Genomic DNA, 113703 nt, shown 5'->3' with positions numbered 1-113703 from the left:
AAGACAAGCTCGGGGCCGATCAGCAGCCTGCTTTCGTGCTTTATCTGGACATCGACCCGCATCAGGTGGATGTGAACGTCCATCCTGCCAAGCATGAAGTGCGGTTCCACCAGTCGCGACTGGTGCATGATTTTATCTATCAGGGCGTGCTGAGCGTGCTGCAGCAGCAGGGTGAAACGCCGTTGCCGCTGGAACACGCAGAACCTGCGCCACGCCCAATTCCTGAAAACCGTGTCGCTGCGGGCCGCAACCATTTTGCGGAGCCCGCCGTTGCGCGTGAACCGGAAGCGCCGCGCTTTTCCTCTGCAGGGGCCGCACCGCGTCCAACGGGCGCCAACTACCCGAATGCCCAGCCTGGTTATCAAAAGCAGCAGGGCGCGTTGTACCGCAAACTGCTGGAGACGCCAGCCGTAGAGCGTAAAGAACCTATTCCGGCACCTCAGCCTTCTCTGGACGGCCATAGCCAGAGTTTTGGCCGGGTGCTGACGATTATCGCGCCGGATATGGCACTGCTGGAACGTGACGGCAAATTGATGCTTCTGGCACTGCCGGTTGCCGAACGCTGGCTTAAACAGGTGCAGCTCACGCCGGGCGAAAATGCCGCCTGTGCGCAGCCGCTGTTAATTCCGGTTCGCCTGAAAATATCCCCTGATGAAACAAGAATATTGCAGCGTGCCGAAGCACAGCTGGCGCAAATGGGTATTGAAATTGTGCTCGAACCACAACATGTGACAATTCGTGCAGTGCCTTTACCCTTACGCCAACAAAATTTACAAAACTTGATTCCTGAACTGATAGGCTACCTGGCGCAGCAAACATCGTTTGATGCCGCTAACACCGCGCAGTGGATCGCCCGCCATCTGGCCAGCGAACACGCGCCGTGGAGCATGGCACAGGCCATCAGCGTGCTGGCGGAGGTTGAACGCCTCTGTCCGCATCTGGTGAAAGCGCCGCCGGGTGGGTTATTACAACCTGTTGATTTAAAAACGGCGATGAACGCCCTGAAACATGATTGACGTAAGTAAGGCGAGCCTGCCTAAGGCAATTTTTTTAATGGGCCCAACGGCCTCCGGCAAAACGGCGCTCGCGATTGAGTTGCGTAAAGTTTTGCCGGTAGAGTTGATTAGCGTCGACTCCGCCCTCATCTACCGAGGGATGGACATCGGCACGGCGAAGCCTGACGCAGAAGAACTGCGCGCGGCACCGCACCGTTTGCTGGATATCCTCGACCCGGCTCAGGCTTACTCCGCAGCGGATTTTCGCCGGGATGCCTTAGCCGAGATGGCCGAGATAACGGCGGCGGGGCGTATACCGCTGTTGGTTGGCGGAACCATGCTCTACTTCAAGGCGCTGCTGGAGGGGTTATCACCTCTGCCATCCGCGGACCCGGAAGTAAGAGCGAAAATTGAGCAGCAGGCGGCAGAGCAGGGGTGGGACGTTTTGCATCAGCAACTGGCGGAGATTGACCCGGTTGCCGCAGCGCGGATCCATCCAAATGATCCGCAAAGGCTTTCCCGGGCACTGGAAGTTTTTTTCATTTCGGGTAAAACTTTAACGGAACTGACGCAAACGTCAGGAGACGCTCTGCCGTATCAGGTGCATCAGTTCGCCATCGCCCCGGCGAGCCGTGAACTGCTCCATCAGCGAATTGAGCAGCGTTTTCATCAGATGTTAGCTTCAGATTTTGAAGCAGAAGTGCGGGCGCTATTTGCCCGTGGAGATTTGCATACGGACATGCCTTCCATTCGTTGTGTGGGATACCGCCAGATGTGGTCGTACCTTGAAGGTGAGATTTCATACGATGAAATGGTTTATCGAGGTGTTTGCGCCACGAGACAGTTAGCGAAGCGCCAGATCACCTGGTTGCGCGGTTGGGAAGGGGTTCACTGGTTAGACAGTGAAAAACCACAACAGGCGTTAAGCGACGTGATTGAGGTTGTTGGTGATATCGCTCACTGAATGTGTACAATTGAGGCGTATCGTGCGCAATTTTTCAGAATCGCAAGGTTCTAAGTACAAAACAAGCATATAAGGAAAAGATAGAATGGCTAAGGGGCAATCTTTACAAGATCCGTTCCTGAACGCATTGCGTCGGGAACGTGTTCCAGTTTCTATTTATTTGGTGAATGGTATTAAGCTGCAAGGTCAGATTGAGTCTTTCGATCAGTTCGTGATTCTGTTGAAAAACACGGTCAGTCAGATGGTCTATAAGCACGCTATTTCTACTGTTGTTCCGTCCCGTCCGGTATCTCATCACAGCAATAACGCTGGCGGCGGCACAGGTAGTAACTACCATCATGGCAGCAACGCGCAGGGTTCTTCAACGCCAGCGCAGGACAGCGACGAGACCGAATAAGGTTTCGCACTGTTATCCACACGGGGAGCCAGGGATCCTGCGTTCCCCGCTGATCTTTTTAGAGAGGTTTACGCTTGTTTGACCGTTATGATGCCGGTGAGCAGGCGGTGCTGGTACACATCTATTTTTCGCAAGACAAAGATATGGAAGACCTCCAGGAGTTTGAATCTCTGGTCTCTTCCGCCGGTGTCGAAGCAATGCAGGTGATTACCGGTAGCCGTAAAGCGCCGCACCCAAAGTATTTTGTTGGTGAAGGTAAAGCAGTCGAAATTGCGGATGCCGTAAAAGCAACCGGCGCGTCAGTCGTGTTGTTTGATCATGCGCTGTCTCCAGCCCAGGAGCGCAACCTGGAAGCTCTCTGCGAATGCCGTGTTATCGATCGCACGGGATTGATTTTAGACATTTTTGCTCAGCGTGCACGTACCCACGAAGGGAAACTGCAGGTTGAGCTGGCGCAGCTGCGTCATCTGGCAACGCGTCTGGTGCGTGGCTGGACCCACCTTGAAAGACAAAAAGGCGGGATTGGTTTGCGCGGCCCGGGTGAAACCCAGCTCGAAACCGACCGTCGTTTGCTGCGTGGCCGAATTACCCAGATCCTCTCGCGTCTGGAAAGGGTCGAGAAACAGCGTGAGCAGGGGCGTCGGGCACGCACCAAAGCCGACATCCCGACGGTGTCGCTGGTGGGGTATACCAACGCCGGTAAATCCACCCTGTTTAACCAGATAACCGAGGCCCAGGTTTATGCCGCAGACCAGCTGTTTGCGACCCTGGACCCGACGCTGCGCCGTATTGACGTTGCCGACGTCGGTGAAACGGTGCTGGCGGATACCGTAGGGTTTATCCGTCACCTGCCGCATGACCTGGTGGCAGCGTTCAAGGCCACTCTGCAGGAGACGCGACAGGCGACCCTGCTGCTGCACGTGATTGATGCGGCAGACGTGCGCGTTCAGGAGAACATCGACGCGGTGAACGTGGTGCTCGAAGAGATCGACGCCCACGAAATCCCAACGCTGTTGGTGATGAACAAGATCGATATGCTGGACGATTTCGAACCGCGTATCGACAGAGATGAAGAGAACAAACCGGTTCGGGTCTGGCTTTCTGCCCAGACCGGTATTGGTGTGCCACTGCTTTTCCAGGCTTTGACAGAACGTCTTTCCGGTGAGGTAGCTCAGCACACGCTGCGACTGCCGCCACAGGAAGGCAGGCTGCGCAGCCGGTTTTATCAGCTTCAGGCGATAGAAAAAGAGTGGATGGAGGATGACGGCAGCGTGGGGATGCAGGTGCGTATGCCGATCGTTGACTGGCGTCGCCTCTGTAAACAAGAACCTGCGCTGGTCGACTATATCGTCTGATCAGAAAGGGGATGCCTGAATAATTCGCCCTTGCATAACAAATATGGAGCATATACATGGCGTGGAATCAGCCCGGTAATAACGGACAGGACCGCGACCCGTGGGGAAGCAGCAATAATCAAGGCGGCAACTCTGGGGGAAATGGCAACAAAGGTGGTCGCGAGCAGGGGCCGCCGGATCTGGATGATATCTTCCGCAAGCTGAGCAAGAAGCTTGGTGGTCTTGGCGGAGGTAAAGGTTCTGGCTCAGGTGGAAATTCCACCCAAGGGCCGCGCCCGCAAATGGGTGGCCGCGTAGTCGGTATTGTTGCCGCTGCAGTGGTAATCATCTGGGCTGCTACCGGGTTCTACACCATTAAAGAAGCGGAACGCGGTGTCGTTACGCGTTTTGGTAAGTTCAGCCATCTGGTTGAGCCGGGCCTGAACTGGAAACCGACCTTCATTGACGACGTGACCGCGGTCAACGTGGAATCGGTCCGTGAACTGGCGGCGTCTGGTGTGATGCTGACGTCTGATGAAAACGTGGTGCGCGTTGAGATGAACGTGCAGTACCGCGTGACCGATCCTGAGCGTTATCTGTTTAGCGTGACCAGCGCCGATGACAGCCTGCGCCAGGCGACCGACAGCGCCCTGCGCGGGGTGATCGGTAAATACACCATGGACCGTATCCTGACCGAAGGTCGTACCGTTATCCGTAGCGATACCCAGCGTGAGCTGGAAGAGACCATTCGTCCATACAACATGGGGATTACCCTGCTGGACGTCAACTTCCAGGCTGCACGTCCGCCGGAAGAGGTGAAAGCGGCCTTTGACGATGCGATTGCTGCACGTGAAAACGAACAGCAGTACATCCGTGAAGCAGAAGCCTACACCAACGAAGTTCAGCCACGTGCTAACGGTCAGGCGCAGCGTATTCTGGAAGAAGCGCGTGCGTATAAGACCCAGACCATCCTGGAAGCACAGGGTGAAGTGGCTCGCTTCGCGAAGATCCTGCCGGAATATAAAGCGGCGCCGGAAATTACCCGTGAGCGTCTCTATATTGAGACCATGGAAAAAGTGCTGAGCCACACCCGCAAAGTGTTGGTTAACGACAGTAAAGGCGGAAACCTGATGGTGCTGCCGCTGGATCAGATGCTGAAAGGCGGTTCTGCACCGGCAGCAAAAGACAACAGCGGTGCGAACAACCTGCTGCGTCTGCCACCTGCGTCATCCGGTAGCACAAGCGCAACAACCACGTCTTCTTCGAGCGATGGTGACATTATGGACCAACGCCGTGCTAACGCGCAGCGTAACGACTACCAGCGTCAGGGGGAATAAGGATGCGTAAGTCAGTTATTGCGATCATCGTCATCGTACTGGTCGTGCTTTATACCTCGATCTTTGTGGTGAAAGAGGGCGAGCGTGGGATCAAGTTCCAGTTCAGCAGCGTCGTGCGTGATGGCGACAAACGCCCGGTGATCTACGAACCGGGTCTGCACTTCAAGGTGCCGTTCATTCAGTCAGTGAAAACGCTTGATGCGCGTATCCAGACCATGGATAACCAGGCCGACCGTTTCGTGACTAAAGAGAAGAAAGACCTGATCGTTGATTCCTATATCAAATGGCGCATCAGCGATTTCAGCCGTTACTTCCTGGCAACGGGCGGCGGTGACGTTTCTCAGGCAGAAGTGCTGCTGAAACGTAAGTTCTCTGACCGTCTGCGTTCTGAGATTGGTCGTCTGGATGTGAAAGACATCGTGACCGATTCCCGTGGCCGTCTGACCCTGGAAGTTCGCGATGCGCTGAACTCCGGCACAGCGGGCACGGAAGATGAAGTTTCAACGCCAGCAGCAGATGATGCGATTGCCAAAGCGGCTGAGCGCGTTCAGGCTGAAACCAACGGTAAAGTGCCGGTGATCAACCCGAACAGTATGGCTGCGCTGGGTATTGAAGTGGTAGACGTGCGTATCAAGCAGATCAACCTGCCGGTGGAAGTGTCCGAGGCGATTTACAACCGTATGCGCGCCGAGCGTGAAGCGGTCGCCCGTCGTCACCGTTCACAGGGCCAGGAAGAGGCGGAGAAGCTGCGTGCTGCTGCGGACTACGAAGTGGCCAAAACGCTGGCGGAATCTGAGCGTCAGGGCCGTATCCTGCGTGGTGAAGGTGATGCCGAGGCGGCGAAGCTGTTTGCCGATGCCTTCAGTCAGGATCCTGACTTCTATGCCTTTATCCGTAGCCTGCGTGCTTACGAGAATAGCTTCCAGAGCAACCAGGATGTGATGGTGCTCAGCCCGGACAGCGATTTCTTCCGTTATATGAAGACGCCGACTAACGCAACGCGATAAACTCAGGCTCGTTTGAGTATTCAAACCACCGCTCCCCACGGAGCGGTGGTTTTCTTTTATAAGGAACAAAAATGAATTCAACGATCTGGCTCGCGCTGGCCCTGGTCCTGGTGCTGGAAGGTCTGGGACCGATGCTCTATCCACGCGCCTGGCGTCGAATGATCGCCACCATGAGCCAACTGCCGGATAATATTTTACGTCGTTTTGGCGGCGGTCTTGTGGTTGCGGGCATCGTGATCTACTACATGTTGAGGAAAACGATTGGCTGATCAAAAAGTGGTCGGATTTGGGATATTCTGAGGTCAAAAAGTGCTGTATATCTGAAAAAGCGATGGTAGAATCCATTTTTAAGCAAACGGTGATTTTGAAAAAAATGGGTAACAACGTCGTCGTACTGGGCACCCAATGGGGTGACGAAGGTAAAGGGAAGATTGTTGATCTTCTGACTGAACGGGCTAAATATGTTGTGCGCTACCAGGGCGGTCACAACGCAGGCCATACTCTCGTAATCAACGGTGAAAAAACCGTCCTCCATCTTATTCCATCAGGCATTCTTCGCGAAAACGTCACCAGCATCATCGGTAACGGCGTTGTGCTGTCTCCAGCGGCGCTGATGAAAGAGATGAAAGGTCTGGAAGACCGTGGTATCCCTGTTCGTGAGCGTCTGCTGCTCTCCGAAGCCTGCCCGCTGATCCTGGATTATCACGTGGCGCTGGACGTTGCGCGTGAAAAAGCGCGTGGCGCGAAAGCGATCGGCACCACCGGTCGTGGTATCGGCCCGGCTTACGAGGATAAAGTGGCTCGTCGCGGTCTGCGCGTGGGTGACCTCTTCGACAAAGCAACCTTCGCTGAAAAACTGAAAGAAGTGATGGAATATCACAACTTCCAGCTGGTGAACTTCTACAAAGCTGACGCTGTTGACTACCAGAAAGTGCTGGATGACGTCATGGCGATTGCAGACATTCTGACCGGTATGGTTGTTGATGTGTCCGATCTGCTGGACCAGGCGCGCAAGCGTGGCGATTTCGTCATGTTCGAAGGTGCGCAGGGTACGCTGCTGGACATCGACCACGGTACCTATCCGTACGTAACCTCTTCCAACACCACCGCGGGTGGCGTGGCGACCGGATCTGGCCTGGGTCCACGTTATGTGGATTACGTTCTGGGCATCATCAAAGCGTACTCTACTCGCGTAGGTGCGGGTCCATTCCCGACCGAACTGTTTGATGAAACCGGCGAGTTCCTGTGCAAGCAGGGTAACGAGTTTGGCGCGACCACCGGTCGTCGTCGTCGTACCGGCTGGCTGGATGCGGTTGCCGTGCGTCGTGCAGTACAGATCAACTCCCTGTCTGGCTTCTGCCTGACCAAGCTGGACGTACTGGACGGCCTGAAAGAAGTGAAAATCTGCGTAGGCTACCGTATGCCTGATGGCCGCGAAGTGACCACCACGCCGCTGGCTGCTGACGACTGGGAAGGCATTGAGCCAATCTACGAAACCATGCCGGGCTGGTCTGAGACCACTTTCGGTGTGAAAGAGCGTAGCGGCCTGCCGCAGGCGGCGCTGGATTATATCAAGCGTATTGAAGAACTGACCGAAGTGCCGATCGATATTATTTCTACCGGCCCGGATCGTACTGAAACGATGATCCTGCGCGACCCGTTCGACGCATAATCTTCGTGACTGCTGGCCTGCGGGGAGACCCGTAGGCCGGATAAGCGTAGCGCCATCCGGCGACCGCTCCTGGATCTCCGCTTTTTCGCCCCGTCTGTCAAATAAATTAGCCGCTAACTATCTGGCTGGTTTATCATCATTAATGAATATCTCTGCGGTTTGTCCGCGATTTCCCTTTTTCCTGAGGTTGATGTGCAGTTAACAAGTTTCACCGATTACGGCTTACGCGCGCTGATCTACATGGCGTCGTTACCCGATGGGAAAATGACCAGTATCTCTGAAGTCACTGAGGTCTACGGCGTATCCCGTAATCATATGGTCAAAATAATCAATCAACTTAGTCGTGCCGGATACGTTGCTGCCGTCCGCGGGAAGAATGGTGGGATCCGTCTCGGTAAACCGGCACAGAGTATTCGTGTTGGCGATGTGGTACGTGAACTGGAGCCGCTGTCTCTGGTGAACTGCAGCAGCGAGTTCTGCCACATCACGCCCGCCTGCCGCCTGAAAAAGGCGCTTTCTAAGGCCGTGCAAAGTTTTCTCAAGGAGCTGGATAACTACACGCTGGCCGATTTGGTTGAAGAGAATCAACCGCTTTATAAATTATTGCTGGTGGAATGAAGAAAATTTCCACCGGAGCTGACAACGGAGGAACCGACATGTCACACGATCCTTTCCAGGAACGCGAAGCCGAAAAATACGCGAATCCTATCCCCAGCCGCGAGTTCATCATTGAACACTTAACAAAACGCGAAAAACCCGCCAATCGTGAAGAACTTGCTGTTGAATTAAACATTGAAGGTGAAGAGCAAATTGAAGCCCTTCGCCGCCGCCTGCGCGCGATGGAGCGTGACGGGCAGCTGGTCTTTACCCGCCGCCAGTGCTACGCGCTGCCAGAGCGCCTCGATCTGCTGAAAGGGACCGTCATTGGTCACCGCGATGGCTTCGGCTTCCTGCGCGTGGAAGGCCGTAAAGACGATCTGTATCTCTCATCTGAACAGATGAAAATGTGCATCCACGGCGACCAAATTCTGGCGCAGCCGCTGGGCGCTGACCGTAAAGGTCGCCGAGAAGCGCGCGTCGTGCGCGTCCTGGTGCCAAAAACTAGCCAAATTGTTGGTCGCTACTTTACCGACGCGGGCGTGGGCTTCGTGGTGCCGGACGACAGCCGTCTGAGCTTCGACATTCTGATCCCACCTGAAGAGGTGATGGGCGCCCGCATGGGCTTTGTGGTGGTGGTGGAACTCACCCAGCGCCCAACCCGTCGCACCAAAGCGGTAGGTAAAATCGTCGAAGTGCTGGGCGATAATATGGGCACCGGCATGGCCGTTGATATGGCGCTGCGCACCCACGAAATTCCATACATCTGGCCGAAAGCGGTTGAAGAGCAGATCGAAAGCCTGCGTGAAGAAGTGCCGGAAGAATCCAAAGTGGGCCGCGTGGATCTCCGCTCCCTGCCGCTGGTTACGATCGACGGTGAAGACGCCCGTGACTTCGATGACGCCGTCTACTGCGAGAAAAAACGCGGCGGCGGCTGGCGTCTGTGGGTAGCGATTGCAGACGTAAGCTACTATGTTCGTCCGCATACCCCGCTGGATAACGAAGCGCGCAGCCGTGGTACTTCGGTCTACTTCCCGTCGCAGGTTGTACCGATGCTGCCGGAAGTGCTGTCTAACGGCCTGTGTTCCCTGAACCCGCAGGTTGACCGCCTCTGTATGGTTTGCGAGATGACCATCTCCAACAAAGGGCGCTTAACCGGCTACAAGTTCTACGAAGCGGTGATGAGCTCGCATGCGCGTCTGACCTACACCAAGGTCTGGCATATGCTGCAGGGTGACCAGGATCTGCGCGAACAGTACGCGCCGCTGGTCAAACACATCGAAGAGCTGCATAACCTCTACAAAACACTGGATCAGGCGCGCGAAGAGCGCGGCGGGATCTCCTTTGAGAGCGAAGAGGCGAAATTTATCTTCAACGCCGAGCGCCGCATTGAGCGCATCGAGCAGACTCAGCGTAACGATGCGCACAAGCTGATTGAAGAGTGTATGATCCTGGCGAACATCTCGGCGGCACGCTTCGTTGAGAAAGCCAAAGAGCCTGCGCTGTTCCGTATTCACGATAAACCGTCGACGGAAGCCATCACCGCGTTCCGCTCCGTGCTGGCCGAGCTCGGTCTGGAGCTGCCGGGCGGCAATAAGCCAGAGCCGCGCGATTACGCCGAGCTGCTGGAATCCATTAGCGATCGTCCTGATGCAGAAATGCTACAGACAATGCTGCTGCGCTCGATGAAGCAGGCGATTTACGATCCGGAAAACCGCGGTCACTTCGGCCTGGCGCTGCAGTCTTACGCCCACTTTACGTCGCCGATCCGTCGTTACCCTGACCTTTCGCTGCACCGTGCGATCAAGTATCTGCTGGCGCAGGAGCAAGGCCATAAAGGGAACACCACTGAAACCGGTGGCTACCACTATTCGATGGAAGAGATGCTGCAGCTGGGTCAGCACTGCTCCATGACCGAACGCCGTGCCGATGAGGCCACCCGCGACGTGGCGGACTGGCTGAAGTGTGACTTTATGCTGGACCAGGTCGGTAACGTCTTCAAAGGCGTGATTGCCAGCGTGACCGGCTTTGGCTTCTTCGTACGTCTGGACGAGCTGTTTATCGACGGTCTGGTGCACGTCTCCAGCCTGGATAACGACTACTACCGCTTCGACCAGGTCGGCCAGCGTCTGATCGGCGAATCTGGCGGCCAGACCTATCGTCTGGGCGACCGTGTGGAAGTGAAGGTTGAGGCCGTGAATATGGACGACCGTAAAATCGACTTCAGCCTGATCTCCAGCGAGCGCGCGCCGCGTAACGTCGGTAAAACCGAGCGCGAAAGAGCGAAAAAAGGCGGAAACGGCAAAACGAGCGGCAAGCGCCGTCAGGCCGGTAAGAAGGTGAACTTCGAGCCGGACAGCGCGTTCCGCGGCGAGAAGAAGCAGAAGCCGAAGGCGGCGAAGAAAGAAGCCCGTGCCGCGAAGAAACCTTCCGCGAAGACGCAGAAAATAGCGGCCGCCACCAAAGCGAAGCGCGCGGCTAAGAAAAAGCAGGCGGAGTAAATCCTCCCCTCACCCTGACCCTCTCCCCAACCGGGAGAGGGGAAATACTTATTACGAGAACCATCAATGAGTGAAATGATTTACGGCATCCACGCGGTGCAGGCCCTTCTCGAGCGCGCACCGGAGCGTTTTCATGAAGTGTTTATTCTGAAAGGGCGTGAAGACAAACGTCTGATGCCGCTGATCCACGCCCTGGAAGCGCAGGGCGTGGTGATCCAGCTGGCTAACCGCCAGTTCCTGGATGAGAAAAGTGAAGGCGCGGTTCACCAGGGGATTATCGCCCGCGTGAAGCCGGGCCGTCAGTATCAGGAAAACGATCTGCCGGATCTGATCGCCGAGCTGGAGAATCCGTTCTTCCTGATCCTCGATGGCGTTACCGATCCGCATAACCTCGGCGCGTGTCTGCGTAGTGCGGATGCGGCGGGCGTGCATGCGGTGATCGTGCCGAAAGATCGTTCCGCGCAGCTGAACGCGACGGCGAAGAAAGTGGCCTGCGGCGCGGCGGAAAACGTTCCGCTGATCCGCGTGACCAACCTGGCGCGCACCATGCGTATGCTGCAGGAAGAGAACATCTGGATCGTCGGTACTGCCGGTGAAGCGGATCATACCCTGTATCAGAGCAAAATGACCGGCCGTCTGGCGCTGGTGATGGGGGCGGAAGGTGAAGGCATGCGTCGCCTGACGCGCGAGCACTGCGACGAGCTGATCAGCATCCCGATGGCGGGCAGCGTGTCCTCTCTGAACGTGTCTGTTGCGACGGGCATCTGCCTGTTTGAAGCGGTGCGTCAGCGCGGGTAGCCTGTTATGCCGGGTGGCGGCTTCGCCTTACCCGGCCTACAAAGGCACGGTACCGTAGGCCCGGTAAGCGTAGCGCCACCGGGCATTAACCTCATTCCTCCAGTGACCGCAGATGGTCATCCTTCCTCAGCGTCATCAGCGCGAAAATACTCACTACTGCCGTCGCCATCACGTAGTACGCCGGAATATCTAGATTGCCCGTCTGCTTAATCAGCCCGGTTATGATTAACCCTGCGCATCCCGAGAAAATCGCGTTCGATAACGAATAGGCCAGCCCCAGCCCCGTATAGCGCACGCGGGTCGGGAACATCTCAGAGAGCATCGCCGGGCCCGGCCCCGCCAGCATGCCCACCAGACCGCCCGCAATCAATACTACTATCGCTTTCACCGCCAGCGTGCTGGACTCCGCCTGCAGAAGTTTCAGCAGCGGCAGGGCGAGGATCAGCAGCAGCGCGGTGGCGATAATCATCACCGTGCGACGCCCGATCCGGTCGCTAAGGATCCCCGATGGAATGATCGTCAGCGCAAACCCAACGTTCGAAATCACTGCGATCAACAGCGCCTGATTAAACCCGGTGTGCAGCGCCGACTGCAGATAGGTCGGCATAATCACCAGGTAGGTGTACCCCGCCGCAGACCAGACCATCACGCGGCCAATCCCCATCACGATGGCCCGGAGCGTGGCGGCAATGTCCGCCTGAGCGACGGCCGGTTTGTCCTGCTGCTGCACAAAGCTGGGTGTCTCCTCCATGCTGACGCGAAGCCACAGCGCAACAGCGCCCATGGGCAGCGCCAGGAAGAAAGGAATGCGCCAGCCCCAGTCGTGCAGGGCTTCAGGCGTGAGAAGGGCGGAGAGCAGCGCCACGATGCCGGCACCCGCTAACAGCCCCAGCGCCACGGTAAAGGACTGCCAGGCACCATAGAGCCCGCGCTTGCCTCGCGGGGCGAACTCCGTCATCAGCGAGACCGCACCGCCGTACTCGCCGCCCGCGAACAGTCCCTGCAGGATGCGAAGCAGTGTAATAATGAGCGGGGCGGCAATCCCGATGCTGGCGTAGACCGGCACAATGCCGATGGCGGCGGTAGCGAGCGTCATCAGCACCAGCACAATGATTAGCGTCGGCTTACGGCCAATCCGGTCGCCGATGCGGCCAAACACCACCGCCCCCAGCGGGCGGAAGAAGAAGGCGATGGCAAATGAGGCGTAGGTGAGGATCAGGCTGGTAAGCCCCGCTTCCCCTTCAAGCTGAAAAAAGTTCTTCGCAATGACGGTCGCCAGAAAACCGTAGACCGCAAACTCATACCACTCGATAAAGTTACCAATGGAGCCGGCAATTAATGCTCGCTTGTGCGCATCCGGTTGCATAACTTTCCTCACTGAAAGGGGGAGAGAATAAATTATTCAACAAAAGCGAAGTCATGAAATAGTTTATTCTTATGTTCTGTGAGCTATTTCACGAATGATATCAGCGGGATCGTCAACGTGTGACTCCCCTCCCATGCAGCGTGTACGCGGTCTGTCCATACTTATCGACATTGCCACTGAAGGAGGGAGACAGTATGCACTGGCAGACTCATACCGTTTTCAATCAACCTGCACCACTCTCTAACAGCAACCTTTTTCTCTCGGACTGCGCGCTGCGTGACGCAGTCTCGCGTGAGGGTGCCGAGTGGGATATCGAACTGCTCGCCAGCATCGGGCAGCAGTTAGGTACCGCAGAGTCGCTGGAGCTGGGCAGGCTGGCGAACGTGAATCCGCCGGAGTTGCTTCGCTATGACGCCACCGGAGAGCGACTGGATGACGTTCGCTTTCACCCGGCATGGCACCTGCTTATGCAGGGGCTGTGTGCCAATCGGGTACATAACCTGGCATGGGAAGAGGAGGCGCGTAAAGGGGCTTTTGTCGCCCGGGCCGCACGCTTTGTGCTTCATGCTCAGGTTGAGGCAGGCACGCTTTGTCCCGTCACCATGACGTTTGCCGCGACACCGCTCCTGCAGCAGGCGCTCCCTAAACTATTTCACGACTGGCTGACGCCGCTGCTCAGCGATCGCTACGATCCTCATCTGGCGCCTGGCGCGCAAAAACGCGGCCTGCTTATCGGTATGGGGATGACGGAAAAACAGGGCGGCTCGGACGTGCTGAGCAACACCACCAAAGCGGAAAAATGCAGCGACGGCAGCTACCGGCTGGTGGGCCATAAATGGTTTTTCTCCGTCCCGCAAAGCGATGCGCATCTGGTGCTGGCACAGGCGAAGGGCGGGTTGTCCTGCTTTTTTGTGCCGCGCTTTTTACCTGACGGACAGCGCAACGCCGTCCGGCTGGAGCGCCTTAAGGACAAGCTCGGGAACCGCTCCAACGCCAGCAGCGAGGTAGAGTTTCTTGATGCCTCCGGCTGGCTGCTGGGGGAAGAGGGTGAAGGGGTACGGCAGATCCTCAAAATGGGCGGCCTGACGCGCTTTGACTGCGCGCTGGGCAGCCACGGACTGATGCGTCGTGCGCTGTCCGTGGCGCTGTATCACGCGCATCAGCGTCAGACCTTCGGTAAAAATCTTATCGATCAGCCGCTCATGCGTGAGGTGTTAAGTCGGATGGCGCTGGTGCTGGAGGGGCAAACGGCGCTGCTGTTCCGCCTGGCCCGGGCGTGGGATAAACGCGCGGATCCCCAGGAAGCGGCATGGGCGCGGCTGTTTACCCCGGCCGCGAAATTTAGCGTGTGCAAAGCGGGCATCCCGTTTGTGGCGGAAGCGATGGAGGTGCTGGGCGGAGTCGGGTACTGCGAGGAGAGCGAACTTTCCCGCCTGTATCGCGAGATGCCGGTGAACAGCATCTGGGAAGGGTCCGGCAACATCATGTGCCTTGACGTGCTGCGCGTGCTGGCGAAGCAGCCGGGTATTCACGATCTGCTTGCCGATGAGTTTGCACAGGTAAAAGGGCAGGACAGACACTTCGACCGCAGCTGGCGACAGCTTCAGCAAAAACTGCGTAAACCGCAGGAGGCGCAGGGGCGGGAAATTGCGCAGCAGCTTTTCCTGCTGGGTGCCGGAAGCGAAATGCTGCGGCACGCATCGCCCCCGGTGGCGCAGGCGTGGTGCCGCATGATGCTGGATACCCGTGGCGGTACGCTGATGAGCGAGCAGGTGCAAAATGACCTGCTGCTGCGTGCGACGGGCAGAGTCGGTTAGTCTTTTAGCTGGAACAGACTCACCAGTTGAGCCAGATGTGACCCCTTCTCGCGCAGCGTTTGAGCGGTTTGTTCGCTGCGTGAGATACGATCCGCATTAATATGCGACGCTTCGCCAATGTGGGTCATGGCGAGATTCACCTGGCCAATCCCTGCGGACTGCTCGCGTGAGGCATGGTTAATCTCGGTGACCAGCTGGCTGATGTTATCGATATGAATGATGATGTCATCCATCGCCAGGCGCGTCTGTTCAGACAGCGCATGGCCTTCGCTCACTTTCCTGAGCGTATCGCCAATCAGCTGTTCAATCTCCTTCACCGCGTTGGCGCTGCGTCCGGCCAGGGCGCGAACTTCCTGCGCAACCACCGCAAACCCTTTCCCATGCTCGCCCGCGCGGGCCGCTTCCACTGCCGCATTCAGCGCCAGGATATTGGTCTGGAAAGCGATGGACTCAATCACGCGCGTGATGTCTTCGATGCGTTTTGACGCCTCGCGAATGTCGTCCATGGTCGACACGGCATGGGTGACCGTCTCACCGCCCTGATGGACCGCGAGGGAGGTTTCACCCACCAGCTGCTGCGTTTGCTCCATGTTGGCGGCATTTTGCTGTACGGTGGCGGCTAGCTGCTCCATGCTGGCGGAGGTCTCTTCCACGCTGCTGGCCTGCTTGTTGATCTGCTCAGAAATCTCGCCGGTATCGGAAGCCAGCGCGTTAGTGCCCAAATGGATCTCGCCTGCGGCCTCGCGAACCTGCAGAACAATTTTTTGCAGGCCGCCGCCGATGCCGTTAATGGCATCGATCAGCTGGCCGACCTCGTCCTGACGCGTCACGGGCAGGCTGGAACGGAGATCCCCTGCAGCATATTGCCGGGCAAGATGGATCACATTGCTCAGCGGTCGGGTCAGCATACGGCGAATAAGGACCACGAACAGACCAGCAAACAGGATAGATAAGACCACGCCGGCCAGCAGGAAGCGATCGCGCATGGCGTTAACGCTTGAGAGCAGCACCGATTTATCCACTTCGCCCACGATAGTCCAGTTCCAGCCTGGCAACGGGGTATAGGCCATTTTAAGCGTGCGGCCGTCGTCGCTTACGCGTTCCAGGGTGCCGGGCTTGTCACCCAGAAGCTGCTGCTGCGTCGCGTCGTCCCACTTCGGCAACTGCCCCTCTTCACCGGCATGGAACAGGTATTGCCCGCGCGTTTTGCCGTTGCTGCGATCCAGCACAAAGAAGTGACCGCTCTCGCCCAGGCGGCGGGTGAGGATTTTCTCGCGCATGACGTTCCAGGAGTGCGTAATGTCCACGCCAACAAAGACGATCGCAATGACCTGTCCTTCGGCATTTTTAACCGGCTGATACTGGGTGATATAGCGTTTGCCAAACAGCAGCGCCAGTCCGCGGTAGACTTCCCCTCTGTTGACGGCGGCAAAGGCCGGGCTGGCGGTATCCAGCACGGTGCCCATCGCCCGCTCGCCATTCTCTTTGCGCAGGGAGGTTGCTACGCGAACAAAGTCATTACCGCTGCGTACAAACAGCGTCGAAATGGCTCCCGTACGGTTCAGGAACTCGTCAGACAGGGTGTTGTTTTGATGCAGTCCGGTGTCACCGCCTTTCAGAAGCGGGACGCTGAGTCCGTTAATCGTCTGAGCCTGGGAAGTATCAATATTCAGTGGCTGCGGTAAAAAGGTGGTAAACAGCCGGGTATAACTCTCAACCTCTTCACTCAGGCTGGTGTTAAACATCTGCACCATGTCGACCATGCCGGTGGACTGATTGTGCAGGTCTTCTACCGCAAGGGCTTCAAGCTGCTGGCTGGCTTTTTGACTGAGCAGAAAAGTGAAAAGCAGAAACAGCGTGGCGACACTGACGCCCGTAAGCAGTGACAGCTTCGCCCCCAGGCCTGCACGGCGAAAAACGTTGATCATAAATTGCTCATCATTGAATAGGTGTGGTTCTTCAACGGCAGAGCGGAGATTACGTTTACTGAATTAATGTAACAAAATGTTATTTTGTTGTTATTGATTGGTTTTTCATAAGATAAAAAATTTGCAAAAGCGAAAAGCCACTAAAAATAAGTGGCTTTTATCAGGAGGGAGTTTACACGTAGAGAATGGCCTGTACCCGCCAGTGGTCGATATGGTTATCTTCCTGCATCTGGATGATGCGATACCAGGAAGCACCCTGCTCATCGGCCTTTAATGCCACGACGCGTTCAACGTCTTGCGGGCTCCCCGAGATATTATTCACGGAGATCTGGCCAATTTCATTCAGGCCAGTTACACAGTCAGCACTGGCGAATTCTGCTGACTGCGCGGTGGTGCTCACCAGGCCTGCGGAGAGCAACAGAGAGGTCAAAGCAAGAGTTCGTTTCATCGTCAGCTCCATTTCACATATTTCCGGTATCCGCCGGGCAATCCTTCGCGAATAAACCCCCATTCCTTGTCGCTGGCATGGAGTTTATTGTGGACAGGAAAATGTCTATGGACGCAAAGCAGTGTAAATGTCGTTCAAAGGTAAACCATTATTTTCGGTACAAAATGGCCTGTGAATACCACTGTCCCGTTATGATGGTTTCGTCGATCATAATAATGACGTAATAATCTGCTTTGGCGGCGACAGCTTGTGCCTTTATTGCCTCTTCTGCGTCATCCGGCGAACCGCGAACCAGCGCGGAGACGGTGCCCATTCGTTGTAATCCTTCCGTCTGATTACGACGAATCTCCTGCGGATGATCGGCAACCGGGGGAGCGGGTTGCGGTGTTCCCTGCAGTGCGCTACAGCCGCTAAGCAGAAACACCAGCAATAAAGCAGCAAACCTGTGCATAACCATATCTCGTTTCCTGATAGCCATAGTGTAGTTGTCTGTGAATTTAGTTTTGGGGGAATGTTCCCGAAGTGTTAGCTGGGACGTAATTTTCGAATGAAAATAGCCTGAAACCGTAATCCAGTTCTCAACATTATGAATCATCCATTCGTGCAGGGTCGACAATGATTGAAATTGAAATACGCCATCTCGGCGACCATGAAATTTTACACGCTATGCCAGCGGGTAAACGTGATAAACCGCTGCCTGTTGTGGTTTTTTATCATGGATTTACCTCATCGAAGCTGGTTTACAGTTACTTTGCGGTCGCGCTGGCGCAGGCAGGTTTTCGCGTGGTGATGCCGGATGCGCCTGACCACGGCGCACGATTTATGGGTAATGAGCAGGCGCGCCTTGGGCAGTTCTGGCACATACTGCACGGGAGTCTGACCGAGTTTGCCGGATTGCGTGATGCGCTTTATGAGGCAGGGCTGGTGGCCGAGCATCGTCTGGCCGTGGCCGGGGCGTCGATGGGCGGTATGACAGCCCTGGGGATCATGACGCACCATCCAGAAGTGAGGTCGGTCGCCTGTCTGATGGGCTCGGGTTATTTTACCTCGCTGGCGAAGACCCTTTTTCCCCCTCAGGATTTAGCGGAAATCACCGCGAGGCTGGAAGAGTGGGAAGTAACCCGGGCATTGCCTCGCCTCGCAGATCGACCGCTTTTGCTGTGGCACGGTGACGCGGATGATGTGGTGCCACTTGACGGTACCTTCCGCCTGCAGCAGGCGTTAAAGAAGGAAGGGCTGGACGGTAATCTGACCTGTTTGTGGGAATCAGGCGTTCGCCACCGCATTACGCCAGCGGCGCTGGACGCCACGGTAGCGTTTTTCCGCCAGCACCTTTAAACGCGCAGCACTTTTACTCCCTGATCTTCCAGCTTCTGGAGGATCTCGGGGTTAGCCCCTTTGCCGGTGATCACCAGGTCGATCTGTTCTGCGCGGCTGAACAGCATGCCTGCGCGTTCACCGACTTTACTGCTGTCGACCAGCACCACGAGTTTGCCTACCACGTTGAGCATGTTTTGTTCCGCCATCGCGGTCAGCATATCGGTTTTATACAAACCTTCAGCGGTCAGGCCTTTGCCGCTGGTAAACATCCAGTGTCCGGCGTAGAGACTGTTTTCGCTGTCCTGTGGGCTAAGCGTAATCGACTGACTTTTATTGTACTGACCACCCATGATCACCACGCTCTCATGCTCCTGATCGATGAGATAGTTGGCGAGCGGTAAGTAGTTCGTGATGATTTGCACCGGCTTGCCGCACATCTCGCGGCCCAGCAAAAACGCCGTAGAGCCGCAGTTGATAACGACGCTCTCACCGGGATTCACCAGCTGCGACGCGGCTCTGGCGATCCGCACTTTTTCATCGTGATTCTGCGCCTGATGAATGTTCATCGGCGTCCAGCGGGGGCGCTGCTGGCTAATGGCTTCCGCACCGTTGCGAACTTTTTTCAGCTTGCCGCTTTCATCCAGCTTGTTAATGTCTCGCCGCGCGGTGGCGGGGGAAATCCCTAAACGTTCGATCACTTTCTCGACGGTGATAAACCCTGTTTGCGCCAGGAGTTCCAGTAAAATTTGATGCCGTTGCGCTTCCGTCATGAGCTATTCCGATAAGAATTGATTTGAAAAGATGATATTTGAAATAGCGTGAAATTACTAAAATAAATATGAAATCGCCAGACACAAGTCTGGCGATGTGGCCTCGGAATCAGAGGAAGGACTTAAACGGCAGGTCAGGCTCAATGGTGAAGCAATCATCGAAACCACGCGGGTAGTGGTACTCAAGATTGTCTTTGTCCAGCGGCCAGGTGAACTTGCCGCCCACTTGCCAGATAAATGGCTTGAAGCCGTACTTCAGGCGGTCTTTTTTCATCTCCCACAACACGCGAATTTCCTGCGGATCGGCCTGGAAGTTTGACCAGATATCGTGGTGGAACGGAATAACGACTTTGGTGTTCAGCGCTTCCGCCATGCGCAGCATGTCGGCGCTGGTCATTTTATCCGTAATACCGCGCGGGTTCTCGCCGTAGGAGCCCAGAGCCACGTCAATCTGATGCTCGTTACCGTGCTTAGCGTAGTAGTTGGAGTAGTGGGAGTCACCGCTGTGATACAGGGAGCCGCCCGGCGTTTTGAACAGGTAATTCACCGCGCGCTCGTCCATGCCGTCTGGCAGTACACCTGCCGCTTTTTGATCGGCCGGCAGCGTAATCAGAGCGGTACGGTCAAAGGCATCAAGAGCATGGATTTCAATGTCTTTGATTTTCACCACGTCGCCCGGTTTCATCACGATGCAGCGCTCTTTCGGCACACCCCAGCCAATCCAGAGATCCACGCAGGTCTGCGGCCCGATAAACGGCACATCGTCCGCGCAGTTTTGCATCACCGCTGCCGCCACGTTTACATCAATATGGTCGTTGTGATCGTGGGTAGAGAGCACGGCATCGATCTGACGAATGGCAAAAGGATCAAGCACAAACGGTGTAGTGCGCAGGTTCGGCTGGAGTTTTTCAACGCCGGCCATACGCTGCATCTGGTGGCCTTTTTTCATCAGCGGGTTACCGTGGCTCTGTTTGCCGGTGCCGCACCAGAAATCGACGCAGATATTGGCGCCACCTTCTGATTTCAGCCAGATCCCGGTGCAACCCAGCCACCACATTGCAAACGTGCCAGGAGCAACCTGTTCCTGCTCGATTTCTTCGTTCAGCCAGCTACCCCACTCCGGAAAGGTGCTCAGAATCCATGATTCACGGGTGATGGTTTTCACTTTACTCATCGTTTTGACTCCTGGTTTTAATCAAAAGTAATCACATTGTGATTCGTTGTGATTAATGCTGGCACCATTTTACGCGCTTTGCAATAGCGAAAATGCGGAATTTTATCTGCTCAACGTCACAGACTCTCTGCTTGTTACTTGTTAGATTATCGCGTAATAAACATTAATTTCATGAATTATAAGGACTAATTTATTTCATTTGTGCGGTAGTGAAAATCATTACTAACTGAAGGGAAATAAATTGCGTGATGCGTCACAAATAATCAAATTCAATCTTGTGGTGATTATTTGTGATTAATAGAGTGATGGCACCAACCGCACAGGGATTGCCCCTCGTGTTCTCATTTCTGGAGAGAGTTATGGAGATCCTCTACAACGTCTTTACCGTTTTCTTTAATCAGGTAATGACCAACGCCCCGCTGTTGCTGGGTATCGTGACGTGCCTGGGATATATCCTGCTGCGTAAAAGCGTCAGCGTGATTATTAAAGGCACCATCAAAACCATTATCGGTTTCATGCTGTTGCAGGCGGGGTCGGGCATACTGACCAGCACGTTTAAGCCAGTCGTTGCCAAAATGTCGGAAGTGTATGGCATTAATGGGGCTATCTCTGATACCTACGCCTCAATGATGGCGACCATCGATCGTATGGGCGATGCCTATAGCTGGGTAGGTTACGCCGTTCTGCTCGCGCTGGCGCTGAACATTATCTATGTTCTGCTGCGCCGCATTACCGGTATTCGCACCATCATGCTCACTGGGCACATTATGTTCCAGCAGGCGGGGCTGATTGCGGTTTCTCTCTATATCTTCGGTTACCCAATGTGGACCACGATTATCTGCACCGCGGTGCTGGTCTCGCTCTACTGGGGTATCACTTCCAACATGATGTACAAGCCAACCCAGATAGTGACCGACGGTTGCGGTTTTTCCATCGGTCACCAGCAACAGTTTGCTGCCTGGATTGCTTACAAAGTTGCGCCGTACTTGGGTAAAAAAGAAGAGAGTGTTGAAGACCTTAAGCTGCCTGGCTGGCTGAATATCTTCCATGACAACATCGTGTCGACCGCGATTGTGATGACCCTCTTCTTCGGCGCCATTCTGCTCTCCTTCGGTATTGATGTGGTGCAGGCGATGGCGGGGAAAACCCACTGGACGGTTTACATCCTGCAGACCGGTTTCTCTTTCGCCGTGGCTATTTTCATCATTACTCAGGGCGTGCGTATGTTCGTCGCCGAACTGTCTGAAGCTTTCAACGGTATTTCTCAGCGCCTGATTCCTGGCGCGGTACTGGCCATCGACTGTGCCGCTATCTATAGCTTCGCGCCAAACGCGGTGGTCTGGGGATTTATGTGGGGCACCATCGGCCAGCTGATTGCGGTGGGTATCCTGGTCGGCTGCGGCTCCTCAATCCTGATTATTCCAGGCTTTATCCCGATGTTCTTCTCCAACGCCACCATCGGCGTATTCGCTAACCACTTCGGCGGCTGGCGCGCGGCGCTCAAGATCTGCCTGGTAATGGGCATGGTTGAAATCTTTGGCTGCGTGTGGGCGGTCAAGCTCACCGGTATGAGCGCCTGGATGGGCATGGCGGACTGGTCAATTCTGGCACCGCCGATGATGCAGGGTTTTGCCTCCATCGGACTGATCTTTATGGCCATCATCATCCTGATTGCTCTGGCTTATATGTTCTTCGCTGGCCGTTCGCTGCGAGCTGAAGAAGATGCGGAAAAACAAACAGCAGAAGTGTCTGCTCATTAAGGAGTTTCGATTATGACCGTACGTATCCTGGCTGTGTGTGGTAATGGGCAAGGCAGCTCCATGATCATGAAGATGAAAGTGGACCAGTTTTTAACCCAGTCCAACATCGACCACACGGTGAACAGCTGCGCAGTGGGTGAATACAAAAGTGAGCTGAACGGCGCGGACATCATCATCGCCTCTACTCATATCGCCGGCGAAATTAGTGTGTCGGGTAATAAATATGTGGTGGGCGTACGCAACATGCTGTCGCCTGCGGATTTCGGACCAAAACTGCTGGAAGTGATCAAAGAACACTTCCCACAAGACGTGAAGTAAGGACGCCATATGAAACTACGTGATTCGCTGGCAGAGAATAACTCCATCCTTTTACAGGCCGAAGCCAGTACCTGGCAGGAAGCGGTGAAGCTGAGTGTGGATCTGCTGGTTAAGGCTGACGTTGTCGAGCCGCGTTACTACCAGGCGATTCTGGATGGCGTAGCGCAGCATGGCCCTTACTTTGTGATTGCGCCAGGCCTGGCGATGCCGCATGGCCGCCCGGAAGAGGGCGTCAAGAAAACCGGCTTCGCGATGGTGACGCTGAAAACGCCGCTGGTGTTTAACCACGAAGATAACGACCCGGTCGACATCCTTATCACTATGGCGGCTGTCGATGCCAATACCCACCAGGAGGTGGGCATCATGCAGATCGTCAATCTGTTTGATGACGAAGCCAATTTTGACCGTTTACGCGCCTGCCGCACTGCGCAGGACGTGCTGGATTTAATTGATAACGCCACTGCGGCGGCCGTTTAAGAGGAATTGAATATGTCATTACCCATGTTGCAAGTTGCGCTGGATAACCAAACGCTGTCTCACGCTTACGAAACCACCCGCCTGATTGCGGAAGAAGTGGACATCATCGAAGTGGGCACCATTCTGTGCGTGGGCGAAGGCGTTCGTGCGGTTCGCGACCTGAAAGCGCTCTATCCGCATAAAATCGTGCTGGCGGATGCCAAAATCGCCGACGCAGGCAAAATCCTCTCCCGCATGTGCTTCGAAGCCAACGCCGACTGGGTCACCGTGATCTGCTGTGCGGATATCAACACCGCCAAAGGCGCGCTGGACGTGGCAAAAGAGTTTAACGGCGACGTGCAGATTGAGCTGACCGGCTTCTGGACCTGGGAGCAGGCCCAGGAGTGGCGCGACGCGGGCATTCAGCAGGTGGTATATCACCGCAGCCGTGATGCCCAGGCCGCAGGTGTGGCGTGGGGCGACGCGGATATCAGCGCCATCAAACGTCTGGCCGATATGGGCTTCAAAGTGACCGTCACTGGCGGTCTGGCGCTGGAAGATCTGCCGCTGTTCAAGGGCATTCCGATTCACGTCTTTATTGCCGGTCGCAGCATTCGTGATGCGGCGTCCCCGGTGGAAGCCGCGCGTCAGTTCAAACGCTCAATCGCTCAGCTTTGGGTCTAAGGAGCGGGTATGTTGTCAAAACAGGTCCCGCTTGGCATCTATGAAAAGGCACTCCCCGCGGGGGAGTGCTGGCTGGAGCGGTTACAGCTGGCGAAGCAGCTGGGCTTCGATTTTGTCGAAATGTCGGTGGATGAGACGGACGAGCGTCTTTCTCGCCTCGACTGGAGCCGCGACCAGCGCCTGGCACTGGTAAGCGCCATCGCGGAAACGGGCGTGCGCGTGCCGTCCATGTGCCTGAGCGCTCATCGTCGTTTTCCGCTCGGCAGCGAAGATGATGCCGTGCGCGCGCAGGGGCTGGAGATCATGCGTAAAGCCATCCGCTTTGCGCAGGACGTGGGTATCCGCGTGATCCAGCTGGCGGGTTATGACGTTTACTATCAGGAAGCCAACGATGAAACGCGCCGTCGTTTCCGTGATGGTCTGAAAGAGAGCGTTGAGATGGCCAGCCGTGCGCAGGTCACGCTGGCAATGGAGATCATGGATTACCCGCTGATGAACTCCATCAGTAAGGCGCTGGGCTACGCGCACTATCTGAACAACCCGTGGTTCCAGCTTTATCCCGATATCGGCAACCTGTCGGCATGGGATAACGACGTGCAGATGGAGCTGCAGGCAGGCATAGGGCATATCGTGGCGGTGCACGTCAAAGATACCCGTCCTGGCGTGTTTAAAAACGTACCGTTCGGCACCGGGGTGGTGGATTTCGAACGGTGCTTCGAGACGCTCAAGCAGACAGGCTATTGCGGGCCTTACCTGATTGAGATGTGGAGCGAAACGTCGGACAACCCTGCTGCGGAAGTAGCAAAGGCGCGGGACTGGGTGCGCGAGCGTATGGCGCGCGCGGGATTACTGGAGGCTGAACATGCTTAAGCTTAAACAGCAGGTCTTTGAAGCCAACATGGATCTGCCCCGCTATGGCCTGGTCACCTTCACCTGGGGCAACGTCAGCGCTATCGATCGCGAGCAGGGGCTGATCGTGATTAAGCCGAGCGGTGTGGCGTATGACACCATGAAGGCTGACGATATGGTGGTGGTCGATCTTGAAGGAAACGTCGTTGACGGTAAATGGCGTCCTTCTTCGGACACGGCGACCCATCTGGCGCTGTATCGGCGTTATCCGTCCCTTGGCGGTGTGGTGCATACTCATTCCACGCACGCGACCGCCTGGGCACAGGCGGGGCTGGCGATTCCGGCGCTGGGCACGACACATGCGGACTACTTCTTTGGCGACATCCCCTGCACGCGCGCATTAACGCAGGATGAAGTGGAAGGAGAGTACGAGCTCAACACCGGAAAGGTGATTATCGACACGCTGGGAGAATGCGAGCCGCTGCATACGCCGGGGATTGTGGTGTATCAGCACGGCCCGTTCGCCTGGGGAAAAGATGCCCACGACGCCGTCCATAATGCGGTCGTCATGGAGGAAGTGGCACGTATGGCGTGGATTGCCCGCGGCATTAACCCACAGCTTCAGGGCATTGATGATTACCTGATGAACAAGCATTTCATGCGCAAGCATGGCCCGAATGCCTATTACGGGCAGAAGTGAATAAGTGCTCTGGAATACCGAAAAACAGTTGTAACCGGTGGTATTCCGGAGCCATTCACAAAAAAAGCCCCCGGGCAGGGGGCAACGTCAACTATGGCTATGTTCTCGTTGTTGGCTTTCCTGGTGCTAGCGTTAAGGCGTTATCGGTAAATATCTGCACTGGCGTGCATATTGCCGTTGCTGCCGGGCTCACGGATTAACATCACGTGGTAATAGGTTGCGCCCTGGGCGTCGGTCTCTTCATTTAGTGCCTGATCTGCTTCGCTTTCGGTGGCGAAATTATGATTAATATAGATTACGCCTAAGCTGTGCACATCATCCATGTTTCTGGCCTGTCGGCTGTCTATCTTGATGGCTGCCATCGCGTTTGCACTGAGCAAAAGCGCTGCCATTAGGGCTAATGCGATTTGTTTCATGATATGCGCTCCACGACTGCGTGCTCTGAGAGGGGGACTCCTTCTTCTGTTCAGGTGATCTCTGATTAAAGTGTAATCATTCCTCCGGCGGGGAAGCGTGACCATTTCTGATGCAGTTGTTCAAAAAAACACCGCTTCCGGGTGTGAGTAATTTTAAATCACCCACTTAGACCCGCTTCGCGCTTTGTGCGAATTATTTGTGCAATCAGCTTGAGTTTCCGGGGGCGCGCAAGTATTATGACGCGTCAATTTTTCAGCCGACCTTTAACACGTTCCTTGCCTCCCCGGGCCTCGGCTGACCCAGACAGGAGGCTGAATAATCCGTAAGGAGCAATTCGATGCGTCATTACGAAATCGTTTTTATGGTCCATCCTGACCAGAGCGAACAGGTTCCGGGTATGATCGAGCGCTACACTGGTGCAATCACTGCAGCAGCGGGCACGATCCACCGTCTGGAAGACTGGGGCCGCCGTCAGCTGGCTTATCCGATCAACAAACTGCACAAAGCACACTACGTTCTGATGAACGTTGAAGCGCCGCAGGAAGTGATCGATGAGCTGGAAACTAACTTCCGCTTCAACGATGCCGTTATCCGCAGCATGGTTATGCGTACCAAAAACGCAGTGACCGAAGCATCTCCGATGGTTAAAGCGAAAGACGAGCGCCGTGAGCGTCGCGATGATTTCGCAAACGAAACCGCAGATGATTCTGATGCTGGGGATTCTGAAGAGTAATTTCTGATGACCAACCGTCTGGCGTTGTCCGGCATCGTATGCAGGGCTCCCCTTCGAAAGGTCAGTCCATCAGGAATTCCGCATTGCCAGTTCGTGCTTGAGCATCGTTCTGTGCAAGAGGAAGCCGGGTTTCACCGGCAGGCGTGGTGCCAAATGCCCGTTATTATTAGCGGACACGAAAACCAGGCCATTACTCACAGTTTAACGGTCGGTAGTGCAGTAATCGTTCAGGGGTTCATCTCTTGCCACAAGGCAAAGAACGGTCTGAGCAAAATGGTTCTGCATGCCGAGCAGATTGATTTGATAGATTCTGGAGACTAGCCATATGGCACGTTATTTCCGTCGTCGCAAGTTCTGCCGTTTCACCGCGGAAGGCGTTCAAGAGATCGACTATAAAGATATCGCAACGCTGAAAAACTACATCACCGAAAGCGGTAAGATTGTCCCAAGCCGTATCACCGGTACTCGTGCAAAATATCAGCGTCAGCTGGCTCGCGCTATCAAACGCGCTCGCTACCTGTCCCTGCTGCCGTACACTGATCGTCATCAGTAATCGGGCACGGTCCATTAATACGACTTTAAGAGGATAAGGTAATGCAAGTTATTCTGCTTGATAAAGTAGCAAACCTGGGCAGCCTGGGTGATCAGGTAAACGTTAAAGCGGGTTACGCTCGTAACTTCCTGGTTCCACAGGGTAAAGCTGTTCCAGCTACCAAGAAAAACGTAGAGTTTTTCGAAGCACGTCGCGCTGAACTGGAAGCCAAACTGGCTGACGTTCTGGCGGCTGCTAACGCTCGCGCTGAAGCAATCAACGCACTGGGCACCGTTACCATCGCGTCCAAAGCTGGCGACGAAGGTAAACTGTTCGGTTCCATCGGTACCCGCGATATCGCTGATGCAGTTTCTGCAGCAGGCGTTAAAGTGGCTAAGAGCGAAGTTCGTCTGCCGAACGGCGTTCTGCGTACCACTGGTGAGCACGAAGTTGACTTCCAGGTTCACAGCGAAGTGTTCGCTAAACTGGTTGTTAACGTTGTAGCTGAGTAATTTTTTACTCTGCTCACGTTGAAACGCCGGCCTTGTGCCGGCGTTTTGCTTTTTACAGAACCCCGCCCTTAACGTACCCTGATAAAGCTGCCGTCTGGCTGGCGGGTAAACAGCACCTGTTGTCCATTTCCGGTATCAATCGTTAACCCTGTCACCACCCCGCTGGCATTCTGGCGAATTTGCACCATCTGGCCATTCTGCAGGTTACTGAGCGGTTTACCCGCGCCTTCCACCTTCGCCATGGCATACACGTCTGTCGGCGGCAGGTTGTGGTCACGGAACAGCTGCGCCAGCGTTTTCCCCGGCTCTACGCGATAGGAACGCCACTGTTGCTCAATGCCGGTGGGCTGTTGGGTCTGAGGCTGAGACGGGGCGGCGGCCTGTTCCTGTGGCTGTTCGTCCTGAATCGGCTCTGGCTCAACCGGCGCGACCTGACCCGGATCGTTAGACGGGGTAACGAGCTGCGTCTGCATCGGCTGTGCGTCAGGCTGCGGTCGCGTTTGCGACTGAAGGTCCAGCTGAGCATTGCGGGTGACGGGGGCAGTATCAACATCATCGCCACCGGAAGGAAGCAGGAAGCCCACAATCACCATCAGCGCACCAATGATGATCCCTCTGCGATGCAGAGGAGGCAGCGGATCCATGATGCGAAAATTGTCCGGCGCCTGCCAGATTTTCGCCAGGGTAGGTTTCAGTTCAAATCGCCCGGGCATGGCACTCCTCCTGCTCCGCGTATTTTTTATCCTGTGCCCCGAAGTATAGTTTGCTAACTGCCTGAACGGCGTAGTAAACCCGACATCCGTGACATCAGTTCGGGATTAATCCTGGTTCTCTCTATTGTTTCTGTTTCGTCGCGGTTTGTCACCTTAACTTCAGACAAAGTTTTACCCATAAGGGCATGGCTGATATGCTGCCCGCTACTTTAAATGTGATGGAAGGAAAACCCATGACCACCCCGACTTTTGACACTATCGAAGCGCAGGCAAGTTACGGTATCGGCTTGCAGGTAGGACAGCAGCTGAGCGAATCCGGCCTGGAAGGTCTGTTACCTGAAGCGCTGGTGGCGGGTATCGCTGACGCGCTGGAAGGTAAACAGCCTGCCGTTCCGGTTGACGTTGTGCACCGTGCGCTGCGTGAAATCCACGAGCGTGCTGACGCCGTGCGTCGCGCGCGCTTTGAAGAGATGGCCGCCGAAGGTGTGAAATATCTGGAAGAGAACCGTGAGCGTGAAGGCGTGAACAGCACCGAGTCTGGTCTGCAGTTCCGCGTGATCAATCAGGGCGATGGCGCAATCCCGGCGCGTACCGACCACGTTCGCGTACACTACACCGGTAAGCTGATCGACGGTACCGTCTTCGACAGCTCCGTCGCGCGCGGCGAACCGGCTGAGTTCCCGGTGAATGGCGTTATCGCGGGCTGGATCGAAGCGCTGACCCTGATGCCAGTCGGTTCCAAATGGGAACTGACTATCCCGCACAACCTGGCTTACGGCGAGCGCGGCGCTGGCGCGTCCATCCCGCCATTCAGCACTCTGGTCTTTGAAGTCGAGCTGCTGGAAATTCTGTAATCGACTTTTCTTATTTCCTCTCCCCGGTTGGGGAGGGGAAAATAGCGTGAAAACCTATAGTTAAGTCGGAATCAATATTTTATCTTGCAAACGAAACTGTTGCGTGTATTTTTGTGAGCTGTTTCGCGCTGCATGAGTGATATGACACTCACTTTCAACATATTATTAACATAATATCTAAATCATAGTATTCATCCCGCCGATTCTTACCTAATATCGATTAGCCCTAACAAGGGAACGTCATTTTTTTGACGTATTTAAAGGCCAGAAGAGCCTTAACAACACAGACAGGCATAAACAGGAAAATATCACATGGTAGATCAGGTCAAAGTCGTCGCCGACGAAGAGGCGTCGTCTGAACAGTCGCTACGGCGCAATCTCACAAACCGTCATATTCAGCTCATTGCTATTGGGGGTGCCATCGGTACCGGGCTGTTTATGGGGTCAGGCAAAACCATCAGTCTCGCCGGACCGTCAATCATATTCGTTTATATGATTATCGGTTTTATGCTGTTCTTCGTGATGCGTGCAATGGGTGAGCTGCTGCTCTCGAACCTCGAATACAAATCCTTCAGCGACTTCGCTTCAGACCTGCTCGGGCCATGGGCGGGCTATTTCACCGGCTGGACCTACTGGTTCTGCTGGGTCGTGACCGGTATGGCGGACGTCGTGGCGATAACCGCCTATGCGCAGTTCTGGTTCCCCGGGCTGTCGGACTGGGTGGCCTCGCTGGCGGTTATTGTTCTGCTGCTGAGCCTGAACCTCGCCACCGTTAAAATGTTCGGTGAGATGGAGTTCTGGTTCGCGATGATCAAAATCGTGGCCATTGTCGGGCTCATCGTGGTGGGCCTGGTGATGGTGCTCACCCACTTCCAGTCACCAACCGGCGTTCAGGCGTCGTTTACCCATCTGTGGAATGATGGAGGCTGGTTCCCGAAAGGCATTAGCGGCTTCTTTGCTGGCTTCCAGATTGCGGTGTTCGCGTTTGTAGGGATTGAGCTTGTCGGAACGACCGCTGCGGAAACCAAAGATCCGGAGAAATCTCTCCCGCGCGCCATCAACTCCATTCCGGTGCGTATCATCATGTTCTACGTCTTCGCGCTGATCATCATTATGTCCGTGACGCCGTGGAGCTCGGTGGTGCCAAGCAAGAGCCCGTTCGTTGAGCTGTTCGTGCTGGTGGGGCTGCCTGCGGCAGCGAGCCTGATTAACTTTGTGGTGCTGACCTCAGCGGCGTCTTCCGCGAACAGCGGCGTGTTCTCAACCAGCCGTATGCTGTTTGGTCTGGCGCAGGAAGGTGTGGCGCCGAGCGCGTTCGCCAAGCTGTCTAAGCGTGCGGTACCTGCGAAAGGGCTGACCTTCTCCTGCATGTGCCTGCTGGGCGGCGTGGTGATGCTCTACATAAACCCAAGCGTGATTGGCGCGTTCACCATGATTACCACGGTCTCAGCGATCCTGTTTATGTTCGTCTGGACCATCATCCTCTGTTCCTATCTGGTGTACCGCAAACAGCGCCCACACCTGCATGAAAAATCGATCTACAAGATGCCGCTGGGCAAGCTGATGTGCTGGGTGTGCATGGCGTTCTTCGTCTTCGTGCTGGTTCTGCTGACGCTGGAAGATGATACCCGTCAGGCGCTGATCGTCACGCCGCTGTGGTTTATCGCGCTGGGGCTGGGCTGGATGTTTATCGGTAAGAAACGGATGGCTGGCATGCGTTAAGCATGTTGCCGGGTGGCGCTGACGCTTACCCGGCCTACGTTCGAGGACCTTGCAGGCCCGGTAAGCGCTAGCGCCACCGGGCTTTTTTATTCCCCCGCTAATGCCCGCGGGAACAGAACGTTGTTCTCAAGACTGATGTGTTCCATCAGGTCGTCAATCATCTCGTTAATGCCGTTGTACATCGCTTTCCACGTTGTGCACGCTTCTGGCGGCGGCGTGACGTTGTGGGTGGTGTGTTTGATCACTTCCAGCAGTTCGCCCGCGTCATCATGCTCGCTTTCCATCACGCTGATGGGCCCCATTGCCTGGCTTCCCATTCCCTGTTTAATCATCGGGAAGAGGATCTGCTCTTCTTTCATCATGTGGCTGGAAAGCTCTTCGTGCAGCAGGGTCAGGTATTTCGCCAGACCGCGCGGTACGGAAGGTTTGTCGGCATGCACGCGCTCGACTTTGGTCGCCTGCAGGATCAGCTCCGGCAGCTGTTCACGGTGACGGTCATGGTAACGCACGATGATATGGTCGATGATTTCCGCGAGCGGAGCGGTTCGCCAGTCTTTGTCGACGGGCTGCTCGGCCAGCTTCGCCAGCTCGGCTTCAATCACCTCAACGTTCAGCTCTTTGCGTAAGGCCGCCCGTGCCAGGGTTTGCTTACCGCCGCAGCAGTAGTCCATATCGTATTTGCGAAAAAGCGTAGAAGCGAGAGGAATGGAGAGCGCCAGCTCGCCCAGGGGTTGGTCGCGAAAGGCCATAGCAGTTACCTCATCATCAATAATATAAGATGCATATTAAATGCATCTTATAAACGACGCTATAACCCTTTAGAGGGACGGGTAAAAGTGAGATGCAGATCACAAAAAAATATCCGATTTAACTCTCTGAATGGGTTCAGGAAAGTGGTTTCGAAACTTTTTAAAGGTGGAGAAACAGTAAACAACCCGCTGCACCTGCCGATATATCCACGTCAGACAAACCTGCATATAACAAAGGCAACGCATGTTTAAACGTATAAAAGTCATTACCCTTCTGATTTCGGTGCTGCTTGTGCTCGGCATCATGCAAGTGATTTCCGCCGGTATCTTTATCAACGCCCTGAATAACGATAAAGACAACTTTACCGTGTCGCAGCTCTCCAGCAAGAACGTGGCGGAGTTTACCGATGCGTGGATCAGTCTGAACCAGGCGCGCGTCACCCTGAACCGCGGAATGCTGCGCCTGCAAAGCAGCATGGCCTCGCAAATTAACGGCGGTCAGCTGAATGAGCTGGTGACCACGGCGAAAAATCTGCTGACTGAAGCCCAGGTTCATTACGATAAATACTATGCCTTGCCGAATACGCCAGGCCTGGATGAGAACCTGACCAACCAACTCGAGGAGCAGTACCGCATTTACTCTGCAACGCTGACGCAAATGAATGTTCTGCTGAGCCAGGGCAATCTGGAAGATATGTTCAAGCAGAATGCCGAACAAAAACAGAATGCGATGCAGACGGTTTATCGTGAATGGCGTGAAGCGCAGGCCGCGCTCACGGATAAAGGCATTCAGGATAACGAAAGTGATTACAAACGCATCCTGTGGATCCTCTCTGCGGTCATGCTGCTGGTGATCGTGGTGATTATCTCCAGCTGGATTGCGATGCGCCGCGTGCTGCTGCTGCCGCTGGAAGAGGTGATCAACCATATTCGCGCCATTGCGGCAGGCGATCTCACCCAGCCGATTCAGGCCGACGGTAAAAATGAAATGGCCATCCTGGCGCGTAACGTGCAGGAGATGCAAACTTCGCTGGCGAACACCGTGGGCGTGGTGCGCGAAGGCGCAGATACGATTTACACCGGTGCAGGCGAAATCTCCGCAGGCAGTAACGATCTCTCTTCCCGTACCGAGCAGCAGGCCGCGTCTCTGGAAGAGACGGCAGCCAGCATGGAACAGCTGACGGCAACCGTGAAGCAGAACGCCGATAACGCGCGTCAGGCTTCCCGTCTGGCGCTGGATGCCTCCTCCACGGCGAAGAAGGGCGGTCACGTGGTGGAAGGCGTCGTGCGGACGATGGATGAAATCGCCACCAGCTCCAGCAAAATCGCGCAAATTACCAACGTGATCGACGGGATTGCCTTCCAGACAAATATTCTGGCGCTGAACGCGGCGGTGGAAGCGGCCCGTGCAGGCGAGCAGGGCCGTGGTTTTGCGGTGGTGGCAGGGGAAGTGCGTACCCTTGCCCAGCGCAGCGCTCAGGCGGCGAAAGAGATCAAAGCGCTGATCGATGACTCCGGCGAACGCGTGAGCGCGGGCTCGCAGCTGGTTAACGAAGCCGGGGAGACGATGGCTGAGATCGTCAATGCGGTTACCCGCGTCACCGACATTATGGGCGAAATTGCTTCGGCCTCTGACGAGCAGAGCCGCGGTATCGACCAGGTGGGCCAGGCGGTAGCCGAGATGGACCGCGTGACCCAGCAGAACGCCTCGCTGGTTGAGGAGTCTGCGGCCGCAGCGGCGGCGCTGGAAGATCAGGCTGCGCGTCTGAACGAAGCGGTGGCGGTGTTCAAAATCACCCGCAACCAGGCGGTCAAAGCGGCGCCGGTGAAAACCTATGTGCCAAAAGCGCAGCCTGTCGCGGCGGCGTCTGAGGGGAACTGGGAAACGTTTTAACATCATGCCGTGTGGCGCTGGCGCTTACCCGGCCTACGAAACGGCTCCTTGTAGGCCGGGTAAGGCGGAGCCGCCACCCGGCAAATATCACACCTCCGACGCCGGAACGACCCTCGGTTTTTCCGGCTTCGCTCTCACCGCCATCACTACCCCCACCACCAACAGCACGATCCCGCAGGCTGTGAACAGCGGCGGCACGCTCTGGCGCATCAGAAAGGTATAAAGCAGTCCGGCCAGGGTTTCGAAGACAATCAGCGGCCCTAAGATCACCGTCGGCAGCTTCTGGCTGGCAATGTTCCAGCACAGCGCGCCCACCCATGAGCACAGCACCGCGATCGCAACCATCAGGCCAATGAACACCCACGGTCTTGGCCCGAAGGGCTGGGCGAAGTCCGGCTGCTGATGGCCCAGCCAGAGGCATGCGCCGAGATACCCCACGACGGATACGGGCAGCGTGACCAGCGCCTGCGCCGTCGCCCACATCATCGGGTGCTTGTCCGGGTTCTCACGCAGCCAGCGCGCGTTGCGCAGGGCATACCATGCCCAGCACGCCACGGAAATGAACGCCAGCAGAATGCCAGAACCGTACCGCCACAGGTCAACATCGCCCTGCCCATGGCGCAGCTCGGCAATATTGACGCATATTAGCCCCAGGGCGGTGCATACCAGCGCCGGGGCCATTTTTGACCACGCCAGTTTGCCATCGCGGTGGCTGTAGAGCAGGTTAGCAAAGACGGGAATGACGACCGGCAGCGTGCCGATAATCATGGTCGATACCGGCGCACCGGTACGCTGAATGGCACTCGCGAGGCAAACGTAATAGATAAGATTGCCCATCATGGTCAGCGCCAGCGCGGTCCCCCAGTCCTGACGGCTGAGCTGGCGCAAGCGCGCGCGTCCCAGCCACGCCAGGGGCAGGGCAATCAGCCCCAGCGCCAGATAACGTCCGGTCGACTGTAATATTGCCGGATACTCGGGCACGATCAGCGGGCCGACAAAAATCAGTCCCCACATCATCCCGGCCAGCAGGGCATACAACACTCCACTAATCATTTTTCCATCCACAGGTATTTACGCTGTAGTCAGTGTAGGAGGGGCGAATGCGCGCGTATTGTATGAGATTGCGCATTAGCGCCGTGTAACCTGCTTCTGGTAGCGCACGGGCGTAATGCCGTAGCGGTGGGTAAACGCGCGTGTCAGATGTGACTGATCGGTCAGCCCGGTTGCGGCGGCAACCTCTGCGGCGGGCATGCCGTGGGTGAGAAACGCTTTGGCGCGCCAGAGTCGAATGGCCATCAGCATCTGATGCGGCGTCACGTGAAAATAGGCTTTGAACTGGCGCTGGAAATGATACGGGCTGAGCGAGACGACGCTGGCCAGCTCGTCCAGCGTCATGGCGCGCATATAGTTGTCGTGCAGGTACTCGCGTACCCGTTCGAAGCGGTGCGCGCCTTCCTGAACCCTTTGCGCGTGGTGGGCAAACGGCTGGAAGGTCTCAATCAGATCCAGCAGTAAACCTTTTTGCGCAAGCGGATCGTCCGTGTGCCACAAGCCGTAAATAAGCCTGCCGATTTGCTGTGAGCGCAACGGATCATGACGGGTCACGTCGCTGAACCACCAGTGTCGGAGGCCGGTCACCTCTTCCAGCAGATCGGGTTCGATATAGACCATCCGGTAGCGCCAGCCGCCCTCGGTGGCGGATTCGCCGGTGTGGATCTCGTCCGGGTTCATGGTAACGACGGATTTCTCCGCCGCGAGATGCTGGCTGCCGCGATAGCGAAAGCGTTCGGCACCGGTTTCAATCGTGCCGATGCCGAAGGCTTCATGGGTGTGAGGCTCAAAGGCGTAGTCAGAAATGTGCGCGTGATACAGCTCCAGGCCCGGCAGCTGCGCCAGATGGCGAAAGCGCGCGCTGTCTCTTTCATCATTAAACTGTTCCGGTACGCCTTGCACGGTGAGCCTCCTTGTGGGTCATCTTTTCATTATCAAAGATGACCCGAGGGGATGCCACAAAAAATAACCATCCCGTAACAATTACAGAATGGCTTTAATGCTCTCCGCCAGCGTAGTGGTTGGGCGCCCGATCAGTTTGCTCAGCGTATGGCTGTCGTCAAAGAGCCCGCCTTTGGAGGCCCCGATATCGGAGTCCGCCAGCATATCGGCCAGCCCGGCAGGCAGGCCGACGCTCTTCAGCGCGGCAGCAAAATCCGCTTCGCTGAGATTCTGGTAGGTGACCGGCTTTCCGCTCTGTTTGCTCAGTTCAGCCGCCAGTTCGCTCAGCGTCCAGCCGTGGTCGCCCGCCAGTTCATACACCTTGCCCGCATGGCCCTCTTCAGCAATCACTTTCGCTGCCGCCGCGGCATAGTCTGCGCGGGTGGCAGAGGCAATTTTGCCTTCGTCTGCCGCACCAATAAACACGCCGTGTTCCAGCGCAGGCGGCGCGCTCGCCAGATAGTTTTCGGTATACCAGCCGTTGCGCAGCAGGGCATAAGGAATGCCTGACGCCGCCAGCGCTTTTTCAGTGGCAACGTGTTCAACGTGCAGACCGAGCGGCGAGGTATCCGCATGCAGCAGGCTGGTATAGGCGATAAATTTCACCCCTGCCGCTTTGGCGGCGTTAATCACGTTCTGGTGCTGGATCGCGCGCTGGCCGACTTCGCTGGACGAGATCAGCAGCAGCTTATCCACGCCGTTCAGCGCGGCGGTGAATGCGGCTTCATCCGTGTAGTCCGCCTGACGAACCACAATTCCCTGCTGGCTTAAGGCTTCAGCTTTTGCCGGGTTACGTACGATAGCCACAATCTGGTTAGCCGGTACGGTTTTCAACAGCTGTTCGATAACGAGATGGCCAAGCTGGCCGGTGGCGCCGGTAATCGCGATCATGATGAATCTCCTTCGTGTTTGTCTGGTGTTGTGGCACACTAGCACCATAGCTAACTTTTAGTAAGTACGTACAAAAAGGTAAGTATGAAAACAACGATACCGACGCTCAGCGAACAATTGCGCGATGGCAATCTCTTCGCGGAACAGTGCCCTTCACGAGAGGTGCTCAAACACGTTACCAGCCGCTGGGGGGTACTGATTCTGCTGGCGCTGCGCCAGGGAACGCATCGCTTTAGCGATCTGCGCCGTAAAATGGGCGGGGTGAGCGAAAAGATGCTGTCCCAGTCGCTTCAGGCGCTGGAGCAGGACGGGTTTGTCGATCGCGTATCGTACCCGGTTGTGCCGCCGCACGTAGAGTATAGCCTGACCCCGATGGGGATCGAGGTCAGCGAGAAAGTCGCCGCGCTGGCGGACTGGATTGAGGTGAATACGCCGAAGGTGATGGCGAATCGGGACGATCGCGCGGCGTAAAAGCCGGGTGGCGGCTTCGCCTTACCCGGCCTACCCATAATCTTCCATCCCGTAGGCCGGGTAAGCGAAGCGCCACCCGGCACAATCGCCGCTACTTACTTAAATCCAGGTGATAAATCGCGAACCCAATATCATCCGTCGCGACCTGTTTCATCGGATACTGCGCCTTCTCCCTAATAAACGCGGCTGCCTTCTCGGACGGTGACGTTTCAAAGCGGATATCCAGCGGCGTATCGCTGTGGATCGGCGCCAGACGCCAGTTGTTATCCACCGCCGGATGAATTTCGCCGGCCTTTTTCGACTCGGCGCTGATCCACGCCGCCAGCACAGAGCGGTTCTCGTCCGGCGAGGCAAAGGCGATGTGGCTATCTCCCGTACCGGCAAACTTACCGCCGTAGGCACGGTAGTTATTGGTCACCACCAGGAAAGTGGCATTCGGGTCGATCGCCTTGCCGTTGAAGGTCAGGTTTTTAATGCGCTCCGCCTGCGGGTTGATCGTCTGACACTCGCCGTCATATTTCGCCGGCTGGGTGACGTCAATCTGGTAGTTCACGCCGTCGATCACGTCGAAGTTGTAGGTGCGGAAGCCGTCCCAGTTAATCAGCGACTGCGGCTTGCTGCTGTGTGGGTCAATCTGGTTAAACTGTCCGGCAGAACACTCCAGCCACTCTTTTACCTCTTTCCCGGTGGCTTTAACCACCACCAGCGTATTCGGGTAGAGATAGAGATCGGCGGCATTACGGAAGGTGAGCTGGCCCTTTTCGACCTCCACATAGCTTGCCGGGTCATTCTTACGCCCGCCCACTTTGAATGGCGCTGCGGCGGAGAGTACCGGCAGTTTCGCCAGATCCGGATCGCCCTGCACAAAGTGTTCGGCATAGGCTTTCTGCGCCATGTTAACCACCTGGACGGTCGGATCGTCCTGCACCAGCGCCAGGAAGCTGTACATGCTGTCGGCGGATTTGCCGATCGGCTTGCTGACGAATTCGCGCGTGGCGTCGTGATCGTGCTTCAGCACGTCGACCAGTTTTTTATCTTCCGCCGCCAGCGATTTTTTCGCCGCCGCGTCGTAAATTGGGCGCGCTTCGGCTTTTGACTGCGTGACCTTCCAGCGGCCGCCGTCGTTATTCAGCACCAGATCCACCACGCCAAGATGGTCGCCCCACATGCCCGGCATCACCGACGGCACGCCGTTAAGCGTCCCTTTCTCTATATCGGCCCCTTTGATGCTGGCAAAGTCTTTGCCCGGGAAGACCGCGTGGGCGTGACCGAACAGGATCGCATCGACGCCCGGGACCTCACTCAGGTAGTAAACGGAGTTTTCTGCCATGGCCTGGTACGGATCGGCGGAGAGGCCCGAGTGGGAGACAACGACCACCAGATCGGCGCCTTTTTCGCGCATTTCCGGCACGTATTTACGCGCGGTTTCGGTGATGTCGTTAACGGTCACCTTACCGTCGAGGTTGGCCTTATCCCACGTCATGATCTGCGGCGGGACAAAACCGATATAGCCGATTTTCAGCGTCTGTTTTTTCCCGTCCTGATCGACAACCTCAGTCTCTTTAATCAGGTAAGGCGTAAAAAGCGGCTTTTGGGTCTTAACGTCGATGATATTGGCGTTAACGTACGGGAATTTTGCGCCTGCCAGGGCATCGTGCAGGTATGTCAGACCGTAGTTGAATTCATGGTTGCCGAGGTTACCGACGGTATAGTCCAGGGTGTTCATCGCTTTATAAACAGGATGGATCTCGCCTTTTTTCAGCCCCCTGGTCGCTATGTAGTCCCCGAGCGGACTGCCCTGAATCAGATCGCCGTTATCGACCAGCACGCTATTTTTCACTTCGCCGCGCGCCGCATTGATCAAACTTGCCGTGCGTACCAGTCCGAATTTTTCCGTCGGGGTATCTTTGTAGTAATCGAAATCCATCATGTTGCTGTGCAGATCGGTCGTTTCAAGAATACGTAAATCGACCGTCGCTGCCTGCACGCTCGCCGCAATCAGCGTCGCCAGGAGCGTTGCGCTAAACTTAATCATCAGAAGAGTCCTTTTTTCGATCCAGGCCACAAAAGAGTATGTATCTATAACGTGTTGCTTACATAAATGTGAATCCTGACAGAAAAAAGCAACCTGAAACCGGAATTGCTTCACAGATAGCGGAATTGTTCACATTACGATATAACTAAAACAAAGAGTTAACCTCACTGCGTTAACAAAGAGGTGGAAAATGCTAGATAAAATTTGTCAGCTCGCACGGGATGCGGGGGATGCCATCATGCAGGTGTATGACGGTAGTAAACCCATGGAGGTTGTCAGCAAAGCGGACGACTCTCCGGTCACGGCGGCAGATATCGCGGCGCATAAGGTGATCCTGAAAGGGTTACAGGCCTTAACGCCGGACATCCCCGTCCTGTCAGAAGAAGCGCCGCAAAGCTGGGAAGAGCGCCAGCACTGGCAGCGCTACTGGCTGGTGGACCCCCTGGACGGGACAAAAGAGTTCATCAAGCGCAACGGTGAATTCACCGTCAATATCGCCCTGATTGAGAAGGGTAAAGCGGTGCTGGGCGTGGTCTACGCGCCGGTCATGAAGGTGATGTACAGCGCTGCGGAAGGAAAGGCGTGGAAAGAAGAGTGCGGCGTGCGCAAGCAGATCCAGGTGCGCGACGCGCGTCCGCCGCTGGTGGTGATTAGCCGCTCGCACAGCGACAGCGAGCTGCAGGAGTATCTGCAGCAGCTGGGTGAACACCAGACCACCTCGATTGGCTCATCGCTGAAATTCTGCCTGGTGGCGGAAGGACAGGCGCAGCTCTATCCGCGCTTTGGGCCGACGAACGTCTGGGATACTGCGGCTGGTCACGCCGTGGCTGCGGCCGCCGGGGCGCATGTTCATGACTGGCAGGGCAAGCCGCTGGACTACACCCCGCGCGAATCCTTCCTCAATCCCGGCTTCCGCGTCTCTCTTTATTGAGCCAGCAGCTTATGCAGCAGGTCGACAACCTGCTGCACCTCTTCCTGGGTCAGCGCCCCGTCTTTCACCCACTGTACGCGGCCGTTCTTATCCAGCACGACAATCGCAGAGCTCTCTTCCTCCAGCTGCCAGGCCTTACGGGTGACGCCGTTGCTGTCGACGATAAACTGCGACCATGGGTAGAGCTTTTTATTGCTCTCAAGGCTTGAACGCACAAACATCCCGGAGCCCGGAATGGCGTCATCGGTATTCACGATCGTGGTGGTCTGGTAACGATCGTGTGGGAATTTTGCCGCCTTGATCGCCTCCACCAGGTTGGCATTTTTCTCTTTTGCAGATGTACGACCGGCAATATGTTGTACAACTCTCACTTTGCCCGCGAGCTGCGCGCTATTCCAGGCTTTATAGCTAAACTTATCATTGTCGAGAATCAATTCTCCCCGGTCAGCAATGCCGACTGGCGGTACACGTTGTCCTTTTTCAATGTTGTGAGCACTCGCCCACAGGGGCAGCAGCAGGCAGGCTGCTGCAAGGATATTACGTAGGGTCATGGCGTTTCCTTATTGTTTGCAGGTGATCCGACCACTTGGTCATGCACTTTTAATGATAAGTGCGATCAATGTGGTTTTCCCGCAATCCCGATGCCACTTTGCGGGTGAACGCACATATCCATGAAAAAACGACGGCTTATACTGCGCTCAGTCACGCTTTGCAAAGATTATTCTGAATAATTGTAATCAAACGGTAAATAAACTTATGCACACTGGGTAACACCGTAGTTCTGGTCTATAGTCATTGGGCATTAAAATTTGCGCTCAGGACAGTCGGGCCGATTGTGGCACCGCAAGAGCGTATGATTCGCAGGAGATACAAGAATGAAAATTTTCCAACGCTACAACCCGCTTCAGGTGGCGAAGTACGTGAAGATCCTGTTCCGTGGACGGTTGTATATCAAGGATGTTGGCGCTTTTGAGTTTGATAAGGGCAAAATCCTTGTCCCAAAAGTGAAGGACAAACAGCACCTGTCTGTGATGTCCGAAGTCAACCGTCAGGTTATGCGTCTGCAAACTGAGATGGCTTAACCAACGTGCTATGCAGTAGTTAAAAAAACGGCTCCCGATGGGAGCCGTTGATGTTTGTGGGGACCGACGTTACGCCGATACTTTCTCTTCCGCATCCGGCAGCTTCGGCACCAGTACGGTCGGTTTGTTGTCGATGCGCGTTACCAGCAGCTGGTCGATGCGGTAGTTATCAATATCCACCACCTCAAACTTGTAGCCGGAGAACTTCACCGAGTCGGTGCGTTTCGGGATCTTACGCAGCATAAACATCATAAAGCCGCCGATGGTCTCGTAGTTTCCGGACTGCGGGAACTCGTCGATATCCAGCACGCGCATCACGTCTTCAATTGGCGTGCCGCCATCAATCAGCCATGAATTATCGTCACGCTGAACAATCTGCTCTTCCAGCCCCTGGCCTACCAGGTCGCCCATCAGCGTGGTCATGACGTCGTTCAGGGTGATAATACCCACCACCAGCGCGTATTCATTCATGATCACCGCGAAGTCTTCCCCGGCGGTTTTGAAACTTTCCAGCGCTTCTGAGAGCGTCAGGGTGTCCGGCACAATCAGGGTATTGCGGATCTGCACGCCGCTGTTCAGCGCCAGGCTCTGGTTCGCCAGCACGCGGTTCAGCAGGTCTTTGGAGTCGACGTAACCGATGATGTGGTCAATATCTTCATTACAGACCAGGAACTTGGAGTGCGGATGCTGCGCCACTTTGTTCTTCAGGCTCTGCTCATCTTCATGTAAATCGAACCAGATAATGCTTTCACGGCCCGTCATGGAAGAGGGCACGGTACGGGATTCCAGTTCGAATACGTTCTCAATCAGCTCGTGTTCCTGCTTACGCAGTACCCCGGCCAGGGCACCGGCTTCCACGACCGCATAAATGTCGTCAGAGGTGATGTCATCTTTACGCACCATCGGCAGCTTAAAGATGCGGAAAATGACGTTTGCCAGGCCGTTGAAGAACCACACCAGCGGGCGGAACACAAACAGGCAGAAGCGCATCGGGTTGATGATACGCAAAGCCACGGCTTCTGGCGCAATCATACCGATGCGTTTCGGGGTCAGGTCGGCGAAGAGGATGAACAGCCCGGTCACCAGCGAGAAGGAGAGGATAAAGCTCAGCTGTTCGGCCAGTTCGGCGGACATGTACTGCGCAAAGAGGCTATAAAACGCCGGGGAAAACGCCGCATCGCCCACGATACCGCCCAGAATAGCCACCGCGTTCAGACCAATTTGCACCACGGTAAAGAACGTACCGGGGTTTTCCTGCATTTTGAGAATGCGTGAGGCGTTGATGTTGCCCTCGTCGGCGAGCAGCTTCAGTTTGATTTTACGGGACGCGGCCAGCGAGATCTCGGATATCGAGAAAAATGCACTGACGGCAATCAGACAAAGTATTACTAAAATACTGTTTAACATAGTTTATCCGGCTTCTCGCCAGATCCTCAGAAGGGGAGTTGATACCATTTGTGTGGAAACACATTGAACATCAGCTCGTAGCGTTGAGCCGATTATTTCAGCGGCTAGTATAGCGTAAAGAGATGTAAATCTGCCAGAGGTCACATTTTTACATAAAACAGACCGGACAGCGGGTGCTGCCCGGTACGGGCGACGATCTAACGGCTGATAATCAGGCCAGCTGTGGCGGCAGGCAGACGCCGATACCTCCGATTCCGCAGTAGCCGTACGGGTTTTTATGCAGATACTGCTGGTGATCGTCCTCGGCGTAGTAGAACGGTTTCGCGGTGGTGATTTCCGTCGTCACCTCGCGCGTATCGCCCGCTTCACGCATGGCCTGCTGGAAACGCTCAAGGCTGGCGCGCGCGGCGGCATCCTGCTCAGGGGTGAGCGGATAGATAGCCGAGCGGTACTGCGTGCCGTGGTCGTTGCCCTGACGCATGCCCTGCGCCGGGTCGTGGTTTTCCCAGAAGACCTGCAGGAGCTGTTCGTAGCTGATTACCGTCGGGTCGTACACTACGCGTACCGCTTCCGCATGGCCGGTTTCGCCGGAGCAGACTTCGCGGTAGGTTGGATTCGGCGTGTAACCGCCCGTGTAGCCGGCTGCCGTGCTGTAAACGCCAGGCAGCTGCCAGAAGAGGCGCTCAACGCCCCAGAAGCAGCCCATAGCGAACAGGGCGATTTCCATGCCATCAGGAACGTTAGTCATGGAATGGCCATTGACGGCGTGTAAAGTCGCCACAGGCATAGGGGTGTTGCGTCCCGGTAATGCATCAGCTTGTGAAACCAGATGCTTTTTGTCGAATAAACTCACGGTGGGGCCTCCCGGGGTGCGATGTTTCGGTTAAGGTTGTCACGGCGCGTTTAATTGAACACAATAAATGCGCTGAATGAGTCTAGATTTAATCATAAGAAATATTTGGGTGTTACACCCATTTTCAACCCGAGATTCGGGTTTTTGGCCAACAGGCCGTATTTTGCCGCGGAGCGGCACTTCATTTGCTTCCAGGGTGGAAACAGGGATATTCAGGAGAAAACGTGACAAAAATCCGCCAGTTATGTTTAGTCAGTCTGTTGCTGACAAGCGGGATTGCCAGCGCGGCGAATGTCCGTTTGCAGGTTGAGGGGTTATCCGGGGCGCTACAAAAAAACGTGCGTGCGCAGCTATCGACCATCCAGAGTGATGAGGTGACGCCGGACCGGCGTTTCCGCGCGCGCGTCGATGATGCCATCCGTGAAGGACTAAAAGCGCTGGGGTATTACGAACCCACCATTGATTTCGATCTCCGCCCGCCCCCAAAGAAGGGGCGCCAGGTGCTTATTGCCCGCGTTTCGCCGGGCGAGCCGGTGCTGATTGGCGGCACCAACGTCATCCTGCGCGGCGGGGCGCGTACCGACCGGGATTACCTCGACTTGCTCAGCACGCGGCCGAAAATCGGCACCGTGCTCAACCACGGTGACTACGACCACTTCAAAAAAGAGCTGACCAGCGTTTCCCTGCGTAAGGGCTACTTTGACAGCCAGTTCAATAAAAGCCAGCTGGGCATTGCGCTGGCGCGACGTCAGGCCTTCTGGGATATCGACTACGATAGCGGAGAACGCTACCGCTTTGGCGACGTGACATTCGAAGGGTCGCAAATTCGTGAAGAGTACCTGCAAAACCTCGTGCCCTTTAAAAAAGGGGATTACTACCAGTCGAGCGACCTGGGAGAGCTGAACCGACGGCTCTCAGCCACCGGCTGGTTTAACTCCGTGGTTGTCGCCCCTGAATTTGATAAGTCTCGCAAAACCAAGGTGTTGCCGCTGCACGGCGTTGTTTCGCCGCGCACCGAGAACACCATTGAAACCGGTGTGGGCTATTCGACGGACGTTGGCCCGCGCGTGAAGGCTACCTGGAAAAAGCCGTGGATGAACTCCTACGGCCATAGCCTGACCACCAGCGCCAGCATTTCCGCCCCGGAACAGCAGCTCGATTTCAGCTATAAAATGCCGCTGCTGAAAAATCCGCTTGAGCAATATTACCTGGTTCAGGGGGGCTTTAAGCGCACCGACCTGAACGATACCGAGTCCGATTCCACCACGCTTGCCGTGTCGCGTTACTGGGATCTCTCCAGCGGCTGGCAGCGCGCCATCAACCTGCGCTGGAGCCTGGATCACTTTACCCAGGCCAACGTCACCAACACCACCATGCTGCTCTATCCTGGTGTGATGATCAGCCGCACCCGCTCGCGCGGCGGCCTGATGCCGACCTGGGGCGATTCCCAGCGTTACTCTATCGATTACTCCAACACCATGTGGGGTTCCGACGTGGATTTCTCGGTGATTCAGGCGCAGAACGTCTGGATCCGCACGCTGTATGACAAACACCGCTTTGTGGTGCGCGGCAACCTCGGCTGGATTGAAACCGGCGACTTCGACAAGGTTCCGCCGGACCTGCGCTTCTTCGCCGGGGGCGATCGCAGCATCCGCGGCTATAAATACAAATCCATCGCGCCTAAGGACGATGACGGCAAGCTGATCGGTGCCTCTAAGCTGGCTACCGGCTCGCTGGAGTACCAGTACAACGTCAGCGGAAAATGGTGGGGCGCCATGTTCGTCGACGGCGGCGAAGCGGTGAGCGATATCCGCCGCAGCGATTTTAAAACCGGCGCGGGCGTCGGCGTACGCTGGCAGTCACCCGTCGGGCCCATTAAGCTCGATTTCGCCGTGCCGGTGGGCGACAAAGAAGAACACGGATTACAGTTTTACATCGGTCTGGGGCCTGAATTATGAGTTTATGGAAGAAGATAAGCCTCGGGGTGCTGATTTTTATCGTGCTGCTGCTCGGTACGGTGGCGTTTCTGGTGGGAACGACGACCGGGCTGCATCTGCTGTTTAACGCCGCGAACCGCTGGGTGCCGGGGCTGGATATTGGCCAGGTGACGGGCGGCTGGCGCGACCTGCGCCTGAAGAACATCCGCTATGAGCAGCCGGGCGTGGCGGTGAACGCCGGGGAATTTCACCTGGCGGTGAAGCTGGGCTGTCTGCGTGACAGCAAGCTCTGCGTCAACGACTTGTCGCTAAAAGACGTCAACGTGGCGATAGATTCGAAAAAAATGCCGAAGTCTGCGCCGGTAGAGGAAGAGGACAGCGGTCCGCTGAATCTCTCCACGCCGTACCCGATCGCGCTTTATCGGGTGGCGCTTGATAACGTCAATATCAAAATCGACGACACCACCGTGTCCGTGATGGATTTCAGCTCCGGCCTGCGCTGGCAGGAGAAAAACCTCACCCTGACGCCAACCTCCCTGCAGGGCTTGCTGATCGCGCTGCCGAAAGTGGCCGACGTGGCGCAGGAAGAGATCGTCCAGCCGAAGATCCAGAACCCGCAGCCGGAAGAGAAGCCGCTGGGCGAAACGCTGAAAGACCTCTTCTCGAAGCCTGTCCTGCCGGAAATGACCGATGTGCATCTGCCGCTGAACCTCAATATTGAAGAGTTCAAAGGCGAGCAGCTGCGCCTGACCGGCGATACCGACCTGACGGTCTATAACATGCTGCTGAAAGTCAGCAGCATTGACGGCAACATGAAGCTCGACGCGCTGGATATCGACACCAATCAGGGCTCGGTGAACGCGTCAGGCAACGCCCTGCTGCGCGACAACTGGCCGGTGGATATCACGCTGAATAGCGCCCTGAACATCGACCCGCTCAAAGGCGAGAAGGTGAAGGTCAAAGTAGGCGGGGCGCTGCGCGAGAAGCTGGACGTCGGGGTCAATCTCTCCGGCCCGGTGGACATGGTCCTGCGTGCGCAAACCCAGCTGGCGGAAGCCGGGCTGCCGCTCAATCTTGAGGTGGTCAGCAAGCAGCTTTACTGGCCATTCACCGGCGAAAAACAGTACCAGGCCGATGACCTGAAGCTGAAGCTGAGCGGCAAGATGACCGACTATACGCTCTCGTTCCGCACCGCAGTGAAGGGGCAGGGCGTGCCGCCCGCGAACATCACCCTGGATGCGAAGGGCAACGAACAGCAGGTTAACCTCGACAAGCTGACCGTCGCGGCGCTGGAAGGCAAAACCGAGTTGACCGCGCTGCTCGACTGGCAGCAGGCGATCAGCTGGCGCGGCGAGCTGAAGCTGACGGGCATTAACACCGCCAAAGAGGTGCCGGACTGGCCGTCGAAGCTGGATGGCCTGATCAAAACCCGCGGCAGCCTGTACGGCGGCACGTGGCAGATGGACGTGCCGGAGATCAAGCTCACCGGGAACGTGAAGCAGAACAAGGTAAACGTTGAAGGCTCGGTGAAAGGCAACAGCTACCTGCAGTGGGTTATCCCGGGTCTGCACGTGGCGCTGGGCCGCAACACGGCGGATATCAAAGGCGAGCTGGGGGTGAAAGATCTCAATCTGGACGCCACCATCGACGCGCCGAACCTGGATAACGCCCTGCCGGGCCTGGGCGGTACGGCGAAGGGGCTCCTGAAGGTGCGCGGCACGGTAGACGCGCCGCAGCTGCTGGCTGACATTACCGCCAATAACCTGCGCTGGCAGGCGCTGAGCGTTGCCCGCGTTCGCGTGGAAGGGGATGTGAAATCCACTGACCAGATCGGCGGAAACCTGAACCTGCGCGTGGAGCGCATTTCTCAGCCGGACGTCAACATCAGCCTGGTCACCCTGGACGCGAAAGGGAACGAGAAGCAGCACGACCTGCAGCTGCGCGTGCAGGGCGAGCCGGTCTCCGGCCAGCTTCACCTGACCGGCAGCTTCGACCGCAAAGAGGAGCGCTGGAAAGGGACGCTGGATAACACCCGTTTCAATACGCCGGTCGGGCCGCTGGCGCTGTCGCGCGCCATCGCGCTGGACTACCGCAACGCCGAGCAGAAGATCAGCATTGGGCCGCACTGCTGGACCAACCCGAATGCGGAACTGTGCGTGCCGCAGACCATCGACGCGGGCGCGGAAGGACGCGCGCAGATCAACCTCAACCGCTTCGATCTGGCGATGCTGAAACCGTTTATGCCGGATACTACCCAGGCCAGCGGCGTCTTCAGCGGAAAAGCCGATGTCGCCTGGGACACCACCAAAGAGGGGCTGCCTCAGGGCAGCGTCACGCTGTCCGGGCGTAACGTGAAGGTGACGCAGGAGGTGAATGACGCGCCGCTGCCGGTGGCCTTCGACACCCTGAACCTGAGCGCAGATCTGCATAACAACCGTGCGGAGCTGGGCTGGCTGATTCGTCTCACCAACAACGGTCAGTTTGACGGCAAGGTTCAAATTACCGACCCACAGGGACGGCGAAATCTGGGCGGCAACGTCACTATCCGCAACTTCAACCTGGCGATGGTGAACCCGATTTTCGCACGCGGGGAAAAAGCCGAGGGCATGGTAAATGCCAACCTGCGCCTGGCGGGCAATGCGCAAAGCCCACAGCTGTTCGGCCAGCTGCGCCTCAGCGGCGTGGATATTGACGGCAACTTTATGCCGTTTGACATGCAGCCGAGCCAGATCGCGATGAACTTCAACGGCATGAGCTCGACGCTGAGCGGATCGGTACTGACGCAGCAGGGGCAAATCAACCTGAGCGGCGACGCGGACTGGAGCCAGCTCGACAACTGGCGCGCCCGTATTGCCGCGAAGGGCAGTAAGGTGCGCATCACCGTACCGCCGATGGTGCGACTGGACGTCTCGCCTGATGTGGTCTTTGAAGCCACGCCAAGCCTCTTCACGCTTGACGGTCGCGTTGACGTGCCGTGGGCGCGCATCGTGGTTCACGACGTGCCGGAAAGTGCGGTCGGCGTCTCGAGTGATGAAGTTATGCTCAATGAAAATCTGAAACCGGTCGAACAGAAGAGCGCGGGCATCCCGATTAATAGTAACCTTATCGTGCACGTGGGGAATAACGTGCGGTTGGATGCGTTTGGGCTGAAGGCGAGGCTTACGGGCGACCTGAAGGTGGCGCAGGATAAACAAGGGCTTGGCCTGAACGGGCAGATCAATATCCCTGAAGGGCGATTCCACGCCTATGGTCAGGATCTGATTGTCCGTAAAGGCGAGCTGCTGTTCTCCGGTCCACCGGATCAACCGCTGCTGAACATCGAAGCGATTCGTAACCCGGAAGCGACGGAAAACGACGTCATTGCCGGGGTACGCGTCACCGGTTCCGCCGACGAACCGAAGGCGGAGATCTTCTCTGACCCGGCGATGTCCCAGCAGGAAGCCCTTTCTTACCTGCTGCGTGGTCAAGGTCTCGACAGCGGTCAGAGCGACAGCGCAGCGATGACTTCGATGTTAGTGGGGCTGGGGGTTGCACAAAGTGGGCAGGTTGTGGGTAAAATCGGCGAGACGTTCGGCGTAAGCAATCTGGCGCTGGACACCCAGGGCGTGGGTGACTCCTCGCAGGTGGTGGTCAGCGGCTATGTACTGCCGGGTCTGCAGGTAAAATATGGTGTGGGGATCTTTGACTCACTGGCAACACTCACGTTACGCTATCGCCTGATGCCTAAGCTATATCTGGAAGCAGTGTCCGGCGTAGACCAGGCACTTGATCTGCTCTATCAGTTTGAGTTTTAGCAATGCGAATATTTGTCTACGGCAGTTTACGAACCAGGCAAGGCAACAGTCACTGGATGACCAATGCCCAGCTACTGGGGAATTACAATATCGAGAACTACCAGTTGTACAGCCTGGGCCACTATCCAGGCGCGGTTCCGGGCGAAGGAACAGTACAGGGTGAAGTTTATCGTATTGATAACGCGACGCTTGCCGAACTTGATGCCTTGCGCACCAGGGGCGGTGAATACGCACGCCAGTTGATCCAGACGCCGTACGGAAGCGCGTGGATGTATGTCTACCAGCGTCCAGTCGACGGGTTAACGCGGATCGTAAGCGGTAACTGGTTAGACAGAGACCAGTACTGAAAAACGACAACGCCACCGTAAGGTGGCGTTGTTTTTTTTATTCCTTCAACTCTCTTCTGTATCCCGGCGTCGGGTTAAAAACAGAGGAACGAACAGCATGATGTACGGCGCAATAAGCCATAAAAAACACAAGGCGCGTGAACGGCCATAGTAGTTTATGCACCGCGTATTGCTTGAAATGACGGGCAGGAAACACAGTAAAAACAGCAGAATCGCATAATCGCTTCGATAAGGGATCCATAAGTAAAACAAAAACCAGGCAAGCTGGAATGTCATGATGCAGAGATACTGCCATTTACTGTCTTTACCGTAACAGTCAAACGCCTTTATGTAGCCCATCTTTATGCTTTGAAGAAAGAAACTTAGCATGTATAACGCTCACGATCGCGACGGTCAGGAGTGTGCTCATCAGCAACGCCCCTAAAAAATAGCTGTGGGTGATATCAGTAGCACCCGAGCCTAAAGTATGCAATTTACTATAACCTCTATCTACTGCAACAAAAAGTGTATATAGCCCTATGTTAATAAAGAATTGCAGAAGACAAGAAAACAAGATATTTCTTGGAATTGTTTTTAATAGAGTGAGTAACGCATAAATAATGCTTGATGATAGCGCGAAGTAAAGTCCGTTAAGTAAACCAGATAGTAATGCGCTATTTGTTTGACTGAATATTAAATGATCGCTTCCATAGTACCATGACAGATATTCAACATAAGTACTTCTGCCAAAGACAAAGGAGGCAATAATAAGGACGAATAGGCTCATGACATGGCTTTTCTTACTCATAATTTTGCTCCTTTAGATAGCAGCTCCTTCATCGTTTTACTGGCTTCTAGCTGATCTTTGATTATGGCAAGGTCACGAGTATTGTGGTTATATTTTGCAATAGCGGTTGGCGTACCCTTACCACCATTGTCCATAAAGAAGACTATATCCTTACGACCATAAAGAAGGACTTGTGGGATGGGATCACGCCCATAACTCACCGCCTGTGGAAGGGAGTGGATAGACTCTGTCGTGAGGAAGCGAGGAATATTTTCATGCTCAATATTACCTAAAGGCATGGTGGCAACAAGGGAGCCGATAAAATCGGTCGAATACACTAACGCATCTGTATCCTTGGTCGTTACTTTTGAACCTGTAATATATTTTATCTGTTGCCAAAGGGTAATATCTTTAGGGGTAACCTTAACACCATCCATAAACATATCCTGCTTGCGTTTTAGCTGAATGACAGTACGGTGTACCTGTGTCAAAGAGGGGCTGATTTCCCCAATAGAAGGCATAAAACCATCGCGGGAATACAACCGTTCAATGATAAAATAAATTCCAGTTGGGCGGGCAACATCAATGTTAATGGATGACATATGAATCCTGTCATGAATGGGGATTAATGATCATCATGACAGTATGTTGTGAACAGCCAGGCTATTTAACCACTCCCACTATAAATGATAGGGTGTCTTTTTTGGTTTTAATGTCAAAAACATAAGGAATGGGATTATTCTCAACAATTCAGTTTGTACTACTTTAAACCAGGGAAATAAAAAAGCCCCGACTCGCGGGGCCTTCATTAACAGCAGTAAGAATTACTTCTTAGCAGCGCGTTCGAAAGAGGCGATGATTTCCGCTTTCGCTGCTTCTGCGTTGTCCCAGCCGTCAACTTTAACCCACTTGCCTTTTTCGAGGTCTTTGTAGTGCTCGAAGAAGTGAGTGATCTGCGCTTTCAGCAGCTCTGGCAGGTCGTTCACATCTTTGATGTGATCGTACTCTTTGCTCAGCTTGGTGTGCGGTACCGCAACCAGCTTCGCATCTTCACCGGATTCGTCGGTCATTTTCAGCACGCCAACGGGACGGCAGCGAATCACTGCGCCTGGCTGCAGTGGGTATGGCGTTGGGACCAGCACGTCAACCGGGTCACCGTCCAGAGACAGGGTGTGGTTGATGTAACCGTAGTTGCACGGATAGAACATCGCGGTAGACATGAAGCGGTCTACGAACAGGGCGCCGCTCTCTTTGTCCACTTCGTATTTGATCGGATCTGCGTTAGCCGGGATTTCGATAACTACGTAGATGTCTTCTGGCAGTTCTTTACCCGCTGGGACGTTGAGTAAGCTCATGTCGGTGTCCTTTAAAATGGATGGTAAACAAGTGGCAGGTATTATAGCCAACTCGCGCTGAATGTCTCCGCCTGTTTTCGCCTTCTCTCCACGTTCTTCCCACTTTTCAGACCGATTCCATGACAGAAAAATCCATAAACTCAGCCGCATTTTTCATGGAGAAATGAAAGCGATTACAAACTTGTGATTAACGTTTTATTCACTTTTCTGAAGTGTGATGTAACGCAATTCGTTACATATTTCATGGGCTATAGTCATTCCGCAGAACATCTTTTAACCAACAATAACTCACCCTACGAGGACGTTCATATGTGGAAGCGCTTACTCCTTGTCACAGCAGTTTCGGCAGCCATGTCGTCTATGGCGATGGCCGCTCCCTTAACCGTAGGTTTTTCGCAGGTCGGCTCTGAATCTGGCTGGCGAGCGGCAGAAACCAACGTGGCGAAAAGCGAAGCTCAGAAACGCGGCATTACCCTGAAAATCGCCGATGGTCAGCAAAAACAAGAGAATCAGATCAAAGCCGTGCGCTCCTTTATCGCCCAGGGCGTGGATGCCATCTTTATTGCACCCGTCGTGGCGACCGGCTGGGAACCCGTCCTGAAGGAAGCGAAAGACGCTGAAATCCCGGTCTTCCTGCTCGATCGTTCCATCGACGTTAAAGACAAATCTCTCTATATGACCACCGTGACGGCCAACAACGTGCTGGAAGGGCAGCTAATTGGCGACTGGCTGATAAAACAGGTCGACGGCAAGCCGTGTAACGTTGTTGAACTGCAGGGCACCGTCGGGGCGAGCGTGGCCATCGACCGTAAAAAAGGCTTTGCTGAAGCCATCGCGAAAGCGCCAAACATCAAGATTATCCGCTCTCAGTCCGGCGACTTTACCCGCAGTAAAGGTAAAGAGGTGATGGAGAGCTTCATTAAGGCTGAAAACAACGGCAAGAACATCTGCATGGTTTACGCCCACAACGATGACATGGCGATCGGCGCGATTCAGGCAATTAAAGAAGCGGGCCTGAAGCCGGGCAAAGATATCCTCACCGGCTCTATCGACGGCGTGCCTGATATCTACAAAGCGATGATCGACGGCGAAGCCAACGCCAGCGTGGAGCTGACGCCAAACATGGCCGGCCCGGCATTCGACGCGCTGGAGAAATTCAAGAAAGACGGCACGATGCCGGAGAAAGTGACGGTCACCAAATCCACGCTCTACCTGCCTGACACGGCGAAAGAAGAGTTAGAGAAGAAGAAAAATATGGGCTACTAAGCCTGTCTGAACATGCCGGGTGACGCTGCGCTTACCCGGCCTACGATACGCTCTTTTGTAGGCCGGATAAGCGTAGCGCCATCCGGCTTGATGCAGGGGGAAACCATGACCACTGAACAACACCAGGAAATCCTCCGCACAGAGGGCTTGAGTAAATTCTTCCCCGGCGTAAAGGCGCTGGATAACGTTGATTTCAGCCTGCGGCGCGGGGAGATCATGGCGCTGCTGGGGGAAAACGGCGCGGGAAAATCGACGCTGATTAAATCTCTGACCGGCGTTTATCACGCCGACCGCGGCACCATCTGGCTGGAAGGTAACGCCATTTCGCCAAAAAACACCGCCCATGCCCAGCAGTTGGGGATCGGGACGGTATACCAGGAAGTGAACCTGCTGCCGAATATGTCGGTGGCGGATAACCTGTTTATTGGCCGTGAGCCACGACGCTTTGGGCTGCTGCGCCGTAAAGAGATGGAGGCGCGGGCGACAAAGCTGATGGAATCCTACGGCTTCTCCCTCGACGTCCGCGAGCCGCTGAACCGCTTTTCCGTGGCGATGCAGCAGATCGTCGCCATTTGCCGCGCGATCGATCTCTCGGCAAAGGTGCTGATCCTCGACGAACCCACCGCCAGCCTCGATACCCAGGAGGTGGAAATGCTCTTTACCCTGATGCGCCAGCTGCGCGATCAGGGCGTCAGCCTGATCTTCGTTACCCACTTCCTCGATCAGGTGTATGAGGTGAGCGATCGCATTACGGTGCTGCGCAACGGCAGCTTTGTCGGCTGCCGCGAAACCCGCGAGCTGCCGCAGATCGAGCTGGTCAAAATGATGCTGGGCCGCGAGCTGGAGACCAACGCCCTTCAGCGCGCGGGCCGCACGCTGCTGAGCGAGAAGCCGGTCGCCGCGTTCAGCGATTACGGCAAAAAAGGGGTCATCTCGCCGTTTAACCTTGAGGTGCGGCCGGGCGAAATTGTCGGGCTGGCGGGCCTGCTGGGCTCGGGGCGAACCGAAACCGCCGAGGTGATCTTCGGGATCAAGCCCGCCGACAGCGGCAGCGCGCTGATCAAGGGCAAACCGCAAACCCTGCGATCGCCGCATCAGGCCTCCTGTCTGGGTGTGGGTTTCTGCCCGGAAGACAGGAAAACGGACGGCATTATTGCCGCCGCCTCGGTGCGGGAAAATATCATTCTGGCGCTTCAGGCGCAGCGCGGCTGGCTGCGGCCGATCCCACGCAAAGAGCAGAACATCATTGCTGAGCGGTTTATCCGCCAGCTCGGCATCCGCACCCCGAGCGCGGAACAGCCCATCGAGTTCCTCTCCGGTGGTAACCAGCAGAAAGTGCTGCTCTCCCGCTGGTTGCTGACCAAACCCCAGTTCCTGATCCTCGACGAACCGACCCGCGGCATTGACGTAGGGGCGCACGCCGAAATTATCCGGCTTATCGAAACCCTGTGCGCAGACGGTCTGGCCCTGCTGGTCATTTCGTCCGAGCTGGAAGAGCTGGTGGGCTATGCCGATCGCGTCATCATCATGCGCGATCGTAAACAGGTGGCAGAGATCCCGCTGGATAAGCTGTCCGTTCCGGCGATCATGAATGCCATCGCGGCGTAAGGAGTGAATCGTGATGTCCCGTTCGCTTTCGCAAACCGGTGAGTCAAAGCGCCGCTTCAGCTGGCCGACCGGCACGCCGCAAATCGCGGCGCTGCTGGTGGTGCTGCTGGTAGATAGCCTTGTCGCACCGCATTTCTTCCAGATTATTGTTCAGGATGGCCGCCTGTTTGGCAGCCCGATAGACATTTTAAACCGCGCCGCGCCCGTGGCGCTGCTGGCCATCGGGATGACGCTGGTCATCGCCACCGGCGGGATTGATCTCTCCGTCGGCGCGGTGATGGCTATCGCCGGGGCCACGGCAGCCTCCATGACCGTGGCCGGGCATAGCCTGCCGGTGGTCCTGCTTGCAGCCTTAGGCACTGGCGTGCTGGCCGGATTATGGAACGGCATTCTGGTGGCGGTGCTGAAAATCCAGCCCTTTGTCGCCACGCTCATTTTAATGGTGGCCGGGCGCGGCGTCGCGCAGCTGATTACCTCCGGACAGATTGTCACCTTTAACTCGCCGAGCCTGGCGTGGCTCGGCAGCGGCAACCTTCTGTTCTTCCCGACGCCGGTGATGATTGCCCTGGTGACGCTAGTGGTGTTCTGGCTTTTCACCCGCAAAACGGCGCTGGGCATGTTCATTGAGGCCGTCGGGATCAATATCCGCGCCGCGCGCAACGCCGGGGTCAACACGCGGCTGATGGTGATGCTGACCTACGTGCTGAGCGGTATTTGCGCCGCCATCGCCGGCGTGATCGTCGCGGCGGATATTCGCGGAGCCGATGCCAACAACGCCGGGCTCTGGCTGGAGCTGGATGCGATCCTGGCGGTGGTCATCGGCGGCGGGTCGCTGATGGGCGGGCGCTTTAACCTGCTGCTCTCGGCGATCGGCGCGCTGATCATTCAGGGCATGAACACCGGGATCCTGCTTTCGGGATTCCAGCCGGAACTCAACCAGGTGGTGAAAGCGGTGGTCGTGCTCTGCGTGCTGATCGTCCAGTCGCCGCGCTTTGTCAGCATCATTAAGGGGATCCGTGGCCATGATAAAACGTAATTTGCCGCTAATGATCACGCTGGGCGTGTTTGTGCTGGGCTATCTCTACTGCCTGACCCAGTTCCCGGGGTTTGCCTCGACGCGCGTGATCTGCAATATCCTGACCGATAACGCCTTTTTAGGCATCATCGCCGTCGGGATGACCTTTGTGATCCTCTCCGGCGGGATCGACCTCTCCGTCGGCTCGGTGATCGCGTTTACGGGCGTGTTCCTCGCGAAAGCGATCGGCTTCTGGGGCATCTCTCCGCTGGTGGCGTTTCCGCTGGTGCTGGTGATGGGCTGCGCGTTTGGCGCCTTTATGGGGCTGCTGATCGACGCGTTAAAAATTCCGGCATTTATCATTACCCTCGCGGGGATGTTCTTCCTGCGCGGGGTGAGCTACCTGGTGTCGGAAGAGTCGATTCCCATTAACCATCCGGTGTACGACACGCTCTCCAGCCTGGTGTGGAAAATCCCCGGCGGCGGCCGCCTGAGCGCGATGGGGCTGCTGATGCTGGGCGTGGTGGTGATCGGCATCTTCCTCGCCCACCGCACCCGGTTTGGCAATCAGGTATACGCCATCGGCGGCAACGTCACGTCGGCCAACCTGATGGGGATCTCGACCCGCAGCACCACCATCCGCATTTATATGCTCTCGACCGGCCTGGCGACGCTGGCGGGGATCGTCTTCTCGGTGTATACCCAGGCGGGCTATGCCCTTGCAGGCGTTGGCGTGGAGCTGGATGCGATTGCTTCTGTGGTCATCGGCGGTACGCTGCTCAGCGGCGGCGTGGGTACGGTGCTGGGGACGCTGTTCGGCGTGGCGATTCAGGGGCTGATCCAGACCTATATCAACTTTGACGGCACGCTCAGCTCCTGGTGGACGAAGATCGCCATCGGCATTCTGCTGTTTATTTTTATTGCCCTGCAGCGCGGCCTGACGGTGCTCTGGGAGAACCGCCAAAGCTCGCCTGTTACCCGCGTGAACACATCGGTAACAGAGCGATAACATGCTGAAAGTCTAAACATTTTCCGGTAGCGGCCGATACTCTTTTTTTATGCCCAGAAATATCTCGCTACCGGAAATAATATCATGCTGAAAACGCTATCGATTCGTACCGGCTTGCTCTCTTTACTGGCCGTTATGACCCTTCTGCTGCTGATTGTCAGCGGCATTGGCATTTATGCCCTCACACAGAGTTCTTCTTCGCTGCAGCGCATTAATCACCTTCAGGGTGAGCAGATGGTGCAGCTTAATTCAGGCTATACGCTGATCCTGCGCGCGCGCAATGAAGCGGGACAGGCCGTCCGCATGATGGAAATCGGCATGCTGGACGATGCGGCCAGCGCGGTAAAAAACATCAATCAGGAAGTCGCCCTGGCCCAGAAAACGCTGAAGGGCGTGATCGACGGCGGCGTGGCTAACGAGCAGGGGCAGCTGCTGCTCGATAAAGTGGCAGCCAGCCTGGCGGCGTATAACCAGCAGGGGATCAACCCGATGCTGAAAACCCTCAATGACCAGAGCGCGGACGGGTATTACGACCTGCTGGAGAAGACGCTGATCCCGCTGGCGTCAGCGTTTGATAACGACATGCAGGCGTTTCAGAAATGGAGCGAAGCGCGAGGTCAGGCGGAAGTGAGTGCCGTGCAGGCGAGCAAAACCCGCGTCCTGATCCTGATTATCGTCGCCGCGCTGCTGACGGCGGGCATTATCGTGCTGGCCTGGCTGGCGCTGCGCCATATGCTGCTCAAGCCGCTCTCGGCGTCGATTGCTCAGCTGGAGAACGTGGCGGCGGGCGATTTAACCCATACGCTGGCCGCGCCCGCGAGCCAGGAGTTTAACCGCCTTAACGCGGTCATTGAGGAGATGCGTCAGTCGCTGATGAACTCGGTTCTGCGGGTACGCGATGCCAGCGCGCAGATTGACACCGGCAGCCGCGAGCTGACGCTGGGGAACCGGGATCTCGCCGAGCGAACGGAATCCACCGCCACGTCGCTGGAGCAGACGGCGGCCAGCATGGAACAGATCACCGCCACGGTGAAGCTCAACGCCGATAACGCCGAGCAGGCGCACCAGCTGGCGAAGTCGGTCTCCGACACGGCCGATCACGGCAGCGAAATGGTCTGCTACGTGATTGAAAAAATGCGCGATATCTCCGGCAGTTCGGCGCGCATCGCCGACATCCTGAGCGTGATCGACGGCATTGCCTTCCAGACCAATATCCTGGCGCTTAACGCCTCCGTAGAGGCGGCGCGCGCGGGCGAGCAGGGGCGCGGGTTTGCCGTCGTCGCGGGCGAGGTGCGAAACCTGGCCAGCCGCAGCGCCGACGCGGCGAAGGAGATTCGTTCTCTTATCAGTGATTCGCAAACCCACGTTAACGAGGGCAGCGAGCTGGCCCAGCAGGCGGGCGAAACGATGGATGAGATCGCAACAGAAGTGCTGCGCATGACCAAACTGATGCGTGAGATTGCGACCGCGTCTCAGGAGCAGAGCCGCGGCATTGAGCAGGTGAATATTGCGGTAAACCAGATGGATGAAACCGCGCAGCAGAATGCGGCGCTGGTGCAGCAATCCTCCGCCGCGACCCGCTCCCTTGAGGAGCAGTCGCGTCAGCTGATGGAAGCTATGTCATCATTCAAAGTGACGACTCAGAACGCGGCATAATATTACCCAGCCCCGGTACGTTCTGTGCCGGGGTTTTATTCCTTCCGGAATTAAGCGCCCCGATATTATCGTGAATTTCGCCCATTAATATTTCCAGCGAGCTGGTTAAGGCTAATGCTTTTTCAGTCGGCTCAAGATATAAGCCTTTGCGGAGAAATAACGGCTCATCAAAGAGTTGATTAAAACGCTTTAATGCCAGACTCACCGCAGGGCGTGACATCTCCAGACGCAAAGAGGCCTTTGCCATGCTGCCGCAGCGGACGATTTCAATAAATACAGGGATAAGATTTAAATCAATGCCGGTATTAGCACGGGAATAATTTTTCATTGCGTTTCTGCTCCACGAAATATCTGTCAAACTGTTATGGAAATAATGCAGGAGCAGTGGCGAATATTAAAGCGTGTTTTTTATAAACACTTATACGGTAAAATATATAAATGAACAGGGGAGCCGGATCGGCTCCCCTGAAGAGAGGGATTACGCGTCCGGGTACTCGCGGATAAAGCGTTCAACGTCTTCAACCATGTGGTTGTTGCCGACGAAGAACGAACGGCGCTGGTGAAGGCTTTCCGGCACGATCTCCAGAATACGCTCTTTACCGTCGCTCGCCTTACCGCCCGCCTGTTCGGCCAGGAACGCCATCGGGTTGCATTCGTACAGCAGACGCAGTTTCCCGTCCGGGTGGCTGGCGGTGCTTGGGTAGAGGTAGATACCGCCTTTCAGCAGGTTACGGTGGAAATCTGCGACCAGAGAGCCAATATAGCGGGACGTGTACGGGCGCTGCGTCGCTTTATCTTCTTCCTGGCAGAATTTGATGTACTTCTTCACGCCGTTCGGGAAGCGGATGTAGTTACCTTCGTTAATGGAGTAGGTATTGCCCTTCTCCGGGAAGCGCATGCGTTCCTGGCTCAGACAGAAAACGCCCAGGGAAGGATCGTACGTAAAGGCGTGTACCCCGCAACCGGTGGTGTAGACCAGCATGGTGGAGGAGCCATAGACGACGTAACCGGCAGCAACCTGATTAATGCCCGGCTGCAGGAAATCTTCTTCGGTCACCGGCGTGCCAACAGGCGTGACGCGGCGGTAGATGGAGAAAATGGTACCGACAGAAACGTTAACGTCGATGTTGGAGGAGCCGTCGAGCGGATCCATCAGAACAACGTATTTCGCGTGTTCACACCCTTCGAAAACAACAATTTCATCTTCTTCTTCGGAGGCGATACCCGCAACGATGTCGCGCGCGCGCAGTGCAGCTTTCAGTTTTTCATTTGCGAACAGATCGAGTTTCTGTTGAACCTCGCCCTGAACGTTCTCGGCACCGCTGGCACCCAGGATATCGACCAGACCGGCCTTGTTGATATCACGGTGGATGATCTTAGCGCCCAGCTTTATTGCCGACAGCAAAGCAGTGAGTTCACCGGTAGCATGAGAGAACTCGTGCTGCTTTTCGACAATAAATTCACCTAACGTTTTCATAACACTTTCCCTGCATCTTTGTGAGTAGAGCGATTGTATGTTCACTAAAACGACTAAAGCCCAACAATCTTAACAAATATTCAAATAGTAGCGCAGAGGTGAATCGCGCCAGCAACATACGGATTTACCTGAAATGCGTTTCACAGCCGCTAACATGTGAGTAAAATGTGCGCCACATTAAAGAAGGATAGTGACGTATGCGCATTCATATATTGGGGATTTGTGGCACTTTCATGGGCGGACTGGCAATGCTGGCGCGCTCGCTGGGCCATGAGGTGACAGGTTCGGACGCCAATGTGTATCCGCCAATGAGCACACTTCTGGAGAAACAGGGCATCTCTCTTATTCAGGGCTACGATGCCAGCCAGCTGGATCCCGAGCCGGACCTGGTGATTATTGGCAACGCCATGACCCGCGGCAATCCGTGCGTTGAGGCGGTACTGGAACGCAATATTCCGTTCATGTCCGGCCCGCAGTGGCTGCATGACTTCGTCCTGCGCGACCGCTGGGTGGTTGCCGTTGCCGGTACCCACGGCAAAACGACCACCGCGGGCATGGCGACCTGGATCCTCGAAGCCTGCGGCTATAAGCCGGGCTTCGTTATCGGCGGCGTACCGGGTAATTTCGACGTTTCTGCGCGCCTGGGGGACAGCCCGTTCTTTGTGATCGAAGCCGACGAGTATGACTGCGCGTTCTTCGACAAGCGCTCCAAGTTCGTGCACTACTGCCCGCGCACGCTGATCCTCAACAACCTTGAGTTTGACCACGCGGATATTTTTGACGACCTGAAGGCCATTCAGAAACAGTTCCACCACCTGGTGCGCATCGTGCCGGGCCAGGGCCGCATCATCCTGCCGGAAAACGACATCAACCTGAAGCAGACCCTGGCAATGGGCTGCTGGAGCGAGCAGGAGCTGGTGGGCGAGCAGGGCCACTGGCAGGCGAAGAAACTCAACGCCGATGCCTCCGAGTGGGAAGTGCTGCTCGACGGCGAAAAAGTGGGCGAGGTGAAGTGGGGCCTGGTGGGCGAACACAATATGCACAACGGCCTGATGGCGATTGCGGCAGCGCGTCACGTGGGCGTTCAGCCTGCGGATGCAGCGAATGCGCTGGGCTCGTTTATCAATGCCCGCCGCCGTCTGGAGCTGCGCGGTGAAGCCCACGGCGTCACCGTGTATGACGATTTCGCGCACCACCCAACGGCCATTCTGGCGACGCTTGCCGCCCTGCGTGGCAAAGTTGGCGGTACCGCGCGCATTCTGGCGGTGCTGGAACCGCGCTCGAACACCATGAAGATGGGCATCTGCAAAGACGATCTCGCGCCGTCGTTAGGACGCGCCGACGAAGTCTTCCTGCTTCAGCCGCAGCATATTCCGTGGCAGGTGGCGGAAGTGGCCGATGCCTGCATCCAGCCTGCGCACTGGAGTGCAGATGTGGATGCGCTCGCGGATATGGTGGTGAAAGCCGCTCAGCCCGGCGACCATATTCTGGTGATGAGCAACGGCGGTTTTGGTGGGATCCATCAGAAGCTGCTGGACGGGCTGGCGAAGAAAGCGGAAGCGGCCGCCGAGGCGTAAAAAAAAGCCCGGTGGCGCTAGCGCTTACCGGGCCTACGTTCTTTTCCCCCTCGCCCCTCCGGGGTGAGGGGAACGGATTACTCTTCGTTCTCAGACAGCTCGCGCAGATACTGGAAAATCAGGCGCGCAGACTTCGGCGGCTTATTCCCTTCTTTCTCTTTCTTCGCGTTGCGGATCAAGGAACGCAGCTGCTGGCGGTCGGCATCCGGCCACAGGTTCAGCACTTCCGGTACGGCGTCATCACCCTGTTCAATCAGACGATCGCGGATCTGCTCCAGCTTGTGGAACAGCGCAACCTGCTGGTTGTGGCGGTTTTTCAGCTTGTCCAGCGCCTGGCGGATCGGATCAACATCGCGCTGACGCAGCATTTTCCCGATAAGCTGAAGCTGGCGACGACGGCCTTCTTTTTTGATTTTCTGTGCCAGTTCAATGGCATCGCGCAGATCCTGGTCGAGCGGGATCTTATCCAGCGCGTTTTTACCCAGTTCTACCATTTCCGCGCCAAGCTGTTTTAACTCTTCGGCGTCACGTTTAATTTCACTTTTACTGACCCAGATGATCTCATCATCTTCGTCTTCGATGTCATCACCGGGAACGTCGTCGAGCCAGTCTTCGGGCTGCTTAGTCATGTCAGGCTCCTTAAAAAAAGAGGCTAATGTTACCAGTTAAGACGCGCACTGAAAAACGGTTCTCTGTTAGACTTCAGTTAACTCTCTCTTACAGTATGGCATTTGCGATGAAAGTAACCTCACAAGTTGAAGCGCAGCGTAAGATTCTGGAAGAAGCCGTCTCCACCGCGCTGATGCTTGCTTCAGAAAAATCAGATGGCGCCGAAGTGGCGGTCAGCAAAACCACCGGCATTAGCGTGAGCACCCGCTATGGCGAAGTGGAGAATGTTGAATTCAACAGCGACGGCGCGCTGGGTATCACGGTATATCACCAGAATCGCAAAGGCAGTGCGTCATCCACCGATCTCAGTCCGGATGCCATCGCCCGTACGGTGCAGGCCGCGCTGGATATCGCCCGTTATACCTCACCGGATCCTTACGCCGGCGTGGCGGATAAAGATCTGCTGGCGTTTGACGCGCCGGATCTCGACCTGTTCCATCCGGCGGAAGTGACGCCGGACGAAGCGATTGAGCTGGCCGCCCGCGCCGAGCAGGCGTCCCTGCAGGCCGACAAGCGCATCACCAATACCGAAGGCGGCAGCTTTAACAGCCACTTCGGCATCAAAGTCTTCGGCAACAGTCACGGCATGCTGCAGGGCTACTGCTCTACCCGCCACTCGCTCTCCAGCTGCGTCATCGCCGAAGAGAACGGTGACATGGAGCGCGACTACGCCTACACCATTGGCCGCGCGCTGGGGGATTTGCAGTCTCCTGAGTGGGTAGGCAAAGAGTGTGCCGAACGCACGCTGTCTCGCCTGTCGCCGCGCAAGCTCTCCACCATGAAAGCCCCGGTGATTTTTGCCAACGAAGTGGCGACCGGCCTGTTTGGCCATCTGGTGGGCGCTATCGCGGGCGGCTCCGTTTACCGTAAATCGACCTTCCTGCTCGACTCGCTGGGCAAGCAGATCCTGCCGGAATGGCTCACCATCGAAGAGCATCCGCACCTGCTGAAAGGCCTGGCCTCCACGCCGTTCGACAGCGAAGGCGTGCGCACGGAGCGTCGTGACATCGTGAAAGACGGCATTCTGACCCAGTGGCTTCTGACCAACTACTCCGCGCGCAAGCTGGGGCTGAAAAGCACCGGGCACGCGGGCGGCATTCACAACTGGCGCATTGCCGGGCAGGGCCTCAACTTTGAGCAGATGCTGAAAGAGATGGGCACCGGTCTGGTGGTGACCGAGCTGATGGGTCAGGGCGTCAGCGGCATCACCGGCGATTACTCTCGCGGCGCGGCGGGCTTCTGGGTTGAAAACGGCGAAATCCAGTATCCGGTGAGCGAAATTACCATCGCTGGCAATCTGAAGGATATGTGGCGCAATATCGTTACGGTCGGTAACGATATTGAAACACGCAGCAATATACAGTGTGGTTCTGTATTACTCCCGGAAATGAAAATCGCCGGACAATAGAGATAGCGTTTTGTTAATAATAAAAAAGGAAGTGAGCAATGCGTAAACATCTGTTAGCGATCGTCGCGGCTTCAACGCTGGTTCTTGGTTCTTCTGCGTTTGCTGCCGATCTTGAAGACGACATGGGCATCCTCGGGCAAAACCTGAAGGTGGTGCAGAAAACCGACAATGCGGCGGAAATGAAAGACGCGCTGACCAAAATGCGTGAAGCGGCGCTGGACGCACAAAAAGCGACGCCTCCTAAACTGGAAAGCAAAGCGGCAGACAGTGCAGAGATGAAAGACTACCGCCACGGCTTTGACGTGCTGGTCGGCCAGATCGACGGCGCGCTGAAGCTCGCTAACCAAGGCAAAGTGAAGGAAGCCCAGGCGGCGGCCGAGCAGTTTGTGACGACCCGTAATACGTATCACAAGAAATACCGTTAACCCATCGCGCATCTGACAAACAACCAGCGGGGGCCAATGGCCCCCGTTTTTTTGCGCGGTAATAAGTAAACCCTATCGCCATCACATTTTTGCGTCACCACGTCTGAACGTTTTCGTTTCCCCGGCGCGCGTTTTGCCGCTGGAATACGTGATATTCATCACGCAAATGCCGTGATTAATCCAGATTCACCGTATTTATGTGGCACAGATCACTGCTGCGGCTCCCCTTTCCACTTCGAAGTGGAAAACAACTCGCTACAAACAATTCCCCCCCAACGTTAGTTTTATTCCAGAGCCATTAACGGGGTAAGACCAGTGATTAACGGAGCGGTAATGAACGACGTTGGGGAACAGGCAGAGCAAACAGAACAGCTCGCGAACACCATGCTGCAGCAGGTTTATGCCCTGCTGGCCCGGAACAACATCATCCCCAATGCGGTACAGGAGCAGATGCTTACTTCCCACGTGCGCGCCATGGCGCACCGGTCCGTGACCGGCGAGCCGCTGCCGGAGGTTGAAGCAGAGCTGTTTGACGAAATTTCACCGGATTCAATGCGGCTTGCCCGTGAAGTGGTGGCGCAGTTTGGCAACCTTCCAGATGAAGAGGCCTGGCTGCTCTCCGTTCACTTTGAAGTCGCGAAAGACAACCTTTAAGGAGCAACACATGGAACAGATTACAGTCGTGATTGGCGATCGCCTGGGTAAAGGTCAGAAAGTGGCGGCCGGTGTGGAAAAAGCAGGTGGACGCGCGGTTGTCGTACCGGGTATGGCGGCAGACATGAAGCTCGGCGACGTAATGAAAGCGGAAAACGCCACCTTCGGCATCTCCTTCTGCGGCAGCGGCGGCGCGGGTGCCATCACCGCCCAGACCAAATATGGCTACAAGGCCAAATACGGCATGCGTTCCGTGGATGAAGGCGTCACCGCTATCAACGAAGGCTGCAACGTGCTGGGCTTTGGCTTTATGGATAAAGAAGAGCTGGGCGAGCGTCTGGTACAGGCGTGGCAGAAAAAATACGGCGCATAAGCATGAAAGAACAGTTCACAACCACGGTGAGAGTGAAGGGGAAGGGCGACGCCAAAGCGCGCGCCTTTGCCGACGCGCTCAACCACGTTCAGGCCGCGGTGATGAAAGCCTCACCGCATATCTTACTGCGTATTGAGCCACAGGATGTGCAGGTTGTTCAGGCGCAAGAAGCGGTGCGAAAAGAAGCGTTTCTGTTCTTCTTTCTGCGCCGGGAAAGACGCACCTACAGCGTGGAGCTGGATGTGACCGTCAACGTGACCGCCATCAATCTCGACCAGGTGGATTTCGTCACGCAACGCTGATTATTCATAAAAGGGCAGACTGATGTTCTTAATTATATTAATAAAATCGCTCATCATCGGCGGCCTGGTAGGCGTCGGTGTCGGGGCCGGGGCTGCACGCATGTTTCATGCGCCTACCACTCAGGGTATGGGCGCGTTTCGTACGTTGGGGGAACTGAACTCCTGCGAAGGGGATCCGGCGTCCCACTTCTCCTTTGGGTTAGGCTTCTTCTTTAACGCCTGGGCCTCTTCCGTGGCCGCAGGGGCTTTCACACAGGACGTTGACCACCGCATCATCCCAAACTGGGGTGCTGCCGCGCTGATGATCAAAAACCGTAACGTCGGCGAAACGCTGCACGATCCGCGCAAAATGGCGATTGCCTGCGGCGTGATCGGCATGATCGTCGTGACCTTCCTTAACCTGACTGCCTCCTCCGTGCCCGCTGCGCTTCAGGTCACCGCCGTGAAGGTGCTGGTGCCTGCCGCGAACCTGCTGGTCAACACCGTGATGCCGGTGATCTTCTGGCTGGCGGCCATCGACGCGGGTAAAAAATCGGGCTTCTGGGCCACCATCTTTGGCGGCGCGGCGCAGCTGATTATGGGCAACGCCGTACCGGGCCTGGTGCTGGGGATCCTGATCGGTAAAGGCGTGGAAGAGAGCGGCTGGAACCACGTCACCAAAGTGATGATGGCGGCGATCGTTCTGCTCTTCGTGCTGAGCGGCTTCTTCCGCGGTTTCGACATGAAGATGATCGAATCCTTCCATCTGACCGTGCCGAACTGGCTCGACATGATCCACAACTCGCTCAGCGGTAAATAACAGGAGCCTCGACATGGAACAGAATAAAGGTTTTTGGTATGCCGACTGGTCGTTCCCGATCTTCGTTGGCCTGCTCTCCTCCGGCGTGTTTGCCGGGACGCACATGTACTACCTCTACGGCATCGGCGCGTTTAACGAAGTGGCCTTCGTGGCGATGCTGAAAGCGGGCATTGATACCGGCGTTTACGGCGCGGTGGCAGCGTTTGGCGCGAGCTTCCTGTTCGCCCGTATTATCGAAGGGTCGCTGGTCGGTATTCTCGACATCGGCGGGGCGATCCAGACCGGCGTGGGCCTCGGGGTTCCGGCGCTGCTGCTGGGCGCGGGGATCATGTTCCCGGTGACCAACTTCATTGCCGCGCTGATCACCGGCCTGGTGATTGGCCTTGCGATTGGCTACGTCATCATCCTGGCGCGTAAGTTCACCATCAACCAGAGCAACTCCACCTACGGCGCAGACGTGATGATGGGGGCTGGCAACGCTTCCGGCCGCTTCCTCGGACCGTTGATTATCCTCAGCGCCATGACCGCCTCCATTCCGATTGGCGCGGGTTCTCTGCTGGGTGCGCTGCTGTTCTACATCTGGCAGAAGCCCATTACCGGTGGCGCTATCCTCGGCGCAATGATTCTGGGCTGGCTGTTCCCGGTTGCCCTTTAATACCCGCGGGCGCTCCGGCGCCTGCCTTTTCAGGAGATCCTCATGTTTGATTTACTCCTGCGCCGTGCGCGCCTCGCCGACGATACCCTGACCGATATCGCCATTCAGGACGGGAAGATCGCCGCGACGGGCGACATAGACGCTCCCGCCCGCAAAACGGTGGAGCTAAACGGTGACGTATTCGTCAGCGCAGGCTGGATTGACTCCCACGTACACTGCTACCCGAACTCCCCGATTTACCACGACGAGCCGGACAGCGTGGGCGTTGCCACCGGCGTGACCACCGTGGTGGACGCGGGCAGCACCGGGGCCGACGACGTGGACGATTTCTACGCGATTACCCGCAAGGCCTCCACCGAGGTCTTTGCCCTGCTGAACATCTCCCGCGTGGGGCTGATTGCCCAGAACGAGCTGGCCAACATGGCCAATATTGACGCCGACGCGGTGAAAGAGGCGGTGAAACGCCATCCTGATTTTATCGTCGGCCTGAAGGCGCGCATGAGCAGCAGCGTGGTCGGTGACAACGGCATCACGCCGCTGGCGCGCGCCAAAGCCATTCAGAAAGAGAACGGCGACCTGCCGCTGATGGTGCACATTGGCAACAACCCGCCGAACCTCGACGAAATTGCCGAGCTGCTGAGCTCCGGCGATATCATCACCCACTGCTACAACGGCAAGCCTAACCGCATTCTGACGCCCTCCGGCGAGCTGCGCGCCTCCATTACGTCTGCGCTGAAGCGCGGCGTGCGTCTGGACGTCGGCCACGGCACGGCGAGCTTCAGCTTTGAGGTGGCGAAACGCGCCATCGCGATGGGCATTCTGCCGCACACCATCAGCTCGGACATCTACTGCCGCAACCGCATCAACGGCCCAGTGGGCTCGCTGGCAAGCGTGATGTCGAAATTCCTCGCCATCGGCATGTCATTGCCGCAGGTGATTGACTGCGTCACGGCGAACGCCGCCGACGGCCTGCGCCTGACGCGCAAAGGCCGCATTCAGCCGGGTCTCGATGCCGACCTGACGCTGTTCACCCTTAAACGTCAGCCGACGGTGCTGACGGATGCCGAAAACGACAGCCTGCAGGCTGAACACATACTGGTGCCGCTTGCCGCGATCCGCGCGGGCAAGGGCTACATGACCGAACAAGGGAGCACGGAACATGCCTTCGATTTATGAGAAGTACCGCTTAAAGCAGGTTATCAACACCTCTGGCCGCATGACGGCGCTGGGCGTCTCCACGCCGCGCCCGGAGGTGGTACAGGCGGCGATGGACGGCATGAATCACTATTTCGAGATGAAGGATCTGGTCAATAAAACCGGGGAGTACATCGCGAAGCTGCTGGACGTGGAAGGGGCGACGGTGGTCTCCTGCGCGTCGGCGGGCATTGCCCAGTCCGTGGCCGCGGTGCTGGTGAAAGACAGCGACTGGCTGCTGGAAAACCTGCACGTCACCCCGATTGAGAACAACGAGATCGTCCTGCCGAAAGGCCACAACGTGAATTTTGGCGCGCCGGTGGGCACCATGGTGGCGCTGGGCGGCGGCAGGCTGGTGGAAGCGGGCTACGCCAACGAATGTTCCGCCGATCAGCTGGCGGCGGCGATTACCCCGCGCACGGCGGCGATCATGTACATCAAATCTCACCACTGCGTGCAGAAAAGCATGCTCAGCGTCGAGCAGGCGGCGGTTGTCGCACGTAAACACGACTTGCCGCTCATCGTCGATGCCGCGGCGGAAGAAGATCTGCACGCGTACTACCGCGCCGGCGCGGACCTGGTGATCTACAGCGGTGCGAAGGCGATCGAAGGCCCCACCAGCGGGCTGGTGATCGGCAAGACCCAGTACGTTGAGTGGGTGAAGCGCCAGACGGCGGGGATTGGCCGCGCCATGAAGGTGGGTAAAGAGGGCATTCTTGGCCTGACCTGCGCCATCGAACACTATCTGACGGCCACCAAAGAGAGCGGTGCCGAGATGGTGGCGAAAATGACGCCGTTTATCGAGGCGCTCAACACCCTGAATGGTGTGACCGCGCGCGTGGTCTGGGACAGCGCCGGACGCGACATCGCCCGCACCGAGATTAAGTTTGACGAAGCCACCACCGGCCTCGGCACGGGGGACCTGGTGGCGAAGCTCAAGCAGGGCGAGTACGCCATTTACTTCCGTGGCTACAAGGCCAACGAAGGGATTATCGAAGCGGACGTGCGCAGCGTGAATGCTGACCAGCTGAACATTGTGTACCGCCGCATTAGCGAAGTATTAGGACAGGAGAAAAACGCATGAAACTGACCCCCAACTTTTACCGTGACCGCGTCTGCCTGAACGTGCTGGCTGGCTCAAAGGCCAACGCCAGCGCCATCTACGAGGCGGCGGAAGGCCACGTGCTGGTGGGCGTGCTCTCCAAAAATTACCCGGACGTGGCGAGCGCGGTCGCGGATATGCGTGAGTACGCGAAGCTGATTGATAACGCGCTCTCCGTTGGCCTGGGCGCGGGCGATCCGAACCAGTCGGCGATGGTGAGTGAAATCTCCCGCCAGGTGCAGCCGCAGCACGTTAACCAGGTCTTTACCGGCGTGGCCACCAGTCGCGCGCTGCTGGGGCAAAATGACTCCGTGGTCAACGGTCTGGTCTCTCCGACCGGTAACGTCGGGATGGTGAAAATCTCCACCGGCCCGCTGAGCAGCGCAGCTATGGACGGCATTGTGCCGGTGGAAACGGCGATTGCTCTGCTGAAAGATTTCGGCGGCAGCTCTATCAAATACTTCCCGATGGGCGGCCTGAAGTGCCGTGACGAGTACAAAGCGGTGGCGGAAGCCTGCGCCCGTCACGACTTCTGGCTGGAGCCGACCGGAGGTATCGATCTGGAAAACTATGAGGAGATCCTGCAGATCGCCCTCGACGCGGGCGTGAGCAAAATCATCCCGCATATCTACAGCTCGATTATCGACAAAGCCAGCGGTGATACGCGTCCGGAAGATGTGCGTACGCTGCTGGCGATGACGAAGAAGCTGGTGAAGTAGAACTCACACCTATACAGGAGCCACCATGCACACCCGTACCCTGCTTGTCGCTTCACTCTCAATGTTCGCCACCGCCGCTGTCGCCCAGACGCAATACGCCTGGGTGGGTACCTATAATCCAAACGGTGAAGGGCTGTACCGTTTTACTGTTAACCCGCAAACCGGTGCACTGAACGATAAAACGTTGGTAAGCAAACTGCCGAATGCGGCGCAGTTGACCCTTTCACAGGACGGCAAAACGCTGTATCTGGCAAGCGAAGTGGAGCAGGGCGTGGTGCAGGCGCTGCGCGTCGGCGATAACGGTGAGCTGAGCGAGCTCAGTCAGGTGGCCTCCGGCGGGGCCGGGCCGGTGTATCTCTCCCTGACGCCGAACGGCCAGCATCTGCTGGTGGCGAACTACGTCAGCGGCTCCATTGCCGTTTTACCCGTTAACGCAGACGGCAGCCTGGGTGACGCCACGGACACACATCAGGATCAAGGCGAACCGGGCGCGGCGAAGCCGGAAGCTGCCGTCGAGGGCAGCTTCGCGATCAGCGATCATAACGGCCCCCATGCGCATATGATCGCCGCCGATCCGAGCGGGAAATACGTGTTTTCCACCGATCTTGGGCTGGATCGCATCTACCAATACCGCTTTGACGATCGGACAGGAAAGCTGACGCCGAACGATCCGCCGTTTATCAGCGCCTCCTCGAAAGGCGCCGGGCCGCGCCACTTTGTCTTTACGCCGAAGGGCGATGCCCTGTGGCTGATTAACGAAGAGGCGTCTACGCTCACCCGGTATACCGTGAATACCAACGGCACCCTGAAAGAGGGTAAAACGGTTTCTGCCCTGCCGGAAGGCTACAAAGGCACCAGCTTTGCTGCCGGGCTCGCATTAAGCGCCGACGGTAAGCAGCTGTATGTGGCTAACCGTTTGCATAACAGCATCGGGCACTTTACCGTAACGGCGGAGGGCACGCTGACGCATCAGGACGATGTGTGGACGCGCGGTGACTACCCGCGCACCCTGACGCTCGATAAACAAGGGCGCTGGCTGTACGTCATGAACCAGCGCAGCGACAACATTACCCGCTTCCGCGTGGCGCAGGACGGGAAATTGAGCTTTGAGCCAGACTATACCCCGGTCGGCAGCCCATCCCAGATGGTCATTTCACCTTAAGCCGTAAGAGGACAACGACGTGCGATTTCCGAACCAACGTTTGGCGCAACTTTTCGACCTGTTGCAAAACGAGACGCTGCCGCAGGACGAGCTGGCGCAGCGGCTGTCGGTCTCCACGCGAACCGTCCGTGCGGACATCACCGCCCTGAACGCGCTGCTGGCCAGCCACGGCGCGCAGTTCATCCTGAGCCGGGGCAACGGCTACCAGCTCAAAATTGAGGACGCCGAGCGCTATCAGCAGCTTCAGGCATCCCACCCGCGCGCGCTGCGTATCCCGCGGACCGGGCCGGAGCGCGTGCATTATCTGGTGGTGCGTTTTCTGACCTCGGCGTTTTCGCTTAAGCTGGAGGATCTGGCGGACGAATGGTTCGTCAGCCGCGCCACGCTGCAAAGCGATATGGCGGAGGTGCGCGAGTGGTTTCATCGCTACAACCTGACGCTGGAAACCCGTCCGCGCCACGGCATGAAGCTGTTTGGCAGCGAGATGTCGACCCGCGCCTGCCTGACCGATCTGCTCTGGGAGCTGGCGCAGCAGGATAGCCTGAACCCGCTGGTGACCGACGTGGCGCTGAATGCGGGCGTGGCGGAGCAGATGGTGCCGGTGCTGCACGACGCCTTGACCCGTCACCACATTCGCCTGACCGATGAAGGCGAGCTGTTCCTGCGCCTGTACTGCGCGGTGTCGGTACGTCGCATCAGCGAAGGTTACCCGCTGCCGGAATTCCATGCCGAAGACGTGGAAGAGAACGTGCGCGAGGCGGCGAAGGATATCGCGGTCACCCTCCAGCAGCTGGCGGGCAAGGCGCTTTCGCCGTCGGAGGAGAGCTGGCTGTGCGTGCACATTGCGGCGCGGCAGATTCAGGAGATCGCGCCCAGCGCCATTAACGCTGACGACGACGAGGCGCTGGTCAACTACATCCTGCGCTATATCAACACTCACTATAACTACAACCTGCTCAGCGACGCGCAGCTGCACGCGGACCTGCTCACGCACATTAAAACCATGATCACCCGCGTGCGGTATCAAATCATGATCCCCAATCCGCTGCTGGATAACATCAAGCAGCACTACCCGATGGCGTGGGACATGACGCTGGCTGCGGTGTCGAGCTGGGGCAAATACACGCCGTATGTGATCAGCGAAAACGAGATTGGCTTCCTGGTGCTGCATATTGGCGTCGGGCTTGAGCGCCACTACAACATCGGCTACCAGCGTCAGCCGCGCGTGCTGCTAGTGTGCGACGCCGGTAATGCCATGGTGCGCATGATTGAGGCGGTACTGCAGCGTAAATACCCGCAGATTGAGGTGACGCGCACGCTCACCCTGCGCGAGTACGAGCTGGCGGAAACCATTAGCGAAGACTTTGTGATCGCGACCGCCCGCGTCAGCGAAAAGTCGAAACCGGTGGTGATGATCGCCCCGTTCCCGACCGACTACCAGTTAGAACAGATTGGCAAGCTGGTGCTGGTGGACCGCACCCGCCCGTGGATGCTGGATAAATACTTCGACGCGGCCCATTTCCGCATTATCGACAAGCCGATCGATCAGCAGACGCTCTTCCGCGAGCTGTGTGAACAGCTTGAGGCCGAAGGCTTTGTCGGCGCGGAGTTTCTGGATTCGGTTGTTGAGCGTGAAGCTATCGTCAGCACCATGCTCGGCGACGGCATCGCGCTGCCGCACTCCCTCGGCCTGCTGGCGCAGAAGACGGTGGTCTACACCGTGCTGGCCCCGCACGGCGTGCAGTGGGGCGACGAAACCGCGCACGTTATCTTCCTGCTCGCCATCAGCAAAAGCGAGTACGAAGAGGCGATGGCGATTTACGATATTTTCGTCACTTTCCTGCGCGAGCGGGCGATGTCACGGCTCTGTAGCTGCGAGGATTTCGCCGGGTTTAAGGCGGTGGCGATGGAGAGTTTGAGTCGTTTTTGAGATAAGGGCGGATGGATAATATCCGCCTTTGATCAACGCAAATGATGCACAACCTGGTTGCTGCTGCCGCGCCAGATGAGCGCCGGGTCTTTTAAATCCTGCACGAACTTGCCGTCGACCAGCACGTTAATCAGACCCACGACTTCCATTTGCTGCGCATTCAGTTCATCCAGCTTGTAGCCCGTCCAGACCCAGATATCTTTTCCCGGACACTCTGCGCGAATGCGCTTCACCAGCTTCAACATATCCGGCACGTTTTGCGGGTGCAGCGGATCGCCGCCGGAGAGCGAGATCCCCTGGCGTTTGATGCGCGTGTCGTTCAGGTCGTTGATGATTTTATCTTCCATCTCCGCGGTGAACGGCATGCCGGAATTGAGTCGCCATGTGCTTTTGTTGTAGCAGCCGGGGCATTCGTGGACGCAGCCTGAAACAAACAGGGTGCAGCGGGTGCCGGGGCCGTTGACGATGTCGACAGGGTAGTACTGGTGATAGTTCATTGCGAATAACCACGCCGGGTGGCGCTGCGCTTACCCGGCCTACAAAAGAGAGCGGTCCGTAGGCCCGGTAAGCGCAGCGCCACCGGGCATTAACGTGGCAGCGGATTAACCGATCTGCCCATTTCCCAGATGCTTCACGCGGCGCTTCACTTCTTCCTGTTTGCCGGCGTTAAACGGACGGGCGTCCGGGCTGCCGAGATAGCCGCATACGCGACGGGTCACGGAGACGCGAGCCGCATCGTGGTTGCCGCATTTCGGGCAGGTGAAGCCTTTACTGGTACATTCAAACTCACCGGTGAAGCCGCACTCGTAACACTCATCAATTGGCGTGTTGGTCCCGTAATACGGCACGTGCTGGTAGCTATAGTCCCACACGTCCTCCAGCGCTTTCAGGTTGTGCTGAATGTTCGGGTACTCGCCGTAGCAGATGAAGCCGCCGCTGGCGATCGGCGGATACGCCGCTTCGAAGTCGATCTTGTCGTACGGGTTCACCTTTTTCTCGACGTCGAGGTGGAAGCTGTTGGTGTAGTACCCTTTATCGGTCACGCCTTCCACAATCCCGAATTCGGCGGTGTCCAGACGGCAGAAGCGGTCGCACAGATTCTCGCTTGGGGTGCTGTACAGGCTGAAACCGTAGCCGGTTTCCTCTTTCCACTGGTCTACCGCGTCACGCAGGCGCTGAACGATGGCGATGCCTTTCTCACGCAGTGCTTCGCTGTCGTACATGTGCGTGTCGCCAAACAGGGCGTTGATGGTCTCGTGGATGCCGATGTAGCCCAGCGAAATCGACGCGCGGCCGTTTTTGAAGATCTCGGATACGTCATCGTCCGCCTTCAGGCGCACGCCGCAGGCCCCTTCCATATAGAGGATCGGCGCCACGCGGGCTTTGACCCCTTCGAGGCGCGCAATGCGGGTCATCAGCGCCTTACGCGCCAGCTGCAGGCGCTCATCCAGCAGTTTCCAGAATTCAGCTTCATTGCCTTTGGCCTCCAGCGCGATGCGCGGCAGGTTCAGGCTGATGACGCCCAGGTTATTGCGCCCGTCGTGGATCTGCTCGCCGTTTTCATCCTCGTACACGCCGAGGAAGCTGCGGCAGCCCATTGGCGTTTTAAACGAACCGGTGACTTTGACGACCTGATCGTAGTTCAGGATGTCCGGGTACATGCGCTTGCTCGCGCACTCCAGCGCCAGCTGTTTGATGTCGTAGTTCGGGTCGCCAAACTTGTGGTTCAGGCCGTCACGAATCGCGAACACCAGTTTCGGGAACACGGCGGTTTTACGGTTTTTGCCGAGGCCGGAAATACGGTTGCGCAGGATCGACTGCTGGATCAGGCGTGATTCCCAGCTGGTGCCCAGGCCAAAGCCGAAGGTTACAAACGGCGTCTGGCCGTTGGCGGTGTGCAGCGTGTTCACCTCATATTCCAGCGACTGGAAGGCGTCGTAGCACTCTTTCTCGGTACGGGAATGCGCATAGCCGTCCGCGTCCGGAATCTGCCACTCTTCGGCGGTTTTACGGTGCTTGTTGAAGCTCGCCGTCACGAACGGGGCCAGCACTTCGTCAATGCGGTTAATGGTGGTGCCGCCGTAAATATGGCTGGCGACCTGAGCGATGATCTGCGCCGTGACCGCGGTAGCCGTGGAGATCGACTTAGGCGGTTCAATCTCCGCGTTACCCATTTTAAAGCCGTGGGTCAGCATGCCTTTCAGATCGATCAGCATGCAGTTGAACATCGGGAAGAACGGCGAATAGTCGAGATCGTGGTAGTGGATCTCGCCGCGCTCGTGCGCCGAGACCACGTCGCGCGGCAGCAGATGCTGACGGGCATAGTGTTTGGCGACGATACCGGCCAGCAGGTCGCGCTGGGTGGGGATCACTTTACTGTCTTTATTGGCGTTTTCATTGAGCAGCGCAGAGTTGGTCTGCTCCACCAGGCCACGGATCTCCTGGTTCAGGCGGCCGCGCTTCTCGCGCTGCACGTCTCGATCGTGGCGGTACTCAATGTAGGCGCGCGCCAGCTGCTTGTAGGGCCCTGCCATGAGCTGGTTCTCAACCGCGGTCTGGATCTCGTTGATATCAACCTGGCTGCGTTCAGTCATCTGGCTGCTAACGACTTCTGCGACGGTGGCGCAGTAATCTGCGTCATCGACTCCCGCTGCTTTAGCTGCACGCAGAATGGCTTCCTGGATGCGCTCTGATTTAAACGGCACTTTACAGCCATCACGTTTCATCACATGCGGTGTCATGATCACTCCATTTTTAAAAACAGGTTATCCACAGAGGTGGAGAAGTATTCACCGGACGCATTTCCCGCCAGGCCAAAGACTTCCCGCGTTCCCAGCTCGTGTTATCCACAATTCCGGCCAGCGTAAGCGCCGTCTTGTTGTTGGAATAGTAGACGATAAATACAAGATGTTGGGTCGGCGTGCATTTTAAGTGCTACATATAGTGATTTGCATCAAACATGTTTGCGATTTATTTGATGCAGAACAAAGTAAAAAGACGAGAGTACAAACGACGGGCGCTTCAGCGATTGTAAAGGCGGGCGAGAAAAATCTGATTGATTATTCAACAAAAACAAGCGCTCAGCACGGTGTGTGCTAAGCGCTGTTCATTTAACTCCCGCAGACCCAGCTCAGTCCCGCCTGCAAAAAGGCTGCGGTTGCGATACTGCCCAGCACCACCGGGATGAGAAAGGAGCGTTCAGGAGCATCGTCCTGTCTTTGTGGTTCTTCAGCACTCAGCGCGGACATCGCCTCTTCCCGGGTGCGCGCCGCCAGCAGTCGCTCACGCACCCGATCTTCCGTCAATAAACAGGTCAGCGTCGTCAGCAGCTGCATATGGGTACTCCCTGCTTCCGCGGGCGGAATGGCGAGCAGGAAAACCATTCTCACCTCTTCGTCACCATCCAGCCCGGGCCAGCGTATCGGGTCGTCAAAGAGCGCCAGACAAAACGCCGCCTGCTGCACCGCCTCGGTTTTACCGTGCGGGACGGCGAGCGCCTCACCCAGCGCGGTAGGACCTTCACTTTCGCGTTGTAACACGCTCTGGATGAACGTTTCTTCATCACTGATGATTTTTTGCCTGGCGAGCGGTTCGGCGAGCCAGCGTATTAGCGCTTCAGGCGAACGGTGCGGCGGGTTGATAAAAACCAGATCGGGATGCGTCAATGCAAGCAGGTTCATATTAAGCCTCCATTAAAAAATCGCAGGTCGCGAAAGGGGGAATAGCCGTTACCGGCTGCACCGGCTCTTCCAGATAGTTGATCTGACGAAACCCCTCCAGGCTTGCCGGGACGGGAACGGGCTCCGTGCCGGCGTTAAACACGCGAATTACCGTACCCTGCGACTGCTGCGCATGGGGCAAGGCAGAGAGGATGAGCGGCTCCGGCAGGTTCAATAATGAGAATTCTGCCGGAAGCCTGCGGTCGGGCAGACGCAACGAAAAGCGCTCAAGACGGTGATCGAGCGTGTGCAGCGTTTGCCGTTGATAGGTGAAGGGCTGTCCCGCTGTCTGATTTTCCAGCTGGCGAAGCGTGAGATGATCGGCGCTATCGGCCAGCGCGACGGTGAAGGAGAAGCGCAACGGTTTCAGCAACTGGGCATCGGGGGTCTCGACCACCGTATTATTGATGCCGGATGCCCGGCCCGGTCGCCAGTCGAGATCGCTGCGTCCCAGCACGCCCGTTGATTTAAACAGCGTCAGGGCAACCGTAGCCGGTGCGTCGCCGATTATCTGAAACTCCTTCATGCCGCGGCTATTCACCACCAGCGCTTTGCCCGCTTGTGCGACAGCGATGATTCCCTCGCTGGTTTCGATATCCACGGGCATTTCGCGATAGTGTTCCTGCCACTCTTCAGCGTGACACCCCGTTTCGCGCTCGATGATCGCGAAGGGCTGCGAGGAGATTGCGTGGCGGGTGTGAATATCGCTGTTAATCAGCAAACGTAGCCGGTGATCGCAGTGGCTGTTTTCCAGCGAGCTGTCCACATACAGGTTCGGATCGTGATCGCGTAATTCACACGCCAGACGAAGGGATAACGGCGTTCGGGCATTTTCCTGACGGTCTGCGAGATCCGGCGGAAGAAGCAGGGTGGCTTCCACGATCAGCTTTTCGACAAGCGGCGTTTTCAGGCAGTCGACGAGCGTGAACTGGTCGCACCGCGTCGGCGTGTCGCCCGCAAGCGGTGAGAAATCGTAGCTGTCGCCCGCATCCGCGCAGTCTTCGAGAGTAAAGAAAGAGGGAATGCATCTGCCGCTGCGTTTGTCGTGCAGGGTGAGCGTTCCGGCGTCCAGCGTTAATCGATAATGCGCATTCTCTATCTCGCTGCCCTTTGTCTGTTCCTGCTGCTGGAAAGGCGCCGGGTCATCGTTAACGTTAACGCTGAGATAGCCGACCGGCGGCAGAACCGGTGTCTTCACAGCAACGTGCCAGCGATAATAGGGAGGAAGGGGCGTTTCACATTCGCCTTCAGCGCTAAGGGAGATCGCCGTTCCGCCGGGCAGAATGTCTCTTTTCAGGACGTCGAAAGGGATGGGCTGCCCCTGATATGTCAGGGCGATATTATCAGCACGGCTATACAGGGTGGTTATCACTACGCGCTGCGTTGGGGTGCCCAGCGGGTTGAAAATCAGCAGGTCATTTTCCTGAGCGCAGGCGGCGGCCAGGGTTTTTACCACCAGGTTCCAAAGGCTGTGGCACAGCTGTTCGGTTTGCTCCAGCCGATGCAGTATGTCGCGGTTGGTGGTATCGCTATTACAGCCGCCGATAGAGTCGTGGGCATGGCTTCGCAACAGCTTCTTCCAGAGCGTATCGACCACCGAGAGGTTGACCGCAATCCCCTGATGGCGCGCCATGGCGATTGTCGGCTCCAGCTGCCGCAGGATGAACTGCTCCACCTCATCATTTTTCTTTTTTATGTCGTAGCGCACGGAGCCGATCGTTTTATGGATGCGGGTGTAGCGCGGCGATTTCAGCTCCCCTTCCCAGCCTTCAAACTGTTCACGCTGCGCGCGCAGAATGTCGACGTAGCGCTCCAGCGAACTGATAACGTATCGATCCCCATCGGGAGAGCGTGCGCTGGCGACCTGCAGAATTTCCGGCAGCGCCGGGTCGATGCAGACCTGATCGCCGCCGCAGGGGAGGAGCAGGTCGTTTATCCCGGCCCGTGAACGCAGGAGATTGACCATCGGGAAGATTTTTCCCTGCAGATGGCTCGCGTCTGAACGCATGTTTTTAGCTGCGCCATAACCGAATGCCATCGCGCAGGCGATAACGGTCGCCCCAGACGGCGCGCGCCAGAGGAACTGGCTGCTTTTCGCTTGTCTGTCGTGATCGATGCCGCGCCAGAAGACGATATTGTCGATATTGCAGCCCTGCAAAATGGTGGGCATCTGAGCATTGTGGCCAAAGGTGTCCGGAAGGTACCCGACCTGCATAGCATGCCCCAGCGTGCGGGCGGCGAAAATGCCGTACTTGAGATTGCGAATAATGGATTCGCCATGCACGTTGTAGGTGTCCGTCTGGGTATACCATGGCCCCACAAAGATTCTTTTCTCTTTGACGAGGGTTTCCAGCCTGGCGCGATAATCGGGATTGATGGCGAGAAAGTCCTCCACTACCGCCATCTGTCCGTCAAGGTGATAGCAGCTGTAAGCGGGGTCCCGCTCCAGCGTGTCGATGACATCCGCAAAGTTATAGGATGCCAGCACCATGCTGTCCTGACGGGTGAAATACCACTCCTGATCCCAGTGCGTATGGGCAATGACGTGGATCTGATTCATGACGTTCCCCTTACCTGGCGTTCTTTGGGCTGACATAGAGCACGCCCAGGGCGCAAATCAGTGCGCCAATAAAGACGCTCGCCAGGTAGCCCACCACATTGGTTGCCAGAGGCCAGCCCCAGATGGCAGGCAGAGGCAGCGTCTGCTTCACGCCAAGTGCAATGGCGATTAGCGCGCCGGCAACGGCACCGGTCATGAACACCGGGATCAGACGTGGGTTTTTCAGGATGAACGGGATCGCGCCTTCGGAGATCCCAATCACGCCCAGCAGCAACGAGGTACTCCCGACGGTTTTCTCTTCCCGGCTGAAGACATCCGGTAGTCCAAAGCGGCCGTTGAGAAACGCCGCAAAGCCGACGCCAATAGAGGGGATCACGATGGAGAGTTCGCGGGCGGTGAGATCAAACGTTTCGCTCATGCCATTCAGGCCGAGCGCGACCGAGCCTGCCGCCTTGTTGACCGGACCGCCCAGGTCGAACGCGGTGCCCGCGGCGATCATCGCGGAATAGAATCCGCGCCCGGTGTCACCTGCCGAGGTAAAAAAGACCACCATCAGCTGGTTAAGCGAGCCAAAAATCGGGTTGATCAGGTATTCCATGACCATCACCAGCGTAATGCCGGTGATCAGCGGGACGATCAGCATGGTCTTAATGGTGGTGAGCTGCTGGCGGACGTGAATGGAATCATTCAGCCAGCGCACCAGATAGCCTACAAAGAAGCCGATGCCAATCGCGCCAAAGAAGCCGGACGGCATAAAGCCTTCGATATCGAAGAAGCGCTTGTAGACCTCGTCTGACATGATGCCGCCGATAAGCCCGGGGATCAGCGCCGGTTTACCCGCAACGGAAAATGCCAGATACATGGCGAAAACAGGATACATGAACTTAATGGTCATAAAGCCCACTTTATCCAGCACGCTGAACGGCGAGTGGTCGATGTTAATAAACTGGCCGGTGATTTTGGCCGTTGCCATCATCAGCCCGCCCATGACCACCACTGGCAGCATATAGCTGATGGCCGCCATGATATGGCCGATAAAAGTCTGGTAAGCCGAACGCGGAAGATCGTCTTCGTCTTCGACGGTAGTGGCGGTGACGTTTTTTTCCATGGCCAGCGCCTGACGCAGATAGCGATCGGTATGCTTAATCAGCTCTTGCGTGCGGGTCTGAAGGTGGGGAACGTTTTCAAAGCGCTCGGCATCCTGAATGGGAACGTCGGTTGCCAGTATAATGGCCGTGGCGGAGGCGATATCCTGTTTCGTTAAGCGGTTTTTAACGCCATCGCTGCCCTGCGTTTCGACCTTTACCTCGATATTGTGCTCTTTAGCCCATGTAGTAATTTTATTCGCCGCCATAAAGGTGTGCGCAATGCCTGTCGGGCAGGCCGTCACCGCGACAACTTTTTGTTTCGTCATTGTCAAAATTCCCTGGATGTGAAAACAGTGAAAGTATAAAGAGAACCTAAACCGGTTTTTAATGTTTGCTAATACTAATTACGTATCGTGATACGCGTAAATGCAATGTGTGAAGCGTCTTCCAGAGACTATTTTCCCGTTGTGTTAATATCATGCCGGGATTAAACAGGGCGTAATTTATGAATTCATTCCAGGGAAGTGAACGTTTGATATTTGAATACATTCAGCATCACGCGTGTAATATTTCTAATATATCGGCAAAACAGATTGCCCGTGATACCTTTACGACGACAACTTCCGTTAATCGTGTGTGTAAAAAAATGGGCTATAAAAGTTATACCGAGCTTCGGTATCGTTTTTTGCGCGATCATTTTTCACCCGCACCTGTAGAGCCAGACGTAGGGCCGCAGGCGGACAATATTGTGGCGGAGGTGTCCAGGTTGCTTACCCATTCCAGCCATATCTATCTGTACGCACGGGGAGTCTCGCTCACCAGCCTCAATTACCTGTCGCGATTTTTATCGCTGGCGAGCCTGCCGCACCTTATTTTGAATGATATGCACCAGCTGACACGGGTATCGAAGGGGACGCTGGTGCTGATCAGTAAATCCGGGGAGACGCAGTCGCTGATTGAAATGGCGCGTAACGCGTTGCGCAAAGGGTTAAAGATTATTGCGATTACCCGCGAGGGATCGACACTGGCGGCGATCTCATCGCTATGCTGGCCGTTACCGATCGACATTAACGCGGTATCGCTGTATCAGCGGGAAGGGCAGCTTGAACTATTAAGCGCCGTGGACCGTATCGGCTGCAGGCTGCTGCAGCACGATACGGTGTAGTCAGACCGTCAGAGTTGCTTCACTATCCCCAGACGTACGGCATAATCATTTTCATGACTGCCATCGGCAGTGATGTAGGTTTTATCCAGTGAAACCAGCTCGACGTAAGGCGTCCAGCCATCGTCGAGCTTGTAGTTGAACGCAACGGTATGCTCCCAGTAGGTGTCATCCCCGGTTCCCTGATCGACATCATCCTGCCAGCGGAAGCGCGGGTTGTAGGACAGACCGAATTTGCCAATGTTATACGCGAACCAAATGTCGAACTGGTGTGACTGGCGGCGGGTGTAGCCGCTGCCGTCTAATTCTTTGTCGCTGTGTGCGTCATTGACGGTGTTATAACGGTAACGGGCGGAGAGGTTCAGACCGTTATCGAACGCTTTCCAGCCCTGAATGAAGGGACGGTAATGGGTATTGCTGGCGGTGAAAACCGTCACCATGCCAGGCGCAACGGCGAAGCCATTACCCAGATCGAAGCGCCAGCGCGTTTCAATCTCCTGTGCTGCTTCCGTTAACCCTTTGTCATCGGGATTATATCGGTCGGTATCACCAAAAAAGGTATCGTTGTGGTTTTGTGCGGCTTCAACGGAGAAGTAAAAACCGTTATTTGCCTGATGCATGACCTTAATACGTGAATCATTTACGTCTGAGCGCGTATTATGACCAAATCGAAGGTCGATGGATGTATTTCCGCACCATCCCTGCGTGCTTAATAATAATGCGCTAATACACGTTGCTTTAATAATTGTCTTTTTCATCATATCCTGCCGAGGTTATTTAATTGGCAGGGCTATTTTTATTTTGGGCACAGCGTGATGTAAAAGTTATCGTCGTACATTTAGCGTATCGCTAAACATAAAAAAGGAGATACAGCATGCTGTATCTCCTGGTATTTATTCCTGCACCCACCAGATGGCTTCAAACGGGCGCAATAGCCGCGCATTGGGGCGGGAGGGGACGTCATCATAGTTGCCGAGAGCGACCCGCCAGGCGCCCTGTACCGGGTCCGGCTGCCACTGCTGGCGTTCCCGGCTCAGGTTCGCCACCACCATCAGCGTCTGCCCCTGCCACTGGCGGCGATAGCACCACAGGGAAGGGTGTTCCGGCAGGAGATCCTCATAATCCCCCCACGTCAGCACCGGGAGGGTTTTGCGCAGGCGAATCAGCGACTGATAGGTGTAGAACACCGAATCCGCATCGTCCAGCGCCGCGCGGGCGTTCACGGTTTCGTAGTTATCGCAGACGCCAATCCACGGCTCGCCCTCGGTAAAGCCCGCGTTGTGCGACGCGTCCCACTGCATTGGGGTTCGCCCGTTGTCGCGGGACTTGCTCGCCAGAATCGCCAGTAATTCATCCGGCTCGCGGCCGCTGGCGCGCAATTCGGCGAACATGTTCAGACTTTCCACGTCGCGGTAATCGGTGATGCGGCTGAAGTGCGGGTTGGTCATGCCAAGCTCTTCACCCTGATAGATATACGGCGTGCCCTGCATCCCGTGCAGCACCATGCCGAGCATTTTCGCGGCGTGAACCCGGTATTCTCCTTCGTCACCGAAGCGCGACACGATGCGCGGCTGGTCGTGGTTACACCAGAACAGCGCATTCCAGGCTTTGTTGTGCATCCCCTGCTGCCAGTGGCGGAAGAGGGTTTTTAGCGCCACGAAGTCCGGCTTCGCCAGCGTCCACTTTTCGCCGCCGGGGTAATCCACCTTCAGATGATGGAAGTTAAAGGTCATCGACAGCTCGCGGCCATCGAGAGACGCATACTGCTGGCAGTTCTCCAGCGAGGTCGAGGACATCTCGCCTACCGTCATCAGGTTGCGCGGGGTAAAGACGTCGCGGCTCATCTCCTGGAGATATTCATGAATGCGCGGCCCGTCGGTATAGAAGCGGCGACCGTCGCCGATGTTGTCGTCCGGGAAATCCTGATCTTTTGAAATCAGGTTAATGACGTCCAGACGCAGGCCGTCCACGCCGCGATCGGCCCAGAACTCGCACACCTTTTTCAGCTCGGCGCGCACCGCCGGGTTTTCCCAGTTGAGGTCCGCCTGCTCTGGCGCGAACAGGTGCAGGTAATACTGCTCGCTCTCGGCGTGCCAGCGCCAGGCGTTGCCGCCAAACTTGGAGCGCCAGTTGTTGGGAAGCTGCTCCGGCGTGCCGTCTCGCCAGATGTAGAACTGGCGGTACGGGCTCGCTTTGTTCAGCGACTCGCGGAACCAGGCGTGCTGCGTGGAGGTGTGGTTAAACACCATGTCCAGCACGATGCGAATGCCGCGCGCGTGCGCCTCAGCGACCAGCTCGTCGAAATCATCCAGCGTGCCGTAGGCCGGATCGATGGCGGTGTAGTTCGCCACGTCGTAGCCGTTGTCCACCTGCGGAGAGATATAAAACGGCGTCAGCCAGATGGCGTCAATGCCGAGGGTTTTCAGATAGTCCAGACGCTGCGTCACGCCGCGTAAATCGCCGGTGCCGCTGCCGGTGGTGTCCTGGAAACTCTTTGGGTAAATCTGGTAGATGACGCCGTTCTGCCACCAGTGAGGAAGGGTATTCATAATGCGTTCCTGCAAATGCGAAGGGGCGCAACTGCGCCCCGAAAGATGAAGTTAAACAATCTGCAGCGAGCCCTGACGGAACTTACGCTGGTAAACCACGGTGGTCAGCGCCATTGGGACGATAATGGCGATGGCCATTGCCAGGGCAAACACCTGCCAATAAGCGGGCTGGATGGAGAGGATGCCCGGCAGGCCGCCGACGCCAATCCCGTTCGCCATCACGCCGTTCAGTCCACACACCAGGCCTGCCAGACCGGAACCGATCATCGCGCAGAGCATCGGGAAGCGGTATTTCAGGTTGATACCGTACATTGCCGGTTCGGTGACGCCGAGGTAGGCGGAGATGGCCGCCGGAACGGAGATCTCGCGTTCGTTGTGCTTGCGGCTGACGATAATGATGCCGGTCACCGCGGACGCCTGAGCAATGTTCGACAGGGCGATAATCGGCCAGACCGGCGTGCCGCCGAGGCTCTGGATCATCTGCATATCAATCGCCAGCGTGGTCTGGTGCACGCCGGTGATCACCAGCGGGGCGTACAGGAAGCCAAACAGCGCGGCGCCAATCGGGGCGAAGCTGCCGGTCATCAGGTGACGCACCGCGAAGGCCACGCCGTCGCCAATCATGCGGCCAAACGGACCGATAAAGGCATGCGCCAGGAAGACCGCCAGAATCAGCGAGCACACCGGCACCACCACCAGATAAAGGTAATCCGGCACGATGCGCTTCAGTCGGGTTTCGATAAAGCCCAGCGCCAGGCCCGCCAGCAGGGCCGGAATGACCTGCGCCTGATAGCCCACTTTGGCGATGGTAAACAGGCCAAAGTTCCACACCTCCGGCACCTGTTGACCAAGTAAGTAAGCGTTCATTAACTGCGGAGAGACCAGCGTGACGCCGAGTACAATACCGAGGATCGGCGTACCGCCCATCTTGCGCACCGCGGACCAGCAAATCCCGACCGGCAGATAGAAGAAGATCGCTTCGCCAATCAGCCACAGGAAGTCGTACACGGTTTTCAGCGCCGGGTACATCTGCGCCAGGGTCTTGCCGTCGCTCATCGGCACGTCGCCGATGACGTTACGGAAGCCTAAAATCAGGCCTCCGCTGATCAGCGCCGGCAGCAGCGGGAAGAAGATCTCCGCGAAGTGGGAAATCAGCTGCTCGTGCCACTTCATATTCTGGCGCGCAGCCTTCTTGGCCTGCTCTTTATCCGCCGCGCTGTGCCCGGTGGTCGCCAGCAGAGCCTGATAGTAATCGCCCACTTCAGTACCAATCACCACCTGGAACTGACCGGCGTTGGTGAAGCAGCCTTTTACCATGGAAAGCTCTTCAATCGCCTTCGGGTTCGCTTTGGCCGGATCGTTCAGAACGAAGCGCAGGCGGGTAATGCAATGGCTAACGGTTGCGATGTTTTCGCGGCCGCCGACCAGGACGATCAGCTGATCAATATCTGCTTGTTTGACTTTACTCATCATGAAACCTCATGACAGATGGTGAGGGGGTGTAATGACCTGAGCGCAAGCCTACTCCTTCAGCGTGACGGCGAAAATGGGAACGTTCCCGAAATCGGGCGAAGATCACAATAAACCGATTGGTGGGGGTTATGAAAGGTGGGCAGGAATAACGATCTGACGCGGCTCTGCGCGCCCGTTGATCTGCTCGATCAGCTGCGCGGCGGCCTGTCTGCCGGACTCAGCGTAGCCCGGATCGACGGTGATGATCTCCGGGTGCAAAAACTTCATCAGCGGCGTGCTGCCGACGCTCGCCACCTGCAGACCGTCGATACGCTGCTCCTGCAGATATTTACTCGCGCCCAGCGCCAGCGTATCCGTGGCGCACACCAGCGCGGTGGTCTGCGGCGTCAGGACGCTGGCGACCTGCTCGTAGCCCTGCTTCATGCCCAGCCCCGGCAGGGAGGCCACGGCGGAGAGGTTGTGCTTTTTGCAAAACGCCAGATAGGCCTCATGGCGTCGCTTGCCTGTGGTAACGTCCGCGTGCGGTACGCCGAGGAAGCTGATGTGGCGATGGCCTTCGTCAAACAGGCGCTGCATCAGGGTGATAATCGCGCCCTCGTCGTCATAGCAGACGGAGGCAAAACCGTGGGCATCGCGCGCCAGCAGCACCAGCGACGGCTGCCAGGGTTTCAGCATCTCGTCTTTGATGCCGGTAAAGCCGAACAGCACCACGCCGTCAATGTTGCGCCGCTGGAGCATCCCCAGATGCTCTTCTACCAGCTGGGGCGAGAACTGGCTCTCCATCATGATCGGGTCATATCCCTGCTCATAGAAGGCGGGCAGCATGGTCTGCACGGCAAGGTTTTCAGACAGAGAATCCAGACGCGAGACAATGATGGCGACCACTTTGTCACTCTGCCCGCGCATGGCGCGCGCGGATCGGGAAGGGGAAAAACCGTGCTGATTCATGACCGCCTCAACGCGCTCGCGGGTGCGTTCGCTGACGCCGCTTTCGTTGTTCAGCACGCGTGAGACGGTCGATTTCCCCACGCCGCTTAAACGCGCGATGTCTTTAATCGTAAGGCGGTTCTGCATGCTGTATTCCCTGTAACAACGACAATGTAATGAATTGAGCCTAATGCTATAGCGCGATTTCGCTATGGGCTAAATCTGGTTTACGTTCGGTTTATTTGCAGGGGGGTATAATACCGCCCGAATCATCAAAAAGGGTACGCTTAAATCCTTATACTGCGCGGCGACACCCTACTTTTTACTTACCGGAGGCTTCATGGATCCCGATCCCACACCTCTCCTGAACGGGAGAATGCGTTCTTTCCGGTAAGCCAGCCTGTTGCTGACTCACCGGTGATGTGAGGCAGCAGCGTCCCAAACGTTCCTGCTTGAAAAATTGAGTGCCTCTCAGGTACGGCTTTGCCACGCCTGAAGGAAATGCTGCGTCCGCCTTTGCGGATGCGGAGGAATGACGATGTTTAAAAATATCACCCGGCAGCTGCAGGCCCTGCTGAGCCGCCACCTGCCACACCGTCTTGTTCAGCGCGACCCGCTGCCAAACGCCAAAAACATGGCGGGGGCGGCGATCCCCGCGTCCCTGACCGAACGCTGCCTGAACGTGGCGGCGATGGATGAAAACGAAGTCTGGCGCGCCTTTGGCGGACACCCGGAAGGGCTGAACGCGGCAGAAGTGGAAAAAATCCGCGCCGTGCATGGCGATAACCTCATTCCGGCGCAAAAGCCGTCTCCGTGGTGGGTGCATCTGTGGCTCTGCTACCGCAACCCGTTCAACCTGCTGCTGACCGTGCTCGGCCTCATCTCCTACGCGACGGAAGATCTGTTTGCCGCAGGGGTGATTGCCCTGATGGTGGGCATCTCCACGCTGCTGAACTTTATTCAGGAGGCCCGCTCCACCAAAGCGGCGGACGCCCTGAAGGCGATGGTCAGCAACACCGCGACCGTCTCGCGCGTGATCAACGATCTCGGCGAAAACGCCTGGGTGGAATTGCCTATTGACCAGCTGGTGCCGGGCGATCTGGTGAAGCTGGCCGCGGGGGACATGATCCCGGCGGATTTACGCATCATCCAGGCGCGCGATCTGTTTGTGGCGCAGGCTTCCCTGACCGGCGAATCCCTCCCCGTTGAGAAGGTGGCGCGCAGCCGCGACCCGCAGCAGATGAACCCGCTCGAGTGCGACACCCTGTGCTTTATGGGGACCACGGTCGTCAGCGGCACCGCGCAGGCGATTGTCACCGCCACCGGGGGCAACACCTGGTTTGGTCAGCTTGCCGGGCGCGTCAGCGAGCAGGAAAGCGAGCCGAATGCCTTCCAGAAAGGGATTGGCCGCGTCAGCATGCTGCTGATCCGCTTTATGATGGTGATGACGCCAATCGTGCTGCTGATCAACGGCTACACCAAAGGCGACTGGTGGGAGGCGGCGCTGTTCGCGCTCTCCGTGGCGGTCGGCTTAACGCCGGAAATGCTGCCGATGATTGTCACCTCTACGCTGGCGCGCGGGGCGGTGAAGCTCTCTAAACAGAAGGTGATCGTCAAACACCTCGACGCCATTCAGAACTTTGGCGCGATGGACATTCTCTGCACCGATAAAACCGGCACCCTGACGCAGGACAAAATCGTGCTGGAGAACCACACCGACATTTCCGGCAAAACCAGCGAGCGCGTGCTGCACAGCGCGTGGCTGAACAGCCACTACCAGACCGGGCTGAAAAACCTGCTCGACGTCGCCGTGCTGGAAGGCGTGGACGAGGAGGCCGCCCGCACGCTCTCCGGCCGCTGGCAGAAGGTGGATGAGATCCCGTTCGACTTCGAGCGCCGCCGTATGTCGGTGGTGGTGAGCGAGCAGCCGAACGTGCATCAGCTGATCTGCAAAGGGGCGCTGCAGGAGATCCTCAACGTGTCGACGCAGGTACGTTATAACGGCGACATCGTGCCGCTGGACGACACCATGCTGCGCCGCATCAAGCGCGTCACCGACAACCTCAACCGTCAGGGGCTGCGCGTGGTGGCGGTGGCGAGCAAGTTCCTGCCCGCGCGGGAGGGGGATTATCAGCGTATCGACGAATCCGATCTGATCCTCGAGGGCTACATCGCCTTCCTCGATCCGCCGAAAGAGACCACTGCCCCGGCGCTGAAGGCGCTGAAGGCGAGCGGTATTACCGTGAAAATCCTCACCGGCGACAGCGAGCTGGTAGCGGCCAAAGTGTGCCACGAGGTGGGGCTGGACGCGGGCGACGTGGTGGTGGGGAGCGATATTGAACGTCTCTCTGATGACGAACTGGCGAAGCTGGCCCAGCGCACGACGCTGTTTGCCCGCCTGACGCCGATGCACAAAGAGCGTATCGTCACCCTGCTTAAGCGAGAAGGGCACGTGGTGGGCTTCATGGGCGACGGCATCAACGACGCGCCCGCCCTGCGTGCGGCGGATATCGGTATCTCCGTAGACGGGGCGGTGGATATTGCCCGCGAAGCGGCGGATATCATTCTGCTGGAAAAGAGCCTGATGGTGCTGGAGGAGGGCGTGATTGAAGGGCGCCGTACCTTTGCCAATATGCTCAAGTACATCAAGATGACCGCCAGCTCCAACTTCGGTAACGTCTTCAGCGTGCTGGTGGCGAGCGCGTTTCTGCCGTTCCTGCCGATGCTGCCGCTGCACCTGCTGATCCAGAACCTGATGTACGACGTGTCTCAGGTGGCGATCCCGTTTGATAACGTGGACGACGAGCAGATCCAGAAGCCGCAGCACTGGAACCCGGCAGATCTTGGGCGCTTTATGCTGTTCTTTGGCCCGATCAGCTCCATCTTCGACATCCTGACCTTCTGCCTGATGTGGTTTGTGTTCCATGCCAACACCCCGGAACATCAGACGCTGTTCCAGTCCGGCTGGTTCGTGGTCGGGCTGCTGTCGCAGACGCTGATTGTGCACATGATCCGCACCCGCCGCATTCCGTTCATCCAGAGCCGCGCCGCGTGGCCGCTGATTGTGATGACGGGGATTGTGATGGCGCTCGGCATCGCGCTGCCGTTCTCACCGCTGGCGAGCTACCTGCAGCTGCAGGCGCTGCCGCTGAGCTACTTCCCGTGGCTGGTGGCGATCCTCGCCGGTTATATGGTGCTGACCCAGATGGTGAAAGGGTTCTATGCGCGTCGGTATGGGTGGCAGTAACGGCAAGCCCGGTGGCGCTGCGCTTACCGGGCCTACGATCCGAACGTAGGCCGGGTAAGGCGAAGCCGCCACCCGGCAATAGCTTTCCTCCCAAATTCAACAACCTGTGATCTCCGTCGGCGCATTCGCTTGACGACAAATTGAGCGCATGTTAACAGAATGTTTTGCCTTTATTTGGCCCGTCAGATAAGGAACATTCATGTTACGGTACAGTCTCTTAACCGCCGGGCTGATGCTCGGCGCCTCTGCCTTTGCCGCCCCGGCAGGGGATCTCCCCTTAATGCCCTGGCCTGCGAAGGTCGAACGCCCGACCACCCAGGGCGCACTGGTGCTCAGCAACAACGTCTCTGTAAGCGTCAGCGGGGACGATCTCGGTGACGCCGTCAACCGACTGCGCCAGCGCATCGCCCTGCAAACCGGCTGGACGCTGCAGCCTCAGGCTGAAAAGCCAGACAAATCAACTATCCGCATCGCCATCGCTAAAAAGGTGAAGCCGCAGCCGCTGCCGGACAGCGATGAAAGCTATAAGCTCACGGTGGACGCCAACGGCGTGAACATCTCCGCCAACACCCGCTTCGGTGCCTTGCGCGCCATGGAAACCCTGCTCCAGCTGGTGCAGAACGGAGCGGAAAACACCTCGATCCCGTGGGTGACCATTGAAGATTCACCGCGCTTCCCGTGGCGCGGGCTGCTGCTCGATTCGGCACGCCACTTTCTCCCGCTGCCGGATATCAAACGCCAGATCGACGGCATGGCCGCGGCGAAGCTCAACGTGCTGCACTGGCATTTGACCGACGACCAGGGCTGGCGCTTCAGCTCGAAGCGTTATCCAAAATTAACCCAGCTTGCGAGCGACGGGCTGTTCTACACGCCTGAGCAGATGCGCGAGGTGGTGCGTTACGCCGCCGAGCGCGGCATTCGCGTGGTGCCGGAGATCGACATGCCGGGCCACGCCTCGGCGATTGCCGTGGCCTACCCGGAGCTGATGAGCGCCCCGGGGCCGTACGCCATGGAACGCCACTGGGGCGTGCTGAAGCCGGTGCTGGATCCCACAAAAGACGCAACTTACGCTTTTGCCGACGCGATGGTCAGCGAACTGGCGGCGATCTTCCCCGATCCGTATCTGCATATCGGCGGCGACGAGGTGGACGACAGCCAGTGGAAAGCGAATCCGGCCATCCAGCAGTTTATGCGCGACAACAGGCTGGCGGACAGCCACGCGCTGCAGGCGTACTTCAACCGCAGGCTGGAAACGATCCTCGAGAAGCATCACCGCCAGATGGTCGGCTGGGATGAGATCTACCATCCCGATCTGCCGAAAAGCATTCTGATCCAGTCTTGGCAGGGCCAGGACGCGCTGGGGCAGGTGGCGCAGAACGGCTACAAGGGCATTCTGTCGACCGGCTTTTATCTCGACCAGCCCCAGTCCACCGCCTATCACTACCGCAACGAGATCGTCCCGCAGGGGTTAAACGGCGTGGACGTGATAGCGGACACCGACAGCGCCCAGAGCTGGGCCTTCTCCATGCCGCGCCTGAAGGGCAAGCCGGTGGAGGGGAGCTTCACGCTGGTGAAAGGGGATGCCGGCTGGCGCGGGTTTATTGATTTTGCCGGGAAATCCCGCCGCGCGGTGCAGGATATTGAATGGCGGGATGACAATCAGGTGACCTTCACCGTCGATACCTGGATGGGCGAAACGCGCCCGGTTGTCACCGTTGATAACGACAAACTCTCCGGTTATTTCCTCGTCGGGAATACGCGCTACCCGATTAGCGGCACGCGTCTGGACGACGTGCCGAAAGGCGTTCCGCCCGTCGTGCCGGACGTGGCGAACCAGTCCAACCTGCTCGGCGGCGAAGCGGCGCTGTGGGCGGAAAACGTGGTGGCGCCGGTGCTGGATATTCGTCTGTGGCCGCGTACGTTTGCGGTGGCGGAGCGGCTCTGGTCCGCGCAGGACGTCAACGATGTCGACAACATGTACACCCGCCTGCAGGCGATGGACAGCTGGTCGACGGTGTCGGTCGGGCTGCAGCAGCATACCCAGCAGCAGGTGCAGTTCACGCGCCTCGCCGGTAATGCCGACACGCTGCCGCTGCAGGTCCTCGCGCAGGCGATTGAACCGGCTCAGTATTACACCCGCCAGCACCTGAAGTTCCAGGCCGGAAACTACCATCAGTTCGAGCCGCTCAACCGCTTTGCGGATGCGCTGAACGCCGAAAGCACCACCGTGCGCCAGATGCACAAATGGGCGGACCGTCTGGTGAGCGATGCGGAAGACACGGAAAGCGCCGACGCCCTGCGCCACGTCTTTAACCGCTGGCAGAGCAACACCAGCGACGCGCTGGCCTTAAGCGAAAACAGCTATCAGCTGAAGGCGATGAAGCCGGTGATCCAGGAGGTGGATAAGCTGGCGTCGATTGGCCTGCGGCTCACCGACCTGGTGGCGCGTCAGGGCACGCTGGATGACAAAGAGATCGCCTCGATTCAGAGCGAGCTGGATAACGCGGCGAAGGTGCAGGACGAAGTGGTGATTGCGGCGGTGTATCCGCTGGAGACGCTGCTGCGCGCCACGCGGAATCAGTAGCAAGCAACAAAAAAGGCAGCCTGGGCTGCCTTTTTTCATCGCCAAAGCGAATTAGCGACGAACGGCAATCGCTTCGATTTCAATTTTCACGTCTTTTGGCAGACGCGCCACTTCCACGCAGGAGCGCGCCGGGAAGGTGGCGTTATGCTCGGTGAAGAACGCTTCGTAGGTGGCGTTAACGGTCGCGAAATCGTTCAGATCCTTCACGAACACGGTGGTTTTCACGATATCACCCACTTTCAGGCCGGCAGATTCCACGATAGCCTGCACGTTTTCCAGCGACTGACGCGCCTGCGCCGCGACATCTTCCGGCACCGCGCCGGTTTTTGGGTTTACGGGGATCTGACCTGAAGTGATGATCATGCTGCCCAGATCAACGCCCTGAACGTAAGGGCCGATAGCGGCTGGTGCATTTTCCGTCGCGAGTACTTTGCTCATGTTTTCTCCAGAATTACAGCGTTAAGAATGTTCCCGGCCATTATAACAGCCGGGATTTCATTACCAACCTCAATTAGTTGGCCAGCACCACATAATGAGAAAACTCTTTTTCGCAGTATTTGCATTTGAGAGCGATGTCATTCGCGCGCTTTTTCACTGCGAAACTGGAGGAAACCGGCTCGGCGTGGCTGATGCAGTTGCTGTTCGGGCAGACCAGCACGCTTTCGATACGTTCTGGCAGGCTCGGGCGGGATTTGCCGACCACTTCGTACTCGTCGATGCGGTTGACGGTGGCGTCCGGCGCGTACAGCGACAGCTGGTTAACCTGCTCGTCGGTCAGGAAGGTGTTCTCGATTTTGATCAGGTCTTTGCGGCCCATCTCGCCCGACGGCAGGTTCAGGCCGATGGTGATGCGCTGGTCAGTTTCGGTCAGTTTGAACAGCGTCAGCAGCTTAAAGCCCACCTGCGCAGGGATATGGTCAATCACGGTGCCACGCTTGATGGCTTCAACCTGGAGTTTGTTATCGTGTGTCATGGTCGTCTCCCCTTACAGAGCTAATTCGCGATTCAGAACCAGTGCCAGTAACGCCTGGCGAGCGAAGATGCCGTTCCCGGCCTGCTGGAAGTACCAGGCGTGCGGCGTTTTATCCACGTCTGTGGTGATCTCATCGATGCGCGGCAGCGGATGCAGCACCTTCATGTTGTCGCGCGCGCCTTCCAGGTCGCTGGCGCGCAGCACGAACTGCGCCTTCACGTTGGCGTATTCGGACGGGTCCAGACGCTCTTTCTGCACGCGGGTCATGTACAGAATATCCACGTGGCTCATCACCTCTTCGATGCTGGCATGCAGGCTCCACGCAATGCCTTTCTCGTCCAGCATGTCGAGAATGTACTGCGGCATCGCCAGCGCCTCCGGGGCGATGAAGTAGAAGCGGTTGCCGTTAAATTTCGCCAGCGCCTGGGTCAGGGAGTGGACGGTGCGGCCATACTTCAGGTCGCCAACCATGGCGATGTTCAGGTTCTCAAGCTTGCCCTGGGTCTCCTGAATGGTGAACAGATCCAGCAGCGTCTGCGTTGGGTGCTGGTTGGCACCGTCACCGGCGTTCAGCACCGGAATGCCGCCGGAGAACTCGGTCGCCAGGCGCGCCGCGCCCTCCTGCGGGTGACGCATCACAATCGCGTCGACGTAGGTGCTGATCACTGAAATGGTATCCGCCAGGGTCTCGCCTTTTTTACCCAGCGACGTGTTGCTGCTGTCAGAGAAGCCCACCACGCTCGCGCCCAGGCGGTGCATGGAGGTCTCAAAGGAGAGGCGGGTGCGGGTCGAGGCTTCAAAGAAGCAGCTCGCAATCACCTTGTGCTTCAGCAGCTCCGGTTGCGGATTGGCCTTCAGTTTTGCCGCGGTTTCCAGAACCAGTTCCAGCTCTTCGCGGCTGAGGTCGTTTATGGAAATGATGTGTTTTTGATAAAGCGGATTCATGTTTATCTCCTGACGCCGGGCAAAAAAAAGCCCCTCAAATGAGGGGCTCTGGGAATAGGTTTAGCAACGGGAAGAAAAACGGCAGGCCAGCGTCTGATTTCAGACGCGGTAAGACGTTATGTCGTACACGCTTGACCATGCTTCCTCCCGGCAAATTGTCGGGCATTATACGCAGCTCGCTTTTCGGATCAAGCGATTTAATGCACGCTTTACTCAATGCAAACGGTTCTTTGTGAATATTAATGCGTTCTGAGTAAATAATTAATTTGCTTATGCACCAGCGCGGTGCGCTTTACCACCCGGGGGGCGACCCAGACAATACTGCTGCCGGCCACCACGCCTAAAATTTCCGGAAGCTGGTGATAATCCAGAATACGCGCCACCGCTCGGCCATATCCGGCGACGGTATGGACAAGGATAAACTCGCTATTATGCTCAACGCTGACCACCATTTCCGAAACGGTACGCGCGGCGTCGGGGGCAGGGCGCAGCTGAGGATTCAACGAATAAATCTTTAGCCCTTTGGCATTTCGAATTTTTATGACTCCGAGCAACTTCAGCAATCGCGAAACGGTCGACTGGCTGATGCTGTCAAACCCTCTCTCCTGCAGGTCGCGGCGAATCTCTTCCTGCGAAAGGTAACTCTTTTCGGCGATCAAACGCTGGCACACCGTGAGCTGCAGCTGTTCTTTGGGAGAGTACTCTTCGTAATCCATCATGTTTCCCATATCAGTTCCCGAAATAACCGGTGACACCGCACCGATCCGTAGGCCGGATAAGCGCAGCGCCATCCGGCAAATTACAACAACGCCCCCAGACTTAACGCCACCATAATCACCACCGTCAGGATCGCCAGCAGCGGCGCCACCCATTTCAGGTAGCGCACGTAAGGTACCCGGGCGATAGCCAGCCCGCCCATAACCACCGCAGAGGTCGGCGTGACGAGGTTAACGATGCCGGAGGCCGACTGGTAAGCCGTAACCACCAGGTCGCGGTTGACGTTAGCGAAATCAGCAAGCGGCGCCATGATCGGCATCGTCAGAACGGCCAGGCCGGATGAAGAAGGCACAAGAAACGACAGCACGACTTCCAGCCAGTACATCACGTTGATAAACGCTACCGTGGACAACCCGCTGACCAGCCCTTCCGCGCTGTGCAAAATGGTGTGGGTAATCATGCCCTTATCCATGATGACTACGATACCGCGCGCGATGCCGATAATCAGCGCGACGCCCAGCAAATCTCGCGCGCCGTTGATAAACGTCGACGTCAGCTCCTCTTCGCTCATGCGGGCAATCAGGCCGACGATGATCGCGCTGGCGAGAAACACCGCTGAAATCTCCGCCATCCACCAACCCAGCACCGCCACGCCGTAGATCATCACCGCGAAGGCGAGGGCGAAAATCACCAGGATGATTTTGCGCACCGGGGTGAATTCCAGGGACTGTTCGCCCTTGTTGCCGAGGAAATGGGCGAGGTTCTCCTCCTGCTTGTCTGCAACGATGGACTGCGAGGGATCCTTGCGCACCTTGCGGGCGTAGCGCATCACCCACGCCACGCAGATGATCCAGCCGATGACCAGCAGCGCCACGCGCAGGGCGATGCCGTTGGTGAAGGGGATCCCGGCGGCGTTGGCGGCGATCACCGTGGCAAACGGGTTAATGGTGGAGCCGAGGGTGCCGATCCCCGCCCCGAGCAGCACGGTAGAGGCGGCGACAACCGGATCGAACCGCGCGGCCAGCATCACCGGCACCAGTAAGGTATAGAAGGGCAGTGACTCTTCGGCCATACCGTAAATCGTGCCGCCTGCGGCAAACAGCGCCATCAGGATCGGGATCATCCACTCCTCGCGTCCGCGCAGCCGGGTGGTCACACGCTCGATCCCGGCGTCAATCGCCCCGGTTTTGGTGACGATCCCGAGGAATCCCCCGATGATCAGAATAAACAGCGCCACGTCGATCGCCCCGGCCTGGCCGGATTCCGGATCGTACAGCCCGGCAATCGGCGCCATCAGCACCGAAACCAGCCCCTGCGGATGCGCCGCGACGTGCGCGTAGGTGCCTGCAACGGGGACGTCTTTGCCGAGCGCCTCGTTCATTGCCATATGGTACTGCCCGGCCGGGACAATCCACGTCAGCACGGCCACGACGGCAATCAGAAAAAAGAGAATGGTGTAAGCGGAGGGAAACTTGAACTTGCCCATGATGTTCTCCTGAAACCCGGCGCACCCCGCGGCGCGCCGGGCGGTGATTAGTCGCCGAGTGTCGCCACCATGACCGCTTTAATGGTGTGCATGCGGTTCTCTGCTTCGTCGAAGACGATGGAGTTCGGTGATTCAAAGACCTCTTCCGTCACCTCCAGCCCCTTCAGGCCGTACGCCATCTCGATTTCGCGGCCCACCTTCGTGTGCTCGTTGTGGAATGCCGGCAGGCAGTGCATGAACTTGACGTTCGGGTTGCCGGTGGCCTTCATCACCTGGGCGTTAATCTGATACGGCTTCATCAGGCTGACGCGCTCGGCCCAGGCTTCCTTCGGCTCGCCCATGGAGACCCACACGTCGGTGTAGAGGAAATCGGTCCCCTGCACGCCTTCTTCCACGTCGTCGGTGAGGGTGATGCGCGCGCCCGTCTCTTTGGCGATGGCGCGGCACTGCTCAACCAGGCCCGCTTCCGGCCAGAAGGATTTCGGCGCCACGAGGCGGATATCCATCCCCATCTTGGCCGCACCGACCATCAGGGAGTTGCCCATGTTGTTGCGCGCGTCGCCGAGATAGGCAAAGCTCAGCTCCGGCAGAGTTTTGCCCGGGGAGTGCTCCAGCATGGTCATCAGGTCGGCGAGAATTTGGGTCGGGTGGAACTCGTCGGTCAGGCCGTTCCACACCGGCACGCCCGCGTACTCGCCCAGCTCTTCGACGATGGCCTGCCCGTAGCCGCGATATTCGATGCCGTCGTACATGCGGCCCAGCACGCGGGCGGTGTCTTTCATCGACTCTTTATGGCCAATCTGCGAGCCGCTTGGGCCGAGATAGGTGACCTGCGCGCCCTGGTCGAACGCGCCCACTTCGAAGGCGCAGCGGGTGCGGGTGGAGGTTTTTTCAAAGATCAGGGCGATGTTTTTCCCGACCAGGGTTTGCTTCTCGCGCCCGGCTTTTTTGGCGGCCTTGAGCTCGATGGCGAGGTCGATCAGGTACTGGATCTCCGCCGGGGTGTAGTCCAGCAGTTTGAGGAAGTTGCGGTTTTTCAGGTTGATGGTCATGGGTAAATCCTTTTTAAAATGAGTGTTCAGTTACGAATCAGCGTGCCTTTCTCGCCCGCGAGGATCTCCGCGCCGTCGGCCAGCGCGCCGATCCCGGCTATCCCATTGCAGGCTTCAACGAACTCGCGGCAGGCGGCCACCTTCGGCCCCATCGATCCGGCGTCGAACTGCATGCCCCTGAGCAGCTCCGGCGTCACCTGCGCCAGCGGACGCTGGGTTGGTTTGCCCCAGTCGAGGTACACCGCGTCGGCATCGGTGAGGATCAGCAGGGCATCGGCTTCGATCTGGCGCGCCAGCAGGGCGGCGGAGAGGTCTTTATCGATTACCGCCTCGATCCCGCGATAGCCGTTGGCCTGTTCCACCACCGGCACCCCGCCGCCGCCGTTGCAGATCACCAGGTGGTCGCGCTGGATCAGCGCCGTGATGGCGTCGCTCTCAACGATGCGCTTCGGCTGCGGAGAGGGCACCACGCGGCGGACGTAGCTGCCGTCGGCCTTAAACACCCAGCCTTTCTCTGCGGCCAGCATTTTTGCCTGGGCTTCGCTGTACACCGGGCCGATGTATTTGGTCGGGTTGCTGAAGGCCGGGTCGGCGGCGTCCACTTCTACCTGGGTGAGCAGAACGCTCACCTCCCGCTGCGGCAGGCTGTTTTTCAGCGCCTGCTGGAGCATGTAGCCGATCATTCCCTGGCTTTCGGCGCCAAGAACGTCCAGCGGGTAGGGCGTGACTTTGTCGTAGGCGCTGTTCTGCAGCGCCAGCAGCCCGACCTGCGGCCCGTTGCCGTGCACCAGCACCACGCGCCACTGCGCCGTTAAGCCGGCGATGGTGCGGGCGGCCTGCTCGATGTTCTGGCGCTGGATCTCCGCTTCCAGCGGTTCGCCGCGCTTGAGCAGCGCGTTGCCGCCCAGGGCCACAACCAGAGTGGGTTTTCGTTCCATGATGGCTCCTTTAAATTCCGTCGCGTTCCAGCGGGCAGCTCATGCAGCGCGCGCCGCCGCGGCCGCGTCCGAGTTCGTCGCCCGGGATGGGCAGCACGGTGATACCCGCTTTGTCGTACTTCTCGTTGGTCCAGACGTTGCGCTCGTAGCCAATCACCACGCCGGGGCGGATGGTCAGGACGTTGTTGGCGTCGTTCCACTGCTCGCGTTCGGCCTCAAAGGCGTCGCCGCCGGTGGTGATCAGACGTACCTGGTTAATGCCGAGCGCCTTCTCAATGGCGTGCAGCAGGTCGGTTTCCTGGGTGCGCAGCAGGCCGCCGCGTCCGTCCGGGGTGAGCGTCCAGCACTGGGCGTCTTTGCGCACCACTTCCGGGTAGACGGAGAAGGTATCCACGTCGATGTGGGTCATGACGGTGTCGAGGTGCATGCAGGAGCGGTGTTTGGGCAGCTCAACGGCGATGACGCGCTCGGCCTGGCGGTGTTTGAACAGGCTGTTGGCGAGGAACTCCACGCCCTGCGGCGTCGTGCGCTCGGACATGCCGATCAATACCGCACCGCGGCCAATGACTAATACGTCGCCGCCTTCTAAGGTGGCGTGGTCGTAATTAATATTCTCGTCGCCGAAATACTTAATAAAATCGCCGTCGGCGAACGCCGGGTGCCAGCGATATATTGCCCGCAGGTTATTGGTTTCACGCTGACGGGCCGGTTTGGCCATTGGGTTAATAGAGACGCCGTTATAGATCCAGCAGGAGGTATCGCGGGTAAATAAATGGTTCGGCAGTGGCTTCATAATAAAATCATTCGCCGTGTGGGTATCCACCACCATATTTTTAATGGCCGCCGGAATTTCACCGTAGGTTAATCCGCCGCTTAATCTGCGCGCCAGTTCCCGGTGCGGCATATCCGCCAGCCAGCCGCGTACGTCGCCAGCAAAGGTTGGGCCGAGGCGGTAATCAGAGATTTGCGTCTCCAGCAGCCAGGCTTTCGCCTCAGCGATATCAAGGGTTTGTGTCAGCAGGTCGGTCAGCAGCAGGACTTCCACCCCCTGCTCGCGCAGCGTGTTGGCGAAGATGTCATGCTCCTCACCCGCCCGCTCAACCGAGAGCACGTCATCAAATAGCAGCTCCTGACAGTTTGAGGGGGTTAACCGTTTCAGACTTAAATTTGGGCGGTGCAGCATAACGCTACGCAATTGACCAATTTCAGAACCGACGTAATGCTTTTCCATAATTATTCCTTTAACTGTTTTTCAGAATAAAAAGGGCATGCGCCATGTCATGTATTTAATTGCATGGCGGCTAAGCTCAATTGATTTCGTGGTTCATACTAGGCAGTTAAATAATCCGTATTGTGATATTGCTCACGCGAAAATGGATATTAAGCGGTTTGTTTTCATTTGCATGATTCGCATCAGATAATGATTAATTGGCTATTCTGGCGAGGTGAATAGCTAAGCACTATCCGTTGTCATTATTTGCAGTTGTTAGTGTTTTGTAGAATTTAATGCTTTGAAATATTTTGTTAAGATATTGGTTTTAAATGTCTTTGTGGTTTTCGTGGAATGACTATGCAATATTGCTAATTAACTATTTTTGGCTTAAGGAAAATCAATAAATATTTATTGAATTTAATAGCAAATTATCAAAGTGCTAAAATGTGAAGCGGTAGCCAGTTTTGTTGTTAAGGCCTGACGATCAATGAGTTAGCGCAAGGGCGGGATAACGAAGAGCTGAAGATATGCATAATGACTGCATAAATGCCTGCGAGGGCTTAACAGCAAATTAACACCATTCCCGATAAACATGCGTTCGCGCAAAACCCGTCTAAAAAGCGCTGGTATGGCAGTCGGGATTCTCGTATAAAAGATAAAAATGAAACGCTGTTTTATATCGAGGGTTTTCTGATGATTATCGGCAACATCCACCATCTGCACTCCTGGCTGCCTGACGAGCTGCGACAGGCCATTGAGCACGTTAAAACTCACGTCACCGACACCACGCCGCTCGGCAAGCACGACGTCAACGGCAACAGCCTGTTTTATCTGGTCTCTGAAGATACAACCCAGCCGTTCGCCGAGCGTCGCGCCGAGTACCACGCGCGCTATCTGGATATTCAGATCGTGATGAAGGGACAGGAAGGGATGACCTTCAGCACCCTGCCGCCCGGCACGCCGGACACCGACTGGCTGGCGGACAAAGACATCGCGTCCCTGCCGGAAGGCGAGCAGGAGAAAACCGTGGTGTTGAGCGAAGGGGATTTTGTGGTGTTCTGGCCGGGTGAGGTGCACAAGCCGCTGTGCGCGGTGGGGGCACCTGCTAAGGTCAGGAAAGTGGTGGTGAAGATGCTTGTAGAGTAACCCCTTTCCCAAGGGGAGAGGGTGTAAAAGTTCCCTCTCCCTGTGGGAGAGGGTTAGGGTGAGGGCATCAGGCCGCACCTTCCAATATGTGATCCAGCTTAAATTTCCCGCACTCCCTCTCCATCTCTCATTTACCTGCGCTTTTCCTGCGTCATAGTATGATCGTTAATTTATCGAACATCGTTCTATAATGTAGAACAAAATGATTCAGCAAGGAGATCTCATGCCGCAGTCCGCGTTGTTTACGGGAATCATTCCCCCTGTCTCCACCATTTTTACCGCCGATGGCCAGCTCGATAAGCAGGGCACCGCCGCGCTGATCGACGATCTCATCAAAGCAGGCGTTGACGGTCTGTTCTTCCTGGGCAGCGGCGGCGAGTTTTCCCAGCTCAGCGCCGAAGAGCGTAAAACCATTGCCCAATTTGCTATCGATCATGTCGATCGTCGCGTGCCGGTCCTGATCGGCACCGGCGGCACTAACGCCCGGGAAACCATTGCGCTCAGCCAGCACGCGCAGCAGGCTGGGGCGGACGGCATCGTGGTGATCAACCCTTACTACTGGAAAGTGTCGGAAGCGAACCTGATCCGCTATTTCGAGCAGGTGGCGGACAGCGTCACGCTGCCGGTGATGCTCTATAACTTCCCGGCGCTGACCGGGCAGGATCTGACCCCGGCGCTGGTCAAAACCCTGGCCGACTCGCGCAGCAACATCGTCGGCATCAAAGACACCATCGACTCCGTCGCCCATCTGCGCAGCATGATCCACACCGTCAAAGCCGCCCATCCGCACTTCACCGTGCTGTGCGGCTACGACGATCATCTGTTTAATACCCTGCTGCTCGGCGGCGACGGGGCGATTTCGGCGAGCGGCAACTTTGCCCCGCAGGTGTCGGTGAATCTTCTGAAAGCCTGGCGGGATAAAGACGTGGCGAAAGCGGCTGAGTATCATCAGACCTTACTGCAAATACCGCAGATGTATCAGCTGGATACGCCGTTTGTGAACGTCATTAAAGAGGCGATCGTGCTCTGCGGTCGTCCGATTTCTACGCACGTCCTGCCGCCAGCCTCGCCGCTGGACGAGCCGCGCAAGGCGCAGCTGAAAACCCTGCTGCAACAGCTCAAGCTCTGCTGAGCCGGACGATAACCATGACCATCGAGAAGATTTTCACCCCACAGGACGATGCGTTTTATGCGGTGATCACCCACGCGGCGGGGCCGCAGGGCGCGCTGCCGCTGACCCCGCAGATGCTGATGGAATCCCCCAGCGGCAACCTGTTCGGCATGACGCAGAACGCCGGGATGGGCTGGGATGCCAACAAGCTGACCGGCAAAGAGGTGCTGATCATCGGCACCCAGGGCGGCATCCGCGCCGGGGACGGACGCCCGGTCGCTCTGGGCTACCACACCGGGCATTGGGAAATCGGCATGCAGATGCAGGCGGCGGCGAAAGAGATCACCCGCAACGGCGGGATCCCGTTTGCGGCCTTCGTCAGCGATCCGTGCGACGGGCGCTCTCAGGGCACGCACGGCATGTTCGACTCCCTGCCGTACCGTAACGACGCGGCGATCGTGTTTCGCCGCCTGATCCGTTCCCTGCCGACGCGCCGGGCGGTGATTGGCGTCGCGACCTGTGATAAAGGGCTGCCCGCCACCATGATTGCCCTGGCCGCGATGCACGACCTGCCGACCATTCTGGTGCCGGGCGGGGCGACGCTGCCGCCGACCGTGGGGGAAGACGCGGGCAAGGTCCAGACCATCGGCGCGCGCTTCGCCAACCACGAACTCTCATTGCAAGAGGCCGCCGAGCTGGGCTGTCGCGCCTGCGCCTCGCCGGGCGGCGGGTGTCAGTTCCTCGGCACGGCGGGCACCTCGCAGGTGGTCGCGGAGGCGCTGGGGCTGGCGCTGCCGCACTCCGCGCTGGCCCCGTCCGGGCAGGCGGTGTGGCTGGAGATCGCCCGCCAGTCGGCGCGGGCGGTGAGCGAGCTGGATAACCGCGGCATCACCACGCGCGATATCCTCACCGACAAAGCCATCGAAAACGCCATGGTGATCCACGCGGCGTTCGGCGGCTCGACGAATTTACTGCTGCACATCCCGGCCATCGCCCACGCGGCGGGCTGCACGATCCCGGACGTAGAGCACTGGACGCGCGTCAACCGCAGGGTGCCGCGCCTGGTCAGCGTGCTGCCCAACGGCCCGGACTATCACCCGACCGTGCGCGCGTTCCTCGCGGGCGGCGTGCCGGAGGTGATGCTTCACCTGCGCGATCTTGGCCTTCTGCACCTGGACGCCATGACCGTGACCGGCCAGACGGTGGGCGAAAACCTCGACTGGTGGCAGGCCTCCGAGCGCCGTGAGCGCTTCCGCCAGTGCCTGCGCGAGCAGGACGGCGTGGATCCGGATGACGTGATCCTGCCGCCGGAGAAGGCAAAAGCGAAAGGGCTGACCTCAACGGTTTGCTTCCCGACGGGCAACATCGCGCCGGAAGGCTCGGTGATCAAGGCCACGGCGATCGACCCGTCGGTCGTCGGTGAAGATGGCGTTTACCGCCACACCGGCCGGGCGCGGGTGTTTGTCTCGGAAGCGCAGGCTATCAAGGCCATCAAGCGGGAAGAGATTAAGCAGGGCGATATCATGGTGGTGATCGGCGGCGGGCCGTCCGGCACCGGCATGGAAGAGACCTACCAGCTTACCTCCGCGCTGAAGCATATCTCGTGGGGAAAGACGGTGTCGTTAATCACCGATGCGCGCTTCTCGGGCGTGTCGACGGGCGCCTGCTTCGGCCACGTGTCGCCGGAGGCGCTGGCGGGCGGGCCGATTGGTAAGCTGCGCGATAACGACATCATCGAGATAGCCGTCGACCGACTGACATTAACGGGCAGCGTCAACTTTATCGGCACCGTGGATAACCCGCTGACGCCGGAGCAGGGGGCACGCGAGCTGGCAATGCGGCAGACGCACCCGGACCTGCACGCCCACGACTTTTTGCCGGACGACACCCGCCTGTGGGCAGCATTACAGTCGGTCAGCGGCGGCACCTGGAAAGGCTGTATTTATGACACCGATAAAATTATCGAGGTAATTAACGCCGGTAAAAAAGCGCTCGGCATTTAATTATTTTCTAAGATAAAACCGTCTGCGGGAAATATTCTGCGGACGGTTTTCGCATGTCTGTAATTTGCTAATTTAAACAATAAGTTGTGATATATCGTTGGCGTCACAAAAGCAAAATAACGTAATTCGGAAATAAGATATGACCATTGCTGGTTAATTGAACAGCTCATTACACTCCATTAACACGATGTTGTAATTCAGCACACTACATAAGGGTGTAATTCTGATGACGCAATTAACCATGAAAGACAAAATTGGCTACGGGCTGGGTGACACCGCCTGCGGCTTCGTCTGGCAGGCTACCATGTTCCTGCTGGCCTACTTCTACACCGACGTCTTCGGCCTGTCGGCGGGCATTATGGGAACGCTGTTTTTAATCTCCCGCGTGCTCGACGCCGTGACTGACCCGCTGATGGGGCTGCTGGTCGACCGCACCCGCACGCGGCACGGCCAGTTCCGCCCGTTCCTGCTGTGGGGCGCCATCCCGTTTGGCATCGTCTGCGTGCTGACCTTCTACACGCCGGACTTCTCCGCGCAGGGCAAAATCATCTACGCCTGCGTGACCTACATTCTCCTGACCCTGGTCTACACCTTCGTTAACGTGCCGTACTGCGCCATGCCCGGCGTCATTACCGCCGACCCGAAAGAGCGTCACGCCCTGCAGTCCTGGCGCTTCTTCCTGGCGGCGGCGGGATCGCTCGCCATCAGCGGCATTGCCCTGCCGCTGGTGAGCATCATCGGCAAGGGGGACGAGCAGGTGGGCTATTTCGGCGCCATGTGCGTGCTGGGCCTGACCGGCGTGGTGCTGCTCTACGTCTGCTTCTTCACCACTAAAGAGCGCTACACCTTTGAGGTGCAGCCGGGCTCGTCGGTGGCGAAAGATCTCAAGCTGCTGCTCGGCAACGGCCAGTGGCGGATCATGTGCGCGTTCAAGATGATGGCGACCTGTTCCAACGTGGTGCGCGGCGGGGCGACGCTCTACTTCGTCAAATACGTGATGGATCACCCGGAGATGGCGACCCAGTTTTTACTCTACGGCAGCCTCGCCACCATGTTTGGCTCGCTCTGCTCCTCCCGACTGCTGGGCCGCTTCGATCGCGTCACCGCCTTCAAGTGGATCATCGTCGCCTACTCGCTCATCAGCCTGCTGATTTTCGTCACCCCGGCCGAGCACATCGCGCTGATCTTCGCCCTCAACATCCTGTTCCTGTTCGTCTTTAACACCACCACGCCGCTGCAGTGGCTGATGGCCTCTGACGTGGTGGATTACGAGGAGAGCCGCAGCGGGCGACGCCTGGACGGGCTGGTGTTCTCCACCTACCTGTTCAGCCTGAAGATTGGCCTGGCGATTGGCGGGGCGGTGGTGGGCTGGATCCTCGCGTACGTCAACTACTCCGCCAGCAGCAGCGTGCAGCCGGTCGAGGTGCTCACCACCATCAAAATTCTGTTCTGCGTAGTGCCGGTGGTGCTCTACGCGGGCATGTTCATCATGCTGTCGTTCTACAAGCTCACCGACGCCCGCGTGGAGGCCATCAGTCAGCAGCTGATCAAGCACCGCGCGGCGCAGGGCGAGGCCGTTCCCGACGCCGCGACAGCCGCATCCCATTAACCGGAGGCAATATGGAAATCACTAACCCCATTCTGACCGGCTTCAACCCGGACCCGTCCCTGTGCCGCCAGGGCGAGGACTACTACATCGCCACTTCGACCTTCGAGTGGTTCCCGGGCGTGCGCATCTACCACTCCCGCGACCTGAAAAACTGGTCGCTGGTCAGCACCCCGCTGGACCGCGTGTCGATGCTGGACATGAAGGGCAACCCGGACTCCGGCGGCATCTGGGCGCCGTGCCTGAGCTACGCCGACGGCAAATTCTGGCTGCTCTACACCGACGTGAAGATTGTCGACTCGCCGTGGAAAAACGGCCGCAACTTCCTCGTCACCGCGCCGTCCATTGAGGGACCGTGGAGCGAGCCGATCCCGATGGGCAACGGCGGGTTTGATCCGTCCCTGTTCCACGACGACGATGGCCGCAAGTACTACCTCTACCGTCCGTGGGGGCCGCGCCACCACAGCAACCCGCACAACACCATCGTGATGCAGGCGTTTGACCCGCAGACCGGCACCCTCTCGCCCGAGCGCAAAACCTTGTTTACCGGCACGCCGCTCTGCTACACCGAGGGCGCGCACCTGTATCGGCACGCGGGATGGTACTACCTGATGGTGGCCGAAGGGGGCACCAGCTACGAGCACGCGGTTGTGGTGCTGCGTTCAAAAACCATCGACGGGCCGTACGAGCTGCACCCGGAGGTGACGATGATGACCAGCTGGCACCTGCCGGAGAACCCGCTGCAGAAGAGCGGCCACGGCTCGCTGCTGCAGACCCACACCGGGGAGTGGTACATGGCCTACCTCACCAGCCGCCCGCTGCGTCTGCCCGGCGTGCCGCTGCTGGCCTCCGGCGGACGCGGCTACTGCCCGCTGGGGCGCGAGACCGGCATCGCCCGCATTGAGTGGCGCGACGGCTGGCCATACGTGGAAGGCGGCAAGCACGCGCAGCTGACCGTGAAAGGCCCGCAGGTGGCGGAGCAGCCTGCATCCGTTCAGGGTAGCTGGCGGGAGGACTTTGACGGCAGCACGCTCGACCCGGAACTGCAAACCCTGCGCGTTCCGTTCGACGACACTCTCGGCTCGCTCACCGCGCGCCCGGGCTATTTACGGCTCTACGGCAACGACTCGCTCAACTCCACCTTCACCCAGTCGACCGTGGCGCGCCGCTGGCAGCACTTCACCTTCCGATCCGAAACGCGGATGCAGTTCTCGCCGGTCCACTTCCAGCAGAGCGCGGGGCTGACCTGCTACTACAACAGTAAAAACTGGAGCTACTGCTTTGTGGACTACGAGGAGGGGCAGGGGAGAACCATCAAGGTTATTCAGCTCGACCACAACGTGCCGTCATGGCCGCTGCACGAGCAGCCGATTCCGGTGCCGGAGAGTGCGGAGAGCATCTGGCTGCGCGTGGACGTGGATACGCTGGTCTACCGCTACAGCTACTCGTTCGACGGCGAGACGTGGCACGCCGTGCCGGTGACGTATGAGGCCTGGAAGCTGTCGGATGACTACATCGGCGGGCGCGGCTTCTTTACCGGCGCGTTTGTGGGGCTGCACTGCGAGGACATCAGCGGTGACGGCTGTCATGCGGACTTCGACTACTTCACCTACGAGCCGGTTTAACGGCTCAGGCCGGGTAGCCCAGCGCGCGTGAAAGTTGAAGCCCGGCCTGCTGAAGCTGCTCGCGGAAACCAGCCAGCTCTGCGTCGTCCACGCGGGAGGTCAGCGTCGACAGGCTCAGGGCGGCAATCACGCGGGATTCATGGTTCCACACCGGCACCGCCACGCAGCGCACGCCCTGCTCGTTCTCTTCGCTATCCAGGGCGTAACCCTGCTCGCGGGTCTGCGCCAGAGCGGCCATTAATGCTTCGCGAGAGGCGAGGGTGGAAGGGGTATAGGTGGTGTACTGATAACCCTCCAGCAGGGCGTTCAGCTCGGTCTCGCCCAGCCAGGCAATCAACACCTTGCCGATGGCGGTGGCGTGAACCGGCAGGCGGCGGCCGATGCGTGAATAGGCGATGGCGGCCAGTTTGCCTTCAATCTTCTCGATATAGACCCCTTCACGCCCGTCCAGGATCCCCAGATGGGTGGTCTGCCCGGTACGTTGGGACAGCTCCGTCAGCCAGCCTTTCGCCTTCTGGCGAATATCGATTGAGCCCACGACAAAATGACCGCGCTCGACCAGCTTCATGCCGAGGCGATATTTGCCGTTCTCCGGGTTCTGATCGATATAGCCGTGAAGCTGCAGGGTTTTCAGCAGCGAGTGGAGGGTACTTTTGCTCAGCCCCATCAGTTTGCTGATGTCGGTGATCTTAAGCTCGGTGGCCTGCTCGTTGAACAGGTCGAGGATCTGCAACGCACGTTCAACAGACTGAATAATCGGCATAATGCTGGTATGTCCACGCTGGAATTAAGGCGAAAACGTACCTTTTTCGGGGTGAAAAATCAATTGAGTAGAGCGGGTTGTGGGAGAAAGGACATCAGGCCGTATCGTCGCCTGATTCGCCCGGCGGCGCTTCGCTTGCACGGGCCTACGGGCTGGGTGTTCTCCCTCTCCCTGTGGGAGAGGGCATCAGGCCGCATCACCGCCTGATTCGCCCGGCGGCGCTACGCTTGCACGGGCCTACGGGTTGGGTGTTCTCCCTCTCCCTGTGGGAGAGGGCCGGGGTGAGGGCACCAGACCGCAGAGGAGTCAATCACTCCCCAAGCGTCGCCACCATCACCGCCTTAATCGTATGCATCCGGTTTTCAGCCTGGTCGAACACGATGCTCGCCGCCGACTCAAACACCTCGTCCGTCACTTCCATCCCGCCGTGCAGGTCGAACTCTTTCGCCATCTGCTTGCCGAGCGTGGTCTGATCGTCATGGAACGCCGGCAGACAGTGCAGGAACTTCACGTCCGGGTTGCCGGTCAGCGCCATCATCTGCGCGTTCACCTGATACCCACGCAGCAGCGCAATCCGCTCCGCCCACTTCTCTTTGGCTTCGCCCATCGACACCCACACGTCGGTATAGATAAAGTCCGCGCCCTTCACGCCCGCCGCCACGTCTTCCGTCAGGGTAATTTTCCCGCCGTGTTTCTCCGCCAGCGCGCTGCACTCTGCCACCAGGCTCTCTTCCGGCCAGCAGGCTTTCGGGGCCACCAGGCGCAGATCCAGCCCGGTCAGCGCCGCCGCTTCCAGCATCGAGTTGCCCATGTTGTTGCGCGCGTCGCCCGCGTAGACCAGCGTCATCTCGTTAAACGCCTTGCCCGGCAGGTGCTCCTGCATGGTCAGCAGGTCCGCCAGCAGCTGCGTCGGGTGGAACTCGTTGGTCAGCCCGTTCCACACCGGCACGCCCGCATACTGCGCCAGCGTTTCGACCACTTCCTGGCCGTGGCCGCGATACTGAATGCCGTCGTACATCCGCCCGAGCACGCGCGCGGTGTCCTTAATTGACTCTTTATGCCCAATCTGGCTGCCGCTCGGCCCTAAATACGTGACGCGAGCGCCCTGGTCAAATGCGGCAACTTCGAAAGAGCAACGGGTACGGGTCGAGTCTTTTTCGAAGATGAGCGCGATGTTTTTACCGGTAAGTTTCTGTACTTCCTTGCCATTTTTCTTATCGGCTTTGAGCTGTGCGGCAAGGGTCAGCAGAGAAGTGAACTGTGCAGGGGTAAAGTCGAGCAATTTCAGAAAGTGTTTCTTGTACAGATCAGACATTTTATCCTCACATGGCGAACGCCACTTATTGAATTAAAATTCACTTTATATGTGTAATTATTCATTTGCAACCCCGTTTCACAAATCTTTCCAACAAAGGTGGAGGCAAACCCGTCCGTGTGTGAAAATAGAAGTATCTGCCGCACTTTAAAGAGGATTGAGCCATGGCAAACCCGGAATTACTGGAAGAGCAACGCGAAGAGACGCGTCTGATTATTGAAGAGCTGCTGGAAGACGGTAGCGATCCGGACGCGCTGTACACCATCGAGCACCATTTCTCTGCGGATGATTTCGACGCGCTGGAAAAAATGGCCGTGGAAGCCTTCAAGCTGGGTTACGAAGTGACCGAGCCGGAAGAGCTGGAAGTGGAAGAGGGCGACACCGTCATCTGCTGCGACATCCTGAGCGAAGGCGCGCTGAAGGCGGAGCTGATCGATGCGCAGGTGGAACAGCTGATGAACCTGGCCGAGAAGTTTGAGGTGGAATACGACGGCTGGGGAACCTACTTCGAAGATCCGAACGGTGAAGACGGCGAAGAAGGTGACGACGAAGATTACGTCGACGAAGACGACGACGGCGTGCGTCACTAAGCGTTTCAGGCGGTGGCCCGCGCCACCGCTTTTTCAAGGCAGAACCATGGATTACCCGCAGATACTCGCCCCCGTACTCAACTTCCTCCAGTGCCCGACCCCGCAAGCATGGATTGATAAAGCCCGCGACCCGGTGAACCTGCCGCTGCTGCTCACCGACCACATGGTGTGCGAGCTCAAGGCCGCCCAGACCGCGCTGCTGCTGGTGCGCAAATACGTCGCCGACGAAAGCGGTGCCGACGCGCTGCTCGACTGGCTCAAACCCTACGAACAGTTCACCTTCCGCGACGGCCCGGAGCCGGACTTCATCGCCCTGCACAGGCAGATAGGCAAAAGCGTGATGCCCAAAACCGACGACCCGTGGGGCCAGGCGCTCATCGACAGCATGGTGCTGCTGATTAAAGAGGAGCTGCACCACTTCTGGCAGGTGCGCGAGGCGATGCTGGCCCGCGACATTCCGTACGTCAAAATCACCGCCAGCCGCTACGCCAAAGGGATGCTGAAGGAAGTGCGCACTCACGAACCGCTGACGCTGATCGACAAGCTCATCTGCGGCGCCTACATCGAAGCCCGCTCCTGCGAACGCTTCGCCGCGCTGGCCCCGTTCCTCGACGACGACCTGCAGAAGTTTTATCTCTCGCTGCTGCGCTCGGAAGCGCGCCACTATCAGGACTACCTGACGCTTGCCCGGCAGGTGAGCGACGACGATATCTCACCGCGCATAAAGCTTTTTGGCGAAATTGAAGCCACACTTATCTCGACACCGGACAACGAGTTTCGCTTCCACAGCGGCGTGCCGGTGTAAACCGGCATAACTCAAGGATAAGGATGCGAGATGAATAAAACGTGGACCCGTATTGTGATTGTCGTCATTGCGGCTGCCGCCGTGGCGTTCTGGGTGTTTTTCGACAGGCAGCGCGCCCCGGAACGGCAGATGGATAACGCCCTTAACGCGATGCCCGCCTGGCAGGTGATTAAGGAGCAGGAGCCCGCGCTGCATCAGCGCATCCTCGACCAGATGGCCGCCCTGCAAAAAGCGGGCGAGCCGGAGCAGCAGATTATCGACACCATCCAGCCGCAGATCCTGCATCTGCAGATGTCGCGCCTGCAAAACGCCCCGGACGCCAACGTGGTGAACTACATGACCATCAACATGGAGCAGACCGCCGCCATCCAGAAGGTGAGCGACGACGCCTGCTTCCGCTTCCTCTACCCGATGGTGAAGGGCGGCGTGAACCCGATGCGCATGCTGGATAAAGACCTGATGACGCGGCGCATGCAGGCCGACGCCGACATGATGCGCGCGGCCTACGGCAAAAATCGCCACACCGTGACCCAAGCCGAGCGCGAGGCGGCTGTCGAGGACGTGCGGCCGATTATGAAGGAACTTGCCGATAAGTACGGCGAGGACATCCAGCTGCTGCAGATGCCGGAGAAGGCGGTGGGCAAAGAGAAGCTCTCCTGCGATATGGTGCAGGAGATGTGGGCGAAGGTGCTGGCGCTGCCAGAGCAGAAGGCGGCGGGGGTGATTCGTCTGGCTGTGTCTGAGCTGGAGTGAAAGGGCGCTGGTTTTTTGGGCACTTAGCGCGGGTTTAGCGCGTCGTCGCTTGCATGGCGGCGCGCGACAGGTATAATCCACAACGTTTCCGCATCCCCTTCAGTGCCGAAGTGGCGAAATCGGTAGACGCAGTTGATTCAAAATCAACCGTAGAAATACGTGCCGGTTCGAGTCCGGCCTTCGGCACCATTAGTACTTCCAAGACCATCCGAGAAAGTCCAATTTTCCCTTAAAAATCAATGCTTGCAGCGATTTTTATGTCCTGAGTCGTCCGAGGTTGTCCGTTGAAATCCGGATGTCATTGGGGGCATAATTGGGGGCATCTTAACTTCGATAAGAAATGTGCCCCCAAAATGAAGCTCAACGCCAGGCAGGTAGAGACCGCAAAGCCCAAAGACAAAACCTACAAAATGGCCGATGGCGGCGGTTTGTATCTCGAAGTTTCGGCTAAGGGGTCTAAATACTGGCGCATGAAATACAGACGCCCCTCTGACAAAAAAGAGGATCGCCTTGCTTTTGGTGTTTGGCCTACTGTGACGCTTGCTCAGGCAAGAGCCAAGCGCGACGAAGCTAAAAAGCTGTTAGTACAGGGCATTGACCCAAAAGCCGAACAGAAAGAAGCTCAGGCCGAGAATTCGGGTGCATATACTTTCGAAACCATTGCTCGCGAATGGCATGCCAGTAACAAGCGCTGGAGTGAAGACCATCGATCGCGCGTTCTTCGCTATCTTGAGCTTTATATCTTCCCTCATATCGGTTCGTCCGACATTCGCCAGCTCAAAACCAGCCACCTGTTAGCCCCGATTAAAAAAGTTGATGCCAGTGGCAAACATGACGTCGCACAGCGTCTTCAGCAGCGTGTGACGGCCATTATGCGTTATGCCGTACAGAACGATTACATCGACTCTAACCCGGCCAGTGATATGGCTGGTGCTTTATCAACCACCAAAGCACGACACTATCCTGCTTTACCCTCTAGCCGGTTCCCTGAGTTTCTTGCTCGTCTTGATGCATATCGTGGCCGTGTAATGACGCGGATCGCGGTTGAGCTTTCTCTGCTAACTTTTGTACGTTCCAGCGAGTTACGCTTTGCTCGTTGGGAAGAGTTTGATTTCGATAAATCTCTTTGGCGTGTACCTGCAAAGCGAGAAGAAATTAAAGGCGTGCGTTACTCATACCGTGGCATGAAGATGAAAGAGGAGCATATCGTTCCGCTTAGTCGGCAGGCGATGATTTTGTTAGCCCAGTTAAAGCAGATTAGTGGTGATAAAGAGCTGCTTTTTCCGGGGGATCACGATGCAACTAAGGTCATGAGTGAAAACACGGTAAACAGTGCGTTGCGTGCGATGGGGTATGACACGAAAACTGAGGTTTGCGGGCATGGATTCAGGACGATGGCGCGTGGTGCGCTCGGTGAGTCAGGGTTATGGAGCGATGACGCGATAGAACGGCAGTTGAGCCATTCAGAGCGTAATAATGTGCGTGCAGCTTATATTCATACTTCTGAGCACTTGGATGAGCGTAGGCTGATGGTGCAATGGTGGGCTAACTACTTGGAAGAGAGTAGAGTCAAAATGATTACACCATATGATTACGGTAAAAAATATAATAATTAAATAAGGTGGTTGTTTTCTAATTTAAGTGGAGGTCTTCTAGCCTCCACTTAACAAAAATTTATACATCTTCTCGACGTTTAGAGTTTGCTCGATACAGCGTTCTTGTTATATGTGAGGTGAAATAGTCTTCATCTAGGAAGTGCAATAATCTTTTAACGTCTTTCCTTATTTGTGGCATTTTTATTTTCTCAAATTCGCCAGCATTTTCAGTATCTAAAACGACACCAATTTCAGCTGCTGAAATCCTTAACTCAGTGACAGAGTAGTCCTCAAGTATTCTTGATTTGTTAATCAAGGAAACTTTCTTTCTAATGACTGAATCAGCAATAGTCGTTAAATCAAATCCCTGAGCAACTGAAAATTTTTCATGGGAAGAAAAAGTTGTTAACTCTTCATTTGTGGCTTCTCGGAAATATGCATCCACATCGAATATCCTACGCAGCATATGGAAACTTTTAAATTTCAATTCTGTACCTGTTAGAATGGCTGTTAGTTTATTATCAATGACGATGCCATGCTCAGCAGACTGACAGAAGGTATTACCTGCTTGAAAAGGTTTGTGAAAGATTGTTCTTCTATTATCAATGACTTGTCTTTTATCGAAGCTTTGAATCAAGGCGATTGCAGGTTTTTCATTCTCTTCAGGATAACCTGAAAAAAGAGCGATAATATTGAATACAGAGATATCTTCTGGTTCCCATTCGGGAATTGCTGTGGGGTTATTAATTGCATCCAATACAGCTATAACATCATCAAAATCAGGAATTACAAAGAACTCATCACCGCTTGTGATATATCCACCTGAAAACTCTACTCCTTCAGTATAGCGATCTTCAAAAAATGTTTTTTGTTCATTGAATAACTGAGTTATTACATTTTGCGTTGGTCTGTCAGTAACAATTTTAACAATGCGAGTGCCAACGGTATTATCTGTTATTGCAAATAATTCCATGTTTGTTCCTATATTGCTATGTATGTGTAATCAGTAAGCTTAATCAAATTAATACGATTGCCTGATGCCTTTAGCAATGGTTTTTTTGATAATACAACAAAGCTTACACCTGTATCATCTTCAGCTTCATAATATTTATATCCCCAAAAGGACAACAATGGGTTGAAGCTGTAAGAGCCTGAAAAGCTGATGTAAAAAAACAAACTCAAAGCAAAAAATGACGCAATCCTGACGTCCATGAAAGCTTCTGGCCCGCTAATCAAGGGAAACAGATAGGTTAAAAAGTAATTTGTTATTTCCTTATCGGCAGGAGAGGCATTTGTTAATTTTTTATTAGTGACAGAGTTATGGTTTATTGCATACTTGACGATCAAAACACACAATAAAAGAATAGTTACACCTAGAGATAGGTAAGCAATCATGAATTTGTAGTGCTTTGATATATAGGACAGGAAGGCTAAGGTGAAAAATACGGGAGCTACTGAGCTAGCAGTAAGAAGTGACCTGCTCCCCGTTGATTAGTACACCCCGATGTTAGTAATGTCTTCATAAGCCACATGAGGACATCCCCATGAAGAAGCGTTTTTCCGACGAACAGATCATCAG

General features: G+C 56.9%; 107 protein-coding genes, 1 tRNA gene and 1 pseudogene (1 of these 109 only partly in view). 64 read left to right on the top strand and 45 right to left on the bottom strand.

Annotated features, from left to right (window positions below; translation table 11 throughout):
* The 11 genes from mutL to rlmB form a co-directional block, all read left to right on the top strand.
* A protein-coding gene (mutL, locus tag ACOTXI_RS17720; RefSeq protein WP_039265371.1) for a DNA mismatch repair endonuclease MutL crosses the window boundary here: on the top strand, positions 1-1016 show its 3' portion. 829 nt of this gene lie to the left of the window's left edge; the window shows 1016 of its 1845 coding nt (coding positions 830-1845); its start codon lies off the left edge, out of view; its stop codon occupies positions 1014-1016.
* A complete protein-coding gene (gene miaA, locus ACOTXI_RS17715; protein ID WP_008502920.1) occupies positions 1009-1959 on the top strand; it encodes a tRNA (adenosine(37)-N6)-dimethylallyltransferase MiaA in 951 nt (316 codons plus the stop codon). The genes mutL and miaA overlap by 8 nt, the downstream gene beginning before the upstream one ends.
* A gap of 85 nt (positions 1960-2044) precedes the next feature.
* Positions 2045-2356, top strand: a complete 312-nt coding sequence (gene hfq, locus ACOTXI_RS17710; protein WP_008502919.1) for an RNA chaperone Hfq — start codon at positions 2045-2047, stop codon at positions 2354-2356.
* Between the two features lie 74 nt (positions 2357-2430).
* Entirely contained in the window at positions 2431-3711 is a 1281-nt protein-coding gene (hflX, locus tag ACOTXI_RS17705) for a ribosome rescue GTPase HflX (protein ID WP_058653823.1), read from the top strand.
* A 56-nt stretch (positions 3712-3767) separates the two neighbouring features.
* A complete protein-coding gene (gene hflK, locus ACOTXI_RS17700; protein WP_008502917.1) occupies positions 3768-5027 on the top strand; it encodes an FtsH protease activity modulator HflK in 1260 nt (419 codons plus the stop codon).
* Between the two features lie 2 nt (positions 5028-5029).
* Positions 5030-6034 carry a protease modulator HflC gene (hflC, locus tag ACOTXI_RS17695; RefSeq protein WP_008502916.1) on the top strand — a complete coding sequence of 335 codons (1005 nt, stop codon included), beginning with the start codon at positions 5030-5032 and terminating at the stop codon, positions 6032-6034.
* 71 nt (positions 6035-6105) lie between these two features.
* The gene (locus ACOTXI_RS17690) at positions 6106-6303 is read left to right on the top strand and encodes a DUF2065 domain-containing protein (RefSeq protein WP_003855996.1); all 198 of its coding nucleotides are present in this window, start codon (positions 6106-6108) and stop codon (positions 6301-6303) included.
* Between the two features lie 104 nt (positions 6304-6407).
* A complete protein-coding gene (locus tag ACOTXI_RS17685) occupies positions 6408-7706 on the top strand; it encodes an adenylosuccinate synthase (RefSeq protein ID WP_006178975.1) in 1299 nt (432 codons plus the stop codon).
* A gap of 192 nt (positions 7707-7898) precedes the next feature.
* Complete coding sequence (gene nsrR, locus ACOTXI_RS17680; protein ID WP_023293453.1) at positions 7899-8324, top strand: nitric oxide-sensing transcriptional repressor NsrR; 426 nt, start codon at positions 7899-7901, stop codon at positions 8322-8324.
* A gap of 38 nt (positions 8325-8362) precedes the next feature.
* On the top strand, positions 8363-10804 hold the full coding sequence (rnr, locus tag ACOTXI_RS17675) for a ribonuclease R (protein WP_008502912.1): 2442 nt from the start codon (positions 8363-8365) through the stop codon (positions 10802-10804).
* 66 nt (positions 10805-10870) lie between these two features.
* Positions 10871-11602, top strand: coding sequence for a 23S rRNA (guanosine(2251)-2'-O)-methyltransferase RlmB (gene rlmB / locus ACOTXI_RS17670; protein WP_058653824.1), 732 nt, complete (start codon positions 10871-10873; stop codon positions 11600-11602).
* A 91-nt stretch (positions 11603-11693) separates the two neighbouring features.
* Here the strand turns inward: rlmB and ACOTXI_RS17665 are convergent, their stop codons facing one another.
* Positions 11694-12968, bottom strand: coding sequence for an MFS transporter (locus ACOTXI_RS17665; RefSeq protein ID WP_023293450.1), 1275 nt, complete (start codon positions 12966-12968; stop codon positions 11694-11696).
* A gap of 194 nt (positions 12969-13162) precedes the next feature.
* On the opposite strand from ACOTXI_RS17665, the gene ACOTXI_RS17660 reads away from it, so the two are divergent.
* Positions 13163-14785, top strand: a complete 1623-nt coding sequence (locus ACOTXI_RS17660; RefSeq protein ID WP_058653825.1) for an isovaleryl-CoA dehydrogenase — start codon at positions 13163-13165, stop codon at positions 14783-14785.
* Here ACOTXI_RS17660 and ACOTXI_RS17655 read toward each other — a convergent pair.
* The 3 genes from ACOTXI_RS17655 to bsmA form a co-directional block, all read right to left on the bottom strand.
* A complete protein-coding gene (locus tag ACOTXI_RS17655) occupies positions 14782-16713 on the bottom strand; it encodes a methyl-accepting chemotaxis protein (protein WP_058653826.1) in 1932 nt (643 codons plus the stop codon). The genes ACOTXI_RS17660 and ACOTXI_RS17655 overlap by 4 nt on opposite strands.
* A gap of 172 nt (positions 16714-16885) precedes the next feature.
* On the bottom strand, positions 16886-17173 hold the full coding sequence (gene yjfN / locus ACOTXI_RS17650; protein WP_021240708.1) for a DUF1471 family protease activator YjfN: 288 nt from the start codon (positions 17171-17173) through the stop codon (positions 16886-16888).
* Positions 17174-17309: 136 nt separating this feature from the next.
* Entirely contained in the window at positions 17310-17639 is a 330-nt protein-coding gene (bsmA, locus tag ACOTXI_RS17645) for a biofilm peroxide resistance protein BsmA (protein WP_023616161.1), read from the bottom strand.
* 137 nt (positions 17640-17776) lie between these two features.
* Here bsmA and yjfP point away from each other — a divergent pair, with 137 nt between their 5' ends.
* On the top strand, positions 17777-18499 hold the full coding sequence (gene yjfP, locus ACOTXI_RS17640; protein ID WP_058653827.1) for an esterase: 723 nt from the start codon (positions 17777-17779) through the stop codon (positions 18497-18499).
* Here yjfP and ulaR read toward each other — a convergent pair.
* The gene (gene ulaR, locus ACOTXI_RS17635; RefSeq protein WP_008502904.1) at positions 18496-19251 is read right to left on the bottom strand and encodes an HTH-type transcriptional regulator UlaR; all 756 of its coding nucleotides are present in this window, start codon (positions 19249-19251) and stop codon (positions 18496-18498) included. The genes yjfP and ulaR overlap by 4 nt on opposite strands.
* A gap of 109 nt (positions 19252-19360) precedes the next feature.
* On the bottom strand, positions 19361-20425 hold the full coding sequence (ulaG, locus tag ACOTXI_RS17630) for an L-ascorbate 6-phosphate lactonase (RefSeq protein ID WP_006810379.1): 1065 nt from the start codon (positions 20423-20425) through the stop codon (positions 19361-19363).
* Between the two features lie 359 nt (positions 20426-20784).
* Here ulaG and ulaA point away from each other — a divergent pair, with 359 nt between their 5' ends.
* From ulaA to ACOTXI_RS17600, 6 genes are read left to right on the top strand one after another with little or no spacing between them, the layout of a single operon-like run.
* Positions 20785-22185, top strand: coding sequence for a PTS ascorbate transporter subunit IIC (gene ulaA / locus ACOTXI_RS17625; RefSeq protein ID WP_021240705.1), 1401 nt, complete (start codon positions 20785-20787; stop codon positions 22183-22185).
* A 12-nt stretch (positions 22186-22197) separates the two neighbouring features.
* Positions 22198-22503: a PTS ascorbate transporter subunit IIB gene (ulaB, locus tag ACOTXI_RS17620; RefSeq protein ID WP_003856022.1), complete on the top strand. Its 306-nt coding sequence runs from the start codon at positions 22198-22200 to the stop codon at positions 22501-22503.
* Positions 22504-22512: 9 nt separating this feature from the next.
* The gene (gene ulaC, locus ACOTXI_RS17615) at positions 22513-22980 is read left to right on the top strand and encodes a PTS ascorbate transporter subunit IIA (RefSeq protein ID WP_058653828.1); all 468 of its coding nucleotides are present in this window, start codon (positions 22513-22515) and stop codon (positions 22978-22980) included.
* A gap of 12 nt (positions 22981-22992) precedes the next feature.
* Positions 22993-23643: a 3-keto-L-gulonate-6-phosphate decarboxylase UlaD gene (ulaD, locus tag ACOTXI_RS17610; protein ID WP_058653829.1), complete on the top strand. Its 651-nt coding sequence runs from the start codon at positions 22993-22995 to the stop codon at positions 23641-23643.
* A 9-nt stretch (positions 23644-23652) separates the two neighbouring features.
* Entirely contained in the window at positions 23653-24513 is an 861-nt protein-coding gene (locus ACOTXI_RS17605; protein WP_032655247.1) for an L-ribulose-5-phosphate 3-epimerase, read from the top strand.
* Complete coding sequence (locus tag ACOTXI_RS17600; RefSeq protein WP_025911930.1) at positions 24506-25192, top strand: L-ribulose-5-phosphate 4-epimerase; 687 nt, start codon at positions 24506-24508, stop codon at positions 25190-25192. Before ACOTXI_RS17605 ends, ACOTXI_RS17600 begins: the two co-directional genes overlap by 8 nt.
* A 140-nt stretch (positions 25193-25332) precedes the next feature.
* On the opposite strand, the gene yjfY is transcribed toward ACOTXI_RS17600, so the two are convergent.
* Entirely contained in the window at positions 25333-25608 is a 276-nt protein-coding gene (yjfY, locus tag ACOTXI_RS17595) for a DUF1471 family protein YjfY (protein ID WP_058653830.1), read from the bottom strand.
* Positions 25609-25946: 338 nt separating this feature from the next.
* Between yjfY and rpsF the strand changes: the two genes are divergently transcribed.
* The 4 genes from rpsF to rplI are packed head-to-tail and all read left to right on the top strand — an operon-like array spanning position 25947 to position 27386.
* Positions 25947-26342: a 30S ribosomal protein S6 gene (gene rpsF / locus ACOTXI_RS17590; RefSeq protein WP_008502896.1), complete on the top strand. Its 396-nt coding sequence runs from the start codon at positions 25947-25949 to the stop codon at positions 26340-26342.
* Positions 26343-26348: 6 nt separating this feature from the next.
* Positions 26349-26663 carry a primosomal replication protein N gene (gene priB, locus ACOTXI_RS17585; protein WP_008502895.1) on the top strand — a complete coding sequence of 105 codons (315 nt, stop codon included), beginning with the start codon at positions 26349-26351 and terminating at the stop codon, positions 26661-26663.
* Between the two features lie 4 nt (positions 26664-26667).
* The gene (gene rpsR, locus ACOTXI_RS17580; RefSeq protein WP_000135199.1) at positions 26668-26895 is read left to right on the top strand and encodes a 30S ribosomal protein S18; all 228 of its coding nucleotides are present in this window, start codon (positions 26668-26670) and stop codon (positions 26893-26895) included.
* Between the two features lie 41 nt (positions 26896-26936).
* A complete protein-coding gene (rplI, locus tag ACOTXI_RS17575) occupies positions 26937-27386 on the top strand; it encodes a 50S ribosomal protein L9 (protein WP_008502894.1) in 450 nt (149 codons plus the stop codon).
* A gap of 68 nt (positions 27387-27454) precedes the next feature.
* Here the strand turns inward: rplI and ACOTXI_RS17570 are convergent, their stop codons facing one another.
* Positions 27455-28099: an OapA family protein gene (locus ACOTXI_RS17570; protein ID WP_023326556.1), complete on the bottom strand. Its 645-nt coding sequence runs from the start codon at positions 28097-28099 to the stop codon at positions 27455-27457.
* Between the two features lie 233 nt (positions 28100-28332).
* Here ACOTXI_RS17570 and fklB point away from each other — a divergent pair, with 233 nt between their 5' ends.
* Entirely contained in the window at positions 28333-28953 is a 621-nt protein-coding gene (gene fklB, locus ACOTXI_RS17565; RefSeq protein WP_008502892.1) for an FKBP-type peptidyl-prolyl cis-trans isomerase, read from the top strand.
* 312 nt (positions 28954-29265) lie between these two features.
* Positions 29266-30675: a D-serine/D-alanine/glycine transporter gene (cycA, locus tag ACOTXI_RS17560; protein WP_058654307.1), complete on the top strand. Its 1410-nt coding sequence runs from the start codon at positions 29266-29268 to the stop codon at positions 30673-30675.
* An 86-nt stretch (positions 30676-30761) separates the two neighbouring features.
* Here cycA and ytfE read toward each other — a convergent pair whose 3' ends face one another.
* Positions 30762-31424 carry an iron-sulfur cluster repair protein YtfE gene (ytfE, locus tag ACOTXI_RS17555; protein ID WP_058654306.1) on the bottom strand — a complete coding sequence of 221 codons (663 nt, stop codon included), beginning with the start codon at positions 31422-31424 and terminating at the stop codon, positions 30762-30764.
* Positions 31425-31668: 244 nt separating this feature from the next.
* On the opposite strand from ytfE, the gene ACOTXI_RS17550 reads away from it, so the two are divergent.
* The gene (locus ACOTXI_RS17550; protein WP_058654305.1) at positions 31669-33318 is read left to right on the top strand and encodes a methyl-accepting chemotaxis protein; all 1650 of its coding nucleotides are present in this window, start codon (positions 31669-31671) and stop codon (positions 33316-33318) included.
* A gap of 87 nt (positions 33319-33405) precedes the next feature.
* Here the strand turns inward: ACOTXI_RS17550 and ACOTXI_RS17545 are convergent, their stop codons facing one another.
* From ACOTXI_RS17545 to ACOTXI_RS17535, 3 genes are all read right to left on the bottom strand, one after another.
* Positions 33406-34371, bottom strand: a complete 966-nt coding sequence (locus ACOTXI_RS17545; protein ID WP_025911935.1) for a DMT family transporter — start codon at positions 34369-34371, stop codon at positions 33406-33408.
* 75 nt (positions 34372-34446) lie between these two features.
* Complete coding sequence (locus ACOTXI_RS17540) at positions 34447-35271, bottom strand: AraC family transcriptional regulator (RefSeq protein ID WP_058654304.1); 825 nt, start codon at positions 35269-35271, stop codon at positions 34447-34449.
* Between the two features lie 81 nt (positions 35272-35352).
* A complete protein-coding gene (locus ACOTXI_RS17535; RefSeq protein WP_058654303.1) occupies positions 35353-36201 on the bottom strand; it encodes an SDR family oxidoreductase in 849 nt (282 codons plus the stop codon).
* Positions 36202-36285: 84 nt separating this feature from the next.
* On the opposite strand from ACOTXI_RS17535, the gene ACOTXI_RS17530 reads away from it, so the two are divergent.
* Positions 36286-36672, top strand: coding sequence for a winged helix-turn-helix transcriptional regulator (locus ACOTXI_RS17530; RefSeq protein WP_008502885.1), 387 nt, complete (start codon positions 36286-36288; stop codon positions 36670-36672).
* 91 nt (positions 36673-36763) lie between these two features.
* On the opposite strand, the gene ACOTXI_RS17525 is transcribed toward ACOTXI_RS17530, so the two are convergent.
* Complete coding sequence (locus ACOTXI_RS17525) at positions 36764-38707, bottom strand: bifunctional 2',3'-cyclic-nucleotide 2'-phosphodiesterase/3'-nucleotidase (protein ID WP_103786867.1); 1944 nt, start codon at positions 38705-38707, stop codon at positions 36764-36766.
* A 190-nt stretch (positions 38708-38897) separates the two neighbouring features.
* Between ACOTXI_RS17525 and cysQ the strand changes: the two genes are divergently transcribed.
* Positions 38898-39638 carry a 3'(2'),5'-bisphosphate nucleotidase CysQ gene (gene cysQ / locus ACOTXI_RS17520; protein WP_008501432.1) on the top strand — a complete coding sequence of 247 codons (741 nt, stop codon included), beginning with the start codon at positions 38898-38900 and terminating at the stop codon, positions 39636-39638.
* Here the strand turns inward: cysQ and ACOTXI_RS17515 are convergent.
* Positions 39632-40189, bottom strand: coding sequence for a YtfJ family protein (locus tag ACOTXI_RS17515; protein WP_008501431.1), 558 nt, complete (start codon positions 40187-40189; stop codon positions 39632-39634). The genes cysQ and ACOTXI_RS17515 overlap by 7 nt on opposite strands.
* 324 nt (positions 40190-40513) lie before the next feature.
* Here ACOTXI_RS17515 and ACOTXI_RS17510 point away from each other — a divergent pair, with 324 nt between their 5' ends.
* Positions 40514-40720: a DUF1107 domain-containing protein gene (locus tag ACOTXI_RS17510; protein ID WP_008501430.1), complete on the top strand. Its 207-nt coding sequence runs from the start codon at positions 40514-40516 to the stop codon at positions 40718-40720.
* Between the two features lie 69 nt (positions 40721-40789).
* Here the strand turns inward: ACOTXI_RS17510 and ACOTXI_RS17505 are convergent, their stop codons facing one another.
* Positions 40790-42127 carry a hemolysin family protein gene (locus ACOTXI_RS17505; protein WP_008501429.1) on the bottom strand — a complete coding sequence of 446 codons (1338 nt, stop codon included), beginning with the start codon at positions 42125-42127 and terminating at the stop codon, positions 40790-40792.
* Positions 42128-42338: 211 nt separating this feature from the next.
* Positions 42339-42980, bottom strand: coding sequence for a peptide-methionine (S)-S-oxide reductase MsrA (msrA, locus tag ACOTXI_RS17500; protein ID WP_008501428.1), 642 nt, complete (start codon positions 42978-42980; stop codon positions 42339-42341).
* 224 nt (positions 42981-43204) lie between these two features.
* On the opposite strand from msrA, the gene tamA reads away from it, so the two are divergent.
* From tamA to ACOTXI_RS17485, 3 genes are read left to right on the top strand one after another with little or no spacing between them, the layout of a single operon-like run.
* A complete protein-coding gene (tamA, locus tag ACOTXI_RS17495) occupies positions 43205-44938 on the top strand; it encodes an autotransporter assembly complex protein TamA (RefSeq protein ID WP_008501426.1) in 1734 nt (577 codons plus the stop codon).
* Positions 44935-48711: an autotransporter assembly complex protein TamB gene (gene tamB, locus ACOTXI_RS17490; protein WP_058654301.1), complete on the top strand. Its 3777-nt coding sequence runs from the start codon at positions 44935-44937 to the stop codon at positions 48709-48711. The genes tamA and tamB overlap by 4 nt, the downstream gene beginning before the upstream one ends.
* Before the next feature lie 2 nt (positions 48712-48713).
* Positions 48714-49058, top strand: coding sequence for a gamma-glutamylcyclotransferase family protein (locus ACOTXI_RS17485; RefSeq protein ID WP_008501424.1), 345 nt, complete (start codon positions 48714-48716; stop codon positions 49056-49058).
* 316 nt (positions 49059-49374) lie between these two features.
* On the opposite strand, the gene ACOTXI_RS17480 is transcribed toward ACOTXI_RS17485, so the two are convergent.
* The 3 genes from ACOTXI_RS17480 to ppa all read right to left on the bottom strand — a co-directional run bounded on the left by ACOTXI_RS17480 (position 49375) and on the right by ppa (position 51179).
* A complete protein-coding gene (locus ACOTXI_RS17480; RefSeq protein ID WP_045415447.1) occupies positions 49375-49845 on the bottom strand; it encodes a hypothetical protein in 471 nt (156 codons plus the stop codon).
* Positions 49842-50426 carry a hypothetical protein gene (locus ACOTXI_RS17475; RefSeq protein WP_058654300.1) on the bottom strand — a complete coding sequence of 195 codons (585 nt, stop codon included), beginning with the start codon at positions 50424-50426 and terminating at the stop codon, positions 49842-49844. The genes ACOTXI_RS17480 and ACOTXI_RS17475 overlap by 4 nt, the downstream gene beginning before the upstream one ends.
* A 222-nt stretch (positions 50427-50648) precedes the next feature.
* Complete coding sequence (gene ppa, locus ACOTXI_RS17470) at positions 50649-51179, bottom strand: inorganic diphosphatase (RefSeq protein ID WP_008501423.1); 531 nt, start codon at positions 51177-51179, stop codon at positions 50649-50651.
* A 309-nt stretch (positions 51180-51488) separates the two neighbouring features.
* Between ppa and ytfQ the strand changes: the two genes are divergently transcribed.
* The 5 genes from ytfQ (at position 51489) to ACOTXI_RS17445 (ending at position 57733) form a co-directional block, all read left to right on the top strand.
* The gene (gene ytfQ / locus ACOTXI_RS17465; RefSeq protein ID WP_021240696.1) at positions 51489-52445 is read left to right on the top strand and encodes a galactofuranose ABC transporter substrate-binding protein YtfQ; all 957 of its coding nucleotides are present in this window, start codon (positions 51489-51491) and stop codon (positions 52443-52445) included.
* A 105-nt stretch (positions 52446-52550) separates the two neighbouring features.
* Entirely contained in the window at positions 52551-54053 is a 1503-nt protein-coding gene (gene ytfR / locus ACOTXI_RS17460) for a galactofuranose ABC transporter, ATP-binding protein YtfR (protein WP_058654299.1), read from the top strand.
* Between the two features lie 10 nt (positions 54054-54063).
* Positions 54064-55089, top strand: coding sequence for a galactofuranose ABC transporter, ATP-binding protein YtfT (ytfT, locus tag ACOTXI_RS17455; RefSeq protein WP_021240695.1), 1026 nt, complete (start codon positions 54064-54066; stop codon positions 55087-55089).
* The gene (gene yjfF / locus ACOTXI_RS17450) at positions 55076-56077 is read left to right on the top strand and encodes a galactofuranose ABC transporter, permease protein YjfF (RefSeq protein ID WP_058654298.1); all 1002 of its coding nucleotides are present in this window, start codon (positions 55076-55078) and stop codon (positions 56075-56077) included. The genes ytfT and yjfF overlap by 14 nt, the downstream gene beginning before the upstream one ends.
* 84 nt (positions 56078-56161) lie before the next feature.
* Entirely contained in the window at positions 56162-57733 is a 1572-nt protein-coding gene (locus ACOTXI_RS17445) for a methyl-accepting chemotaxis protein (RefSeq protein WP_058654297.1), read from the top strand.
* On the opposite strand, the gene ACOTXI_RS17440 is transcribed toward ACOTXI_RS17445, so the two are convergent.
* Together ACOTXI_RS17440 and fbp are read right to left on the bottom strand one after the other, a co-directional pair.
* A complete protein-coding gene (locus ACOTXI_RS17440) occupies positions 57705-58061 on the bottom strand; it encodes a helix-turn-helix domain-containing protein (RefSeq protein WP_008501417.1) in 357 nt (118 codons plus the stop codon). The two genes, ACOTXI_RS17445 and ACOTXI_RS17440, sit on opposite strands and share 29 nt — an antisense overlap.
* Before the next feature lie 150 nt (positions 58062-58211).
* On the bottom strand, positions 58212-59210 hold the full coding sequence (gene fbp / locus ACOTXI_RS17435; protein WP_008501416.1) for a class 1 fructose-bisphosphatase: 999 nt from the start codon (positions 59208-59210) through the stop codon (positions 58212-58214).
* Between the two features lie 197 nt (positions 59211-59407).
* Between fbp and mpl the strand changes: the two genes are divergently transcribed.
* Entirely contained in the window at positions 59408-60787 is a 1380-nt protein-coding gene (mpl, locus tag ACOTXI_RS17430) for a UDP-N-acetylmuramate:L-alanyl-gamma-D-glutamyl-meso-diaminopimelate ligase (protein WP_025911962.1), read from the top strand.
* Between the two features lie 77 nt (positions 60788-60864).
* On the opposite strand, the gene yjgA is transcribed toward mpl, so the two are convergent.
* On the bottom strand, positions 60865-61416 hold the full coding sequence (yjgA, locus tag ACOTXI_RS17425) for a ribosome biogenesis factor YjgA (RefSeq protein WP_008501414.1): 552 nt from the start codon (positions 61414-61416) through the stop codon (positions 60865-60867).
* Positions 61417-61511: 95 nt separating this feature from the next.
* On the opposite strand from yjgA, the gene pmbA reads away from it, so the two are divergent.
* The 12 genes from pmbA (at position 61512) to ACOTXI_RS17365 (ending at position 72179) form a co-directional block, all read left to right on the top strand.
* On the top strand, positions 61512-62864 hold the full coding sequence (gene pmbA / locus ACOTXI_RS17420) for a metalloprotease PmbA (RefSeq protein WP_058654296.1): 1353 nt from the start codon (positions 61512-61514) through the stop codon (positions 62862-62864).
* A gap of 38 nt (positions 62865-62902) precedes the next feature.
* On the top strand, positions 62903-63289 hold the full coding sequence (gene cybC, locus ACOTXI_RS17415; protein WP_058654295.1) for a cytochrome b562: 387 nt from the start codon (positions 62903-62905) through the stop codon (positions 63287-63289).
* Positions 63290-63604: 315 nt separating this feature from the next.
* Positions 63605-63943 (top strand): glycine dehydrogenase, encoded by a 339-nt coding sequence (locus ACOTXI_RS17410; RefSeq protein WP_025911967.1) that lies wholly within the window; start codon positions 63605-63607, stop codon positions 63941-63943.
* 10 nt (positions 63944-63953) lie between these two features.
* A complete protein-coding gene (locus tag ACOTXI_RS17405; RefSeq protein WP_006810339.1) occupies positions 63954-64316 on the top strand; it encodes an SFCGS family glycine-rich protein in 363 nt (120 codons plus the stop codon).
* Between the two features lie 2 nt (positions 64317-64318).
* Complete coding sequence (locus ACOTXI_RS17400) at positions 64319-64618, top strand: DUF4312 family protein (protein ID WP_006810338.1); 300 nt, start codon at positions 64319-64321, stop codon at positions 64616-64618.
* A gap of 22 nt (positions 64619-64640) precedes the next feature.
* A complete protein-coding gene (locus ACOTXI_RS17395) occupies positions 64641-65417 on the top strand; it encodes a DUF4311 domain-containing protein (RefSeq protein ID WP_008501408.1) in 777 nt (258 codons plus the stop codon).
* Positions 65418-65430: 13 nt separating this feature from the next.
* Entirely contained in the window at positions 65431-66072 is a 642-nt protein-coding gene (locus tag ACOTXI_RS17390) for a DUF4310 family protein (RefSeq protein WP_058654294.1), read from the top strand.
* Between the two features lie 42 nt (positions 66073-66114).
* On the top strand, positions 66115-67248 hold the full coding sequence (locus ACOTXI_RS17385) for an amidohydrolase/deacetylase family metallohydrolase (RefSeq protein WP_025911974.1): 1134 nt from the start codon (positions 66115-66117) through the stop codon (positions 67246-67248).
* Entirely contained in the window at positions 67232-68350 is a 1119-nt protein-coding gene (locus ACOTXI_RS17380; protein ID WP_023345315.1) for a DgaE family pyridoxal phosphate-dependent ammonia lyase, read from the top strand. Before ACOTXI_RS17385 ends, ACOTXI_RS17380 begins: the two co-directional genes overlap by 17 nt.
* Positions 68347-69087: a 2-dehydro-3-deoxy-phosphogluconate aldolase gene (gene dagF, locus ACOTXI_RS17375; protein ID WP_058654293.1), complete on the top strand. Its 741-nt coding sequence runs from the start codon at positions 68347-68349 to the stop codon at positions 69085-69087. The genes ACOTXI_RS17380 and dagF overlap by 4 nt, the downstream gene beginning before the upstream one ends.
* Positions 69088-69112: 25 nt before the next feature.
* Positions 69113-70249, top strand: a complete 1137-nt coding sequence (locus ACOTXI_RS17370; protein WP_023345317.1) for a lactonase family protein — start codon at positions 69113-69115, stop codon at positions 70247-70249.
* Between the two features lie 19 nt (positions 70250-70268).
* On the top strand, positions 70269-72179 hold the full coding sequence (locus tag ACOTXI_RS17365) for a BglG family transcription antiterminator (protein WP_023326576.1): 1911 nt from the start codon (positions 70269-70271) through the stop codon (positions 72177-72179).
* Between the two features lie 32 nt (positions 72180-72211).
* Here the strand turns inward: ACOTXI_RS17365 and nrdG are convergent, their stop codons facing one another.
* The 5 genes from nrdG to ACOTXI_RS17340 all read right to left on the bottom strand — a co-directional run bounded on the left by nrdG (position 72212) and on the right by ACOTXI_RS17340 (position 79872).
* The gene (gene nrdG, locus ACOTXI_RS17360; RefSeq protein ID WP_058654292.1) at positions 72212-72676 is read right to left on the bottom strand and encodes an anaerobic ribonucleoside-triphosphate reductase-activating protein; all 465 of its coding nucleotides are present in this window, start codon (positions 72674-72676) and stop codon (positions 72212-72214) included.
* 105 nt (positions 72677-72781) lie between these two features.
* Positions 72782-74920 (bottom strand): anaerobic ribonucleoside-triphosphate reductase, encoded by a 2139-nt coding sequence (nrdD, locus tag ACOTXI_RS17355; protein ID WP_023293422.1) that lies wholly within the window; start codon positions 74918-74920, stop codon positions 72782-72784.
* Between the two features lie 369 nt (positions 74921-75289).
* Positions 75290-75859: a fructose PTS transporter subunit IIA gene (locus ACOTXI_RS17350; protein WP_058654291.1), complete on the bottom strand. Its 570-nt coding sequence runs from the start codon at positions 75857-75859 to the stop codon at positions 75290-75292.
* A gap of 1 nt (position 75860) precedes the next feature.
* Positions 75861-78458 carry a glycoside hydrolase family 38 C-terminal domain-containing protein gene (locus ACOTXI_RS17345; RefSeq protein WP_058654290.1) on the bottom strand — a complete coding sequence of 866 codons (2598 nt, stop codon included), beginning with the start codon at positions 78456-78458 and terminating at the stop codon, positions 75861-75863.
* A 10-nt stretch (positions 78459-78468) separates the two neighbouring features.
* The gene (locus ACOTXI_RS17340; RefSeq protein ID WP_072205870.1) at positions 78469-79872 is read right to left on the bottom strand and encodes a PTS fructose transporter subunit IIC; all 1404 of its coding nucleotides are present in this window, start codon (positions 79870-79872) and stop codon (positions 78469-78471) included.
* A 179-nt stretch (positions 79873-80051) separates the two neighbouring features.
* Between ACOTXI_RS17340 and ACOTXI_RS17335 the strand changes: the two genes are divergently transcribed.
* The gene (locus ACOTXI_RS17335; protein WP_087855458.1) at positions 80052-80711 is read left to right on the top strand and encodes a MurR/RpiR family transcriptional regulator; all 660 of its coding nucleotides are present in this window, start codon (positions 80052-80054) and stop codon (positions 80709-80711) included.
* 8 nt (positions 80712-80719) lie between these two features.
* Here the strand turns inward: ACOTXI_RS17335 and ACOTXI_RS17330 are convergent, their stop codons facing one another.
* From ACOTXI_RS17330 to treR, 4 genes are all read right to left on the bottom strand, one after another.
* Positions 80720-81466 carry an oligogalacturonate-specific porin KdgM family protein gene (locus tag ACOTXI_RS17330; RefSeq protein ID WP_084831979.1) on the bottom strand — a complete coding sequence of 249 codons (747 nt, stop codon included), beginning with the start codon at positions 81464-81466 and terminating at the stop codon, positions 80720-80722.
* A gap of 135 nt (positions 81467-81601) precedes the next feature.
* Positions 81602-83257, bottom strand: coding sequence for an alpha,alpha-phosphotrehalase (gene treC / locus ACOTXI_RS17325; protein ID WP_058654287.1), 1656 nt, complete (start codon positions 83255-83257; stop codon positions 81602-81604).
* 51 nt (positions 83258-83308) lie between these two features.
* Positions 83309-84727, bottom strand: a complete 1419-nt coding sequence (treB, locus tag ACOTXI_RS17320; RefSeq protein ID WP_023293415.1) for a PTS trehalose transporter subunit IIBC — start codon at positions 84725-84727, stop codon at positions 83309-83311.
* 129 nt (positions 84728-84856) lie between these two features.
* On the bottom strand, positions 84857-85804 hold the full coding sequence (gene treR, locus ACOTXI_RS17315; protein WP_021240675.1) for a trehalose operon repressor TreR: 948 nt from the start codon (positions 85802-85804) through the stop codon (positions 84857-84859).
* Positions 85805-86195: 391 nt separating this feature from the next.
* Here treR and mgtA point away from each other — a divergent pair, with 391 nt between their 5' ends.
* Positions 86196-88904, top strand: coding sequence for a magnesium-translocating P-type ATPase (gene mgtA / locus ACOTXI_RS17310; protein WP_058654286.1), 2709 nt, complete (start codon positions 86196-86198; stop codon positions 88902-88904).
* Positions 88905-89103: 199 nt separating this feature from the next.
* Positions 89104-91488, top strand: coding sequence for a beta-N-acetylhexosaminidase (locus tag ACOTXI_RS17305; RefSeq protein ID WP_058654285.1), 2385 nt, complete (start codon positions 89104-89106; stop codon positions 91486-91488).
* 51 nt (positions 91489-91539) lie between these two features.
* Here the strand turns inward: ACOTXI_RS17305 and ridA are convergent, their stop codons facing one another.
* The 4 genes from ridA to ACOTXI_RS17285 form a co-directional block, all read right to left on the bottom strand.
* Entirely contained in the window at positions 91540-91926 is a 387-nt protein-coding gene (gene ridA, locus ACOTXI_RS17300) for a 2-iminobutanoate/2-iminopropanoate deaminase (RefSeq protein ID WP_008501391.1), read from the bottom strand.
* A 73-nt stretch (positions 91927-91999) separates the two neighbouring features.
* Positions 92000-92461: an aspartate carbamoyltransferase regulatory subunit gene (gene pyrI, locus ACOTXI_RS17295; RefSeq protein WP_008501390.1), complete on the bottom strand. Its 462-nt coding sequence runs from the start codon at positions 92459-92461 to the stop codon at positions 92000-92002.
* A 12-nt stretch (positions 92462-92473) separates the two neighbouring features.
* Entirely contained in the window at positions 92474-93406 is a 933-nt protein-coding gene (gene pyrB / locus ACOTXI_RS17290) for an aspartate carbamoyltransferase (protein WP_008501389.1), read from the bottom strand.
* A 34-nt stretch (positions 93407-93440) separates the two neighbouring features.
* Positions 93441-93545 carry a pyrBI operon leader peptide gene (locus ACOTXI_RS17285; protein ID WP_022646880.1) on the bottom strand — a complete coding sequence of 35 codons (105 nt, stop codon included), beginning with the start codon at positions 93543-93545 and terminating at the stop codon, positions 93441-93443.
* Here ACOTXI_RS17285 and ACOTXI_RS17280 point away from each other — a divergent pair.
* Positions 93525-93642: pseudogene (locus tag ACOTXI_RS17280) on the top strand (hypothetical protein). The gene ACOTXI_RS17285 and the pseudogene ACOTXI_RS17280 overlap by 21 nt on opposite strands.
* 3 nt (positions 93643-93645) lie before the next feature.
* Here the strand turns inward: ACOTXI_RS17280 and ACOTXI_RS17275 are convergent.
* The 5 genes from ACOTXI_RS17275 to arcA all read right to left on the bottom strand — a co-directional run bounded on the left by ACOTXI_RS17275 (position 93646) and on the right by arcA (position 98830).
* A complete protein-coding gene (locus tag ACOTXI_RS17275) occupies positions 93646-94125 on the bottom strand; it encodes an arginine repressor (RefSeq protein WP_025912003.1) in 480 nt (159 codons plus the stop codon).
* A gap of 80 nt (positions 94126-94205) precedes the next feature.
* A complete protein-coding gene (locus ACOTXI_RS17270; RefSeq protein ID WP_008501387.1) occupies positions 94206-95609 on the bottom strand; it encodes a YfcC family protein in 1404 nt (467 codons plus the stop codon).
* A 47-nt stretch (positions 95610-95656) separates the two neighbouring features.
* Positions 95657-96661: an ornithine carbamoyltransferase gene (gene argF / locus ACOTXI_RS17265; protein WP_008501386.1), complete on the bottom strand. Its 1005-nt coding sequence runs from the start codon at positions 96659-96661 to the stop codon at positions 95657-95659.
* 26 nt (positions 96662-96687) lie between these two features.
* Positions 96688-97599 (bottom strand): carbamate kinase, encoded by a 912-nt coding sequence (gene arcC, locus ACOTXI_RS17260; RefSeq protein WP_021240672.1) that lies wholly within the window; start codon positions 97597-97599, stop codon positions 96688-96690.
* A 10-nt stretch (positions 97600-97609) separates the two neighbouring features.
* A complete protein-coding gene (gene arcA, locus ACOTXI_RS17255; RefSeq protein ID WP_008501384.1) occupies positions 97610-98830 on the bottom strand; it encodes an arginine deiminase in 1221 nt (406 codons plus the stop codon).
* Positions 98831-99505: 675 nt separating this feature from the next.
* On the opposite strand from arcA, the gene ACOTXI_RS17250 reads away from it, so the two are divergent.
* From ACOTXI_RS17250 to ACOTXI_RS17230, 5 genes are all read left to right on the top strand, one after another.
* Positions 99506-99958: a YhcH/YjgK/YiaL family protein gene (locus ACOTXI_RS17250; RefSeq protein ID WP_058654284.1), complete on the top strand. Its 453-nt coding sequence runs from the start codon at positions 99506-99508 to the stop codon at positions 99956-99958.
* Between the two features lie 223 nt (positions 99959-100181).
* Positions 100182-101090, top strand: coding sequence for a 2-keto-3-deoxygluconate aldolase (gene yagE / locus ACOTXI_RS17245; RefSeq protein WP_058654283.1), 909 nt, complete (start codon positions 100182-100184; stop codon positions 101088-101090).
* Positions 101091-101104: 14 nt separating this feature from the next.
* Positions 101105-103072, top strand: a complete 1968-nt coding sequence (gene yagF, locus ACOTXI_RS17240) for a xylonate dehydratase YagF (RefSeq protein WP_058654282.1) — start codon at positions 101105-101107, stop codon at positions 103070-103072.
* Positions 103073-103298: 226 nt separating this feature from the next.
* Positions 103299-104681 carry an MFS transporter gene (locus tag ACOTXI_RS17235; RefSeq protein ID WP_023293405.1) on the top strand — a complete coding sequence of 461 codons (1383 nt, stop codon included), beginning with the start codon at positions 103299-103301 and terminating at the stop codon, positions 104679-104681.
* An 11-nt stretch (positions 104682-104692) separates the two neighbouring features.
* A complete protein-coding gene (locus ACOTXI_RS17230; RefSeq protein WP_058654281.1) occupies positions 104693-106303 on the top strand; it encodes a glycoside hydrolase family 43 protein in 1611 nt (536 codons plus the stop codon).
* A 4-nt stretch (positions 106304-106307) separates the two neighbouring features.
* Here the strand turns inward: ACOTXI_RS17230 and xynR are convergent, their stop codons facing one another.
* The 3 genes from xynR to argL all read right to left on the bottom strand — a co-directional run bounded on the left by xynR (position 106308) and on the right by argL (position 108446).
* Entirely contained in the window at positions 106308-107066 is a 759-nt protein-coding gene (gene xynR, locus ACOTXI_RS17225) for a DNA-binding transcriptional repressor XynR (protein ID WP_058654280.1), read from the bottom strand.
* A 310-nt stretch (positions 107067-107376) separates the two neighbouring features.
* Positions 107377-108381, bottom strand: a complete 1005-nt coding sequence (argF, locus tag ACOTXI_RS17220) for an ornithine carbamoyltransferase (RefSeq protein ID WP_010427327.1) — start codon at positions 108379-108381, stop codon at positions 107377-107379.
* Positions 108351-108446: a putative translational regulatory protein ArgL gene (gene argL / locus ACOTXI_RS17215; RefSeq protein ID WP_213014347.1), complete on the bottom strand. Its 96-nt coding sequence runs from the start codon at positions 108444-108446 to the stop codon at positions 108351-108353. The genes argF (ACOTXI_RS17220) and argL overlap by 31 nt, the downstream gene beginning before the upstream one ends.
* Before the next feature lie 99 nt (positions 108447-108545).
* Here argL and rraB point away from each other — a divergent pair, with 99 nt between their 5' ends.
* The 5 genes from rraB (at position 108546) to ACOTXI_RS17190 (ending at position 112145) form a co-directional block, all read left to right on the top strand.
* A complete protein-coding gene (gene rraB / locus ACOTXI_RS17210) occupies positions 108546-108971 on the top strand; it encodes a ribonuclease E inhibitor RraB (RefSeq protein ID WP_003862940.1) in 426 nt (141 codons plus the stop codon).
* Between the two features lie 46 nt (positions 108972-109017).
* Complete coding sequence (miaE, locus tag ACOTXI_RS17205; RefSeq protein ID WP_058654279.1) at positions 109018-109776, top strand: tRNA isopentenyl-2-thiomethyl-A-37 hydroxylase MiaE; 759 nt, start codon at positions 109018-109020, stop codon at positions 109774-109776.
* A 30-nt stretch (positions 109777-109806) separates the two neighbouring features.
* Positions 109807-110529: a hypothetical protein gene (locus ACOTXI_RS17200; RefSeq protein ID WP_058654278.1), complete on the top strand. Its 723-nt coding sequence runs from the start codon at positions 109807-109809 to the stop codon at positions 110527-110529.
* Positions 110530-110633: 104 nt separating this feature from the next.
* Positions 110634-110718 (top strand) — tRNA-Leu (locus tag ACOTXI_RS17195).
* A 164-nt stretch (positions 110719-110882) separates the two neighbouring features.
* Positions 110883-112145 (top strand): tyrosine-type recombinase/integrase, encoded by a 1263-nt coding sequence (locus ACOTXI_RS17190; RefSeq protein ID WP_047718127.1) that lies wholly within the window; start codon positions 110883-110885, stop codon positions 112143-112145.
* A 58-nt stretch (positions 112146-112203) separates the two neighbouring features.
* Here ACOTXI_RS17190 and ACOTXI_RS17185 read toward each other — a convergent pair whose 3' ends face one another.
* Both ACOTXI_RS17185 and ACOTXI_RS17180 read right to left on the bottom strand, forming a co-directional pair.
* Positions 112204-113097: a Kiwa anti-phage protein KwaB-like domain-containing protein gene (locus ACOTXI_RS17185; RefSeq protein WP_008807102.1), complete on the bottom strand. Its 894-nt coding sequence runs from the start codon at positions 113095-113097 to the stop codon at positions 112204-112206.
* A gap of 8 nt (positions 113098-113105) precedes the next feature.
* The gene (locus ACOTXI_RS17180) at positions 113106-113519 is read right to left on the bottom strand and encodes a hypothetical protein (protein ID WP_255411149.1); all 414 of its coding nucleotides are present in this window, start codon (positions 113517-113519) and stop codon (positions 113106-113108) included.
* Positions 113520-113703: the final 184 nt, after the last annotated feature.

The sequence above is a fragment of the Enterobacter cloacae complex sp. BZL2005 genome (genome assembly GCF_049238885.1).
GTDB lineage: Bacteria > Pseudomonadota > Gammaproteobacteria > Enterobacterales > Enterobacteriaceae > Enterobacter > Enterobacter roggenkampii.
Note: the sequence above shows the minus strand (reverse complement) of the source record. Positions and strands in the feature narration are given on the sequence as shown.

What these genes read in the sequence shown, in the direction of transcription:
- ulaC (WP_058653828.1), top strand. Translation starts at nt 22,513, where the DNA reads ATGAAACTACGTGATTCGCTGGCAGAGAATAACTCCATCCTTTTACAG.
- yagF (WP_058654282.1), top strand. Translation starts at nt 101,105, where the DNA reads ATGACCATCGAGAAGATTTTCACCCCACAGGACGATGCGTTTTATGCG.
- cybC (WP_058654295.1), top strand. Translation starts at nt 62,903, where the DNA reads ATGCGTAAACATCTGTTAGCGATCGTCGCGGCTTCAACGCTGGTTCTT.
- arcC (WP_021240672.1), bottom strand. Translation starts at nt 97,599, where the DNA reads ATGGAACGAAAACCCACTCTGGTTGTGGCCCTGGGCGGCAACGCGCTG.
- ACOTXI_RS17230 (WP_058654281.1), top strand. Translation starts at nt 104,693, where the DNA reads ATGGAAATCACTAACCCCATTCTGACCGGCTTCAACCCGGACCCGTCC.
- ACOTXI_RS17550 (WP_058654305.1), top strand. Translation starts at nt 31,669, where the DNA reads ATGTTTAAACGTATAAAAGTCATTACCCTTCTGATTTCGGTGCTGCTT.
- fklB (WP_008502892.1), top strand. Translation starts at nt 28,333, where the DNA reads ATGACCACCCCGACTTTTGACACTATCGAAGCGCAGGCAAGTTACGGT.
- ACOTXI_RS17345 (WP_058654290.1), bottom strand. Translation starts at nt 78,458, where the DNA reads ATGAATCAGATCCACGTCATTGCCCATACGCACTGGGATCAGGAGTGG.
- miaE (WP_058654279.1), top strand. Translation starts at nt 109,018, where the DNA reads ATGGATTACCCGCAGATACTCGCCCCCGTACTCAACTTCCTCCAGTGC.
- rpsR (WP_000135199.1), top strand. Translation starts at nt 26,668, where the DNA reads ATGGCACGTTATTTCCGTCGTCGCAAGTTCTGCCGTTTCACCGCGGAA.
- ACOTXI_RS17535 (WP_058654303.1), bottom strand. Translation starts at nt 36,201, where the DNA reads ATGATCGCGATTACCGGCGCCACCGGCCAGCTTGGCCATCTCGTTATC.
- treC (WP_058654287.1), bottom strand. Translation starts at nt 83,257, where the DNA reads ATGAATACCCTTCCTCACTGGTGGCAGAACGGCGTCATCTACCAGATT.
- ACOTXI_RS17530 (WP_008502885.1), top strand. Translation starts at nt 36,286, where the DNA reads ATGAAAACAACGATACCGACGCTCAGCGAACAATTGCGCGATGGCAAT.
- hflC (WP_008502916.1), top strand. Translation starts at nt 5,030, where the DNA reads ATGCGTAAGTCAGTTATTGCGATCATCGTCATCGTACTGGTCGTGCTT.
- pyrI (WP_008501390.1), bottom strand. Translation starts at nt 92,461, where the DNA reads ATGACACACGATAACAAACTCCAGGTTGAAGCCATCAAGCGTGGCACC.
- ACOTXI_RS17275 (WP_025912003.1), bottom strand. Translation starts at nt 94,125, where the DNA reads ATGATGGATTACGAAGAGTACTCTCCCAAAGAACAGCTGCAGCTCACG.
- nrdG (WP_058654292.1), bottom strand. Translation starts at nt 72,676, where the DNA reads ATGAACTATCACCAGTACTACCCTGTCGACATCGTCAACGGCCCCGGC.
- ACOTXI_RS17190 (WP_047718127.1), top strand. Translation starts at nt 110,883, where the DNA reads ATGAAGCTCAACGCCAGGCAGGTAGAGACCGCAAAGCCCAAAGACAAA.
- ridA (WP_008501391.1), bottom strand. Translation starts at nt 91,926, where the DNA reads ATGAGCAAAGTACTCGCGACGGAAAATGCACCAGCCGCTATCGGCCCT.
- ACOTXI_RS17515 (WP_008501431.1), bottom strand. Translation starts at nt 40,189, where the DNA reads ATGACCCTACGTAATATCCTTGCAGCAGCCTGCCTGCTGCTGCCCCTG.
- dagF (WP_058654293.1), top strand. Translation starts at nt 68,347, where the DNA reads ATGAAACTGACCCCCAACTTTTACCGTGACCGCGTCTGCCTGAACGTG.
- ACOTXI_RS17605 (WP_032655247.1), top strand. Translation starts at nt 23,653, where the DNA reads ATGTTGTCAAAACAGGTCCCGCTTGGCATCTATGAAAAGGCACTCCCC.
- mgtA (WP_058654286.1), top strand. Translation starts at nt 86,196, where the DNA reads ATGTTTAAAAATATCACCCGGCAGCTGCAGGCCCTGCTGAGCCGCCAC.
- ulaA (WP_021240705.1), top strand. Translation starts at nt 20,785, where the DNA reads ATGGAGATCCTCTACAACGTCTTTACCGTTTTCTTTAATCAGGTAATG.
- ACOTXI_RS17380 (WP_023345315.1), top strand. Translation starts at nt 67,232, where the DNA reads ATGCCTTCGATTTATGAGAAGTACCGCTTAAAGCAGGTTATCAACACC.
- ACOTXI_RS17660 (WP_058653825.1), top strand. Translation starts at nt 13,163, where the DNA reads ATGCACTGGCAGACTCATACCGTTTTCAATCAACCTGCACCACTCTCT.
- yjfF (WP_058654298.1), top strand. Translation starts at nt 55,076, where the DNA reads ATGATAAAACGTAATTTGCCGCTAATGATCACGCTGGGCGTGTTTGTG.
- rplI (WP_008502894.1), top strand. Translation starts at nt 26,937, where the DNA reads ATGCAAGTTATTCTGCTTGATAAAGTAGCAAACCTGGGCAGCCTGGGT.
- xynR (WP_058654280.1), bottom strand. Translation starts at nt 107,066, where the DNA reads ATGCCGATTATTCAGTCTGTTGAACGTGCGTTGCAGATCCTCGACCTG.
- ACOTXI_RS17525 (WP_103786867.1), bottom strand. Translation starts at nt 38,707, where the DNA reads ATGATTAAGTTTAGCGCAACGCTCCTGGCGACGCTGATTGCGGCGAGC.
- ACOTXI_RS17270 (WP_008501387.1), bottom strand. Translation starts at nt 95,609, where the DNA reads ATGGGCAAGTTCAAGTTTCCCTCCGCTTACACCATTCTCTTTTTTCTG.
- ACOTXI_RS17655 (WP_058653826.1), bottom strand. Translation starts at nt 16,713, where the DNA reads ATGATCAACGTTTTTCGCCGTGCAGGCCTGGGGGCGAAGCTGTCACTG.
- ulaG (WP_006810379.1), bottom strand. Translation starts at nt 20,425, where the DNA reads ATGAGTAAAGTGAAAACCATCACCCGTGAATCATGGATTCTGAGCACC.
- treR (WP_021240675.1), bottom strand. Translation starts at nt 85,804, where the DNA reads ATGCAGAACCGCCTTACGATTAAAGACATCGCGCGTTTAAGCGGCGTG.
- cysQ (WP_008501432.1), top strand. Translation starts at nt 38,898, where the DNA reads ATGCTAGATAAAATTTGTCAGCTCGCACGGGATGCGGGGGATGCCATC.
- ACOTXI_RS17485 (WP_008501424.1), top strand. Translation starts at nt 48,714, where the DNA reads ATGCGAATATTTGTCTACGGCAGTTTACGAACCAGGCAAGGCAACAGT.
- ACOTXI_RS17180 (WP_255411149.1), bottom strand. Translation starts at nt 113,519, where the DNA reads ATGATTGCTTACCTATCTCTAGGTGTAACTATTCTTTTATTGTGTGTT.
- yjfY (WP_058653830.1), bottom strand. Translation starts at nt 25,608, where the DNA reads ATGAAACAAATCGCATTAGCCCTAATGGCAGCGCTTTTGCTCAGTGCA.
- argF (WP_010427327.1), bottom strand. Translation starts at nt 108,381, where the DNA reads ATGTCTGATCTGTACAAGAAACACTTTCTGAAATTGCTCGACTTTACC.
- pmbA (WP_058654296.1), top strand. Translation starts at nt 61,512, where the DNA reads ATGGCATTTGCGATGAAAGTAACCTCACAAGTTGAAGCGCAGCGTAAG.
- ACOTXI_RS17350 (WP_058654291.1), bottom strand. Translation starts at nt 75,859, where the DNA reads ATGAACCTGCTTGCATTGACGCATCCCGATCTGGTTTTTATCAACCCG.
- ACOTXI_RS17570 (WP_023326556.1), bottom strand. Translation starts at nt 28,099, where the DNA reads ATGCCCGGGCGATTTGAACTGAAACCTACCCTGGCGAAAATCTGGCAG.
- ACOTXI_RS17235 (WP_023293405.1), top strand. Translation starts at nt 103,299, where the DNA reads ATGACGCAATTAACCATGAAAGACAAAATTGGCTACGGGCTGGGTGAC.
- pyrB (WP_008501389.1), bottom strand. Translation starts at nt 93,406, where the DNA reads ATGAATCCGCTTTATCAAAAACACATCATTTCCATAAACGACCTCAGC.
- miaA (WP_008502920.1), top strand. Translation starts at nt 1,009, where the DNA reads ATGATTGACGTAAGTAAGGCGAGCCTGCCTAAGGCAATTTTTTTAATG.
- ACOTXI_RS17340 (WP_072205870.1), bottom strand. Translation starts at nt 79,872, where the DNA reads ATGACGAAACAAAAAGTTGTCGCGGTGACGGCCTGCCCGACAGGCATT.
- yjgA (WP_008501414.1), bottom strand. Translation starts at nt 61,416, where the DNA reads ATGACTAAGCAGCCCGAAGACTGGCTCGACGACGTTCCCGGTGATGAC.
- yagE (WP_058654283.1), top strand. Translation starts at nt 100,182, where the DNA reads ATGCCGCAGTCCGCGTTGTTTACGGGAATCATTCCCCCTGTCTCCACC.
- ulaR (WP_008502904.1), bottom strand. Translation starts at nt 19,251, where the DNA reads ATGACGGAAGCGCAACGGCATCAAATTTTACTGGAACTCCTGGCGCAA.
- ytfE (WP_058654306.1), bottom strand. Translation starts at nt 31,424, where the DNA reads ATGGCCTTTCGCGACCAACCCCTGGGCGAGCTGGCGCTCTCCATTCCT.
- fbp (WP_008501416.1), bottom strand. Translation starts at nt 59,210, where the DNA reads ATGAAAACGTTAGGTGAATTTATTGTCGAAAAGCAGCACGAGTTCTCT.
- ACOTXI_RS17285 (WP_022646880.1), bottom strand. Translation starts at nt 93,545, where the DNA reads ATGGTCAAGCGTGTACGACATAACGTCTTACCGCGTCTGAAATCAGAC.
- ytfQ (WP_021240696.1), top strand. Translation starts at nt 51,489, where the DNA reads ATGTGGAAGCGCTTACTCCTTGTCACAGCAGTTTCGGCAGCCATGTCG.
- treB (WP_023293415.1), bottom strand. Translation starts at nt 84,727, where the DNA reads ATGAGTAAAGTCAAACAAGCAGATATTGATCAGCTGATCGTCCTGGTC.
- ACOTXI_RS17475 (WP_058654300.1), bottom strand. Translation starts at nt 50,426, where the DNA reads ATGTCATCCATTAACATTGATGTTGCCCGCCCAACTGGAATTTATTTT.
- bsmA (WP_023616161.1), bottom strand. Translation starts at nt 17,639, where the DNA reads ATGGCTATCAGGAAACGAGATATGGTTATGCACAGGTTTGCTGCTTTA.
- ulaB (WP_003856022.1), top strand. Translation starts at nt 22,198, where the DNA reads ATGACCGTACGTATCCTGGCTGTGTGTGGTAATGGGCAAGGCAGCTCC.
- rraB (WP_003862940.1), top strand. Translation starts at nt 108,546, where the DNA reads ATGGCAAACCCGGAATTACTGGAAGAGCAACGCGAAGAGACGCGTCTG.
- yjfP (WP_058653827.1), top strand. Translation starts at nt 17,777, where the DNA reads ATGATTGAAATTGAAATACGCCATCTCGGCGACCATGAAATTTTACAC.
- ACOTXI_RS17385 (WP_025911974.1), top strand. Translation starts at nt 66,115, where the DNA reads ATGTTTGATTTACTCCTGCGCCGTGCGCGCCTCGCCGACGATACCCTG.
- ACOTXI_RS17690 (WP_003855996.1), top strand. Translation starts at nt 6,106, where the DNA reads ATGAATTCAACGATCTGGCTCGCGCTGGCCCTGGTCCTGGTGCTGGAA.
- yjfN (WP_021240708.1), bottom strand. Translation starts at nt 17,173, where the DNA reads ATGGAGCTGACGATGAAACGAACTCTTGCTTTGACCTCTCTGTTGCTC.
- ACOTXI_RS17390 (WP_058654294.1), top strand. Translation starts at nt 65,431, where the DNA reads ATGGAACAGAATAAAGGTTTTTGGTATGCCGACTGGTCGTTCCCGATC.
- arcA (WP_008501384.1), bottom strand. Translation starts at nt 98,830, where the DNA reads ATGGAAAAGCATTACGTCGGTTCTGAAATTGGTCAATTGCGTAGCGTT.
- ACOTXI_RS17305 (WP_058654285.1), top strand. Translation starts at nt 89,104, where the DNA reads ATGTTACGGTACAGTCTCTTAACCGCCGGGCTGATGCTCGGCGCCTCT.
- ACOTXI_RS17600 (WP_025911930.1), top strand. Translation starts at nt 24,506, where the DNA reads ATGCTTAAGCTTAAACAGCAGGTCTTTGAAGCCAACATGGATCTGCCC.
- ACOTXI_RS17480 (WP_045415447.1), bottom strand. Translation starts at nt 49,845, where the DNA reads ATGAGTAAGAAAAGCCATGTCATGAGCCTATTCGTCCTTATTATTGCC.
- ACOTXI_RS17200 (WP_058654278.1), top strand. Translation starts at nt 109,807, where the DNA reads ATGAATAAAACGTGGACCCGTATTGTGATTGTCGTCATTGCGGCTGCC.
- ACOTXI_RS17400 (WP_006810338.1), top strand. Translation starts at nt 64,319, where the DNA reads ATGAAAGAACAGTTCACAACCACGGTGAGAGTGAAGGGGAAGGGCGAC.
- ACOTXI_RS17505 (WP_008501429.1), bottom strand. Translation starts at nt 42,127, where the DNA reads ATGTTAAACAGTATTTTAGTAATACTTTGTCTGATTGCCGTCAGTGCA.
- mpl (WP_025911962.1), top strand. Translation starts at nt 59,408, where the DNA reads ATGCGCATTCATATATTGGGGATTTGTGGCACTTTCATGGGCGGACTG.
- rpsF (WP_008502896.1), top strand. Translation starts at nt 25,947, where the DNA reads ATGCGTCATTACGAAATCGTTTTTATGGTCCATCCTGACCAGAGCGAA.
- argL (WP_213014347.1), bottom strand. Translation starts at nt 108,446, where the DNA reads ATGAATAATTACACATATAAAGTGAATTTTAATTCAATAAGTGGCGTT.
- rnr (WP_008502912.1), top strand. Translation starts at nt 8,363, where the DNA reads ATGTCACACGATCCTTTCCAGGAACGCGAAGCCGAAAAATACGCGAAT.
- tamB (WP_058654301.1), top strand. Translation starts at nt 44,935, where the DNA reads ATGAGTTTATGGAAGAAGATAAGCCTCGGGGTGCTGATTTTTATCGTG.
- ulaD (WP_058653829.1), top strand. Translation starts at nt 22,993, where the DNA reads ATGTCATTACCCATGTTGCAAGTTGCGCTGGATAACCAAACGCTGTCT.
- nrdD (WP_023293422.1), bottom strand. Translation starts at nt 74,920, where the DNA reads ATGACACCGCATGTGATGAAACGTGATGGCTGTAAAGTGCCGTTTAAA.
- ACOTXI_RS17545 (WP_025911935.1), bottom strand. Translation starts at nt 34,371, where the DNA reads ATGATTAGTGGAGTGTTGTATGCCCTGCTGGCCGGGATGATGTGGGGA.
- argF (WP_008501386.1), bottom strand. Translation starts at nt 96,661, where the DNA reads ATGACCATCAACCTGAAAAACCGCAACTTCCTCAAACTGCTGGACTAC.
- ACOTXI_RS17335 (WP_087855458.1), top strand. Translation starts at nt 80,052, where the DNA reads ATGAATTCATTCCAGGGAAGTGAACGTTTGATATTTGAATACATTCAG.
- priB (WP_008502895.1), top strand. Translation starts at nt 26,349, where the DNA reads ATGACCAACCGTCTGGCGTTGTCCGGCATCGTATGCAGGGCTCCCCTT.
- hfq (WP_008502919.1), top strand. Translation starts at nt 2,045, where the DNA reads ATGGCTAAGGGGCAATCTTTACAAGATCCGTTCCTGAACGCATTGCGT.
- hflK (WP_008502917.1), top strand. Translation starts at nt 3,768, where the DNA reads ATGGCGTGGAATCAGCCCGGTAATAACGGACAGGACCGCGACCCGTGG.
- ppa (WP_008501423.1), bottom strand. Translation starts at nt 51,179, where the DNA reads ATGAGCTTACTCAACGTCCCAGCGGGTAAAGAACTGCCAGAAGACATC.
- cycA (WP_058654307.1), top strand. Translation starts at nt 29,266, where the DNA reads ATGGTAGATCAGGTCAAAGTCGTCGCCGACGAAGAGGCGTCGTCTGAA.
- ACOTXI_RS17395 (WP_008501408.1), top strand. Translation starts at nt 64,641, where the DNA reads ATGTTCTTAATTATATTAATAAAATCGCTCATCATCGGCGGCCTGGTA.
- ACOTXI_RS17405 (WP_006810339.1), top strand. Translation starts at nt 63,954, where the DNA reads ATGGAACAGATTACAGTCGTGATTGGCGATCGCCTGGGTAAAGGTCAG.
- ACOTXI_RS17440 (WP_008501417.1), bottom strand. Translation starts at nt 58,061, where the DNA reads ATGAAAAATTATTCCCGTGCTAATACCGGCATTGATTTAAATCTTATC.
- ACOTXI_RS17445 (WP_058654297.1), top strand. Translation starts at nt 56,162, where the DNA reads ATGCTGAAAACGCTATCGATTCGTACCGGCTTGCTCTCTTTACTGGCC.
- ACOTXI_RS17370 (WP_023345317.1), top strand. Translation starts at nt 69,113, where the DNA reads ATGCACACCCGTACCCTGCTTGTCGCTTCACTCTCAATGTTCGCCACC.
- ACOTXI_RS17185 (WP_008807102.1), bottom strand. Translation starts at nt 113,097, where the DNA reads ATGGAATTATTTGCAATAACAGATAATACCGTTGGCACTCGCATTGTT.
- ACOTXI_RS17510 (WP_008501430.1), top strand. Translation starts at nt 40,514, where the DNA reads ATGAAAATTTTCCAACGCTACAACCCGCTTCAGGTGGCGAAGTACGTG.
- ACOTXI_RS17330 (WP_084831979.1), bottom strand. Translation starts at nt 81,466, where the DNA reads ATGAAAAAGACAATTATTAAAGCAACGTGTATTAGCGCATTATTATTA.
- ytfR (WP_058654299.1), top strand. Translation starts at nt 52,551, where the DNA reads ATGACCACTGAACAACACCAGGAAATCCTCCGCACAGAGGGCTTGAGT.
- ACOTXI_RS17665 (WP_023293450.1), bottom strand. Translation starts at nt 12,968, where the DNA reads ATGCAACCGGATGCGCACAAGCGAGCATTAATTGCCGGCTCCATTGGT.
- ACOTXI_RS17250 (WP_058654284.1), top strand. Translation starts at nt 99,506, where the DNA reads ATGATTATCGGCAACATCCACCATCTGCACTCCTGGCTGCCTGACGAG.
- rlmB (WP_058653824.1), top strand. Translation starts at nt 10,871, where the DNA reads ATGAGTGAAATGATTTACGGCATCCACGCGGTGCAGGCCCTTCTCGAG.
- ACOTXI_RS17685 (WP_006178975.1), top strand. Translation starts at nt 6,408, where the DNA reads ATGGGTAACAACGTCGTCGTACTGGGCACCCAATGGGGTGACGAAGGT.